Annotated in this window: 104 protein-coding genes, 2 tRNA genes, 4 pseudogenes and 1 riboswitch (2 of these 111 cut by a window edge); of the genes and pseudogenes, 64 read left to right on the top strand and 46 right to left on the bottom strand. The window is 69.5% G+C overall.

Annotated elements, in window-relative coordinates:
* The 3 genes and pseudogenes from H295_RS0129960 to H295_RS43685 all read right to left on the bottom strand — a co-directional run.
* A protein-coding gene (locus tag H295_RS0129960) for a tyrosine-type recombinase/integrase (protein ID WP_020139034.1) crosses the window boundary here: on the bottom strand, positions 1–982 show its 5' portion. Its footprint begins 326 nt before the window's first position; the window shows 982 of its 1308 coding nt (coding positions 1–982); it begins with the start codon at positions 980–982; its stop codon lies beyond the left edge, outside the window.
* Positions 982–1206 carry a helix-turn-helix domain-containing protein gene (locus H295_RS0129955; protein ID WP_020139033.1) on the bottom strand — a complete coding sequence of 75 codons (225 nt, stop codon included), beginning with the start codon at positions 1204–1206 and terminating at the stop codon, positions 982–984. The genes H295_RS0129960 and H295_RS0129955 overlap by 1 nt, the downstream gene beginning before the upstream one ends.
* Positions 1206–1936, bottom strand: a pseudogene (locus tag H295_RS43685) (replication initiator); the annotation flags it as partial. The gene H295_RS0129955 and the pseudogene H295_RS43685, both read right to left, overlap by 1 nt.
* Here H295_RS43685 and H295_RS0129945 point away from each other — a divergent pair.
* The 9 genes from H295_RS0129945 to H295_RS0129905 all read left to right on the top strand — a co-directional run bounded on the left by H295_RS0129945 (position 1934) and on the right by H295_RS0129905 (position 12458).
* Positions 1934–2278, top strand: coding sequence for a hypothetical protein (locus H295_RS0129945; RefSeq protein WP_020139031.1), 345 nt, complete (start codon positions 1934–1936; stop codon positions 2276–2278). The pseudogene H295_RS43685 and the gene H295_RS0129945 sit on opposite strands and share 3 nt — an antisense overlap.
* A 175-nt stretch (positions 2279–2453) precedes the next feature.
* Entirely contained in the window at positions 2454–3836 is a 1383-nt protein-coding gene (locus tag H295_RS0129940) for a nitrate/nitrite transporter (RefSeq protein ID WP_020139030.1), read from the top strand.
* A 118-nt stretch (positions 3837–3954) separates the two neighbouring features.
* Positions 3955–5109, top strand: coding sequence for a uroporphyrinogen-III synthase (locus tag H295_RS0129935; RefSeq protein WP_020139029.1), 1155 nt, complete (start codon positions 3955–3957; stop codon positions 5107–5109).
* A 258-nt stretch (positions 5110–5367) separates the two neighbouring features.
* The gene (locus tag H295_RS0129930) at positions 5368–5952 is read left to right on the top strand and encodes a CGNR zinc finger domain-containing protein (RefSeq protein WP_020139028.1); all 585 of its coding nucleotides are present in this window, start codon (positions 5368–5370) and stop codon (positions 5950–5952) included.
* Between the two features lie 319 nt (positions 5953–6271).
* The gene (locus H295_RS0129925; protein ID WP_010039908.1) at positions 6272–6793 is read left to right on the top strand and encodes a sigma-70 family RNA polymerase sigma factor; all 522 of its coding nucleotides are present in this window, start codon (positions 6272–6274) and stop codon (positions 6791–6793) included.
* Positions 6793–7623: an anti-sigma factor family protein gene (locus H295_RS0129920; protein ID WP_106960973.1), complete on the top strand. Its 831-nt coding sequence runs from the start codon at positions 6793–6795 to the stop codon at positions 7621–7623. Before H295_RS0129925 ends, H295_RS0129920 begins: the two co-directional genes overlap by 1 nt.
* A 63-nt stretch (positions 7624–7686) precedes the next feature.
* Positions 7687–10110, top strand: a complete 2424-nt coding sequence (locus tag H295_RS0129915) for a HelD family protein (RefSeq protein ID WP_020139026.1) — start codon at positions 7687–7689, stop codon at positions 10108–10110.
* A 301-nt stretch (positions 10111–10411) separates the two neighbouring features.
* A complete protein-coding gene (locus H295_RS0129910; RefSeq protein ID WP_020139025.1) occupies positions 10412–11827 on the top strand; it encodes an NAD-dependent malic enzyme in 1416 nt (471 codons plus the stop codon).
* Between the two features lie 349 nt (positions 11828–12176).
* Positions 12177–12458 carry an HU family DNA-binding protein gene (locus H295_RS0129905; RefSeq protein ID WP_007382399.1) on the top strand — a complete coding sequence of 94 codons (282 nt, stop codon included), beginning with the start codon at positions 12177–12179 and terminating at the stop codon, positions 12456–12458.
* Between the two features lie 170 nt (positions 12459–12628).
* On the opposite strand, the gene murA is transcribed toward H295_RS0129905, so the two are convergent.
* On the bottom strand, positions 12629–13975 hold the full coding sequence (gene murA / locus H295_RS0129900) for a UDP-N-acetylglucosamine 1-carboxyvinyltransferase (protein WP_020139024.1): 1347 nt from the start codon (positions 13973–13975) through the stop codon (positions 12629–12631).
* Between the two features lie 253 nt (positions 13976–14228).
* Here murA and H295_RS0129895 point away from each other — a divergent pair, with 253 nt between their 5' ends.
* The 8 genes and pseudogenes from H295_RS0129895 to H295_RS0129860 all read left to right on the top strand — a co-directional run bounded on the left by H295_RS0129895 (position 14229) and on the right by H295_RS0129860 (position 24148).
* Positions 14229–14801 carry a YqgE/AlgH family protein gene (locus H295_RS0129895; RefSeq protein WP_020139023.1) on the top strand — a complete coding sequence of 191 codons (573 nt, stop codon included), beginning with the start codon at positions 14229–14231 and terminating at the stop codon, positions 14799–14801.
* Positions 14802–14830: 29 nt separating this feature from the next.
* Positions 14831–15106 carry a DUF3039 domain-containing protein gene (locus H295_RS0129890; RefSeq protein ID WP_028809870.1) on the top strand — a complete coding sequence of 92 codons (276 nt, stop codon included), beginning with the start codon at positions 14831–14833 and terminating at the stop codon, positions 15104–15106.
* 536 nt (positions 15107–15642) lie between these two features.
* A complete protein-coding gene (locus H295_RS0129885) occupies positions 15643–17274 on the top strand; it encodes a beta-N-acetylhexosaminidase (protein WP_020139021.1) in 1632 nt (543 codons plus the stop codon).
* Between the two features lie 236 nt (positions 17275–17510).
* Positions 17511–18404 (top strand): FAD binding domain-containing protein, encoded by an 894-nt coding sequence (locus H295_RS0129880; RefSeq protein ID WP_020139020.1) that lies wholly within the window; start codon positions 17511–17513, stop codon positions 18402–18404.
* The gene (locus H295_RS0129875) at positions 18401–20167 is read left to right on the top strand and encodes a 2Fe-2S iron-sulfur cluster-binding protein (protein WP_020139019.1); all 1767 of its coding nucleotides are present in this window, start codon (positions 18401–18403) and stop codon (positions 20165–20167) included. The genes H295_RS0129880 and H295_RS0129875 overlap by 4 nt, the downstream gene beginning before the upstream one ends.
* Positions 20164–22473, top strand: coding sequence for a xanthine dehydrogenase family protein molybdopterin-binding subunit (locus H295_RS0129870; RefSeq protein WP_020139018.1), 2310 nt, complete (start codon positions 20164–20166; stop codon positions 22471–22473). Before H295_RS0129875 ends, H295_RS0129870 begins: the two co-directional genes overlap by 4 nt.
* A gap of 177 nt (positions 22474–22650) precedes the next feature.
* Positions 22651–22725 (top strand): annotated as a pseudogene (locus H295_RS48075) (phosphotransferase); the annotation flags it as partial.
* Positions 22726–22990: 265 nt separating this feature from the next.
* The gene (locus tag H295_RS0129860) at positions 22991–24148 is read left to right on the top strand and encodes an SUKH-4 family immunity protein (protein ID WP_020139016.1); all 1158 of its coding nucleotides are present in this window, start codon (positions 22991–22993) and stop codon (positions 24146–24148) included.
* Here the strand turns inward: H295_RS0129860 and H295_RS43680 are convergent.
* Positions 24103–24726, bottom strand: a complete 624-nt coding sequence (locus tag H295_RS43680) for an FABP family protein (protein WP_051135629.1) — start codon at positions 24724–24726, stop codon at positions 24103–24105. The two genes, H295_RS0129860 and H295_RS43680, sit on opposite strands and share 46 nt — an antisense overlap.
* A 124-nt stretch (positions 24727–24850) precedes the next feature.
* Here H295_RS43680 and H295_RS0129850 point away from each other — a divergent pair, with 124 nt between their 5' ends.
* Together H295_RS0129850 and H295_RS0129845 are read left to right on the top strand one after the other, a co-directional pair.
* Positions 24851–25360, top strand: a complete 510-nt coding sequence (locus tag H295_RS0129850) for a SigE family RNA polymerase sigma factor (RefSeq protein WP_020139014.1) — start codon at positions 24851–24853, stop codon at positions 25358–25360.
* A gap of 91 nt (positions 25361–25451) precedes the next feature.
* Complete coding sequence (locus tag H295_RS0129845) at positions 25452–26138, top strand: hypothetical protein (protein WP_020139013.1); 687 nt, start codon at positions 25452–25454, stop codon at positions 26136–26138.
* 60 nt (positions 26139–26198) lie between these two features.
* Here the strand turns inward: H295_RS0129845 and H295_RS0129840 are convergent.
* A tRNA-Cys gene (locus tag H295_RS0129840) sits at positions 26199–26270 on the bottom strand.
* A gap of 220 nt (positions 26271–26490) precedes the next feature.
* On the opposite strand from H295_RS0129840, the gene H295_RS0129835 reads away from it, so the two are divergent.
* From H295_RS0129835 to H295_RS0129815, 5 genes are all read left to right on the top strand, one after another.
* The gene (locus H295_RS0129835; RefSeq protein WP_028809869.1) at positions 26491–27942 is read left to right on the top strand and encodes an MFS transporter; all 1452 of its coding nucleotides are present in this window, start codon (positions 26491–26493) and stop codon (positions 27940–27942) included.
* Positions 27943–28087: 145 nt separating this feature from the next.
* Positions 28088–28288: a hypothetical protein gene (locus H295_RS45780; protein WP_078616778.1), complete on the top strand. Its 201-nt coding sequence runs from the start codon at positions 28088–28090 to the stop codon at positions 28286–28288.
* On the top strand, positions 28285–28665 hold the full coding sequence (locus H295_RS0129825; RefSeq protein ID WP_020139010.1) for a type II toxin-antitoxin system death-on-curing family toxin: 381 nt from the start codon (positions 28285–28287) through the stop codon (positions 28663–28665). Before H295_RS45780 ends, H295_RS0129825 begins: the two co-directional genes overlap by 4 nt.
* 174 nt (positions 28666–28839) lie before the next feature.
* A complete protein-coding gene (locus H295_RS0129820; RefSeq protein WP_020139009.1) occupies positions 28840–30630 on the top strand; it encodes a DEAD/DEAH box helicase in 1791 nt (596 codons plus the stop codon).
* Positions 30631–30953: 323 nt separating this feature from the next.
* Positions 30954–31595, top strand: coding sequence for an IclR family transcriptional regulator (locus H295_RS0129815; protein WP_020139008.1), 642 nt, complete (start codon positions 30954–30956; stop codon positions 31593–31595).
* A gap of 211 nt (positions 31596–31806) precedes the next feature.
* Here the strand turns inward: H295_RS0129815 and H295_RS0129810 are convergent, their stop codons facing one another.
* On the bottom strand, positions 31807–33384 hold the full coding sequence (locus H295_RS0129810) for a helix-turn-helix domain-containing protein (protein ID WP_020139007.1): 1578 nt from the start codon (positions 33382–33384) through the stop codon (positions 31807–31809).
* 157 nt (positions 33385–33541) lie between these two features.
* Between H295_RS0129810 and H295_RS0129805 the strand changes: the two genes are divergently transcribed.
* The 3 genes from H295_RS0129805 (at position 33542) to H295_RS0129795 (ending at position 36718) form a co-directional block, all read left to right on the top strand.
* The gene (locus H295_RS0129805; protein ID WP_043218159.1) at positions 33542–34333 is read left to right on the top strand and encodes a chorismate synthase; all 792 of its coding nucleotides are present in this window, start codon (positions 33542–33544) and stop codon (positions 34331–34333) included.
* Positions 34330–35439 carry an o-succinylbenzoate synthase gene (gene menC, locus H295_RS0129800; RefSeq protein ID WP_020139005.1) on the top strand — a complete coding sequence of 370 codons (1110 nt, stop codon included), beginning with the start codon at positions 34330–34332 and terminating at the stop codon, positions 35437–35439. The genes H295_RS0129805 and menC overlap by 4 nt, the downstream gene beginning before the upstream one ends.
* A 487-nt stretch (positions 35440–35926) precedes the next feature.
* Complete coding sequence (locus tag H295_RS0129795) at positions 35927–36718, top strand: S16 family serine protease (RefSeq protein WP_020139004.1); 792 nt, start codon at positions 35927–35929, stop codon at positions 36716–36718.
* Positions 36719–36746: 28 nt separating this feature from the next.
* Here H295_RS0129795 and H295_RS0129790 read toward each other — a convergent pair whose 3' ends face one another.
* From H295_RS0129790 to H295_RS0129770, 5 genes are read right to left on the bottom strand one after another with little or no spacing between them, the layout of a single operon-like run.
* Entirely contained in the window at positions 36747–36929 is a 183-nt protein-coding gene (locus H295_RS0129790; RefSeq protein WP_020139003.1) for a hypothetical protein, read from the bottom strand.
* 12 nt (positions 36930–36941) lie between these two features.
* Positions 36942–37517: an ArsR/SmtB family transcription factor gene (locus H295_RS0129785; RefSeq protein WP_020139002.1), complete on the bottom strand. Its 576-nt coding sequence runs from the start codon at positions 37515–37517 to the stop codon at positions 36942–36944.
* 14 nt (positions 37518–37531) lie between these two features.
* Positions 37532–38365, bottom strand: coding sequence for a hypothetical protein (locus tag H295_RS0129780; protein WP_020139001.1), 834 nt, complete (start codon positions 38363–38365; stop codon positions 37532–37534).
* Positions 38362–39069 carry an ABC transporter permease subunit gene (locus H295_RS43675; RefSeq protein WP_020139000.1) on the bottom strand — a complete coding sequence of 236 codons (708 nt, stop codon included), beginning with the start codon at positions 39067–39069 and terminating at the stop codon, positions 38362–38364. Before H295_RS43675 ends, H295_RS0129780 begins: the two co-directional genes overlap by 4 nt.
* Before the next feature lie 21 nt (positions 39070–39090).
* Positions 39091–39570: an Lrp/AsnC family transcriptional regulator gene (locus tag H295_RS0129770; RefSeq protein ID WP_020138999.1), complete on the bottom strand. Its 480-nt coding sequence runs from the start codon at positions 39568–39570 to the stop codon at positions 39091–39093.
* 126 nt (positions 39571–39696) lie between these two features.
* On the opposite strand from H295_RS0129770, the gene hppD reads away from it, so the two are divergent.
* From hppD to nthA, 4 genes are read left to right on the top strand one after another with little or no spacing between them, the layout of a single operon-like run.
* A complete protein-coding gene (gene hppD, locus H295_RS0129765; RefSeq protein WP_020138998.1) occupies positions 39697–40842 on the top strand; it encodes a 4-hydroxyphenylpyruvate dioxygenase in 1146 nt (381 codons plus the stop codon).
* A 46-nt stretch (positions 40843–40888) separates the two neighbouring features.
* Positions 40889–41170 (top strand): SH3-like domain-containing protein, encoded by a 282-nt coding sequence (locus H295_RS48445; RefSeq protein ID WP_020138997.1) that lies wholly within the window; start codon positions 40889–40891, stop codon positions 41168–41170.
* Positions 41163–41471: an SH3-like domain-containing protein gene (locus tag H295_RS48440; RefSeq protein WP_020138996.1), complete on the top strand. Its 309-nt coding sequence runs from the start codon at positions 41163–41165 to the stop codon at positions 41469–41471. Before H295_RS48445 ends, H295_RS48440 begins: the two co-directional genes overlap by 8 nt.
* Positions 41458–42045: a nitrile hydratase subunit alpha gene (gene nthA, locus H295_RS0129750; protein WP_020138995.1), complete on the top strand. Its 588-nt coding sequence runs from the start codon at positions 41458–41460 to the stop codon at positions 42043–42045. Before H295_RS48440 ends, nthA begins: the two co-directional genes overlap by 14 nt.
* A gap of 28 nt (positions 42046–42073) precedes the next feature.
* Here nthA and H295_RS0129745 read toward each other — a convergent pair whose 3' ends face one another.
* Positions 42074–43522, bottom strand: coding sequence for a tetratricopeptide repeat protein (locus H295_RS0129745; RefSeq protein WP_020138994.1), 1449 nt, complete (start codon positions 43520–43522; stop codon positions 42074–42076).
* Positions 43523–43614: 92 nt separating this feature from the next.
* Between H295_RS0129745 and H295_RS0129740 the strand changes: the two genes are divergently transcribed.
* Positions 43615–45030 carry an FAD-binding oxidoreductase gene (locus tag H295_RS0129740; protein WP_020138993.1) on the top strand — a complete coding sequence of 472 codons (1416 nt, stop codon included), beginning with the start codon at positions 43615–43617 and terminating at the stop codon, positions 45028–45030.
* An 88-nt stretch (positions 45031–45118) separates the two neighbouring features.
* Here the strand turns inward: H295_RS0129740 and H295_RS0129735 are convergent, their stop codons facing one another.
* Entirely contained in the window at positions 45119–45595 is a 477-nt protein-coding gene (locus H295_RS0129735; protein ID WP_020138992.1) for an SsgA family sporulation/cell division regulator, read from the bottom strand.
* A 261-nt stretch (positions 45596–45856) separates the two neighbouring features.
* On the opposite strand from H295_RS0129735, the gene H295_RS0129730 reads away from it, so the two are divergent.
* Entirely contained in the window at positions 45857–47437 is a 1581-nt protein-coding gene (locus tag H295_RS0129730) for an RDD family protein (RefSeq protein ID WP_078616777.1), read from the top strand.
* Between the two features lie 88 nt (positions 47438–47525).
* On the top strand, positions 47526–48209 hold the full coding sequence (locus H295_RS0129725) for an RDD family protein (protein ID WP_020138990.1): 684 nt from the start codon (positions 47526–47528) through the stop codon (positions 48207–48209).
* A 156-nt stretch (positions 48210–48365) separates the two neighbouring features.
* Here H295_RS0129725 and H295_RS0129720 read toward each other — a convergent pair whose 3' ends face one another.
* Positions 48366–48626, bottom strand: coding sequence for a hypothetical protein (locus H295_RS0129720; protein WP_020138989.1), 261 nt, complete (start codon positions 48624–48626; stop codon positions 48366–48368).
* A gap of 337 nt (positions 48627–48963) precedes the next feature.
* Between H295_RS0129720 and H295_RS0129715 the strand changes: the two genes are divergently transcribed.
* Together H295_RS0129715 and H295_RS0129710 are read left to right on the top strand one after the other, a co-directional pair.
* Entirely contained in the window at positions 48964–51312 is a 2349-nt protein-coding gene (locus H295_RS0129715; protein WP_020138988.1) for an immune inhibitor A domain-containing protein, read from the top strand.
* A 113-nt stretch (positions 51313–51425) separates the two neighbouring features.
* Complete coding sequence (locus tag H295_RS0129710; protein WP_020138987.1) at positions 51426–51764, top strand: hypothetical protein; 339 nt, start codon at positions 51426–51428, stop codon at positions 51762–51764.
* Between the two features lie 136 nt (positions 51765–51900).
* On the opposite strand, the gene H295_RS0129705 is transcribed toward H295_RS0129710, so the two are convergent.
* From H295_RS0129705 to H295_RS0129695, 3 genes are all read right to left on the bottom strand, one after another.
* Positions 51901–52692: an ABC transporter permease gene (locus tag H295_RS0129705; protein ID WP_020138986.1), complete on the bottom strand. Its 792-nt coding sequence runs from the start codon at positions 52690–52692 to the stop codon at positions 51901–51903.
* Positions 52689–53660 (bottom strand): ATP-binding cassette domain-containing protein, encoded by a 972-nt coding sequence (locus H295_RS0129700; RefSeq protein ID WP_020138985.1) that lies wholly within the window; start codon positions 53658–53660, stop codon positions 52689–52691. The genes H295_RS0129705 and H295_RS0129700 overlap by 4 nt, the downstream gene beginning before the upstream one ends.
* Before the next feature lie 70 nt (positions 53661–53730).
* Positions 53731–54402, bottom strand: coding sequence for a DUF4097 family beta strand repeat-containing protein (locus H295_RS0129695; protein WP_020138984.1), 672 nt, complete (start codon positions 54400–54402; stop codon positions 53731–53733).
* Between the two features lie 225 nt (positions 54403–54627).
* On the opposite strand from H295_RS0129695, the gene H295_RS0129690 reads away from it, so the two are divergent.
* Positions 54628–55365 (top strand): helix-turn-helix domain-containing protein, encoded by a 738-nt coding sequence (locus H295_RS0129690; protein WP_020138983.1) that lies wholly within the window; start codon positions 54628–54630, stop codon positions 55363–55365.
* A 33-nt stretch (positions 55366–55398) separates the two neighbouring features.
* Here the strand turns inward: H295_RS0129690 and H295_RS0129685 are convergent, their stop codons facing one another.
* Positions 55399–55986 carry an isochorismatase family protein gene (locus H295_RS0129685; protein ID WP_020138982.1) on the bottom strand — a complete coding sequence of 196 codons (588 nt, stop codon included), beginning with the start codon at positions 55984–55986 and terminating at the stop codon, positions 55399–55401.
* A 230-nt stretch (positions 55987–56216) separates the two neighbouring features.
* Complete coding sequence (locus tag H295_RS0129680) at positions 56217–57563, bottom strand: nicotinate phosphoribosyltransferase (RefSeq protein WP_028809868.1); 1347 nt, start codon at positions 57561–57563, stop codon at positions 56217–56219.
* Positions 57564–57621: 58 nt separating this feature from the next.
* On the opposite strand from H295_RS0129680, the gene clpS reads away from it, so the two are divergent.
* From clpS to H295_RS0129645, 7 genes are all read left to right on the top strand, one after another.
* Positions 57622–57939, top strand: a complete 318-nt coding sequence (gene clpS / locus H295_RS0129675) for an ATP-dependent Clp protease adapter ClpS (RefSeq protein WP_020138980.1) — start codon at positions 57622–57624, stop codon at positions 57937–57939.
* 207 nt (positions 57940–58146) lie between these two features.
* Complete coding sequence (locus H295_RS0129670) at positions 58147–58749, top strand: DUF2017 domain-containing protein (protein WP_020138979.1); 603 nt, start codon at positions 58147–58149, stop codon at positions 58747–58749.
* A gap of 485 nt (positions 58750–59234) precedes the next feature.
* A complete protein-coding gene (locus H295_RS0129665) occupies positions 59235–60680 on the top strand; it encodes an amino acid permease (protein ID WP_020138978.1) in 1446 nt (481 codons plus the stop codon).
* A gap of 81 nt (positions 60681–60761) precedes the next feature.
* A complete protein-coding gene (locus H295_RS0129660; RefSeq protein WP_020138977.1) occupies positions 60762–61184 on the top strand; it encodes a Mov34/MPN/PAD-1 family protein in 423 nt (140 codons plus the stop codon).
* 99 nt (positions 61185–61283) lie between these two features.
* Positions 61284–61379 (top strand): putative leader peptide, encoded by a 96-nt coding sequence (locus H295_RS48620; RefSeq protein ID WP_020138976.1) that lies wholly within the window; start codon positions 61284–61286, stop codon positions 61377–61379.
* Between the two features lie 88 nt (positions 61380–61467).
* Positions 61468–61746 (top strand): MoaD/ThiS family protein, encoded by a 279-nt coding sequence (locus H295_RS0129650; RefSeq protein ID WP_007382355.1) that lies wholly within the window; start codon positions 61468–61470, stop codon positions 61744–61746.
* 6 nt (positions 61747–61752) lie between these two features.
* Entirely contained in the window at positions 61753–62703 is a 951-nt protein-coding gene (locus H295_RS0129645) for a PLP-dependent cysteine synthase family protein (RefSeq protein ID WP_020138975.1), read from the top strand.
* A gap of 28 nt (positions 62704–62731) precedes the next feature.
* On the opposite strand, the gene H295_RS0129640 is transcribed toward H295_RS0129645, so the two are convergent.
* Positions 62732–63184, bottom strand: coding sequence for a type II toxin-antitoxin system PemK/MazF family toxin (locus H295_RS0129640; RefSeq protein ID WP_020138974.1), 453 nt, complete (start codon positions 63182–63184; stop codon positions 62732–62734).
* Between the two features lie 235 nt (positions 63185–63419).
* On the opposite strand from H295_RS0129640, the gene H295_RS0129635 reads away from it, so the two are divergent.
* Positions 63420–64172 (top strand): MBL fold metallo-hydrolase, encoded by a 753-nt coding sequence (locus H295_RS0129635; protein WP_020138973.1) that lies wholly within the window; start codon positions 63420–63422, stop codon positions 64170–64172.
* A gap of 71 nt (positions 64173–64243) precedes the next feature.
* On the opposite strand, the gene H295_RS0129630 is transcribed toward H295_RS0129635, so the two are convergent.
* On the bottom strand, positions 64244–65551 hold the full coding sequence (locus H295_RS0129630) for a PTS transporter subunit EIIC (RefSeq protein WP_020138972.1): 1308 nt from the start codon (positions 65549–65551) through the stop codon (positions 64244–64246).
* A gap of 100 nt (positions 65552–65651) precedes the next feature.
* Positions 65652–66956, bottom strand: coding sequence for a PTS transporter subunit EIIC (locus H295_RS0129625; RefSeq protein WP_043218153.1), 1305 nt, complete (start codon positions 66954–66956; stop codon positions 65652–65654).
* On the opposite strand from H295_RS0129625, the gene H295_RS48435 reads away from it, so the two are divergent.
* The 4 genes from H295_RS48435 (at position 66955) to rdgB (ending at position 69248) form a co-directional block, all read left to right on the top strand.
* Positions 66955–67317: a PTS glucose/sucrose transporter subunit IIB gene (locus H295_RS48435; protein WP_267974097.1), complete on the top strand. Its 363-nt coding sequence runs from the start codon at positions 66955–66957 to the stop codon at positions 67315–67317. The genes H295_RS0129625 and H295_RS48435 overlap by 2 nt on opposite strands.
* A 61-nt stretch (positions 67318–67378) precedes the next feature.
* On the top strand, positions 67379–68116 hold the full coding sequence (gene rph, locus H295_RS0129615) for a ribonuclease PH (protein WP_020138969.1): 738 nt from the start codon (positions 67379–67381) through the stop codon (positions 68114–68116).
* Between the two features lie 114 nt (positions 68117–68230).
* Complete coding sequence (locus H295_RS0129610) at positions 68231–68635, top strand: hypothetical protein (RefSeq protein ID WP_020138968.1); 405 nt, start codon at positions 68231–68233, stop codon at positions 68633–68635.
* A 10-nt stretch (positions 68636–68645) separates the two neighbouring features.
* The gene (gene rdgB, locus H295_RS0129605; protein ID WP_020138967.1) at positions 68646–69248 is read left to right on the top strand and encodes an RdgB/HAM1 family non-canonical purine NTP pyrophosphatase; all 603 of its coding nucleotides are present in this window, start codon (positions 68646–68648) and stop codon (positions 69246–69248) included.
* Positions 69249–69302: 54 nt separating this feature from the next.
* On the opposite strand, the gene H295_RS0129595 is transcribed toward rdgB, so the two are convergent.
* Together H295_RS0129595 and bcp are read right to left on the bottom strand one after the other, a co-directional pair.
* A tRNA-Leu gene (locus H295_RS0129595) sits at positions 69303–69386 on the bottom strand.
* A gap of 543 nt (positions 69387–69929) precedes the next feature.
* Positions 69930–70397, bottom strand: a complete 468-nt coding sequence (gene bcp, locus H295_RS0129590; protein WP_020138966.1) for a thioredoxin-dependent thiol peroxidase — start codon at positions 70395–70397, stop codon at positions 69930–69932.
* A 94-nt stretch (positions 70398–70491) separates the two neighbouring features.
* On the opposite strand from bcp, the gene H295_RS0129585 reads away from it, so the two are divergent.
* The 3 genes from H295_RS0129585 to sugE all read left to right on the top strand — a co-directional run bounded on the left by H295_RS0129585 (position 70492) and on the right by sugE (position 71718).
* Positions 70492–70821 (top strand): DUF3618 domain-containing protein, encoded by a 330-nt coding sequence (locus H295_RS0129585; RefSeq protein WP_020138965.1) that lies wholly within the window; start codon positions 70492–70494, stop codon positions 70819–70821.
* Between the two features lie 44 nt (positions 70822–70865).
* Positions 70866–71216 (top strand): GroES family chaperonin, encoded by a 351-nt coding sequence (locus H295_RS0129580; protein ID WP_020138964.1) that lies wholly within the window; start codon positions 70866–70868, stop codon positions 71214–71216.
* Positions 71217–71279: 63 nt separating this feature from the next.
* A riboswitch (guanidine-III (ykkC-III) riboswitch) is annotated at positions 71280–71363 on the top strand.
* Positions 71364–71397: 34 nt separating this feature from the next.
* Positions 71398–71718, top strand: a complete 321-nt coding sequence (sugE, locus tag H295_RS0129575) for a quaternary ammonium compound efflux SMR transporter SugE (protein ID WP_020138963.1) — start codon at positions 71398–71400, stop codon at positions 71716–71718.
* Between the two features lie 29 nt (positions 71719–71747).
* Here the strand turns inward: sugE and H295_RS43670 are convergent, their stop codons facing one another.
* Positions 71748–74156, bottom strand: a complete 2409-nt coding sequence (locus H295_RS43670) for a transglycosylase domain-containing protein (protein ID WP_020138962.1) — start codon at positions 74154–74156, stop codon at positions 71748–71750.
* 203 nt (positions 74157–74359) lie between these two features.
* Here H295_RS43670 and H295_RS0129565 point away from each other — a divergent pair, with 203 nt between their 5' ends.
* The 4 genes from H295_RS0129565 (at position 74360) to H295_RS0129550 (ending at position 77791) form a co-directional block, all read left to right on the top strand.
* On the top strand, positions 74360–75160 hold the full coding sequence (locus H295_RS0129565) for an ABC transporter permease (protein ID WP_028809866.1): 801 nt from the start codon (positions 74360–74362) through the stop codon (positions 75158–75160).
* 76 nt (positions 75161–75236) lie between these two features.
* Positions 75237–76001 carry an ABC transporter permease gene (locus H295_RS0129560; RefSeq protein WP_051135632.1) on the top strand — a complete coding sequence of 255 codons (765 nt, stop codon included), beginning with the start codon at positions 75237–75239 and terminating at the stop codon, positions 75999–76001.
* A gap of 26 nt (positions 76002–76027) precedes the next feature.
* On the top strand, positions 76028–77047 hold the full coding sequence (locus H295_RS0129555; RefSeq protein ID WP_199788633.1) for an ABC transporter ATP-binding protein: 1020 nt from the start codon (positions 76028–76030) through the stop codon (positions 77045–77047).
* A gap of 51 nt (positions 77048–77098) precedes the next feature.
* On the top strand, positions 77099–77791 hold the full coding sequence (locus H295_RS0129550) for a DUF1707 SHOCT-like domain-containing protein (protein WP_020138958.1): 693 nt from the start codon (positions 77099–77101) through the stop codon (positions 77789–77791).
* An 82-nt stretch (positions 77792–77873) separates the two neighbouring features.
* Here the strand turns inward: H295_RS0129550 and H295_RS0129545 are convergent, their stop codons facing one another.
* On the bottom strand, positions 77874–79202 hold the full coding sequence (locus tag H295_RS0129545; protein ID WP_020138957.1) for an SGNH/GDSL hydrolase family protein: 1329 nt from the start codon (positions 79200–79202) through the stop codon (positions 77874–77876).
* 195 nt (positions 79203–79397) lie between these two features.
* Between H295_RS0129545 and H295_RS0129540 the strand changes: the two genes are divergently transcribed.
* Positions 79398–80783, top strand: coding sequence for a DUF445 domain-containing protein (locus H295_RS0129540; protein WP_043218180.1), 1386 nt, complete (start codon positions 79398–79400; stop codon positions 80781–80783).
* Between the two features lie 115 nt (positions 80784–80898).
* Entirely contained in the window at positions 80899–82353 is a 1455-nt protein-coding gene (locus tag H295_RS0129535; protein WP_020138955.1) for an MFS transporter, read from the top strand.
* Between the two features lie 511 nt (positions 82354–82864).
* On the opposite strand, the gene H295_RS0129530 is transcribed toward H295_RS0129535, so the two are convergent.
* A complete protein-coding gene (locus H295_RS0129530; protein ID WP_020138954.1) occupies positions 82865–83167 on the bottom strand; it encodes a hypothetical protein in 303 nt (100 codons plus the stop codon).
* 154 nt (positions 83168–83321) lie between these two features.
* Here H295_RS0129530 and H295_RS0129525 point away from each other — a divergent pair, with 154 nt between their 5' ends.
* Together H295_RS0129525 and H295_RS0129520 are read left to right on the top strand one after the other, a co-directional pair.
* Entirely contained in the window at positions 83322–83747 is a 426-nt protein-coding gene (locus tag H295_RS0129525; RefSeq protein ID WP_020138953.1) for an Hsp20/alpha crystallin family protein, read from the top strand.
* A gap of 109 nt (positions 83748–83856) precedes the next feature.
* Positions 83857–84270, top strand: coding sequence for a DUF2267 domain-containing protein (locus H295_RS0129520; protein ID WP_020138952.1), 414 nt, complete (start codon positions 83857–83859; stop codon positions 84268–84270).
* Here the strand turns inward: H295_RS0129520 and H295_RS0129515 are convergent.
* The 3 genes from H295_RS0129515 to H295_RS0129505 all read right to left on the bottom strand — a co-directional run bounded on the left by H295_RS0129515 (position 84260) and on the right by H295_RS0129505 (position 86071).
* Complete coding sequence (locus tag H295_RS0129515) at positions 84260–84745, bottom strand: hypothetical protein (RefSeq protein ID WP_020138951.1); 486 nt, start codon at positions 84743–84745, stop codon at positions 84260–84262. The two genes, H295_RS0129520 and H295_RS0129515, sit on opposite strands and share 11 nt — an antisense overlap.
* Positions 84742–85533, bottom strand: a complete 792-nt coding sequence (locus H295_RS43665; RefSeq protein WP_020138950.1) for a hypothetical protein — start codon at positions 85531–85533, stop codon at positions 84742–84744. Before H295_RS43665 ends, H295_RS0129515 begins: the two co-directional genes overlap by 4 nt.
* A 121-nt stretch (positions 85534–85654) precedes the next feature.
* The gene (locus H295_RS0129505; RefSeq protein ID WP_020138949.1) at positions 85655–86071 is read right to left on the bottom strand and encodes an SsgA family sporulation/cell division regulator; all 417 of its coding nucleotides are present in this window, start codon (positions 86069–86071) and stop codon (positions 85655–85657) included.
* Positions 86072–86270: 199 nt separating this feature from the next.
* Between H295_RS0129505 and H295_RS0129500 the strand changes: the two genes are divergently transcribed.
* Positions 86271–88118, top strand: coding sequence for a sigma-70 family RNA polymerase sigma factor (locus tag H295_RS0129500; RefSeq protein ID WP_020138948.1), 1848 nt, complete (start codon positions 86271–86273; stop codon positions 88116–88118).
* Positions 88119–88130: 12 nt separating this feature from the next.
* Here the strand turns inward: H295_RS0129500 and H295_RS0129495 are convergent, their stop codons facing one another.
* The 7 genes and pseudogenes from H295_RS0129495 to H295_RS0129470 all read right to left on the bottom strand — a co-directional run bounded on the left by H295_RS0129495 (position 88131) and on the right by H295_RS0129470 (position 99282).
* Complete coding sequence (locus H295_RS0129495) at positions 88131–88433, bottom strand: zinc-ribbon domain-containing protein (protein ID WP_020138947.1); 303 nt, start codon at positions 88431–88433, stop codon at positions 88131–88133.
* 168 nt (positions 88434–88601) lie between these two features.
* A complete protein-coding gene (locus tag H295_RS0129490) occupies positions 88602–88910 on the bottom strand; it encodes a hypothetical protein (RefSeq protein ID WP_020138946.1) in 309 nt (102 codons plus the stop codon).
* A gap of 136 nt (positions 88911–89046) precedes the next feature.
* A pseudogene (locus H295_RS43660) lies at positions 89047–90130 on the bottom strand (BtrH N-terminal domain-containing protein).
* Between the two features lie 1388 nt (positions 90131–91518).
* A complete protein-coding gene (locus tag H295_RS47270) occupies positions 91519–92508 on the bottom strand; it encodes a hypothetical protein (protein WP_158691075.1) in 990 nt (329 codons plus the stop codon).
* Between the two features lie 107 nt (positions 92509–92615).
* Positions 92616–94505 carry a DrmB family protein gene (gene drmB, locus H295_RS0129480; RefSeq protein ID WP_028809861.1) on the bottom strand — a complete coding sequence of 630 codons (1890 nt, stop codon included), beginning with the start codon at positions 94503–94505 and terminating at the stop codon, positions 92616–92618.
* Positions 94506–94510: 5 nt separating this feature from the next.
* Positions 94511–97669, bottom strand: a complete 3159-nt coding sequence (locus H295_RS0129475; protein WP_020138944.1) for a helicase-related protein — start codon at positions 97667–97669, stop codon at positions 94511–94513.
* The gene (locus tag H295_RS0129470) at positions 97666–99282 is read right to left on the bottom strand and encodes a nuclease-related domain-containing DEAD/DEAH box helicase (protein WP_020138943.1); all 1617 of its coding nucleotides are present in this window, start codon (positions 99280–99282) and stop codon (positions 97666–97668) included. The genes H295_RS0129475 and H295_RS0129470 overlap by 4 nt, the downstream gene beginning before the upstream one ends.
* Positions 99283–99437: 155 nt before the next feature.
* On the opposite strand from H295_RS0129470, the gene H295_RS48615 reads away from it, so the two are divergent.
* Genes H295_RS48615 through H295_RS0129450 form a run of 3 tightly spaced genes read left to right on the top strand, consistent with a single transcriptional unit; the run spans position 99438 to position 104889 of the window.
* Positions 99438–103016: a sigma-70 family RNA polymerase sigma factor gene (locus H295_RS48615; protein ID WP_158691073.1), complete on the top strand. Its 3579-nt coding sequence runs from the start codon at positions 99438–99440 to the stop codon at positions 103014–103016.
* Positions 103013–104005, top strand: coding sequence for a hypothetical protein (locus H295_RS0129455; RefSeq protein WP_028809860.1), 993 nt, complete (start codon positions 103013–103015; stop codon positions 104003–104005). Before H295_RS48615 ends, H295_RS0129455 begins: the two co-directional genes overlap by 4 nt.
* Positions 104002–104889, top strand: coding sequence for a DUF6339 family protein (locus H295_RS0129450; protein ID WP_020138939.1), 888 nt, complete (start codon positions 104002–104004; stop codon positions 104887–104889). The genes H295_RS0129455 and H295_RS0129450 overlap by 4 nt, the downstream gene beginning before the upstream one ends.
* Here H295_RS0129450 and H295_RS43655 read toward each other — a convergent pair.
* The 8 genes and pseudogenes from H295_RS43655 to H295_RS0129415 all read right to left on the bottom strand — a co-directional run.
* A complete protein-coding gene (locus tag H295_RS43655; RefSeq protein WP_043218149.1) occupies positions 104858–106174 on the bottom strand; it encodes a DNA cytosine methyltransferase in 1317 nt (438 codons plus the stop codon). The two genes, H295_RS0129450 and H295_RS43655, sit on opposite strands and share 32 nt — an antisense overlap.
* A 389-nt stretch (positions 106175–106563) precedes the next feature.
* Positions 106564–107397 (bottom strand): annotated as a pseudogene (locus tag H295_RS45760) (IS5 family transposase); the annotation flags it as partial.
* Between the two features lie 494 nt (positions 107398–107891).
* Positions 107892–108329 (bottom strand): very short patch repair endonuclease, encoded by a 438-nt coding sequence (locus H295_RS45755; RefSeq protein WP_078616775.1) that lies wholly within the window; start codon positions 108327–108329, stop codon positions 107892–107894.
* Positions 108330–108363: 34 nt separating this feature from the next.
* Positions 108364–108858, bottom strand: coding sequence for a hypothetical protein (locus tag H295_RS47265; RefSeq protein WP_158691072.1), 495 nt, complete (start codon positions 108856–108858; stop codon positions 108364–108366).
* A gap of 472 nt (positions 108859–109330) precedes the next feature.
* Positions 109331–109744 carry a VOC family protein gene (locus tag H295_RS0129430; protein WP_020138936.1) on the bottom strand — a complete coding sequence of 138 codons (414 nt, stop codon included), beginning with the start codon at positions 109742–109744 and terminating at the stop codon, positions 109331–109333.
* A complete protein-coding gene (locus H295_RS0129425) occupies positions 109741–110325 on the bottom strand; it encodes a dihydrofolate reductase family protein (protein ID WP_020138935.1) in 585 nt (194 codons plus the stop codon). Before H295_RS0129425 ends, H295_RS0129430 begins: the two co-directional genes overlap by 4 nt.
* A gap of 127 nt (positions 110326–110452) precedes the next feature.
* Complete coding sequence (locus H295_RS0129420) at positions 110453–111463, bottom strand: SEC-C domain-containing protein (protein ID WP_020138934.1); 1011 nt, start codon at positions 111461–111463, stop codon at positions 110453–110455.
* Positions 111464–111628: 165 nt separating this feature from the next.
* A protein-coding gene (locus H295_RS0129415; protein WP_020138933.1) for an endo-beta-1,6-galactanase crosses the window boundary here: on the bottom strand, positions 111629–112679 show its 3' portion. The gene runs 422 nt beyond the window's last position; 1051 of the gene's 1473 nt are visible here — the last part of the coding sequence; its start codon lies beyond the right edge, outside the window — the gene reads right to left on this strand; its stop codon occupies positions 111629–111631.

The raw sequence follows: 112679 nt of genomic DNA, 5'->3' as shown, positions 1-112679 counted from the left end.
GCGCAGTGGTGAACACGTGCCCGCTGTACTGCCACGCGGCGCCTGCTTCCTCACGCTCATGCTGCTGCTGTTCGTGGTGGAGCTTCAGCGACTGGACGCAGCGGGTGGGGAGAGCGATGCGGCGCTCGGAGGCCCGCGTCTTGGTGGGCAGCGTGGTGAGCCCCCCGGCACTGGTGCGCTGCAATGTGTGGCGGATTGCGGCGGTGCCAGCGTCGAGGTCGAGGTCTTCCCAGCGCAGGCCGAGGAGTTCGCCCTTGCGGAGTCCTGTGTGCAGGGCGAGTTCGAACAGGGCGTGCAGCCGGTGACCTTGCGTGGCAGCGAGGAGCTGGCGGGCTTCGTCGGCGGTGAGGGGCTCGAAGCGTCGGGGCCGTGGGGTGCCGGTGCGTACGTTGCGGGCGACGTTGCGCGGGATCTCTTCCTCGCGGACGGCGTGCTCCAGGGCTGACTTGAGCACGGAGTGGATGTAGGTGAGCGTCAGCGGAGAGAGCAGCTTGTGACAGCACTGGCCGGCGGCGCAGCAGCGGGGCTGGTCGCGCCGGGCGTCGATGCCGCGTGTGCAGCACTGGCAGGTGGTCCGGAGCTGGTTGAGCCAGGTGCGGACGTCCTTGGCGGTGAGCTTGGTGAGCTTCTTCTTGCCGAGGCCGGGGATGAGGTACCGGTGTACGCAGGTGGTGTAGCGGGTGTGGGTGTTCTCGCGGAGGTGGTGGGCGGCGACGTTCTCCAGCCAGTACGTCAGGTAGGCGGCCACGCTGCCCTGCGCGGACGGGACGGGGACGCCGCGGTTGCTGGCGGCGATCTTCTCGGTGATCTTGGCCAGGGCCTCTTTGCGGGTGGTGCCGTAGACGCGGACGCGGCGACGGGTGTTGCCGGGGGCGAGGACGTATCCGGCGGCTTCCCAGCGGCCGTCCTTGCGCTGGTAGACGGTCCCGTCGCCGTTGGCACGGCTGCGGCGGGAGGTGGGGGTGTCGCGGGGTGTGGTCATCAGGCGGCTTCCTGTTCGAGGCGGGTGCGGATGAAGTCGGTCAGGGCGTGGGCGGGGATGCGGCGGGCGCGGCCGAGGGTCATCGACGCGAGCTGGCCGGTGCGGAGCAGGTCGTAGACGGCGGAGCGGCCGAGCTGGAGGTGGGCCATCACCTGGGGGACCGTGAGCAGATCCAGGGCCGGTGCCACCTCCGTGCGGAGGACGGTGGTCTTGGCCGGGGGCATCAGCAGCCCCCTTCGGCTGCGAACTGCCGTTCCAGCTCCCTGTGGTGCCAGACGTGGGCGGCGAGGAGTGCGGCGCCGGGGCTATAGCCCGTTCCCTGGTAGGCCCAGTGGCCGATGACGAGGGTGGTGTCCGGGCCGCGCTTGGGCAGGCTGGCGTGGGCGCGGGCCTGTTCGGTGCGCCAGGTGCGGCGGGCGTCGCGCAGCGCGCCGAGGGTGGTGGAGTAGCGGCGGGACTTGGTGGAGAAGTGGCCCCGGAAGCCGAGCATGTGCGCCCACTTCCAGAGCTTGAGATCGGCGAACTCCGGCAGCCTGCCGAGTTCCCAGCAGGTGCGGATCATCTGCCGCACGTGGCGGGCGACGGCGAGGCGGGGCAGGGGGCGGGCCTGGCCGGTGCCGTCGCAGGCGGTGCAGGGGAGCGGGGTTCCGTGGGGCAGGAGGGTGGCGCCGCGTCCCTGGCAGGGGCGGCAGAACAGGGCGCGGTCGAGGGCGCCGGAGGCGTCGGCGGACTTGGTGGCGTACTTGGCCACGTAGGCGGCCACGGCCTGGTCGGTGAATTCGGCATCAGCGCCAAAGGCGGCGATCTCTCGTACGTCAAGCTGTTCGCCCCAGGCGAGTTCGAGTTCCCCGACCGCATCCGACTCGACCGTGACGCGGACCCGGGCTGCGGCGGCGCGTACGGCGTCGGGGGCTGGCTGGTGCCGTCCGGGCCGTCCAGTCGGATGACGGCGTGGACCTGGTCGTCATGAAGGTGCGCGCCCTCGGTGACCGTGGTCTGCCACGGGACGTGATCGACGTGCACGCTGCCTGCCGGTACTACTCCGTCATCGAGCTGGAGCAGTTGGGTGCGCGGGACGAAGACGAATTCGACCTCGTCGAGCTGCGCGAGCGTCTGGAGAGCGTCGTCTGGGTCAGTGATGAGGAGTTCGCCGCTTATGGGCTCAGCCCCCAAGAGATCACCGACCTGCGCCGCTGGGCCCTCGACTGGGAGTCCGATCTCGGGCTGCGGATCCTTGAGCAGTACGACGAGGCGCACGACGAGGCCCACGGCGGCTCTCAGGGCGGTGACCACTGACGGGGAGGGTTTCGTAACACAACGTGCCCACGACCTCTCATCCCGCCCCTCCCCGGGGTGAGAGCAACGTTCCTTTCCGGTCACCCGGTGAAACACAGGCAGGAAACGCGTCCTCCCTACCTTCGGGGTCAGTCACTCGTAGCAGGACCCGAGCCCGTCGCACCGTGGAGGCGTCATGACAGCCCCTAGTACAGCCCCCGCACCCCAGAACAGGGGCGGCCGCTGGATCAAGCAGTGGGATCCGGAGGACGAGACCTTCTGGAAGGAGACCGGAGAGAAGGTCGCCAAGCGGAACCTCTACTTCTCCGTCCTCTCCGAGCACATCGGGTTCTCGATCTGGACCCTGTGGTCCGTGCTGGTGCTCTTCATGGGCCCGGAGTACGGGCTGACCCCGGCCGACAAGTTCCTGCTGACCTCGATGGTGACCCTCGTCGGTGCCGTGGTCCGCGTGCCCTACACCTTCGCCGTCGCCCTCTTCGGCGGCCGGAACTGGACGATCATCTCGGCCAGTCTCCTGCTCATCCCGACCGTCGCCGCCTTCGCGGTGATGAAGCCGGGGACCTCCTTCTCCACCTTCCTGGTGGTGGGCCTGCTGGCCGGTATCGGCGGTGGCAACTTCGCCTCCTCCATGACCAACATCAACGCCTTCTTCCCGCTCCGCAAGAAGGGCTGGGCGCTCGGGCTCAACGCCGGCGGCGGCAACATCGGCGTCCCGGTCATCCAGCTGATCGCGCTCGCCATCATCGGCGCCAGCGGCGGACCGCGTCTGCTCCTCGGGATCTACATCCCGCTCATCCTCGTCGCCGCCACCCTCGCCGCGCTCTACATGGACAACCTCTCGTCCGTGAAGAACGACACCGGCGCCGCCAAGGACGCCGCCCGCGACGGCCACACCTGGATCATGTCCGTCCTGTACATCGGGACCTTCGGCTCGTTCATCGGGTACGCCTTCGCCTTCGGGCAGGTCCTCCAGGTCCAGTTCGGCCGTACGCCGCTCCAGGCCGCCTACCTCACCTTCATCGGTCCGCTGCTCGGCTCCCTGATCCGCCCGCTCGGCGGCTGGCTCGCCGACAAGTACGGCGGCGCGAAGATCACCCTCTACAACTACGTCGCCATGGCCGCCGCCACCGGCGTCCTGATCGCCGCAAGCATGGAGAAGTCCCTGCCGCTGTTCGTCAGCGTCTTCGTGGTGCTCTTCGTCCTCAGCGGCCTCGGCAACGGGTCGACCTTCAAGATGATCCCGGGCATCTTCCAGAACAAGGCCCTCGCCAAGGGCCTCGAAGGCGAGGAGGCCGTGCTCTACGGACGGCGCCTCTCCGGTGCCTCCATGGGCCTCATCGGCGCGGTGGGCGCGCTGGGCGGTGTGGGCATCAACCTGGCCTTCCGGCAGTCCTTCCTCAGCAGCGGCTCCGGCACCGGCGCCTTCGTCAGCTTCCTCGCCTACTACGCCCTCTGCTTCGGGATCACCTGGGCCGTATACCTTCGCCGTACCGCCCCCCAGGGGCAGGCCGTGACCGCCGCGGAGGCGAAGCCGCAGCTCAGCTATGCCGAGGTGTGACGTAACACCGACGACATGAACCGGAACCGAGCCTGTCACGAGCCGTTGACAGGCTCGGTCGCCATGTAGGAACGACCGGGTACGCCAGGTACTACGACTCGAGTGCGGGACGAGAGCCATGTACGAGGAACAGCAGCCAGCAGAGCAGCACGGCCCCCTCGCGGGCTTCACCGTGGGCGTCACGGCCGCGCGTCGGGCGGACGAACTCGGTGCGCTGCTCCAGCGCCGCGGGGCCGTCGTCGTACATGCGCCGGCCCTGCGGATCGTGCCCCTCGCCGACGACAGCGAACTGCTGGCGGCGACGAAGGACCTGATCGACCAGGCACCGGACGTGGTCGTGGCCACCACCGCGATCGGGTTCCGGGGCTGGGTCGAGGCCGCCGAGGGGTGGGGGCTCGGGGAGGCGCTTCTCGACCGGCTGCGGGGGGTGGAACTCCTCGCGCGCGGACCCAAGGTCAAGGGGTCGATACGGGCCGCCGGGCTGACGGAGGACTGGTCGCCGTCGTCCGAGTCCATGGCCGAGGTGCTCGACCGGCTGCTCGAAGAGGGCGTCGAGGGCCGCCGCGTCGCCATCCAGCTGCACGGGGAGCCGCTGCCCGGGTTCGTGGAGGCGCTGCGGGCCGGGGGAGCGGAGGTCGTCGGGGTGCCGGTGTACCGGTGGATGCCGCCGGAGGACCTCGCGCCGGTGGACCGGCTCCTTGACGCCGCCGTCTCGCGCGGGCTGGACGCGGTGACCTTCACGAGCGCGCCCGCGGCCGCGTCCCTGCTGTCGCGTGCCGAGGACCGCGGCCTGCTGCCCGAACTGCTCGCCGCGCTCCACCACGACGTGCTGCCGGCCTGTGTCGGCCCGGTCACCGCGCTGCCGTTGCAGGCACGGGGGGTGGACACGGTGTCGCCCGAGCGCTTCCGGCTCGGACCGCTGGTGCAGCTGCTGTGCCAGGAACTGCCCGGGCGCGCCCGCTCGCTGCCCATCGCGGGTCACCGGGTGGAGATCCGGGGGCACGCGGTGCTGGTCGACGGGACGCTGCGGCCGGTGCCGCCGGCGGGCATGTCGTTGCTGCGGGCGCTGTCCCGGCGCCCGGGCTGGGTGGTCTCCCGCGCGGACCTGCTGCGGGCGCTGCCCGGCGCGGGCCGCGACGAGCACGCCGTGGAGACGGCGATGGCCCGGCTCCGTACGGCCCTGGGGGCGCCGAAGCTGATCCAGACGGTGGTGAAGCGGGGCTACCGGCTGGCCCTGGACCCGGCGGCGGACGCGAAGTACGCCGACGCCTAACCGACTGCGGCCCACCTTGAAGGCGACGGCGGCCAAGGAAGGCCGTGGCTCCCGGTGAAGGCGGCCCGCGGGTGGCCGGACACCGTCGGGGCGCGCGGTCCCCTGCGTGATCGTCCGGGGTCCGTCCGGGTACGAGGGGTACCGGCGGGGAGAGCGGCAGGGCACTGTGGGAGGGAGCCCCGGAACAGCACGGCACAGCCTTGAAGCACCTCACCGACCCCAACCGGCCGGGGCACCCCTCTAGGCGGTGACAGGCACATGGCACTGGGTACGGCCACGGTCGCGTACGAGCTGCGGTTCGACGCCGGTCGGATCTGTCTCGACCTCCTCGCGACCACCCACCCCGAGGAACGCCTCGACTCGACGGAGGTGCTGTGCGCCTGGATCGTCGGCTCGGGTCTGGTGCCGCGGGGAACCTCGCTGGTCCACGCGGACCCCTCCTGGCTGGTCGCCTTCCGTGAACTGCGCGGCTGGACGGACCGGTTGATCAGGGGCACCCCCGGACCCGGCTACGACCTCGCGCTCGCCCACGTCAACGAGGCCGCCCGGGCCGCGCCTCCGGCCCCGTGCGCGGTCAGCGCCGAAGACGGCACGCTGGTAAGGGAGTTGGACGCTCCGCCGGGCTGCGCGGCCCTGCTCGGGGCCATCGCCAGGGACGCCGTGGAACTGCTCACGGACCCCGTCGCACGGGCCGCGATCAGAGAGTGCGAAGGGGACAACTGCCCCATCGTGTACCTCGATACGTCTCGGGGGCGCAGGAGGCGCTGGTGCTCCAGTGAGGTCTGCGGAAACCGCGAAAGAGTGGCCCGGCATCGTCGGCGCGCGGCACTCTCGCGCAGCTGACTGGTCGTTATGTCCCTTCTGTGGAGGGGGTGTCGAAGTGATTTCGATTACATGTTGTTTACTCGCTCAACCTAACGGGCCGTAGTGGTGACCCCGCCCGTGTGGTGGAAATGTGAAGATCGAGCGGCGGGAATGTGCGCGCATGTCCCGTCTCGTCACGTCACTCAGAAGAAAACTGTCGTCGCACTTTGAACACCCGACCCCTCCCGTCCGTACCCCTCGTCGAGCGACCGACTGGGGGAACCCCCGGACATCGGAGGTGGGCGTGCGCAAGGATTCTGTCGTGGCCAATGAACGTGGATCGAGGGCCCGACATCGCATGTCCCAGCCCTCGGAACCTGATGAGGAGCTGATGCGTGCCCTGTACAGGGAGCACGCCGGGCCTCTCCTTGCGTATGTCCTCCGGTTGGTTGCGGGAGACCGCCAGAGAGCCGAGGACGTGGTGCAGGAGACGCTCATCCGTGCCTGGAAGAACGCCGGACAGCTCAATCGAGCAACCGGATCGGTACGCCCCTGGCTGGTGACGGTCGCCCGGCGCATCGTCATCGACGGACACCGCAGCCGGCAGGCCCGGCCGCAGGAGGTCGATCCGTCACCGCTGGAGGTCATCCCCGCGGAGGACGAGATCGACAAGGCGCTGTGGCTGATGACGCTGTCGGACGCGCTCGACGACCTGACCCCGGCCCACCGGGAGGTGCTCGTCGAGACGTACTTCAAGGGGCGTACCGTCAACGAGGCGGCCGAGACGCTGGGCATTCCCAGTGGCACCGTCCGTTCGCGGGTCTTCTATGCCCTGCGGTCGATGAAGCTCGCACTGGAGGAGCGGGGGGTGACGGCGTGATGAGTGTGTACGGGGGTAACCAGGGATTCGGCACAGGTGGTTCGGGTATGTCTGGTTCCATGATGGGATCTCCGGTGCCGAACGAGCACGAGACCGTCGGCGCCTACGCTCTCGGGATCCTCGACGACGCCGAGGCCACCGCCTTCGAGGCACACCTCGCGACCTGCGAATGGTGCGCCCAGCAGCTCGACGAGCTGGCCGGTATGGAACCGATGCTCGCCGCCCTCGCGGACCTGCCGGGCTCCGGCACCCCCGCGATCGGCGAGTCGCTCTCCGCCAAGCCCAGCCCGCGCATCGTCAACAAGCTCGTGGACGAGGTCGCGGAGCGCCGCGCCCAGAAGCGCCGCCGCAGCATGTACATGGTCGCTGCCGCGGCCGCGCTGATCATCGGCGGTCCGATCGTCGCGACCGCGGTGAGCGGCGGCGGCGACTCGGGCGGCGGGGCCAAGTCGGGCCAGGTCCTCGCGGCCACCCCGCAGGAACTCTTCAACTCCATGCCCGACAAGGTCTCGGCGACCGACTCCAGGACCGGGGTCAGCGCGACCGTCGCCATGGCGCAGAAGAACTGGGGCACCTCCCTCGGCCTGGAGCTCAAGGGCGTCAAGGGACCGCTCAAGTGCTCCCTGATCGCCGTCGGCACCAACGGCGAGCGCTGGACGGCCTCCACCTGGTCCGTCGGCAAGTGGGGCTACGGCATCCCGAACGGCAAGACCGAGGAGTCCAAGAAGCCGCTCTACATCGGCGGTGCGGTCGCCCCGGCCCAGAACGAGATCGACCACTTCGAGGTCGTCGACTCCGACGGCAACAAGCTCGTCCAGGTCGACGCGTAACTTCCCGCCGGGCCCCCCTTCGCGTACGGTTGACGGCTGCCCAGCACGTCAGAAGGGGGCCCGGTGGCCGCTCAGGCTCAACAATCCGCGGTCGGCTCGGTTCAGGACTCGATTCGGGACCGCGAGATCGGCGTCGAACAGGAACATCTGGACCGGGTCTACCGGCGCCTCGAGGAGAAGATCCACGAGGCGGAGTTCCTGATGAACGACGCGGCCAAGCGCGGCCAGGTCGGCACGCCCGGCGCGCTCGCCGAGCGGGACGCCCAGGTCTTCCGGGCCGGAGTGCACCTGAACCGGCTCAACAACGAGTTCGAGGACTTCCTCTTCGGCCGCATCGACCTGCTCCTCGGCAAGGACGGCAAGAAGGGTCCCGACGGCGCCTACACCGCCGTCGAACCCGCCGAGGGCGCGGTCCGCGAGGACAACACCGCGGACATCGCGGAGACCCTGCACATCGGCCGGATCGGGGTCCTCGACTCCGAGTACGCGCCCCTCGTCATCGACTGGCGGGCCCCCGCCGCGGCCCCCTTCTACAGGTCCACTCCGGTGGATCCCGGGCGTGTCGTACGCCGCCGGGTCATCCGCTCCAAGGGCCGCAAGGTCCTCGGCGTCGAGGACGACCTGATGCGCCCCGAGCTCAAGGCCTTCCTCGACGGCCACGAACTGCCCGTCATCGGCGACGGCGCCCTCATGGCCGCGCTCGGACAGGCCCGCAGCCACACCATGCGGGACATCGTCGCCTCCATCCAGGCCGAGCAGGACCTGGTCATCCGGGCCCCCGCAGCCTCCGTGACCTACGTCGAGGGCGGACCCGGCACCGGCAAGACAGCCGTCGCCCTGCACCGCGCCGCCTACCTCCTCTACCAGGACCGGCGCCGCTACTCCGGTGGCATCCTCATCGTCTCGCCCACCCCCCTGCTGGTCGCCTACACCGAGGGCGTGCTGCCCTCCCTCGGCGAGGAGGGCCAGGTCGCCATCCGGGCGATCGGCTCCCTGGTCGACGGCGTCGAGGCCACCCTGTACGACTCCCCGGCCGTGGCCCGCGCCAAGGGCTCCTACCGGATGCTGAAGGTGCTGCGGAAGGCGGCGCGGGGAGCGCTGGAACTGGGCGCCGAAGGTTCCGGCAGGACCCCCGTCCGGTCCTCCGACTCCGGGCAGCTCTCCTTCGGTGACGCCGGTGATGTGGACGGTGGTGGCGGGGACGGGGGCGGTGCGGGTACCGCCGTATCCCCGAAGGCCGGGCCGCCCGCGCGGCTGCGGGTGGTCGCGTTCGGGCGGAGGCTGGAGCTGGAGGTGGACGAGCTGGAGCGGATCCGGCGCAACGCTCTCGGCGGCACCGCGCCCGTCAACCTGCTGCGGCCCCGGGCCCGCAAGCTGCTCCTGGACGCGCTGTGGGCGCGGTCGGGGGCCGGCAGCCGGCACACCGATCCCGAGCTGGCCGCCGAGCTGCGGTCCTCGTTCGACGAGGACGTCGCCAGCGAGGACAGCTTCATCGAGTTCCTCGACGCCTGGTGGCCGGAGCTCACCCCGAAGGCCGTCCTCGCAGCGATGGCCGACGAGCGGCGCCTCGGCCGCTGGGCCCGCCGCATCCTCAACCCCGGCGAGGTCCGCAGGGTCGCCCGCTCGCTCCGCCGCGACGGCCTGACGGTGCACGACATCGCCATGCTCGACGAGCTCCAGGCGGTGCTCGGCGCCCCCGCCCGCCCGCGCAAGCGGCGCGAGCTGGACCCGCTCGACCAGCTCACCGGCCTGGAGGAGCTGATGCCGGTGCGGGAGGAGTCGCAGCGCGAGCGGGCCGAGCGGCTCGCCCAGGAGCGGGTCGAGTACGCCCACGTCATCGTCGACGAGGCCCAGGACCTCACGCCGATGCAGTGGCGCATGGTCGGCCGCCGTGGCCGGCACGCCACCTGGACGGTCGTCGGGGACCCGGCGCAGTCCTCCTGGTCCGACCCCGACGAGGCCGCCGAGGCCCGCGACGAAGCCCTCGGCACCCGTCCCCGCCGCCGCTTCCAGCTGACGGTGAACTACCGCAACCCCTCCGAGATCGCGGACCTCGCGGCCAAGGTGCTGGCCCTCGCCATGCCGGGTGCCGAGTCGCCGAGGGCCGTCCGGTCCACCGGCGTCGAGCCGCGCTTCACCGTCGTCCGGAAGTCCCTCGGCGAGACCGTCCGGGAGGAGGCCGCCCGTCTCCTCGGCCTCGTGGACGGAACCGTCGGCGTCGTCGTCGCCATGAACCGGCGCGAAGAGGCCGCCCGCTGGCTCACCGGACTCGGGGACCGGGTCGTCGCGCTCGGCAGCCTGGAGGCCAAGGGCCTGGAGTACGACGCCACGGTCGTCGTCTCCCCGGCCGAGATCGCCGACGAGTCGCCCGCCGGACTGCGGGTGCTCTACGTCGCCCTCACCCGGGCGACCCAGCAGCTGACCGTCGTCTCTGCCGACCGCGACCAGCCAAACCCCGAAGGGGTGCCCGATCTGCTGAGAGATTGAACTCGCGCTACGGGAATGGTCTTTCGGGATCCGTTTGTTAGCCTGGATGTGACACCGGCCCGATCCAAGCCCCCGGGCCCAACCTTCGTCCCTCAGAGGGACCACTTGCCGCGAGGCGAGCATGGCGGGTCGGTGTCACTGACTTGACGAGAGGCCCACGTCCCTGTGACGTGGGCCTCTTTCTCATGGCCCGCCGCATGAACAAAACGTTCGCAATCCAGGGCGGCTAACGCCTACCCGGCAGTAGGTGCGACCATCGGACGGCATCCAGCACCACAGGTGAAAGCAGAGGAAGTCGGCCATGGCAACGGCGCCCAGCGTCTCCTACTCGATGACGGTCCGGCTGGAGGTGCCCGCGAGCGGAACCGCCGTATCGCAGCTCACCACCGCCGTGGAGTCCTCCGGAGGCTCGGTGACCGGCCTCGACGTCACCGCTTCCGGTCACGAGAAGCTCCGGATCGACGTCACGATCGCGGCCAGCTCCACCAAGCACGCCGACGAGATCGTCGAGGAGCTCCGCAAGATCGAGGGCGTCACCCTCGGCAAGGTCTCCGACCGTACGTTCCTCATGCACCTCGGCGGCAAGATCGAGATGGCGTCCAAGCACCCCATCCGCAACCGCGACGACCTCTCCATGATCTACACCCCCGGCGTGGCCCGCGTGTGCATGGCGATCGCCGAGAACCCCGAGGACGCCCGCCGCCTCACCATCAAGCGGAACTCCGTTGCGGTCGTGACGGACGGCTCGGCCGTGCTGGGCCTCGGCAACATCGGCCCCAAGGCCGCCCTGCCGGTCATGGAGGGCAAGGCCGCCCTCTTCAAGCGCTTCGCCGGCATCGACGCCTGGCCGCTGTGCCTGGACACCCAGGACACCGACCAGATCGTCGAGATCGTCAAGGCCATCGCGCCCGGGTTCGCCGGCATCAACCTCGAGGACATCTCCGCCCCGCGCTGCTTCGAGATCGAGGCCCGGCTCCGCGAGGCCCTCGACATCCCCGTCTTCCACGACGACCAGCACGGCACCGCGATCGTCTGCCTCGCCGCCCTGACGAACGCACTTCGCGTCACCGGCAAGGCAATTGAGAACATCCGCGTCGTCATGTCCGGCGCCGGCGCGGCCGGCACCGCCATCCTCAAGCTGCTGCTCGCCGCCGGCGTCAAGAACGCCGTCGTCGCCGACATCCACGGGGTCGTGCACGCCGGGCGCGAGGACCTGGTGGGCGCCGCCGTCGACTCGCCGCTGCGCTGGATCGCCGACAACACCAACCCCGAGGGTCTGACGGGCACGCTGAAGGAGGCCGTGCGCGGCGCCGACGTCTTCATCGGCGTCTCCGCCCCGAACGTCCTGGACGGCGACGACGTGGCCGCCATGGCCGAGGGCGCGATCGTGTTCGCGCTCGCGAATCCCGACCCCGAGGTCGACCCGGCGATCGCCCGTCAGACGGCCGCCGTCGTGGCCACCGGCCGCTCCGACTTCCCGAACCAGATCAACAACGTGCTGGTCTTCCCGGGTGTCTTCCGCGGTCTGCTGGACGCGCAGTCCCGGACCGTCAACACCGAGATGATGCTCGCGGCCGCGAAGGCGCTCGCCGACGTCGTCACCCAGGACGAGCTGAACCCGAACTACATCATCCCGAGCGTCTTCAACGACAAGGTCGCGGGCGCGGTGGCGGGTGCGGTGCGGGACGCGGCGAAGGCCGCGGGGGCGACGGTCTAGGACGCGGGGGCGACGGTCCAGGGCCCGCGTCCCGGTGCCGGGCCGTCGCGTCTACAGTGGACGTCGTATGTTTGTTCGGCTGTGAGGATCGCCACGGTGGCCCTCCGGCCCGGCGCGTCGCGGAACCGGGCGCTTCGCGCCACCCTCTAGGGTGGCGCCACGCCCAGGCCTCTGTTCGTGTGACCCCCTAGGGTGGTCGTACGAGTCCTACGGGTGCCGGATTGGCTTTCCCGCAGCAGGTAGGGGCAGGATGCGTCCCTGGGCGCGAGCGCATCGGCTTCGCTGTGCCTCGTGTGCGGCACCGCCGCGAGGCACACCCCAACGGCAAGAAGAACACGGGAGTAACAACATGAACCGCAGTGAGCTGGTGGCCGCGCTGGCCGACCGCGCCGAGGTGACCCGCAAGGACGCCGACGCCGTTCTGGCCGCGTTCGCCGAGACCGTCGGCGAGATCGTCGCCAAGGGTGACGAGAAGGTCACCATCCCCGGCTTCCTGACCTTCGAGCGCACCCACCGTGCCGCTCGCACCGCGCGCAACCCGCAGACCGGCGACCCGATCCAGATCCCGGCCGGCTACAGCGTCAAGGTTTCGGCGGGCTCCAAGCTGAAGGAAGCCGCCAAGGGCAAGTAAGCGCTCCGCTTCGAGCGCCGGGTAACTGCGGGCCGTCCTTCGGCTGACGGGATCGCCGTGGCTGGTCGCGCAGTTCCCCGCGCCCCTGAAGGGGCGCCCCTGATTACGCCGATGGGGCGGTCACCCGAGTCCGGGTGACCGCCCCATCGGCGTTCCTACGACTGCTGCTGTTACCCGAGTGCCTTGCCCGGGAGCTCGACCTTCGCGCCCAGCTCCACGAGCTTCTCCATGAAGTTCTCGTAGCCGCGGTTGATGAGGTCGATGCCGTGGACGCGGGACGTGCCCTGGGCCGCCAGGGCGGCGATCAGGTAGGAGAAGCCGCCTCGGAGGTCGGGGATGACCAGGTCGGCACCCTGGAGCTTGGTGGGGCCCGAGACGACCGCCGAGTGCAGGAAGTTGCGCTGGCCGAAGCGGCAGTTCGAGCCGCCCAGGCACTCGCGGTAGAGCTGGATGTGTGCACCCATCTGGTTGAGCGCGGAGGTGAAACCGAGCCGGGACTCGTACACCGTCTCGTGGATGATCGACAGACCCGTGGCCTGCGTGAGCGCGACCACCAGCGGCTGCTGCCAGTCCGTCTGGAAGCCCGGGTGCACGTCCGTCTCGAGCGCGATGGACTTCAACTGGCCACCGGGGTGCCAGAACCGGATGCCCTCGTCGTCGATCTCGAAGGCACCGCCCACCTTCCGGTAGGTGTTCAGGAACGTCATCATCGAGCGCTGCTGGGCGCCACGGACGTAGATGTTGCCCTCGGTCGCCAGCGCGGCGGACGCCCAGGAGGCGGCCTCCAGACGGTCCGGCAGCGCGCGGTGGTTGTAGCCGCCGAGCCGGTCCACACCCGTGATGCGGATCGTCCGGTCGGTGTCCATCGCGATGATGGCGCCCATCTTCTGGAGCACGCAGATGAGGTCCTCGATCTCCGGCTCCACCGCCGCGTTCGAGAGCTCGGTGACACCCTCGGCGAGCACGGCCGTCAGCAGCACCTGCTCGGTCGCGCCCACCGACGGGTACGGCAGCTTGATCTTCGTACCGCGCAACCGCCGCGGCGCCTCCAGGAACTGCCCGTCCGCGCGCTTCTCGATCGTCGCGCCGAACTGCCGCAGCACCTCGAAGTGGAAGTCGATGGGCCGGCCGCCGATGTCGCAGCCGCCGAGGCCGGGGATGAACGCGTGCCCGAGCCGGTGCAGCAGCGGGCCGCACAGCAGGATCGGGATCCGGCTGGAACCCGCGTGGGCATCGATGTCAGCGACGTTGGCGCTCTCGACATGCGTCGGGTCCATCACCAGCTCGCCCGGTTCCTCACCCGGACGGACCGTCACACCATGCAGTTGCAGCAGTCCGCGTACGACCCGCACGTCACGGATGTCCGGAACGTTGCGCAGTCGACTCGGCTCGCTGCCCAGCAGGGCGGCGACCATGGCCTTCGGTACGAGGTTCTTCGCACCGCGGACACGGATCTCGCCCTCCAGCGGGGTTCCGCCGTGGACAAGCAGTACGTCGTCAGAGCCGTTGACGGTCATGTATCTCGCGTTCCGATGAGTCGGGCAGGGGCCAGAAGGGAAAGGGTAATCGCCGCCCACCCCCCTTCTGTAAGCCCAAGTGCCGCCCAGCCACGTCATAGCTCTGTCACAACACGAACCGCTAGGTGCCGGGCACATGGGGTCACGAGCGCCTGGCGTGCGCTCACGGCGCATCGTTGCGCTCTGAGCTGCATCCACTCCCCGACACGCATTGCCTCCCCACGCGAAGGGAAGATGCGGGATCATGTCTGGCATGACCGAGGTGTCCTCGCTCACAGGGCGGTTGCTCGTGGCAACGCCCGCCCTGGCGGACCCGAACTTCGACCGCGCGGTGGTGCTTCTCCTCGACCACGACGAGGAGGGCTCGCTCGGTGTCGTCCTCAACCGTCCCACCCCGGTGGACGTGGGCGACATCCTGGAGGGCTGGGCCGACCTCGCGGGCGAGCCCGGGGTCGTCTTCCAGGGCGGCCCGGTCTCCCTGGACTCCGCTCTGGGGGTCGCCGTCATACCCGGCGGCGGGGCTGTCGACGGGGCCCCGCTGGGCTGGCGCAGAGTGCACGGCGCGATCGGACTGGTCGACCTGGAGGCCCCGCCCGAGCTGCTCGCCTCGGCCCTCGGCAGCCTGCGCATCTTCGCCGGATACGCCGGCTGGGGGCCCGGCCAGCTGGAGGACGAGCTGGTGGAGGGCGCCTGGTACGTCGTCGAGTCGGAACCCGGCGACGTCTCCTCCCCGGCCCCGGAAAGACTCTGGCGCGAGGTGCTGCGCCGCCAGCGCAACGAGCTCGCGATGGTGGCCACCTACCCGGACGACCCTTCGCTCAACTGATGGGTGTGACCTTCAGTACCCTTGGCCGTATGAGCACTCTCGAGCCCGAGCGCGGGACTGGTACGGGGACCCTCGTCGAGCCCACGCCGCAGACTTCCCACGGCGACGGCGACCACGAGCGCTTCGCCCACTACGTCCAGAAGGACAAGATCATGGCGAGCGCCCTGGACGGGACTCCCGTCGTGGCGCTCTGCGGCAAGGTGTGGGTACCCGGCCGCGATCCCAAGAAGTACCCCGTGTGCCCCATGTGCAAGGAGATCTACGAGTCCATGGGTTCCGGGGACGACGAGGGCGGCGACAAGTAGTACGACCGCCCGACTGAGCTTCACAGGGCCCCTGGGGTGCGTACGGTGCGCCCCGGGGGCTTTCTTGCGTCACGGATTGGCCTAGACCTCTTGTGGTCATGGCCGGGTGATGCCTAGTCTCTGTTGCGTTGAGCGAAACACTCATTGCGTATGGTGCAACGCGCTCTCGGAGGTGCCGGGTGAAGGCGGGTGGCGGGATTTCGGCCGGGGATTCGGCCGGGAATCGGCCGGGATTTCGCCGACGGGCCTTGTCGTGGGCGTGCGGCGAGGTGATCTCCGACGCGCTGATCGTGTTTCGCGGGGGGCCGCCGTGAGGTGATTCCGGTTCCGCTCGCGGACCGTTTGCCGATCATGTTTCCGATCGCTGCGGATCGCGTCCGGGCTCCTCCCGCCCGGGCCGATGGGATTTCCTCTTCATCAAGTCGTCCGGTATCGGCGACACTTCGCAGTCGACGCCGCCGATGCCCTGCTGGTGTTCTTCGTACTCGTACAGCGACGCCCGGTCCCCGGGCCGGGCGGAGCGGTTAAGGACTGACGTGACTTCGCTGGCAGAACTGATTCCCGCGCCGCGCGCCGTCGAGGGACCCACCCGGTGCGGCTTCGTGTTCGGGCCGGAAACCGCCCTGTGGGGCGCGCCCGGCACCGAGAACACCCAGCGGTGGCTGCGCGCCACGCTCGGCGCCGCCCTGGCGCTGCCCCTGGCACCCGGGCAGGAGGGTGCCGAGAACACGCTGACGCTGCGCCTCGACGACACCCTCGCCCCGGAGGGCTACCGCCTGAAGGTCACCGCCGGCCGGGGTGTCGACATCACCGGCGGGGACCCGGCCGGCGTGTTCTGGGGTGCCCAGTCGCTCCGTCAACTCCTCGGCCCCGACGCCTTCCGGCGCGCACCCGTCTCCCCGGACCTCCAGTACGGCGTCCAGCACCAGACCGTCGAGGACGCCCCGCGATTCCGCTGGCGCGGCCTCATGCTCGACGTGGCAAGGCACTTCATGCCCAAGGACGGGGTCCTGCGCTACCTCGATCTGATGGCCGCGCACAAACTCAACGTCTTCCACTTCCACTTGACGGACGACCAGGGCTGGCGCGTCGAGATCAAGAGGTACCCCCGGCTCACCGAGGTGGGCTCATGGCGGGCGCGTACCAAAATCGGCCACCGGGCCTCACCGCTGTGGGACGAGAAGCCGCACGGGGGCTTCTACACCCAGGACGACATCCGCGAGATCGTCGCCTACGCCGCCGAACGGCATATCACCGTCGTCCCCGAAATCGACGTACCCGGACACTCGCAGGCCGCGATCAGCGCGTACCCGGAACTCGGCAACACCGATGTCATCGACACGTCCTCCCTGTCGGTCCTGGACAACTGGGGCATCTCCGCAAACGTACTCGCCCCCACTGACAACACCCTGCGCTTCTACGAGGGGGTGTTCGAGGAACTCCTGGAGCTGTTCCCCTCGGAGTTCATTCATGTCGGGGGCGACGAATGCCTCAAGGACCAGTGGAAGGAGTCGCCCACCGCGCAGGCCCGTATCCGGGAACTCGGACTCGGGGACGAGGACGGCCTCCAAGCCTGGTTCATCGGCCACTTCGACACATGGCTGACCGCGCGCGGGAGAAGGCTCATCGGCTGGGACGAGATCCTGGAGGGCGGGCTCGCTCCGGGCGCGGCCGTCTCCTCCTGGCGCGGCTACGCGGGCGGGATCGCCGCCGCCCGCTCGGGCCACGACGTCGTCATGTGCCCCGAGCAGCACGTCTACTTGGACCACCGCCAGGACGCCGGCGAGGACGAGCCGGTGCCGATCGGTTACGTCCGCACCCTGGAGGACGTGTACCGCTTCGAGCCCGTTCCACCGCAGCTGACGCCGGCCGAGGCCGCCCATGTCCTCGGTACGCAGGCCAACCTGTGGACCGAGGTCATGGAGGACCACGCGCGCGTGGACTACCAGGCGTTCCCACGGCTCGCGGCTTTCGCCGAGGTGGCCTGGAGCGCCCTGCCCGCCCCGGCGGAACGGGACTTCGCCGACTTCGAGCGGCGGATGGCCGTCCACTACGAGCGACTTGACGCCCTGGGTGTCGGCTACCGGCCGCCCGCGGGTCCGCTGCCGTGGCAGAAGCGGCCGGGAGTGCTCGGCAGGCCCATCGAAGGGGCACCCCCGAACAGATAGGGGAAAAAGACCTCAAGAGTCACCGAAGAGTGTCAATCGGTGTGTGCCGGTGATGCCGTGCGAAAACGGACCATCTCCCTGTTGGGGTGGGCGAATGCCGCCGAACGCCTCCTAGCGGACCCCTGTCTTCGGGTGTTGCGAAGATGTGCCAGAGTTGCCACGTCCGCCCTGTCAGCACGTACCGTACGGCAGCAACGGGGCAGGACCAGGTGGGGCAGCGGGAAGGGGTAGCCGGTTTGACCACGCACGCACCGCAGGCGGCGCAGGCCGTCACGCTGCCCACGACGCTGGACGAGGCGGTGGCGGCCCTCACGGCCATGCCCGCCGCCGTGCCCGTCGCGGGCGGCACCGACCTGATGGCCGCCGTCAACTCCGGACAGCTCCGGCCCGCCGCCCTCGTCGGCCTCGGCCGGATCAGCGAGATCCGCGGCTGGCAGTACCAGGACGGGCACGCCCTGCTCGGCGCCGGGCTCACGCACGCGCGCATGGGCCGCCCCGACTTCGCCGCCCTCATCCCGGCCCTCGCCGCCGCCGCGCGCGCCGCGGGACCGCCGCAGATCCGCAACGCGGGCACCCTGGGCGGCAACATCGCCTCCGCGGCCCCTACGGGCGACGCGCTGCCCGTGCTCGCCGCCCTGGAGGCGACCCTGATCATCGCGGGCCCGGACGGCGCCCGCCGCGAGATGCCGGTCTCGCACCTGCTGGCCGGCATGGAGATGTTGCGCGCGGGCGAGCTCATCGGCTTCGTGCGCGTGCCCCTGCTGCATGCCCCGCAGGTCTTCCTCAAGGTCACGGGCCGTACCGGACCCGGCCGCGCGATGGCCTCCGTCGCCCTCGTCCTGGACCCGGCCCGGCGCGGGGTCAGGTGTGCCGTCGGTGCCATAGCGCCGATGCCGCTGCGCCCCCTGGACGCCGAGCAGTGGGTGGCCCGGCTCATCGACTGGGACAACAACCGCGCCCTCGTCCCGGAGGCCCTGGAGGCCTTCGGCGAGTACGTCGCCGCGGCCTGCATCCCCGACCCGGCACCGGCCCCGGACGGTTCCGTGCCGCAGCATCCGCCGGCCGTTCTGCACCTGCGGCGCACTGTCGCCGCGCTGGCCCGACGAGCACTGGGGAGGGCACTGTCGTGACCGACGACCAGCACGGAGAGGGCGCACCCCGGGCCGCCGGCCGCTGGGACCCGCTCCCTCAGGGGGACTACGACGACGGCGCGACCGCCTTCGTGAAACTCCCCGAAGGGGGCATCGACGCCCTCCTGGCCTCCGCCGACAGTCCGCTCGCCGCACCCGGGCACGGCTATGTGCCGCCGCGGATAACGGCGGCGCCGGGCGAGGGGGACGGCACCGACCCGGGCGCCCCGGGAGCGTGGGGCGCGCCGGCCGAGGGCTCCGGCTGGCCGGACGCCAACGCCGTGCCGCCGGGGCAGACCGGGCAGTTCACGTACAACCCGGCGACCACGCAGCAGTGGCACGTCGAGGACACCGGGGCGGCCCCCGCCCCGACTCCGGCCCCTGGCCACGATGTCACCGGGCAGTGGTCGATTCCTGTCGCGGGCGGCGATCTTCCGGACGAATCGGGCGAGTTCACCACGTCGTCCCTGGTCGAGCAGTGGGGCGGCACCCCTCCGGCGACCCTGCCGGGCGGCGCGGCCGCACCCTGGGCGACCCAGCCGACGCCGCCGGCCCAGCCGTGGGCGGACGACGGGGCCCATGCGTTCGATGACGGCGGCACCGCGGCGTTCGAGGGCGGCGCTGCCGGGGCGTTCGACGGCGTCGGCACCGGGGCGTTCGACGGCGGTTCTGGTGGGGCGGTCGCCGACGAGCACGCGGTACCGGCCGACGGCGGCGGCCCGGCCGGCACGCGGACCGACGGCGAGGGCATCGACGGCATCGAGGGCATCGGCCTCGCGGACCCCCACGACCCGTCGGACCCCCACGACCCGTCGGACCCCCACGACCCGTCGGACCCCCACAGTCCGTCGGACCCCCACGGCTCCGCCGAGCCGTACCCGGACAGCGCCTCCACAGCCGCCTCAGAGCCCACTTCCGGCGCCGAGGAGCACCCTGCGGCCCCCGAGCCGTCCGAGGGCGTTCAAGGGGCCGTGGAAGCCCCTGACGGGCCCGACGACGCCGGTGTGGAGCCCACCCCGGCCGGCGCCCCGGCCGCCCCGGACGACGAGCAGGCCCAGCAGCCCGCGGACGACGACGCGGGCGACCCCGACGACCGGGCCGCCGCCTCCGGCGAGGAGCACCCGCTCGCCTCCTACGTGCTGCGCGTCAACGGCGTCGACCGGCCCGTCACCGACGCCTGGATCGGCGAGTCGCTGCTCTATGTGCTGCGCGAGCGGCTCGGCCTCGCGGGCGCCAAGGACGGCTGCTCGCAGGGCGAGTGCGGGGCGTGCAACGTCCAGGTCGACGGACGGCTCGTGGCCTCCTGCCTGGTGCCCTCCGTGACCGCCGCGGGCAGCGAGGTCCGCACCGTCGAGGGTCTCGCCGAGGACGGCCGCCCCTCGGACGTGCAGCGGGCGCTCGCCCGGTGCGGCGCGGTGCAGTGCGGGTTCTGCGTGCCGGGCATGGCGATGACCGTGCACGACCTGCTGGAGGGCAACCCCGCGCCCACCGAGCTGGAGACCCGCCAGGCGCTGTGCGGCAACCTCTGCCGCTGCTCCGGCTACCGGGGTGTCGTCGACGCCGTCAAGGAGGTCGTCGCCGAGCGCGAGGCCCACGCGGCGGCCGAGGCTGAGACGGACGGCGACGAGGCACGTATTCCGCACCAGGCGGGCCCGGGCGCCGGAGGCGTCCACGCGTCGGCGTTCGACTCGCCGGGGTTCCCGAGCCCCTCCGGACCGCATGAGCAGCCGTACGGACAGGGACAGGACGGAGGCCAGACGTGAGCAACGAAGCCGCCACCGCGACCACCGCCGCGGAGGCAGCACCCGCCCCCGAGCCGATTCCGCACGGCCTCGGCGTCTCCCTGCCGCCCGCGGACGCGCGCGCCAAGACCGAGGGCACCTTCCCGTACGCGGCCGACCTGTGGGCCGAGGGCCTGCTGTGGGCCGCCGTCCTGCGCTCCCCGCACGCGCACGCGCGCATCGTGTCCATCGACACCTCACACGCGCGTGACATGCCCGGAGTCCGCGCGGTCGTCACCCACGGTGACGTCCCCGGCAGCCCGGTGCACGGCCGGGGCAGGGCCGACCGCCCGGTGTTCGCCTCCGAGGTCGTACGCCACCACGGCGAGCCCATCGCGGCCGTCGCCGCCGACCACCCCGACACCGCGCGCATGGCCGCGGCCGCCGTCATCGTCGAGTACGAGGTCCTCGACCCGGTCACCGACCCCGAGCTGGCGTTCGAGGCCGAGCCCCTGCACCCCGACGGCAACCTGGTCCGCCACATCCCGCTCCAGCACGGCGACCCCTCGGTGACCGGCGAGATCGTCGTCGAGGGCCAGTACCGCATCGGCCGCCAGGATCCCGCGCCCATCGGCGCCGAGGCCGGCCTCGCCGTGCCCCGTCCCGACGGCGGCGTGGAGCTGTACCTCGCCTCCACCGACCCGCACACCGACCGCGACACCGCCGCCGCCTGCTACGGCCTGGAGCCCGAGCGCGTCAAGGTCGTCGTCACCGGCGTCCCCGGCGCCACCGCCGACCGCGAGGACCAGGGCTTCCAGCTCCCGCTCGGCCTGCTCGCGCTCAAGACCGGCTGCCCGGTGAAGCTGACGGCCACGCGCGAGGAGTCCTTCCTCGGCCACGTCCACCGGCACCCCACCCTGCTGAGATACCGCCACCACGCCGACGCCGAGGGCAAGTTGGTGAAGGTCGAGGCGCAGATCCTGCTCGACGGGGGCGCCTACGCCGACACCTCCTCGGAGGCCCTGGCCGCCGCCGTGGGCTTCGCGTGCGGGCCGTACGTCGTCCCGAACGCCTTCATCGAGGGCTGGGCCGTCCGTACCAACAACCCGCCCTCCGGCCATGTCCGCGGCGAGGGCGCCATGCAGGTCTGCGCGGCCTACGAGGCCCAGATGGACAAGCTGGCCAAGAAGCTGGGCATCGACCCGGCGGAACTGCGCCTGCGCAACGTACTCGCGACCGGGGACGTGCTCCCCACCGGCCAGACGGTGACCTGCCCCGCGCCGGTCGCCGAACTGCTCCAGGCCGTACGGGACTTCCCGCTGCCCGCGCTGCCCAAGGACACCCCCGAGGACGAATGGCTGCTGCCCGGCGGCCCCGAGGGCGCGGGCGAACCCGGTGCGATCCGCCGGGGTGTCGGCTACGGCCTCGGCATGGTGCACATGCTCGGCGCGGAGGGCGCGGACGAGGTCTCCACGGCGACCGTACGTGTCCAGGACGGCGTCGCGACCGTGCTCTGCGCTGCCGTCGAGACCGGCCAGGGCTTCACCACGCTGGCCCGCCAGATCGTCCAGGAGACCCTCGGCATCGACGAGGTCCATGTGGCCCCCGTCGACACCGACCAGCCTCCCGCGGGCGCGGGTGCGCGTGGCCGCCACACCTGGGTGTCCGGGGGAGCGGTGGAACGCGCGGCCAAGATGGTCCGCACCCAGCTGCTCCAGCCCCTCGCCCACAAGTTCGGCATGTCCACCGAGCTGCTCCAGATCACCGACGGCAAGATCACCTCGTACGACGGCGTCCTGTCGACGACCGTCACCGAGGCCATGGACGGCAAGGAGCTGTGGGCGACGGCGCAGTGCCGTCCGCATCCCACGGAGCCGCTGGACGAGGCCGGTCAGGGGGACGCCTTCGTGGGCATGGCGTTCTGCGCGATCCGCGCGGTCGTCGACGTCGACATCGAGCTCGGTTCGGTCCGCGTGGTCGAGCTGGCGCTCGCCCAGGACGTGGGCCGGATCCTCAACCCCGCCCAGCTGGAGGCCCGTATCGAGGCGGGCGTCACGCAGGGCGTCGGGATAGCGCTGACGGAGAACCTGCGCACCGCGCGCGGGCTGATCCGGCACCCGGACCTCACCGGGTACGCGCTGCCGACGGCTCTGGACGCGCCGGACATCCGGATCGTCAAGCTCGTCGAGGAGCGGGACGTGGTCGCCCCGTTCGGCGCGAAGGCGGCCAGCGCGGTGCCGGTGGTCACCTCTCCGGCGGCGATCGCCTCGGCCGTACGGGCCGCGACGGGACGCCCGGTGAACCGGCTGCCGATCCGTCCGCAGGCGGCGGTGGTGACGGACCGCTGAGCCGGTCTGGTTGTGCGGGTGTTTGTGCGGCTGCGGTGAGTCCGGTGCTCGTGGGCGTACGGCGAGTCCGGTGGTTGTGCGCCTGTGGTGAGTCCGGTGCTCGAACGCCTCCGGTGAGTCAAGTGCCCTCTGTCGTGGCGGAGTTCGCGTGCAGGCGTCGTGCTCGTCCTCGGTGTGATGGCGGCCGGGAAGTCGACGGTCGCGCAGTTGCTCGCGGAGCGGTTGCCGCGGGCCGCCCACGTGCACGGGGACCGTCCCCGCGCTGGACGAGGCGCTGTGGGCGTCGACTCCGCCGATCGGCTGTGGCCGGACACCTCCGGACAGACCCCCGCCGAGACGCCGGAGGCGGTTCTCGCGGGGCGGGAACGCGCGAGGGTGCTGTGACGTCTCCTTGATACGGGGGCGTTGTCAGTGGTGGCGCGTAGTGTTCTGGGCAGTGAGGGACGCGCGCCGGGCCCGACCGGGTCGCCGTGCTGTGCCCAGCCGGGGGACTGCGTACGAAGCACACGGGGGAACCATGAGCACGACCGACACCGCCGTAGCGGCGATCAGACTGACCGAGGACGAGCTGAGCCCGTACATCACCCATGCCACGACCCGCAGTTGGCTCAGCGGGCGCGGACTGCCGGGTGACAGCGACCTGTTCACCTTCGAGGAGCTGCGCCGGGAGGGCCTGCGGACGGTGGCGGACTCGACGTCCGACCCGGGCGCCCGGCTCAGCGAGGAGCTGCGCGACCAGCTGGTGATAGGCGGACTCACCGACCTGCACGGCAGGGAGCGGGAGTCGGTCCTGCTCGACGGCGCGACCGGTGTGGTCTCGACTACGGCGTTCTTCCACGCCCGCCCCGACCTGATGGACCGCACCCCGCTGGCCCCCTCCCTGCCCACCCTGGTCCGCTTCGCGACGGCGACGGACGAACTGACCGAGGTACGCGGCCAGTTCGCCTCCTACGCCGGCCGCTTCGGCCCTACGGCGGTGGAGGACGCCACGCGCCAGCTGATGACGGTGTTCGAGGAGGGCACGGCGGGCGACGTACCGACGTTCTGGAAGATCGCTGCCCTGATCCGGCCCCTGGCGCTGGTGGCGGGCCCGGGCACGGAGTCCGGCCTGGCGCTGGACCTGCCGCCGCGCCTCCTGGACCAGGAGTTCGGCCGCGGCCAGGTGGTCCGCTTCGAGGACATCGACTTCCCGTCCACGCTCACGCACGCCCCGACCCGCCGCTTCCTGGCGGTGACCGGCCTGCCCGAGGACGGCGTCCTCTTCCACACCGACCCGGACGCCCCGCTGCCGACGCTCGCGGAGCACCACACCGACCGGCTGTCCGCCCTCCCGCCCAGGCCCGACCGCCTGATCGTCCTCGGCCACCTGATCGAGGACAACACCCTGGTGGTCGACGGGGAGACGGGCGCGGTCCTGAACTGGAGCGAGCGTGAAGCGACCCTGCACCCCCTGAACACCGACATCTCCACCCTCGCCTTCACCCTCTGGCTGCTGCACCGCGAGCGCCGGATAGACGAGTCCCTGGCCCACGAACTGACCAACACCCTCTACGCCCAGGTCGCCAAGACGATGATCAGAGCCCTGTCCACCATCGACCCGACGGGCACGACGACGGACGAGGACTGGCACTACTGGACGGAGCTGTTCCAGGACGAGGCGGGCAGGGTGCTCTGACCGGCCGCACGCCGCAGGGTCGCGGAGAGGTGATGCTGCAAGGGTTGCCCGACCGCGGCGAGGTCGTGGACGAAGGTGAAGGTGTCCCCGCGCGGGTCTCCATGGGGGCCCTCGTCGGTGTCGGTGTCGGCCAGGGTGTACCGGCGGCGGGTGGCGGTCACTTCCTTGGCGGTGGGGGTGAGGGCCACGGTGTGCGTGGTGAGCTCCACGACGCCGCCTCCCGCCCGCCCGGTCAGGATCTCCGTGATCCCGGTCGGCTGGGTGATCACCGCCTCCACCCGCCCGTCGTCCTGGAGCCGCCACCAGCCGCTCTCCCGGGCCGCCGGACGCAGCGGCGCCCCGTCCGCGTCGAGCAGCCAGGCGCGGGCCTCGTACCGCAGAAAGGGCCGCCCGTCGTGACCGAAGCTGACCTCCTGCGCGTAGGCGAAGTCGCCGTCGAGCGTCGGATACCCGCCTTGTCCGCGCCCCTGCCACCGGCCGAGAAAGCCGAGCACCGGCCCGAGGAGCGGGTGCGGTGCAGGCGTCCCACCCTCCTGGAAGCCATCGGGAAACGGCTGCCCTGCCACGGTCTCCGACACGTCGACTCTCCTCGCTCTCGTCGCCCCACTGTCTTCGTCCCACGCTCGATTGCTGCTTCTCAGGGTGGGACGTAACGCCACCGCCACCGCGTCTTCAGAGTGTGGACGACGAACAGGATCTCCGATGAAGCGCCGGCACGAAGAGGAATTCATGGCGTTCGCCGCTGCGCGGACCGCCCCTCTGTTCCGCTCCGCGTGTGTGCTCACCAGCGGTGACGCGCACCTTGCGGAGGACTTGGTCCAGGACACGCTGGGCAGGATGTACGCCAACTGGCGAAAGATCGCGCAGGTGGACGACCCAGCGGCCTACACGCACACCGTGCTCGTACGGACCTACCTGTCCTACCGCCGTCGGCGCAGCAACTCCGAACAGCCCACCGACACCCTGCCGGACTCCGGCGCCGCCCCGGAGCACGACGCCACGCTGAGGGTCACCTTGCTCGACGCGCTCGGCCGGCTCTCCGCGCGGGACCGGGCCGTGCTGCTCCTGCGCTACTGGGAGGACCGCAGCGTCGAGCAGACCGCGGCGATCCTGCAGGTGCGGCCGGGCGCGGTACGCAACCAGAGCATGCGGGCGCTCGCCCGGATCCGGGACCTTCTGGGCCACGACCTGTCCGAGCTCGTGAGCCCCTGAACTCGGCCGCGTAGGCACCCCCTTCGCTCTCCACCTTCGCCCTCCGCCTTCGCCTTCCGCACCGACGACACCCGAAACGCGGTGACCCGCCATGCCCCAAGAAGAAGACTTCACCGAAGCCCTGCGCAGCAGCCTCCTGACCATCTCCCCGCCCGACACCCCGTCACTTCTGCGCGCGGGGATCCGCAACGGCCGCCGCAGGCGCCGCCGCCGTGCCGTGGCACTCGGCGTGAGCGGAGCGGCCGTGCTCGCGCTGGTCGGACTCGGCGCGCATGTCGTCCCCGGCCTGCTGTCAGACGGCCGAGCGACCACTGCTACGACCCCCGGCACCTCAGCCCCTACGGGTCCGGCCGCCACCCCCAAGCCGACCTTCACCGGCGCACTCCCCGCCGACCAGGCCCTCGCCCGGCTGACCGCGCTGCTGCCGACCGGCCTGACCTCGTCGATCCCGCCGGGCAGCGGACAGTCCGGCCAGCTGTGGTTGGACGACGGCCACGGCAAATCCCTGCTCGAGGTGCACGTCTCCCGACAGACCGCCACGACCGAACTCCGCAAGCACGTCTTCGCCGACGTGAAGCCCTCACCGGACGGCACCCTGATCCAGTCCCGGCAGTCGCCCGAGGGCCACCAGACGGTGAACGTACTGCGCCCCGACGGCCTCTACGTCACCCTCATGACGTGGCAGTCCCCAACCCAGAACACCCCCGCGACCCGCACCACACCGATCCTGCCCCTGGCCCACCTACGCACGATGGCGACCAGCCCGAAGTGGCAGTAACGCGAAGGGGCGGGCCCCTTCTGGGGCGCCGCCCTTCCGTTCTGCCTGGTCAAGCACTTGAGGCCGTGGCGGGAATCGAACCCGCGTAACTCGCTTTGCAGGCGAGTCCCTGAACCACTCGGGCACACGGCCGGGTCGGAGGGAGCTGTGGGGCTTCCTGTCGAGCTCGGTGGGATGACCGTATGGCGGGGGTGCCGGCGGGTTCAAGGGGGGCGTGGGGGCTGCAATGGGACTGCCATACGCCGTTCATGAAGGACGGGTGGGGGGCGGTGTGGTCGTACGACCAAAGGCGCAGGCGAGGGTGGGCTTTTGACAGGGGTCAAACCGGAGTGTGCGCCTTACGCTGGCCCGCATGGCAACCCTGGAACCCCGTGGCGTCGGCGTCGACGAAGAACCTGGACCTTCCTCTGCTCGGGAGAGCGCCGAGGGGGTGCTGGGGCGTTCCTACCGGGCGCTCAGTGTCGGGATCGTGTCCGTCGTCGTGCTGGTCGCCTTCGAGGCGACCGCCGTCGGGACCGCCATGCCCGTCGCCGCACGGGAGTTGGACGGGGTCGGGCTGTACGCCTTCGCCTTCTCCGGGTACTTCACCACCAGCCTCTTCGGGATGGTCGTCAGCGGGCAGTGGGCCGATCGGCGGGGGCCGGTCGGGGCGTTGACCGCCGGGATCGCCGCGTTCGGGGCCGGCCTGCTCGTGTCCGGGACGGCCGGCGCGATGTGGCAGTTCATCCTCGGACGGGCCGTGCAGGGATTCGGGGGCGGGCTGGTCATCGTCGCCCTGTACGTCGTCGTCGGGCGGGCCTACCCCGAGCGGTTGCGGCCCGCCATCATGGCCGCGTTCGCGGCGGGTTGGGTCGTGCCGTCCGTCGTGGGACCGCTCGCGGCCGGCGCCGTGACCGAACAGCTCGGCTGGCGGTGGGTGTTCGTCGGGATCCCGGTCCTGGTCGTCTTCCCGCTGGCCCTCGCCCTGCCCCAGATACGGCGGCGGGCCGCCGGACCCGTGGACGGCAGGGCCCCCGGCGGCGTCGACCGGCGTCGCATCCGGCTCGCCCTCGGGATCTCCCTCGGCGCCGGGCTCCTCCAGTACGCCGCCCAGGACCTGCGCCCCCTCTCCCTGCTCCCCGGCCTCGCCGGTGCCGCGCTGCTCGTGCCGACCGTGCTCGGACTGCTGCCCCACGGCACCTACCGGGCGGCGCGCGGGCTGCCCTCCGTCGTCCTGCTGCGCGGGCTCGCCGCGGGCTCCTTCATCGCCGCCGAATCCTTCGTGCCGCTGATGCTGGTCACCCAGCGGGGACTGTCGCCGACGCTCGCCGGTTTCTCGCTGGCGGCCGGCGGGGGGACCTGGGCGCTGGGGTCGTGGGTGCAGTCGCGGGCGCGTGTGGAGCCGTACCGGGAACGACTGATGACCGCGGGGATGGTGCTCGTGGCCGCCGCGATCGCCACCGCGCCGAGTGTGCTGATCGACTCCGTGCCGGTCTGGACGGTCGCCGTCGCGTGGGGGTTCGGCTGCTTCGGGATGGGGCTGGTGATCTCCTCCACCAGTGTCCTGCTGCTGCATCTCTCCGCCCCCGAGGAGGCCGGCTCCAACTCCGCCGCCCTCCAGATCTCCGACGGCCTCTCGAACGCGCTGCTGCTCGCGGCGGGCGGGGCGGCCTTCGCTGCACTGGGCGGGGGTGCGGTGAGCCATACGGCGACGGGGGCGCCGGGCGCGCATCCCGCCGCGTTCGCTGTGGTGTTCCTGCCGATGGCGGGGGTGGCGTTGGCGGGGGCGTGGGTGACCACGCGGTTGCGGGAGCGGAAACCGTAAGCCGTGCGGGGCCGCAAACCGTTCGGAACCGTAAGCCGTGCGGGGGCCGCAAACCCTTCGGGAACCGTAAACCGGGAGCCGAAAGCCGTGCGGGAGCCGTAAACCGTTCGGCGGCCCGTGACGACAGCGACTAGCCTCTCGCGCCATGCAGGAAAGCACGCTTCACCTCGACCCGGACACCGGACAGGCGCTCGCCGATCTCGCCGACGCCTGCGGCCGCCGACCGGAGGACCTCGCCCGGGAGGCCGTACGCCGGTATCTGCGTGAAGAGGGGGAACCGGTGCGTGCCCTTGCCGAGGAACTCGCCCGGCACCATGCCGACCTGTTGCGAAGGCTCGGCGAATGATCAGACATCTCACGGTCGCGGAGGTCGAGGACATCGCTCGGACCGCCTTCGGCGGCCAGGCACCCGAGGCGCGGGACGCCGGGCTGTTCGCTTCCGCCGTACGGCGGCCGAGGGCCCGGATGTTCGGCACGGAGGCCTACGGCGACCTGTACGAGCAGGCCGCGGCCCTGCTCCACGGCCTCGCCGCCAACCACCCCCTCGTCGACGGGAACAAGCGCACCGCCTGGCTCGCCGCCGCGACCTTCCTCGGCGTCAACGGCGTGGACCTCGGCGGCTGCGCCCAGGACGTGGCATACGCGCTGGTCATCGACGTCGCGTCGGGCGCCGAGGGCGATGTACGGACGATCGCGGGGCGGCTGAGGGCGCTGGCCGAGTAGAGATGTGACCTCGGTCCCACCCACCGGCGACCCGGCCCCGTCCGCGCGTTGACGGTGGCGGGCCGCCGGTAAGGTGACCCGGTCGTCATACACAGGCGTAGAAGACACCGCACACACAGGTGCAGAAGACACCGCCGAACAAGACACCGCCCAGCCGCGACCCCGACGGAGACCGTGACTACCACCGCCGCCTCCTCCCATCACCTTTCCCCGGCCTTCCCGGGCCGCGCCCCCTGGGGGACCGCCAACAAGCTGCGTGCCTGGCAGCAAGGGGCGATGGAGAAGTACGTCCAGGAGCAGCCGCGTGACTTCCTGGCCGTCGCGACCCCCGGTGCCGGCAAGACGACCTTCGCCCTCACCCTCGCCTCCTGGCTGCTGCACCACCACGTCGTGCAGCAGGTGACCGTCGTCGCGCCGACCGAGCACCTGAAGAAGCAGTGGGCCGAGGCGGCCGCGCGGATAGGGATCAAGCTGGATCCGGAGTACAGCGCCGGGCCGCTCGGCAAGGACTACCACGGGGTCGCCGTCACCTACGCGGGCGTCGGCGTACGACCCATGCTGCACCGCAACCGCGTCGAGCAGCGCAAGACCCTCGTCATCCTCGACGAGATCCACCACGCCGGCGACTCCAAGTCCTGGGGCGAGGCCTGCCTCGAGGCCTTCGAACCGGCCACGCGACGGCTCGCGCTCACCGGAACGCCCTTCCGGTCCGACACCAACCCGATCCCCTTCGTGACGTACGAGGAGGGCAACGACGGGATCCGCAGGTCGGCCGCCGACTACACCTACGGCTACGGCAACGCGCTCGCCGACCACGTCGTGCGGCCGGTCATCTTCCTGTCCTACAGCGGGCAGATGCGGTGGCGGACCAAGGCCGGTGACGAGATCGCCGCCCGGCTCGGCGAGCCCATGACCAAGGACGCGATCAGCCAGGCCTGGCGCACCGCGCTCGACCCGCGCGGTGAGTGGATGCCGAGCGTGCTGCGCGCCGCCGACCAGCGGCTGACCGAGGTCAGGAAGGCCATCCCGGACGCCGGCGCCCTCGTCATCGCCTCCGATCAGGAATCGGCCCGGGCGTACGCCAAGCTGATCCGTGAGATCACCGGCTCCAAGGCGACCCTCGTGCTGTCCGACGAGGCTGCCGCGTCCAAGCGGATCGACGACTTCAGCGCGAGCAACGACCGGTGGATGGTCGCCGTGCGGATGGTCTCCGAGGGCGTCGACGTGCCGCGCCTCGCGGTCGGGGTGTACGCCACCACCATCTCCACCCCGCTGTTCTTCGCGCAGGCCGTCGGGCGTTTCGTGCGGTCCCGGCGGCGCGGTGAGACCGCCTCCGTGTTCCTGCCGACCGTCCCCGACCTCCTCACCTTCGCCAACGAGATGGAGGTGGAGCGGGACCACGCCCTCGACAAGCCGAAGAAGGAGGGCGAGGAGGACCCGTACGCCGAGTCCGAGAAGGAGATGGAGGAGGCGAACAGGGAGGAGGACGAGGACACGGGCGAGCAGGAGCAGTTCTCCTTCGAGGCGCTGGAGTCCGAGGCCGTCTTCGACCGGGTCCTCTACGACGGCGCCGAGTTCGGCATGCAGGCGCACCCGGGCAGCGAGGAGGAGCAGGACTACCTCGGCATCCCCGGCCTCCTCGAACCCGACCAGGTGCAGCTGCTGCTCCAGAAGCGGCAGGCCCGGCAGATCGCGCACAGCCGCAAGAAGCCGGACGCCGAGGCCGACCTCCTGGAGCTGCCCGCCGAACGGCGGCCCGTCGTCTCGCACAAGGAGATGATGGAGCTGCGCAAGCAGCTCAACACCATGGTCAGCGCCTACGTCCACCAGAGCGGCAAGCCGCACGGCGTGATCCACACCGAACTGCGCCGGGTGTGCGGAGGGCCGCCGAGCGCGGAGGCGACGGCGGGGCAGCTGCGGCAGCGGATCGCCAAGGTGCAGGAGTGGGCCACCCGGATGCGGTGAACGGGGCCCACCAGGACGCGGTCCGGTGAGCAGGGCACACGTGTCCCCAGGGCTGTGGATTTCAGGACAAACGGAGTGCTCCGCGTCGACCGCTGCCCGGATTCTGGACGGAGGCTTCCGCTGAGCGAACCCCCTTCGCTACTGTCCCGCTACGCACACGCCCCGTGGCAGCGCCGCCGCGGAGCGCAGCCGTGAAGCGACGCGGTCCGGAACAGACCGGGCCGCCGACCGATCGGCGGCCTCTGAAGCGCGTCGCCGACGGGACTCGGTGACGCATCCGCCGCGAGGGGCCGCCGACCTCACCACTTGGAGGAGTGGGCGTCGTGACCGCGGAGACCTCTCAGACGCTGGACCGGGGACTGCGTGTCCTCAAGCTCCTGGCCGACACGGACCACGGGCTCACCGTCACCGAACTGTCCAACAAACTGGGCGTGAACCGCACCGTGGTGTACCGGTTGCTGGCCACGCTGGAGCAGCACGCCCTCGTACGACGGGACCTGGGCGGCCGTGCCCGGGTCGGGCTCGGGGTGCTGCGGCTCGGACGCCAGGTGCATCCGCTGGTCCGGGAGGCCGCGCTGCCGGCGCTGCGGTCGCTGGCCGAGGACATCGGGGCGACGGCCCATCTCACGCTGGTGGACGGTGCGGAGGCGCTCGCCGTGGCCGTCGTCGAGCCCACGTGGACGGACTACCACGTGGCCTACCGCGCCGGGTTCCGGCATCCCCTGGACCGCGGTGCCGCGGGCCGGGCGATCCTCGCGGCCCGGCAGCAGGGCTTCGGGGACCCCGGGTACACGCTGACCCACGGTGAGCTGGAGGCGGGTGCGAGCGGTGCGGCGGCCCCCCTGCTCGGCGTCACCGGCGTCGAGGGCAGCGTCGGCGTGGTGATGCTGGCCGACGCGGTGCCGGAACGGGTGGGGCCGCGGGTGGTGGACGCGGCCCGGGAGGTCGCGGAGGCGCTGCGCTGACCCCCGCCTGACAACGCCCTCACGCCGCCCCGCCGGATCACGTCCTCACCGGCCCTCACCCGGGGCCGGGTCCGTTGTGGCGCACGTGGACTGCAACTCCTCAGGGGTGCGGGGCTGTATCGATATGCCGCTCCGCCGCGCGGGCGCGACCAGCCACGACGGACCCGCGCCCGCCGAACCGCCGCACCCGGCAACCCCACAGGTGCCCGGCTCAAGCAGTCCTCACCGGCCCCAACCCCGCCAGCACCCGCAACTGCAACCACAGCACCAGCCGCTCGTCGGGATCGTCCAGGTCGATGCCGACGAGTCGCCGTACCTGTCTCAACCGGTAACGGCACGTGTTGGGGTGCACGGCGAGCAACTGCGCCGCCCCCGCCATGTCGCACCCCGCGTCGAACCAGCACACCAGCGTGCGCGCGAGGTCGCTCCCGTGCCGCTCGTCGTGAGCCAGCACCCGCTGCCATGAACCTGCGCTCAACTCCCGCCGCTCACCGAACACTTCGGTGAGACGTGCCAGCGTGACCCGGGCCCGGACCTCGTCGATCGTGGCGACCGGCAGCGCGGGTCCCGGCAGCCGCAGCACCAGGTCGGCGTCGGCCCGCGACCCCGCCACCTCCCCGAGCCCCGCCACGACCTCCCCGAGCCCCGCCCGCACCGGCACCCTGAGCGCCTGTCCGGCCCGCGCCACGATGTGCTCCGCGAGCCGTCGGTGCCGGTCCCCGCCGTGCTCCCCGACCGCGGGCAGCACCGCGTACACCACCCCGTCGACCAGCGCGCACGCGTGCCGCCCGTAGCGGGCCTCGCATTGCAGCCGTACGACGTCCAGCAGCCGCAGCCCGGTCTGCTCGGCGTCCTGCGGGCCGGCCACGGCGTCCGGCCGGCCGGACGGGTCCAGCGCGAACGCGGCCACCCGGAGCGGCCCCTCCATGCCCAGCCGCACGGCCGCCCCGGCCGGGTCCGCCGTCCCGTCCAGCACCCGCCGCAGCAGATCGCCGGTCCGGTGCCGGGCCAGCTCCTGGGCGGCGCGCGCCCGCAGCAGCAACAGCGCGGCCGTCGACGCCCCCTGTACGAGCGTCTCGGCCGCGTCCGCCGCGAGCGTGCCGTCGTCCACGACCCACACCGAGCCGAGGGTCTCCCCGCCGGCCCGGACGGCCATCGCGAGGCGGGGCAGGGCGCCCTCCCGCAGGGCGGGCAGCCGGAGCGGGGCGGGGGCCGCGAACAGCGTCCGGTACTGCTCGCTGTCGCCCGCGCCGGTCGGCACCTGGAGGCCCAGGATGCCCTGGCGGCGGTCCTCGTCGACCGGCTGACCGGTGACCGTCGAGTAGGCCAGGATCCGCCGGCGCGGGTCCTCCACCGCGGTGGCCCCACCGGTCGCCGCCGCGATGGCGTCGGCGAGCGCGAACAGGTCGCCGTGGCCGCTCGCGGAGGACACCGGGCGGGCGCCGATCGCCGAGGCCAGCAGCAGATGCGCCTCGTGCCAGGCGGTGTCCTCGGGGACGGACAGCAGGGCCACCCCGTGCGCGTCCGCCGCGGCCACCGGACCGTCCGGCCCGCGCAGCACCAGACCGGTCATCCCGGCCTCCGCGACCACCCGCACCAGCGGCCCGGCGGCCGCCGCACGCGTGCCGACCCCCAGCAGCAGCGCGCCCGGCGACCGGGGGAGCGGCTCCTCGGGGTCGTACAGCAGGACCTCGGTGACCGGGGCGCCGAGGCCGGCGGGGGCGGTGTGCAGGCGTACCGAGGTGCCGCCGACGACGTCGAGGAGGTCGCCGAGGGTGCAGGTGTCCATGGGTGCCCCCAACAGGTGTTCCGGCCCGGCCGGACGCCGGTCGCCCGGTCGCTCGGCCGATCTCCGAACGATCATTTGGCCGATCTCCAAACGAACGTACGCATCTGTTGTCCGACCGCACAACCCCGGGCGCCCGGCGGACTCCGAGACTCGGCACATGACCGCAGTGAGCATCCGTACCGTCCAGGACGTCGCCGGCCTCGACGCCGTCAGCGCGTACTTCGGCGAGGTGTGGCGGACCCCGCCGACGGCCCCGCCCTACCCGGCCGAGGTGCTGCGCAGCCTGGTCCACACGGGCGGCGCGGTGCACGCCGCCCACGAGGGGGACCGGCTGACCGGGGCCGCCGTCGCCGTGTTCGGGGCACCCGCGGCGAAGGAGGCGTACTCGCTGGTCGCCGCCGCGGAGCCCGGGCGCGGGCAGCTGGTGAAGCAGGCCCAGCGGGCGTGGGCGCTGGGCCTCGGCGCCCGCACCATGCGCTGGACCTTCGACCCGCTGGTCGCCCGCAACGCCCGCTTCAACCTGGTCAAGCTGGGCGCGACGGGCACCGAGTACGTCGTCGACTTCTACGGCCCCATGACGGACGGCGTGAACGCCGGCGACGAGAGCGACCGGCTGACGGCGACGTGGGATCTGACGGCGCCGGGGCGCCCGTACGACAGCGGTGATCGGGCTTACGACCCCGGTGAGCGCGAGAAGGCGCCCGCCACGCACAGTGCTCCCGACGGCGCGACCCTCGCCCGCCGCGAGCTCGCCGACCTGCGGATCTGGTGCCGGGTTCCGGACGACGTGGTCAAGCTGCGGGCCGTCGACCCGGAGCTCGCGCTGCGCTGGCGGCGGGCGGTGCGCGAGGTGTTCACGGAGGCCTTCGCGCAGGGGTTCAGGGCGACCGGGATGTCCCGCGACGGTTGGTACACGCTCACCAGGGACGCAGGGGAGAGGACGGCATGAAGCTCGAACGCGTGGAGGTCGTCCATGTGGAGATCCCGCTGGTCAGCCCGTTCCGGACCTCCTTCGGCACGATGACGACCAAGGACACCTTCCTGCTGCGGGTCGTCACCGACACCGCCGAGGGCTGGTCGGAGTTCGCCGGCGATCCGCGGCCGCTGTACTGCGCGGAGTTCGTGGCGGGGGCGGAGCTGGTGCTGCGGGACTTCCTGGTGCCGCGGGTGGCGGCGCTGCCCGCGCTCACGGCGGCCGCGCTCGGACCGGCCCTGGCGGGGATCAAGGGGCACGAGCTGGCGAAGGCGGCCCTGGAGACGGCGGTCCTGGACGCGGAGCTGCGGTCGTACGGCATGTCGCTGGCGGTGTATCTGGGCGCGGTCCGCGACCGGGTGCCGGCCGGGGTCTCGGTGGGGATCAAGGAGTCCGTGCCGGAGCTGCTGGATGCCGTGGCGGGGTATCTCGACGAGGGGTACGTCCGGATCAAGCTGAAGATCGAGCCCGGCTGGGACGTCGAACCGGTACGGGCCGTGCGGGAGCGTTTCGGCGCCCGGCTGCCGCTCCAGGTCGACGCCAACACGGCGTACACGCTCGCCGACGCGGAACACCTGCGGCGCCTGGACGAGTTCGGGCTGCTGCTGATCGAGGAGCCGCTGGACGAGAACAACCTGCACGGGCACGCCCGGTTGCAGGCGCGGCTTTCGACCCCGGTCTGCCTCGACGAGTCCCTGCACAACGCCCGCGACACCGCCTCGGCGATCGCGCTGGACGCCTGCCGGGTGGTCAACGTGAAGCCCGCGCGCGTAGGGGGCTATCTGGAGGCCCGCCGCGTCCACGACGTGGCCCGCGCGCACGGCGTGCCGGTGTGGTGCGGCGGCATGCTGGAGACGGGCATCGGCCGCGCCCCCAACCTCGCCCTCGCCGCCCTGCCCGGCTTCACCCTCCCCGGCGACACCTCCGCCTCCGGCCGCTACTTCGCCGAGGACATCACCGAGCCCTTCATCCTGGAGAACGGCCACCTGCCGGTCCCCCGTGGCCCGGGCATAGGCGTCGAACCGATCCCGGAGGTGCTGCGCCGCTTCACACGGGGGCGGCGGGACGTGTACGGCGGGTGAGCTGCATGGGGCTGAGCGGATCGTGGGGCGGGTTGTGTACGGGGCCTGACCTGGGCGTGGGGCGGGTTGTGTACGGGGCTGACCTGGGCGTGGGGCGGGGCGTGTACGGGGCTGACCTGAGCGTGGGGCGGGAGCCGTGCGGGTGGCTTGACCTGGCGGGAGCCACCCACGGGTACCGACCGGACGTGGGACGGGTTCTGTACGGGGTCGGCGGCTCCTGCGGCGGGATGTGCTCGGGGCTGACCGCTGGCCTGCAATGGCTGTGTCCGGAGTTGAGCGGGTCCCGGGGCGGGGTGTGTACGGCGCTCACCCGGACGCGGAGCCGCTCTTCACGCGGGCTCGTTGGTCCTGGGGCGGGATCCGCAACGGAGCCGGTCCGCGCGTCCAGCCGCAGCCCCCCGGTTCCTCGGAGCGCCTCGGCGGACGGGATCTGTGCCGGTGCTGACCGGATCGTGGCCGGAAGTGACCGTCACGTTAGATTGATCCCGTGCTCTCTCGCCTCACGCGCCCCCAGGCCGTCGCCGTCTGTGCCCTGCCCGTCGTGGCACTGATCGCCACGGCCCTCTTCGCGCCGCTGCCGTTCTCGCTGGCGCAGCCCGGCATGACGGCGAACGTCCTCGGCGACAACCAGGGCACGCCGGTGATCACGATTGCCGGCGCGCCGGCGCGGGCGACGAGCGGGCAGCTGCGGATGACGACCATCGAGGCGACCGGCCCGGACACCCACGTCTCCCTCGGGGACGTCTTCGACAGCTGGTTCCGCAAGGACCGTGCCGTCATGCCCCATGACGCCGTCTACCCGAGCGGGCAGAGCGTCAAGGAGATCGAGCAGCACAACACCGAGCAGATGCAGCAGTCCCAGGACGCGGCGACCGAGGCGGCGCTGAACTACCTGAAGCTGAGCGACAAGAAGGTCAGGGTGACCCTGAGGCTCGCGGACGTCGGCGGGCCGAGCGCGGGGCTGCTGTTCACCCTGGGGATCATCGACAAGCTCGACGGCAACGGGGCCGGGGGCGATCTGACCGGGGGCCGCACCATCGCCGGTACGGGCACGATCGACGCGGACGGGACGGTCGGCGCGGTGGGTGGCGTGGCGCTGAAGACGCAGGCCGCGAAGCGGGACGGGGCGACGGTGTTCCTGGTCCCGAAGGCGGAGTGCGCCGACGCGAAGGGGGAGCTGCCGAAGGGGCTGCGGCTGATCCCGGTGACGTCGCTGACGGGCGCGGTGAGTGCGCTGACGGCACTGGAGAGCGGCAAGGGCTCGGTCCCCGCCTGTTAGGGCGCCGATGCGCTGGTGCGCCGATGCTCTAGTGCGCGAAAACCGGCTTCGGAGCGGCGAGCCGGAGCCCGACCTCCACGAGGGTCCAGCCGAGCCGGGTCCGTATGGCGTGCGGCTGCCTGGCCGCGGTAGCGAGGCGGTGCGCGTCGGCCTCGGCACGCAGGTCGGCGGCGCGGGTGTGGTGCTGGGCGAGGTGCGGGTCGTAGTGCATGGCGGGGCTCCTTCAGTTCGTCTCGGTGGGGAACAGGTGCGTGTGGACGCGTACTTGCTCCGAGCCGGGGTCCTCGTCTGTGACCCGGCCGCGGTAGTCGTTGATCAGGGCGTGCATCTTGGCGACGAGCTCGGTGGCGAGGTCAGGGGTGAGCTGGAGGGTGGCGTCGCTCATGTCGGATGCGCGGCTCCACTCCTTGGACCATCGCTCGCGGGCGTGGAGCCAGCCGGACAGCTCGCGGGCGTGGGTGGTGGCGACCTCGTTCAGGAAGAACTCGGCCATCCCGCGGAGTTCCGGTCCCGCTCCGTCGAACTCGCCGGTGTCGAAGGTCAGTCCCTGGTCCACGGCCTTCCACCACCGCTCGCGCCCCTTGCCGTGCTCCGGGGCGTCCGCGATGAAGCCGTGTTCGGCGAGCTGGCGCAGGTGGTAGCTGGTCGCGCCGCTGGACTCGCCCAGCCGCTCGGCGAGCATGGACGCGGTGGCGGGGCCGCGGCGGCGCAGCGCGTTGAGGAGTTCCATCCGCAGGGGATGGGCCAGCCCGCGCAGTGAACGGGCGTCGAGTTTCCGTGTGTTGGGCTCTTCCGGCATGAGTACAAAGGTAGCTATGCAAAGGGTTCTTTGCAACATCTTTTTTGCATCGACTTCTTTGCAAGGGGTGGCGCGACCAACAGCTCCGCCAGAGAAGCCAGCCAGTCGACCAGGAGGGCCAGGGTCGCCGTGAGGACCGAGCCCAGGATCAGGACCGGCATGCGCCGGGTGGTGATGCCGGTGGCGATCAGGACGCCCAGGCCGCCGCCTCCGGCGAAGGCCGCCAGGGTGGCCGTGCCGACGCTGAGGACCAGGGCCGTACGGACGCCCGCGAGGATCGGCGGGACGACCGGAGGGCCGCTCGCCCTCAGGCCCGCGATCATGCGCGACAGGACCGGCAGCACGGCGTAGGCGGTGATGCCGGCCAGGGCCGCCTGCGTGCCGGTGCCCAGCCGGATCACCAGCAGCGCCAGCAGGCCGATCGCCGGAACCGCCCGGCAGGTCAGGGCCGCGGCCCTCGTCATCGGGCCCGCGCGGACGGCCCGCCGGGCGAGCAGGATCCCCAGCGGGATCGTGACGACCAGCACGAGCGCCGTCGAGATCACCGTCAGCCGTACGTGCTGCCACAGCGCCTCGGACACCCGCCCGTCCGACAACGCCTTCGCGGAGACCGGGTCCAGGTCGGCCCGCGCGAACCACAGCCAGGTCGCGAGCAGCACCGCCACCAGGAACGCGGGCAGAAAGGTCAGCTTCCGCCAGGTGACCCGCGGCCCCGGCCGACGCGGCACGGGGGGAGCCCCGGCCGCCCCGCGATCCCCTTCCGCCTCCCGCCCCTCGACACCTTCCCGTCCCCCGACCCCTTCCCGTCCCTCGAAGTCCTCCCGCTCCTCCAGCCCGCGGACGCTCACACCCGTACCCCCTCTCCCTCTCCGCCGCCCTCCTGCTCCACGGGCGCCCGGGCGCCCCGGAGTCCCGCCCCCTCGACGGACGTCAGCCGTCCGAGCAGCACGTACGCCGCGTCGAACAGCAGCGTCAGGACGACGATCCCGAGCGTCCCGGCGAGCACCTCGTTGAGCGCGTTCGCGCTGTCCGGTGCGTCGAGCCCCCGGAAGATCTCGTTGCCGAGCCCCGGTCCTGAGGCGCAGGCGGCGATCGCCGTGATGCCCATCAGCATCCGCGTCGAGCCCCGGATCCCGGTCAGGATCGACGGCCAGGCCAGCGGCAGCCCGACCCGGACGAGCCGCGTCACCCGGGACGTCCCGGTGCCCTCGGCCGCTTCTGTCGGCGAGGGGGCGACCGCCCGCAGGCCCACGATCGCGTGGCGCACCACCGGCAGCAGCCCGTACAGCGTCAGGGCGATCATCGTGGGCGCGAACCCCAGGCCCACCAACGGGATCAGCAGACCGAGCACGGCGAGCGGCGGGACCGTCAGGACGGTCGAGCCGGCCGTCGTGGCGAGGTGGGCCGCCCGTGCGCTGCGACAGGTCGCGAGCCCGGTCAGCACCCCGATCACGGTCGCCACGGCCATGCACCCGAGGACGGCGCTCGCATGCTGACAGGCGTCCGTGAGCAGCTGCTGGTGGCGGCTGCCGAGGTACTCCCAGAAGTTCACACGGCTCACCTCGGGTCGCGGTCAGGTGCGCACCGAGTCCTCCGCCGCCTGCTCCACCAGCGGGATGATCCGCAGCGGAACGGGGTTCTCCATGACGATCGCGGTGGAGGCCCGGACGATCCCATCGAAGCCGACAACCCGGTCGATCACCCGCTGGAGATCGGCGTTGGAACGGGCCACGAGCCGGCACAGCATGTCCCCGCCACCGGTGGTGGTGTGCAGCTCCAGCACCTCCGGCACGGTCGCCAAGTGGGCCCGTACGTCCGGTCCTTGCCCCTGCCGGATCTGGAGCGTGGCGAACGCGGTCACCGGGTAGCCGAGCGCCGCCGGATCGACCTGCGGTCCGAATCCGCGGATGACTCCGTTCGACTGAAGCCGGTCGAGCCGGGCCTGCGCGGTCCCCCGGGCCACCCCCAGCCGCCGGGACATCTCCAGGACCCCGATCCGCGGCTCGCGCGCGAGCAGCACGATGATCCGCCCGTCCAGCTCGTCGATCCCCACGGGAGCCTCCCGATCCGATGGTCATCCTGTACAGAAAGGCCGCCGAAGCGGCCGTACGACTGAACACATTGTTCAGCGAAGATGCGAACTATTGCGCACCTTGCAGGGCGGGTCCAGTCTTCCCGCATGACGCAGACCACACACCACGCTCCCGACACCGCCCGGCAGGCCGATCCCTTCCCGGTCAAGGGAATGGACGCGGTCGTCTTCGCCGTCGGCAACGCCAAGCAGGCGGCGCACTACTACTCGACCGCCTTCGGCATGCGGCTGGTCGCCTACTCCGGACCGGAGAACGGCAGCCGCGAGACCGCGTCGTACGTCCTCGAGAACGGCTCGGCCCGTTTCGTGTTCACGTCGGTCATCAAGGCCGCCACCCCGTGGGGCCACTTCCTCGCCCAGCACGTGGCCGAGCACGGCGACGGCGTGGTCGACCTCGCCATCGAGGTCCCGGACGCCCGCCGCGCCTACGAGTACGCCCTCGCGCACGGCGCCCGCTCGGCGGCCGAGCCCTACGAGCTGAAGGACGAGCACGGCACCGTCGTCCTCGCCGCCATCGCCACCTACGGCGAGACCCGCCACACCCTGGTCGAGCGCACCGGCTACGACGGCCCCTACCTCCCGGGCTTCACCGCGGCCGCCCCCATCGTCGAGCCGCCCGCCCACCGCACCTTCCAGGCGATCGACCACTGCGTCGGCAACGTCGAACTCGGCCGGATGAACGAGTGGGTCGGCTTCTACAACAAGGTCATGGGCTTCACGAACATGAAGGAGTTCGTGGGCGACGACATCGCCACCGAGTACAGCGCCCTGATGTCGAAGGTCGTGGCCGACGGCACCCTCAAGGTGAAGTTCCCGATCAACGAGCCCGCGATCGCCAAGAAGAAGTCCCAGATCGACGAGTACCTGGAGTTCTACGGCGGCGCCGGCGTCCAGCACATCGCGCTGAACACCAACGACATCGTGCAGACCGTACGGACCATGCGCGCGGCCGGGGTCCAGTTCCTCGACACCCCCGACTCCTACTACGACACCCTCGGCGAGTGGGTCGGCGACACCCGCGTCCCCGTCGACACGCTCCGCGAGCTGAAGATCCTCGCCGACCGCGACGAGGACGGCTACCTGCTCCAGATCTTCACCAAGCCGGTCCAGGACAAGCCGACCGTCTTCTTCGAGATCATCGAGCGACACGGCTCCATGGGCTTCGGCAAGGGCAACTTCAAGGCCCTCTTCGAGGCCATCGAGCGGGAGCAGGAGAAGCGCGGCAACCTCTAGCCGCACGTCCGGTCCCGTCGCAGCCGTCTGCTCGTACGCTGGCCCCATGGCCAGGATCAACGACGTGGGCGGCACGCAGGGGTTCGGCGCGATCGACACCACCGACGACACCGAGCCCTTCCACGCGGACTGGGAGGCCCGGGTCGTCGGGCTCTACAACACCCTGCGTGCGCAAGGGATCTTCAACACCAACGAGTTCCGGGACGCCATCGAGTCGATGCCGCCCGGCGAGTACCTCGCGGCCTCGTACTACGAGCGCTGGTTCACGGCGATCTGCGCGCTGCTGGAACGCAAGGGCGTGCTGGAACCGGGTGCGCTCGATGACTGACGCGCACCCGGCCGCCCCGGACCGCTTCCCGCCCGGCACCAGCGTCCGCACCTACCGCCACGACCCGCCGCACCACACCCGCCTGCCGCGGTACGCGCGCGGCAAGCGGGGCGTGGTCGTGGAGCCGGAGGGCCCGGAGGAACTGGCCGACATCAGCGCGCGGGGACGCGGGGACGCGCCCGTCGAGCAGATCTACGCGGTCCGCTTCGAGGCCCGTGACCTGTGGGGCGAGGGCGACCACCATGTCGTACTGGACCTGTGGGAGAGCTATCTGGAGGAGGACCCCGATGACGAGCGGTGACCACCACACCGACGCCACGATCGCCCGGCGGGTCAGGCGCCTGGAGACCCTCCTGGAGGAGAAGGGGCTGATCACCGGGGAGCGGCTGGACGAGGCGATCGACGCGTTCCTCGCGGAGTCCTCCCCGGCCAACGGCGCCCGGGTCGTGGCCCGGGCCTGGACCGACGACGCCTACCGGGCCCGGCTGCTCGCGGACGGCACGGCCGCCGTCCGTGAACTCGGGTACATGGAGGGCTCGTTCCAGCGTCTGCGGGTGGTCGAGAACACCGCCTCCCGCCACAACGTCGTCGTCTGCACCCTGTGCTCCTGCTACCCGCTGCGCCTGCTCGGCCCGTCCCCCAGCTGGTACAAGTCCGAGGCCTACCGCTCCCGGGTGGTGCGCGAACCCCGGGAGGTGCTGCGGGAGTTCGGCCTGGAACTGCCGCCCGGCACGGACATCACGGTGTGGGACTCCAGCGCCGAGACCCGCTACCTGGTCCTGCCCCGCAGGCCCGAGGGCACCGAAGGACTGGGCGAGGAGGAACTCGCGGCCCTGGTGACGAGGAACGCCCTCATCGGCACGGCCGCGGTGTGACCCCCTCAGCGTCCACCGCCGGCAGTCCCTACTCCGGCAGACCCTCCTCCGGAACCTCGCCCAGGTCCGCCAGCGCCTGCCCCGCCGCCGGGGCCCCCAGGGGCGAGAACCAGGGGTTGATCCGCAGAGCCTCCTGAAGGTGCCGGCGGGCGGACGCGCTCCGTCCCGAGTCCCGCTCGATCATGCCCAGGTGGTACATGTACGGCGCGCTGCGCACCCCGCCGCCGTGCACCCGGTCCGTGGCGATCCGGGCGTACCGCAGGGCCTCCTCGTCCTGGCCCGCCCGGTGCAGCGCCCAGCCCAGCGCGTCCGCCACCTCGATCCCCGGCTGCCGCTGCCACTCGGCCCGCAACCGCGTCACCGCGGCGGCCGGGTCACCGTGGTCCGCCTCGAACCGCCCCAGCACCAGCTCCTCGTCGACGCCACCGCCCGCCGCCCTGGCCACCGCCGCCCGCAGCAGACCGTACTGCGCCCGGGCCGCCTGCGCCTGCCCCAGGGACTCGTACAACTCGCCCAGTTCCAGGGCGTGCTGCGGCAGCGGCTGCTTCGCGAGGGCGGTCCGGTACGCGGTCACGGCCTCGCCCGTACGGCCCAGCGCCGCCAGCGCCCGGCCCCGGCCTGCCTGCGCGGCCCGCTGGTCGGGGTCGGCACGCACCGCCTCCCGGAAGTACCGCAGCGCCTCCTCGCGGTCGCCGCGCTCGAAGGCCAGCTGCCCGGCCCGCTCCAGATACGCCGCCCGCTCGGCCGGTGCCCGGGCCCCGGCCGCCGCGTCGGACAGGGCGGCCGCCGCGTCCTCGCGCCGGCCCCGGTCCCGGTACACGGTGGCCGCCCGGGCCAGCACCGCAGGACCCGACCGCAGCTCCGTCAACCGCTCCAGCGTCCTGCCGACCGCCTTGTAGTCACCGAGGCCCTCGTACGCGTCGAGCAGCGCCGGATACGCCGTCCACCGCCCCGGCTCCAGCTGCCGGGCCTCCTCGCCCCAGGACTTCGCCGCCCGGAAGTCCCGGCGGGCGTTCGCGAGGGCGGCCAGACCGGCGAGGGCCTCCGCGTTCCGCCGCACCTTCAGGGACGTCCGCAGCGCGTCCTCGGCCTTCGGATAGAAGGCCGCGTCGGCAGTCCGCCTCCCCTGTTCGGCGTACGCCGTCCCGAGCACCGCCCACGACCCCGCGTCCCGCGGATGCCGGCGCACCACGCTCTCCCGCTCGCGGATCAGGACCGCCAGACCGGGCAGCGCGGCCGGCACCCCGCCGGCGACCGCCGTCAGCGCCTGGGCGCCGGGGGCCGGAGCGGCAGCGTGCGGTGCCGGGTGCCCCGAGGGCGGCAGCAGCATCAGGGCCGTACCGAGCGCCGCGCACCCGGCGACCGCGGCGATCAGGAGGCGTCCGCGCAGCCGGGCCCGCCGGGCCTCCCGGCTCTCCTCCCGCACCTCGCCCTGGCGGTCCTCGGTCACCGGTTTCTCCGTGGCGCTGTTCTCCATGGCGCTCACTGTGCGTCAGTACGACGATCCCGCCCCGGCACACGGCAACCGGCCCGGACGGGGTTCACACCGATGGCCCCCGGTGCGACGCTGTGATCATGAGCCGTATCGAAGCGCGTCGCGATGAAGACACCGCGGTCACCGGCAGCCTCGTCGACCGTCTGCTGAGTGGTCTGCCCGCCGGGACCGTCCTGGTCGACACGGACGTGACGGCCTCCTACGCCCACGACATGGCGAGTTTCTGCCCGGCCGGGACCCCGGCCGTGGTCGTGCTGCCCCGTACCGTCGAGCAGGTCCAGCACGTCATGCGCGTCGCCACCGAGCTGCGCGTCCCGGTCGTCCCGCAGGGCGCCCGCACGGGCCTGTCGGGCGGGGCCAACGCCTCCGACGGCTGCATCGTGCTGTCCCTGACCAAGATGGACCGGATCCTGGAGATCAACCCGGTCGACCGGATCGCCGTCGTCGAACCGGGAGTCGTCAACGCCACCCTCTCCCGCGCGGTCAACGAACTCGGCCTCTACTACCCGCCGGACCCCTCCAGCTGGGAGATGTGCACGATCGGCGGCAACATCGGCACCGCCTCCGGCGGACTGTGCTGCGTGAAGTACGGGGTGACGGCCGAGTACGTCCTCGGCCTGGACGTCGTCCTCGCCGACGGACGGCTCCTGTCCACGGGCCGCCGTACCGCGAAGGGGGTCGCCGGATACGACCTGACCCGCCTCTTCGTCGGCTCCGAGGGCTCGCTCGGGATCGTCGTCAAGGCGACCCTGGCGCTGAAGCCGCAGCCGCCCGAGCAGCTGGTGCTGGCCGCGGAGTTCGCCTCGGGGGCCGCCGCCTGCGACGCGGTGTGCCGGATCATGGAGGGCGGGCACGTGCCGTCCCTCCTCGAACTGATGGACCGTACGACCGTCAGGGCCGTCAACGACCTCGCGCACATGGGGCTCCCGGAGTCCACCGAAGCCCTGCTGCTGGCCGCCTTCGACACCACGGACCCGGCGGCCGACCTCGCCGCCCTCGGCGCGCTGTGCGAGGCGGCGGGCGCCACGCAGGTCGTCCCGGCCGAGGACTTCGCCGAGTCCGAACTGCTGCTCCAGGCCCGCAGGCTGTCCCTCACCGCGCTCGAGGCCGTCAAGGGCACCACGATGATCGACGACGTGTGCGTGCCGCGCTCCCGGCTCGCCGAGATGCTCGAAGGGACCGAGCGGATCGCCGAGAAGTACCGGCTCACCATCGGTGTCGTCGCCCACGCGGGGGACGGCAACACCCACCCCACGGTCTGCTTCGACGCCACCGACGCGGACGAGTCCCGGCGGGCCCGGGAGTCCTTCGACGAGATCATGGCCCTCGGCCTGGAACTCGGCGGCACGATCACCGGGGAGCACGGGGTGGGCGTCCTGAAGAAGGAGTGGCTCGCGCGCGAGATCGGCCCGGTGGGGGTGGAGATGCAGCGGGCGGTGAAGGGCGTCTTCGACCCGCTGGGGATCCTGAACCCCGGCAAGCTGTTCTGAGACCGCGCGCCCCGGCTGCCTCCTCGCCCCCGCCTCACTCCTCGTCCCCGGACCGCTCCTCGTCCCTGGCCCGCTCCTCGCCCCCGCCTCACTCCCCGTCCTTGGACTCGTCGCCCGGCCAGGGGTCGCACAGCCAGAAATCGTCGGCCGGGGTGGGGGTCAGCAGCTCGGCCAGGGCGTCGTCGATGCCGAGCTGCTCCCCCTCGGTGCCCGGCGGGACCGCCCTCAGTGTGCGCTCCAGCCAGGCCGAGACCTGTGCGGCCGGAGCCTCCAGGAGGGCGTCGCCGTCGGGGGAGCTCAGCGCCATCAGCACCAGGCCGCGGCCGCCGGCCTTCGTCGGCCACACCCGTACGTCCCCGTGCCCGCACGGGCGGAAGACCCCCTCCACGAGGAGTTCGCGGGCGAAGGTCCAGTGCACGGGATGGTCCGAGCCGATGTGGAAGGTGACGTGGACGGCGAAGGGGTCGTCGCTGCGGTAGCTCAGCCGGGCCGGGACCGGGATGCTGCGCTCGGGCGACAGGATCAGGTTGAGCTCCAGTTCGCGCTCCACCACGGTGTGGTGCATGTCGTTCGTTCCTCTCTCGGCTCTGACGCGGGTCCTGCGGTGGGCCCGTACGAGGGAGAGGGGCAGGGGGCGGGGATCATTACGCGGGTTCGGCGAACTTTTTTCCGGAGGCCCGGGCCCGGTGCCGCAGCCGGTAGCACGTGCGCTCTCCGGTCGTGCGCAAAAGGGGTGGGTCCGGTGGGACTGGCGGTGGGTCCTGCGCCGGTCTGATAGATGTGGACCCCCCTCCATTGACCTCCGAGCAGATACGGGACGACGGACATGAGCGCCCCAACCCCGGCACCCGGTGACGACAGGCCCCGTGAGGGCTACTACCCGGACCCGTCCATTCCTGGATATGTCCGTTACTGGAACGGCGCTTCCTGGGTGCCGGGCACCAGCCGTCCCGCCCCGGCGGCAGGCGAACCGCTCGCATCCCCGCCGGCTCCCGGCCCGGCCCCCGCTCCGGTCGAGGAGACCGGCCCGCACTTCTTCGACGAGGACCCGGCGGAGGACGCCGGCCACGCCGACGCCCAGCGCGCCGACCGTCCCGAACCGGCGTCCGCGTGGACCGCCGACCGGGCCCACCAGGCGGGCTTCGGCGGCGACCAGGACCGCCGGGTGTCGTGGGGGTCCCCGCAGGCGGCCGCACAGGCTCAGCAGGGGGCCCAGCACGGCGTACCCCAGCAGGGTGGTCCGCAGGGGGTCGATCCGAGGGTGGCCGTCACGGGTCAGCCCGCCGACGGAGGCGCTCCGGCCCAGCCCGACGGCCACGCCGCCCGTACCGACGGCACCGCGACGATCCCGCCCGCCGAGCCGGACGAGGACGGCGGCACGCGGGTCTTCCGCAGGCCCACCGCGCCGGCCCCCGGCACCGACGACGGCACCATGAAGTTCCGCGCGCTCTCCCCGCGCACGGCGCAGCAGGGCGAGGGTCCCGGGGCGCAGGGCGGAAGCACGCCCGGACCCGCGTATTCCGGTCCCACGGCCCAGGGCGGAGCCCACGGCACCCCGGCTCCGGCTCCCGACGCCCCCGGTTTCGGGGCGGGCAAGGCCGCCGCCGAGCGGGCCGCCTCCGGCGCGGCCACGGCCCTCTCCGGCCCCCAGCAGTCCACCCCCGCCGCGGCCCCTCCGGGCGTGCCCTCACAGGGACAGAGCGGGCAGCCGCAGGGAGCCGTCCAGCCCGGAGCGGCACCCCAGGGCCTCCCGCCGCAGGCCGCCGGGCCCGTGAGCGCCACGCCCATGAGCGCGGGCCCCGGTGGCGGTCAGCCCTCCTGGGCCCAGCAGGTGCATCGGCTCGCCGGGCCCGACGAGGAGCAGCCCGCGCCCTGGAAGCCGCCGGTGGAGGACATCTTCCAGGCGGCCGCCCGGCGTCAGGCTGCCGCGCGTCCCGCGGCCCTGGGCAAGCGCCTGGCCGCCCGTCTCCTCGACACCCTCGTGGTCGGCGCGGTGACCGCCGTGGCCGCCGTCCCGCTCGGCACCAAGGCCGCCGACCACATCAGCGACAAGGTGGACGCGGCCAAGCTCTCCGGCGAGACGGTGACGGTCTGGCTGCTGGACGGCACCACGTCGGTCTACCTCGCGATCGTGGTCGCCGTCCTCCTGGTCGCCGGCGCCCTCTACGAAGCGCTGCCCACCGCCAAGTGGGGCCGCACGCTCGGCAAGAAGCTGTTCGGCCTGGAGGTGCGGGACATCGAGGCCCACGAGCCGCCGTCCTTCGGCACGGCCCTGCGCCGCTGGCTCGTGTACAGCGTGCCGGGTCTGCTCGGTGTCGGTCTCGTGGGTGTCGCGTGGTGCCTGTTCGACCGGCCGTGGCACCAGTGCTGGCACGACAAGGCGGCGCATACGTTCGTGGCGGGCTGAGCGGTACCGCGAACGGCTTATCGAATTCGGTACTCCGGACGGCCGCTCGCCGGATGCGGAACCGGGGGGTTCGCGGTCCACTCGGGCCATGAGCAGTGAACCGCCTCCCGGCTCCGGCCAGCAGCCGCCGGACGACGACCCGTTGAGGAAGCAGCCCCCGCCTGCCGAGGGCCCGGGCTCGCCGTACAACGCCCCGCCGCCACCGCCGTACGGCGGAAGCCCCCAGGGCGGCGGTGACCCGTACGGCGGTGGTGGCCCCCACGGCGGTGGTGGCCCGTACGGCGCCGGTGACCCGTACGGCGGGGGTCCGGCCGACCCGCTGGCCGGCATGCCCCCGCTGGCACCCAGCGGCCGGCGCACGCTCGCCCGCATCATCGACATGATCCTGGTGGGCATCGTCGTCTGGCTGATCACCTGGGGCTTCGGGGTGAGCGAGTACGACGTCAGCAGCGACAACATGCAGTACGGCAAGTCGCTCGCCCAGTCGGCGCTCGCGGCGGTGCTCTACATCGCCTACGACACCGTCCTGATCACCCGGTCCGGGCAGACGCTCGGCAAGAAGTGGCTCGGGATGCGGGTGGCGAACCTCGACAACGGCTCCACGCCCGCCGTGCAGAGCACGCTGATCCGCTCGGCGGTGCTGTGGATCCCGTTCGCGTTCTGCTGCGCCTGCATCTGGACCGCGATCTCGGGCGGCTGGAGCTACTTCGACAAGCCCTACAAGCAGGGCCTGCACGACAAGGCGGCCAAGACGGTGGTGGTCACGACCTGACCCGTCGGGTCCCGGCGGCCACGCCGGGCCAACGGCACCCGGTGACGACCTGTCCGGTCGGCCCACCGGCACCCGGCGCTCACCGCACCGCGCGCTTCGGTCCGGCCCCACCTACCCGGGGGCCGGACCGGAGCGCGCGGTGCGGTGAAAGGGTGTTCAGGCCGCGGTCTTGGAGCTCGTGGCCCCGGCCGGTACGGGCTCCTCGGCCCGGTGCTCGGCGGGCTTGCGGAGCGCGACCACGCGGGACTTGGGCTGCGGCACCGTCAGGGCCACCAGCAGGCCGAGGGCGAGCGCCGAGACGGCGATGACCGCTGTCCCCACGGCCGAACTCGTCTGTGACAGCAGCAGCATGGCGAGCGTCGAGAAGATGACGGTGATCGAACCGTAGGCGAGCTGTGCGGCGGTCGGACGAGGCATGGCAATCGGTCCTCGGAATTGGGGATCCACGGGGGGTGTCGGCCTGGCATTCCGCCGACATCCGGGCGTTCCGCCAATCGACTCTAATCGGCTGTGTGCCCGAGTGGAACGAGCAGTAAGCGTGACCTAACGAACAGTGCCGGAGCACAGGGGGCGCACGGAGTCATGGCGTCCATCAAGTGGACATCTGTGCGCGCCTGTTCTGTTGCGGTCATGTGTCCGCAATACGAACACCGACTCCTAATAATGCACTTGACGGGTCCAAGTCAAGGTCTGTCTTTTCTCGTCAACCTTTAGTCAAATACCGCTCACTTGCCTGGATAGGGGAGAGGTACAAGTGACGGACAGATCCTGGACGTTCAGGACGGCCGCGACGGTCGTGGCGATAGCCGCGGCCTCGGCCACGTTCTCGACGTTCGCCGTGGCGCAGGCCGCGGAGAAGCCCGCGGGCACCCCCGCGGTGGACCGGCAGGACCCGCAGCCTGCCAAGGCCAAGGAGCACGACTTCGACGGCCCGTACAGCCGCACGCAGGACGCACAGCGTGAGGAGGCACTCCAGCAGGTCATCGCCGGCCAGGCGACGGTCAAGGAGAAGAACGGCTCGAAGGTCGTCCAGCTCAAGGGCCGCAAGGGCAACAGCAAGTACGTCGAGCTCGGCCGCGAGAAGACCGACAAGATCTTCACGATCCTCGTCGAGTTCGGCGACCAGGTCGACCCCCGCTACGGCGGCACGCCCGGCCCGCTGCACAACCGCATCGAGGCGCCGGACCGCAAGACCAACAACAGCACCGACTGGCAGGCCGACTTCAACCGGGCCCACTACCAGGACCTGTACTTCGGCAAGGGCAACGCCACGCTCAAGTCGTACTACGAGAAGCAGTCCTCGGGCCGCTACTCGGTCGACGGCGAGGTCACCGACTGGGTCAAGGTGCCCTACAACGAGGCCCGTTACGGCTCCAACGACGCCGCGACCGGCGCGTGGTACGCGGTCCAGGACGGCGTGAACGCCTGGGTCGCGCAGCGCGAGGCCGCCGGTGACACGGCCGCCGAGATATCCAAGGAACTGGCCGAGTTCGACCAGTGGGACCGCTACGACTACGACGGCGACGGCAACTTCAACGAGCCGGACGGCTACATCGACCACTTCCAGATCGTGCACGCCGGTGAGGACGAGTCCGCGGGCGGCGGCGCCCAGGGCGAGGACGCCATCTGGGCGCACCGCTGGTACGCCTTCGGCACCGACAAGGGTGTCACCGGCCCCGACACCAACAAGCGCGGCGGCACCCAGATCGGTGACACCGGCGTCTGGGTCGGCGACTACACCATCCAGCCGGAGAACGGCGGCCTGGGCGTCTTCGCCCACGAGTACGGCCACGACCTCGGCCTGCCCGACGAGTACGACACCTCCGGCGGCGGCGAGAACTCCACCGGCTTCTGGACGCTGATGTCCTCCGGCTCCTGGCTCGGCACGGGCAAGGACGCGATCGGGGACCTGCCCGGCGACATGAACGCCTGGGACAAGCTCCAACTGGGCTGGCTGGACTACGAGGTGGCCAAGGCCGGCAAGCGGTCCCACCACAAGCTGGGCGTCGCGGAGTACAACACCAAGGACCCGCAGGCCCTCGTGGTCCAGCTGCCGAAGAAGTCGGTCACCACCGAGGTGACCACCCCGGCGCAGGGTGCCACCCAGTGGTGGAGCGACACCGGCGACGACCTCGAGAACACCCTGACCCGCACGGTCGACCTCACCGGGAAGTCCGCCGCCGCCCTCACTCTCGACGGCTGGTGGGACATCGAGCAGGACTACGACTACCTGTACGCCGAGGTCTCCACCGACGGCGGCGCCAACTACACCCCGCTCGACGGCACGTTGGCCGACGGCACCGCGATCCCGCGGGACGGCAGCGGCAAGCCGGCCCTCACCGGCTCGGTCGCGGCGTACCAGAAGCTGACCTACCCGCTGAACGACTACGCGGGCAAGAAGGTCAGCCTGCGCTTCCGTTACGCCACCGACGGCGGCACGTCCCTCAAGGGCTTCGCGGCCGACGAGATCACGCTGACCGCGGACGGCTCGGTCCTCTTCTCGGACAACGCGGAGAGCGCGGACACCGCCTGGACGGCCAAGGGCTTCCGCCGGGTCGGCGCGTCCTTCACCGACGAGTACGCGCAGTACTACATCGCCGAGAACCGCCAATACGTGTCGTACGACAAGGTGTTGAAGGTCGGCCCGTACAACTACGGCTTCTCGGCGACCCGTCCGGACTGGGTGGAGCACTACGCCTACCAGAACGGCCTGTTGATCTGGAAGTGGGACACCTCCCAGAAGGACGACAACACCAGCGCGCACGCGGGCCGGGGTCTGATCCTGCCGATCGACTCGCACCCGACCGCGCTGAAGTGGTCCGACGGCACGCTGATGCGCAACCGCATCCAGGCCTACGACTCGACCTTCAGCTGGTACCCGACGGACGGCATCACGCTCCACAAGGCCGACGTCGCGACGAAGATCAAGTCCCAGCCCGGTGTCCCGGTCTTCGACGACGGACGCTCGACGTACTACGACGAGACCAACCCGCTCGCGGGCGTCAAGATCACTGACACCAACACCCGGATCGCGATCGTGAAGGAGCCCCTGAACGGCTCGACGATCACGCTCCAGGTCGGACCTTCGGCCAAGAAGAAGTAAAACCGCAGGTCAGAAGCGTATCGGCGGCAACCCCTGGCGGGTTGCCGCCGATCGTGTTTAGGTGCGTGCTGTGACTTCCTTATTGACACCGACGCACACGGGGGTGTGACTGCATGGCCGCAGGAGGTTTCTGCAAGCTGCCGAACGGCACCGTGGTGGTGGCACTGAACCTGCCCCGCCCGCCCGCCGCCGGCTGCGGCAGCATGCGGGTGCTCGTCCACGCCCAGAACCGGGCGCGCGCCCTGACCAGGCTGCGCAACCTGGGGCTGCGCGCGGTCTACCTGCGGGGCAACGCGGCGCCCCCGAGCCCCGACGAGATCACGGCCGTACTGCACCACCCGGACGGCCTCATATGGCGTACCGCCCCTGACAACGCTGTCTCGGGCGGCCCCGAGCGGGCCCAGGAGCTCTGGCACCCGATCAGGATGCTGAGGCGGTCCGCGGCGGCCTGACCGGGCCCCCGACGACCGGGGCCCCCGAGAGCGGCGGCTCTCGGGGGCCCTTCGGGGATCTTCGGGGGCGTGGGGGTCTTGGGGGTCTTGCATTTTTTTGGGGCGTCTTGGGGTCTGCCGCAGGTGTACCGAGGGCCTACCGGGGGTCCTGGTCGAACTTCGAGGTGGACCAGCGGTAACCGAGCACCGCGAGACCGAGGCACCAGGCGAGAGCCAGCCATCCGTTGTGGCCGATCTCCGTGCCCAGCAGCAGTCCGCGCAGGGTCTCGATGGCCGGGGTGAAGGGCTGGTACTCGGCGATCGGCTGGAACCAGCCCGGCATCGCGTGGACCGGCACGAACGCGCTGGAGATCAGCGGCAGGAAGATCAGCGGCATGGCGTTGTTGCTCGCCGCCTCCGCGTTGGGGCTGACCAGGCCCATGCCGACCGCGATCCAGGTGAGCGCGGTGGCGAACAGCACGAGCAGCCCGAAGGCCGCGAGCCACTCCAGGGCGGTGGCGTCCGTCGAGCGGAAGCCGACGGCGACCCCCACGGCACCGACCAGCACCACGCTGATCACCGACTGGAGCACGCTGCCGACGACGTGTCCGACGAGCACCGAACCGCGGTGGATCGCCATCGTCCGGAAGCGGGCGATGATGCCCTCGGTCATGTCGTTGGAGACGGAGACCGCGGTCCCGATGGTGGTCGAGCCGATGGTCATCAGCAGCAGGCCCGGGACCAGATACGCCACGTACGCCGAGCGGCCCGCGCCGGCGCCGCCGATGCCCGCGCTCATGGTGCCGCCGAAGACGTAGACGAAGAGCAGCAACAGCATGATCGGCGTGAGCAGCAGGTTCAGGGTGAGGGAGGGGTAGCGCCGGGCGTGCAGGAGGTTGCGGCGCAGCATGGTGGAGGAGTCGCGGACTGCGAGGGAGAGGGTGCTCATCGGACGGTCTCCTTGGGTTGCCGGGGCAGGTGCGGCTGGTCGTCCCCGCCGGTGAGGGCGAAGAACACGTCGTCGAGGTCGGGGGTGTGCACGGTCAGCTCGTCGGCCTCGACCCCGGCCGTGTCGAGCCGGCCGAGGAGGGAGCGCAGCTCGCGCTGGCTGCCGCCGCTGGGGATCCGCAGCGTCAGGGTCTCGTCGTCCGCGGTCGTCTCGTCCAGCGCGGCGAGGGCCGCCCGGTAGGCCGCCGGGTCGGTGAAGCGGAGCCGGACGTGGCCGCCGGGGACGAGCCGCTTGAGTTCCTCGGCGGTGCCCTGCGCGGCGATCACGCCCTCGTGCAGGACCGCGATCCGGTCGGCGAGCTGGTCGGCCTCCTCCAGGTACTGCGTGGTGAGCAGGACGGTGACCCCGCCCGCGACCAGTTCCCGCACGATCTGCCACATGGCGTGCCGGGAGCGCGGGTCGAGTCCGGTGGTGGGCTCGTCGAGGAAGATGATCCGCGGGCCTCCGACGAGGGTCATGGCGATGTCGAGGCGGCGTTTCATCCCGCCGGAGTAGGTGGAGGCGGGCTTCCGGGCCGCCTCGGTGAGGTCGAACCGCTCCAGGAGCTCGGCGGTCACGCGCCGGCCCTCGCTCCTGGAGAGGTGGTGCAGGTCGGCCATCAGGAGCATGTTCTCCTCGCCGGTGATCAGTCCGTCCACGGCCGAGAACTGCCCGGTGACCCCGATCGCGGCCCGCACGGCCTGCGGGTCTCCGGCCAGGTCGTGGCCGCCGACCCGGATGTCCCCGGTGCCGGGGTCGGCGGAGATCAGGGTGGAGAGGATCTTGACGACGGTGGTCTTGCCGGCGCCGTTCGGGCCGAGCAGGGAGAAGACCGTGCCCTGCGGGACGGCCAGGTCGACGCCGTCGAGGACGGTCTTGTCGCCGTAGGACTTGCGCAGCCCGTTCGCCGCGATGGCCAGGTCGGTCATGGGGAGTGCTCCTTGTCGAGGTCGGCGTGGGCCGCTGTGGCGGTGATGGCGGCAGTGGCGGCGGTGGTGGTCACAGGCCGCGGGCGGTGATGTCGCCGTGGCCGGTGGTCGCGCGGATGTGCAGATCGGCGGTGGCGCCGTCGGTGTTCCTGAGCGTGTTGCTGATCCGGCCGTAGCCGGTGCCGGCGTCCAGGGAGGCGGAGGTTCCCGGGGCCGCGTCGACGGAGATGTCGCCCTTCTGGGTGGTCAGCACGGCCGTGCCGCGCACCGCCTCGGCGATCCGGATGTCACCGCGCTGGGTGCTGATCTCCGCGGAGCCGCCCAGCCGGCCGACCGAGACGTCGCCGTCGGCGGCGGTGAGCCGGACGCTCGCCGCCTCGTCGATCTTGACCGGGCCGTACGCGCCCTCGAAGGTCACGTCGCCGAGGCGTCCGACGGCCCGGAACCCGGCGGCGGCCGCCCTGGCCTCGACGCGGGAGTCCGCGGGCAGCCGGACCGTCACCTCCACGGAGCCGGTGGGGCCGAAGTACTGATTCTTGGCGGCCGGGGCCGCGATCCGCAGGACTCCGTCGTCGTAGGACACCTGGATCTGTTCCGCCGCCTTCACGTCACGGCTCTTGGACGCGTCGGCGGGCAGTACCTCGACCGTGATGTCGGCGCGGTCGGCGGCGATGAGCTGGATACGGCCGGCGGGGATGCCGAGGACGGTGCTGACGGGGGTGGTGGTGGCGAAGGTGTGCATCACTGACTCCAGTGCTCGTTGCTGTTTCCGATAGTGGAAAAGCTACGTTGCGTTCACGATATAGGCAATAAGTAAGTTGCGCACGGAGGTGATAAGGGCAGCTCAAGACATGTTTTTCATTGCAACAGTCCAGAAAGTAATGCAACGTCAGCCGTGTGATCGTTGCAATAGAATGGAACTGAACGCTATGCTGGCGGCACCACGGACCACGTAAGGAGAACCGCGATGCCGGGAGGCCGACTCACCCAGCAGGAACGGCAGCAGATCGCGCTGGGACTGGCCGACGGGCTCGCCTACGCGGAGATCGCCCGACGCCTGGACCGGCCGACCTCGACCGTCACCCGCGAGGTCATGCGCAACGGCGGCCCCACCGCCTACCGTGCCGACCTCGCCCACCGCGCCACCGAACACCGCGCCCACCGGCGCAGGCAGGCCGCGCCCCGGGGAGCGGAGGCGCCCCCGCAGGCGCACGGACGGGACGCGGCGGCGGTGCGGGCGTACGAGGAGACGCTGACCACCGTCTTCATGCAGTCCGGCACGCCCAAGATGATGGCCCGGGTGATGGCCTCGCTCACCCTCAGCGACGAGGGCAGCCTCACCGCGGCCGAGCTGGTGGGGCGCCTCCAGGTCAGTCCGGCGTCCGTGTCCAAGGCGGTCGCGTTCCTGGAGGGCCAGGGGATGGTCCGGAGGGAGCGCGACGAGCGCCGGAGGGAGCGCTATGTCGTCGACGACGAGATCATGTACGACGCGATGATGGCCAGCGCCCGCTCCACCGCCCAGGTCGCCGAGACCGCACGCCAGGGCGTTCCGGTCCTCGGCTCGGGCACCCCGGCCGCCACCCGCCTGGAGAACATGGCCCGCTTCCTGGACTTCATCTCGGAGAGCATCGTCCGGGCCGCCGACCAGGCCCGCGAGGTCCTCCACACCAAGCCGGGGGTACCCCGCGAGGACACCGAGGACTAGGACGGGCGGGTCACCTGGGCCAGCGGGGCGGTGTCACACCACCGGCTTGCCGGTCAGCTCCACGCCCGCCTCGCGCAGCTCCTCGATCGCCCGCTCGGTGGTCGCCTCGGCGACGCCCGCGGTCAGGTCGAGCAGGACCTGGGTGCGGAAGCCCTCGCGCGCCGCGTCCAGCGCCGTGGCCCGTACGCAGTGGTCCGTGGCGATCCCGACCACGTCCACCTCCGAGACGTCCCGTGCCCGCAGCCACTCGGCCAGTGTCACGCCGTTCTCGTCGGTGCCCTCGAACCCGCTGTACGCGGCCGAGTACGCCCCCTTGTCGAACACGGCGTCGATGGCGCCGGAGGCCACGGCCGGCGCGAAGTTGGGGTGGAACCCGACCCCTTCGGTGCCGGCGACGCAGTGCGCGGGCCAGGAGTGCACGAAGTCGGGGTTGTCGGCGAAGTGGCCGCCGGGCGCGATGTGGTGGTCCCGGGTGGCCACCACGTGCTGGTAGCCGGAGCCCGCCGCCTGTCCGATCAGCTCGGTGACGGCGGCGGCCACGTCGGCGCCGCCGGCCACCGCGAGACTGCCCCCCTCGCAGAAGTCGTTCTGCACGTCGACGACGATCAAGGCGCGGCGCATGGTGGGTGTCCTTCGACTGTTGGGTGAACTTACGAGCCTAGAGACTTCGGGCACATGGCGGGAGGGGGCATGGCCGGGCGCGTTCGGGACGACAGCCGCCGGGCCCGTCCGGCGGATCACGCCGGCGTCGTGCGGACCGGCGCACCGAGCTGCCGTGGTGTCGTCGCTTGCCGGATCCGCCGTGCCCGGACGACCTCGTGGGGGAGCCGGCCCGATCGGCCGGACAGACTCTAGCTACCCGTGCGCCCGGTGACGTACTCCGTCGGAATGACGGGTTCCCCGCGCGACAACTGGGTGGCCGACAGCGGCAGGTTGGCCCGCGCGGCCGCGTGCCGGTCCCGTACGACGTCCAGCGGCTCCCGCGCGACGACCTCGCCGCCCTTGACCAGCTCGACGAGCAGCTGCCGGTCCACGAGCGCGGGCGGCACCGCTCCGGTGCCGACCACCTCGGCCTCGGCGATCCCCTCCGCGTCCAGCCGCCGCGCGGCCCACTTGCGGCCGCCGACCGAGGTCTTGCCGCCGGAGGACTTCTTCGCGACCGGGATCAGCGGCGCCTTCGGGTCGTCGGACTCGGCCCGCGCGACCAGCTTGTAGACCATCGACGCGGTCGGGTGCCCGGACCCGGTCACCAGCTGGGTGCCGACGCCGTACGCGTCCACCGGGGCCGCGGCCAGCGAGGCGATGGCGTACTCGTCGAGGTCGGAGGTGACGATGATCCGCGTCCCCTTCGCGCCCAGCTCGTCCAGCTGCTGCCGTACCCGGTGGGCGACCAGCAGCAGGTCGCCGGAGTCGATGCGCACGGCCCCCAGCTCGGGCCCGGCCACCTCGACGGCCGTCCGGACGGCCTCGGTGACGTCGTACGTGTCGACGAGCAGGGTGGTGCCGCGGCCCAGCGAGTTCACCTGGGCCTGGAAGGCGTCCCGCTCCCGGTCGTGCAGGAGCGTGAAGGCGTGGGCGGAGGTGCCGACGGTGGGGATGCCGTAGCGGAAGCCGGCGGCGAGGTCGGAGGTGGTGGCGAAGCCGCCGACGTAGGCGGCGCGGGAGGCGGCGACCGCGGACAGCTCGTGGGTGCGGCGGGCGCCCATCTCGATGAGGGGCCGGTCCCCGGCGGCCGAGGACATCCGGGAGGCGGCCGCGGCTATCGCGGAGTCGTGGTTGAGGATCGACAGGATGACGGTCTCCAGGAGCACGCACTCGGCGAAGGAGCCCTCCACCCGCATGATCGGCGAGCCCGGGAAGTACACCTCGCCCTCCGGGTAGCCCCAGATGTCCCCGCCGAAGCGGTAGGAGCCGAGCCAGTCGAGGGTCTCCTCGTCGACGATGTCCCGCTCCCGCAGGAAGTTGATGACGTCCGCGTCGAAGCGGAAGTTCTCCACCGCGTCGAGCACCCGGCCGGTGCCCGCGACGACGCCGTAGCGCCGCCCGTCCGGCAGCCGGCGGGTGAAGACCTCGAACACGCTCCGCCGTTCGGCGGTACCCGCCTTCAGGGCGGCCTGCACCATCGTGAGCTCGTACTGGTCCGTGAAGAGCGCCGTCGAGGGAACGTCCACCGGCAGCCCAAGGTCCGCTGTGTTCATAACAACGGATGCTACCCCACTTCGCGTCAGTGTGACGATTTATGGTGCCCGTGGCAGCATGGGCCGTGTGACGTCACCCGCTCCCGTAGAGATCGAACGCACCGAGTCGGCGGAGGAGGTCTTCGCCGTACCCGAGCCGGACGTCCCCTGGGTCACGATCGTCCACAACGACCCGGTCAACCTCATGAGCTACGTGACCTACGTCTTCCAGACGTACTTCGGCTACTCGAAGGACAAGGCCACCAAGCTCATGATGGACGTCCACCACAAGGGCCGGGCGGTCGTCTCCAGCGGCAGCCGCGAGGAGATGGAGCGCGACGTGCAGGCGATGCACGGCTACGGCCTGTGGGCCACCCTCCAGCAGGACCGGAAGTAGCGCGTCCGCTCCGTGCGCGCCCCCTGGAACCGCCCCGGCGCCCCGGGAGCCCGCGCACGTGAGGCCGCCCCCGCGGCTTTACGGCTGCCTCCGCCGCCTCACGTCCGTCCCGCGACCGCCCGCACCGGACCCCGCCCGACACCCCCCGACCCCGTTCGAGAAGCACCCGCCCCGCCCGGCCGGCCCGATCCCCGAGGACACTCCCTGATGCCAGGAACCTTCGAACCGATCCCCGGCGGCGGCGCGGCCGTCGCCCTCGACGAGGTCGAGATCTCCATCATCCGGTCGCTGGCCGTCCAACTCCTCGAACTCATCGGGCCGGGGCCCGCCGAGGACGCCCCCGACGACCCGCTCGCCGAACTCTTCGCCGAGGGGCCGAGCGAACCGCCCTCCGACCCGGTGCTCAAGCGGCTGTTCCCGGACGCCTACAGCGACCCCGAGGGCACCCCCGAGGCCGCGACCGCCGAGGAACAGCGGGCGTACTCCTCGGAGTTCCGCCGCTACACCGAGAACGACCTGCGGGCCGGCAAGCGCGAGAACGCCCTCGCGGTGGTCCGCACCCTCGACGCGCTCCAGGTCGCGGGCGACGGCGGGGCCGTCCTCAAGCTGTCGACCGACGAGTCCCGGCAGTGGCTCGGTGCCCTCAACGACCTGCGCCTCGCGATCGGCTCCCGCCTCGACATCACCGACGAGGAGGACACCGACCTCCTCTACCGCCTCCCGGACGAGGACCCGCGCAAGCCCATGGTGATGGCCTACCTCTGGCTCGGCGGCCTCCAGGAGACCCTCGTGACGACCCTTATGCCGTGAGATGTGACGGTTCTGTGTTCGCTCAGAGGACGCTCAAATCCGGATAACGATCACGTCACCACGCTGACGGCTTTCGTTCCACCCCTGCGCCCTTTGTCCGCTTCTCCCTGTGCCCTGCGCCACATCGCGCCCGGGTGATCTCTGTTGCGGCCGTGATAAATCTTCACGACCGCCCGGCCGAACACCACCCTTATGTTCGGCCGGGTGCGCCACAGCGCCGACGACCGTCGGCCTGGCCCAGCGAACCCGGGGAAGCCCGAGCACGCCCCCATGCAGCCCGGCACGCACTCTCGCCGCACCGGCCAAAGACCCACGTGGCTCCGCCACGAAGGCCTTCGTCCGGCACGCCGAGAGCACGCACCGAACGACGCGGGAGCGCACCCGGAATTCCCCGAGTCCGCTCACTCCATCAATCCGGGGGGATCGAAACCCGATCCGTGGCCGACAAGAGGCCCGGTTCGGCATGGAGAAAGGCGCACCACACCATGACCTCCGCTCAGGTCGACACAGGCTCGGGCCCCGGGTCCGGGAAGGCACCCGAAGAGGGGTACGAGCGCGGACTCGGCAGCCGCCAGGTCCAGATGATCGCGATCGGCGGCGCCATCGGCGTCGGGCTCTTCCTCAAGGCCGGGGCGAACATCGCCAAGGCCGGCCCCAGCCTCATCCTGATGTACGCCCTCGCCGGCGTGATCATCTTCTTCATCATGCGGGCCCTCGGCGAACTGCTGCTCTACCGCCCGGTCTCCGGCTCCTTCGCGGAGTACTCCCGCGAGTTCCTCGGCCCGTTCTTCGGCTACTTCACCGGCTGGACGTACTGGCTGATGTGGGTCGTCACCGGCATGGCCGAGCTGACGGCCGCCGCGATCTACATCCACTACTGGTTCCCGGGCATCCCGCAGTGGGTGACGGCCCTGGTCTTCCTGGTCGTCCTCTTCACGGCGAACCTGATCTCGGTGAAGCTGTTCGGCGAGATCGAGTTCTGGGCCTCCATGATCAAGGTCACGGCCCTCATCGGAATGATCGTGATCGGCCTCGGCGTCCTCACCTTCGGCTTCAGCGACGCCGGTGACACCGCTGCCGTCTCCAACCTGTGGGAGTTCGACGGCTTCTTCCCCAACGGCATCGGCTCGTCCCTGATGACCCTCCAGGGCGTCATGTTCGCCTACCTCGCCGTCGAGCTCGTCGGCGTCACCGCGGGCGAGTCCGAGAACCCCGAGAAGACGCTCCCCAAGGCCATCAACACCCTCCCGTGGCGGATCGCCCTCTTCTACGTCGGCGCGCTCACCGTCATCCTCTGCGTCGTGAAGTGGACCGAGTTCGCCCCGGGCGTCTCCCCGTTCGTCGAGGCCTTCGCGAAGATCGGCATCCCGGCGGGCGCCGGCATCGTCAACTTCGTCGTCCTCACCGCGGCCCTGTCCTCCTGCAACTCCGGCATGTACTCCACCGGCCGCATGCTGCGGAACCTGGCCGACAGCGCAGAGGCCCCCGCCGCCTTCGGCAAGCTGTCCGCCACCAAGACCCCGGCGCTGGGCATCACCGTCTCGGTGCTCTTCATGGGCATCGGCGTGGTCCTGAACTACGTCGTCCCGGAGAAGGCGTTCAACTACGTCACCTCGGTCGCCGTCGGCGCCGGCATCTGGACCTGGCTCATGATCCTCGTCAGCCACGTCCTCTACCGCCGCGCGGTCGCCGCGGGTCGCCTGCCCGCCTCGTCCTTCCCGGCGCCGGGCGGCTCGGTGGGCTCCTGGATCGCCATCGTGTTCCTGCTCTTCGTGACCGGCCTGATCATGAAGGACTCCGAGTCCCGGATCAGCCTGTACGTGCTCGCCGTGTGGGCCGTGATCCTCTGCGTCGGCTGGGTGGTCCTCAAGAGCCGCAACCCGCGGATCGCGGACCGCCACGAGCCGGAGTTCGAAAAGGTCTCCGGCTAGCGAAACCCGGTCTGTCCGGCATGTGGGCTGCCGCGTACCGTCCCTCGGTACGCGGCAGCCCACATGCTTATCCTGACCACCATGCTGACCATCACCCAGGCCCTCGTGGACCAGATCGTCGCGCACGCCCGCAAGGACCACCCCGACGAGGCGTGCGGAGTCGTCGCGGGCCCGGCCGGCTCGGACCGCCCGGAGCGCTTCATCCCGATGCTCAACGCGGCGATGTCCCCGACCTTCTACGAGTTCGACTCCGGCGACCTCCTCAAGCTCTACCGCGAGATGGACGACCGCGACGAGGAGCCGGTGATCGTCTACCACTCCCACACCGCCACCGAGGCCTACCCCTCCCGCACCGACGTCTCCTACGCCAACGAGCCCGGCGCCCACTACGTGCTGGTCTCCACCGCGGACACCGACGGCCTCGGCGACTTCCAGTTCCGCTCGTACCGGATCGTGGAAGGCGAGGTCACGGAGGAGGAGGTCACGGTCGTCGAGGCCTACTGATCCCCCCACAGGCCTGCCGATCTCGCAGTTCGGTCAGAATTCATCCAGCATGCGAGATCACACTCCGGGACCCGGACCGGGAATCGATACGATGAGCCCATGGTTCTGAACGACGTGAGCGAGAAGGCGCCGAGCATCCTGCTCGTGGCGCGGCTGCACGTCGACCTGTGCAGGCTGAACAGCGCCATCTGTTGACGTTCCCTGCCGCCGTACGGCCGTGAGCCGCGGCGCGCGTCGTCGTGCGCCCACCCGACCAGACACTTCCCGACAGGAGCCCGCAACCATGGCCATCGAGGTCCGCATCCCGACCATCCTCCGCACCTACACCGACGGCCAGAAGGCGGTGGAGGGCAACGGGAACACCCTCGCCGAGCTCTTCGCCGACCTCGAGACCCGGCACGCGGGCGTCCAGGCCCGCATCGTGGACGGCGGTGAGCTGCGCCGCTTCGTCAACGTCTACCTGAACGACGAGGACGTCCGCTTCCTCGACGGGATCAACACCAAGCTCACCGACGGCGACAACGTCACGATCCTGCCGGCCGTGGCCGGCGGCATGGCCTGATCGTCGATGCGTTACGACTCCCCGCTGGCCGCGGTGGGCAACACCCCTCTGGTGCGCCTGCCGCGGCTGTCGCCGTCCGCCGACGTCCGCATCTGGGCCAAGCTGGAGGACCGCAACCCCACCGGCTCGGTCAAGGACCGCCCCGCCCTGCACATGATCGAGCAGGCGGAGAAGGACGGCCGGCTGACCCCGGGCTGCACGATCCTGGAGCCGACCTCCGGCAACACCGGCATCTCGCTGGCGATGGCGGCCAAGCTCAAGGGCTACCGGATCGTCTGCGTGATGCCCGAGAACACCTCGCAGGAGCGCCGGGACCTGCTCGCCATGTGGGGCGCCGAGATCATCTCCTCGCCGGCCGCGGGCGGCTCCAACACCGCCGTACGGGTCGCCAAGGAGCTGTCCGCCGAGCACCCGGACTGGGTGATGCTCTACCAGTACGGCAACCCCGACAACGCGGGCGCCCACTACGCCACCACCGGCCCGGAGATCCTCGCCGACCTCCCCTCCATCACCCACTTCGTCGCCGGCCTCGGCACCACCGGCACCCTGATGGGCGTCGGCCGCTACCTGCGCGAGCACAAGCCGGACGTGAGGATCGTCGCCGCCGAGCCGCGCTACGACGACCTGGTGTACGGGCTCCGCAACCTCGACGAGGGCTTCGTACCGGAGCTGTACGACGCGTCCGTCCTCACCACCCGCTTCTCCGTCGGCTCCGCGGACGCGGTCACCCGCACCCGTGAGCTCCTCCAGCAGGAGGGCATCTTCGCGGGCGTCTCCACCGGCGCCGCCCTGCACGCGGCGATCGGCGTCGGCACCAAGGCGGTCAAGGCGGGGGAGTCCGCCGACATCGTCTTCGTGGTGGCCGACGGCGGCTGGAAGTACCTGTCCACGGGCGTCTACACGGCGGCCACGACAGAGGAAGCCATCGAGACGCTCCAGGGCCAGCTCTGGGCGTGACCGCTGGACCGCCACCGCGTGTGGCGCGCTAGGTCGCCAGGTGTCGGACCTGGTCCCACAGGACCGGGTCCACCACTCCGGCCTTCCGGCGGAAGTCCCCGACCCGCACCTGACGCAGCTCGTTCGTCTCCAGGAAGCTCGCCCGGCCCCGCGCGTCGCCCACCGAGCCCGGCGGCAACGGGATCACCCCGGCCCGCTCGTCGTGGTACTTGCTGGTGATCTTCGCGACGGTGGCCCGCCGGCCGTGCACGGCCAGCACCAGACAGGGCCGGTCCTTGGCGCCCGACCCGTCCTCGTACGGCACCTGTGCCCACCAGATCTCCGCGGGCCGCGGCCGCGCCCCCGTCGTCCGCCCGGAAGGCCTGGTCGTACGGTCCGTCCGCCCTCTGGGCCGGTGCCCCCGCCCCCATCCGTCCACGAGCGTGGCGACGAGTCCGAGCAGTATCACCGCCGCGAGCGCGAGCCACCAGGACGTGTCCATGAGGACGACGGTACCGGCGCGCGATCAGCGCCGCGCGCCCTCTGCTCAAGCCGTTAGCGCGGTCACACTCCCTACGCGCCCTTGGTCCAGCCGAACCGGTGACAGCACAGGTGAGTTCGCCCACAACAGCCCTTGGCGGAGGAGCGACCAGAGGTTTTGCGCCTTACGCTCGACGAACCGCACGACCCCCGTCTCCTTCCCAGAAAAGTTTCCCGCCAGCGGAGGTTTCTGCTTTATGAAGCTCACCGTCGTCGGCTGCTCGGGGTCGTTCCCGTCCGCGGAATCGGCCTGCTCGAGCTACCTCGTCGAGGCCGACGGCTTCCGGCTGCTTCTCGACATGGGCAACGGTGCCCTTGGCGAGCTGCAGCGCCACTGCGGTCTCTACGACCTCGACGCGATCTTCCTCAGCCATCTGCACGCCGACCACTGCATCGACATGTGCGCGTACTTCGTCGCGCGCTACTACCGCCACGATGGCGGCCGCTGCGACCCCATCCCGGTCTACGGCCCCGAAGGCACCGAACACCGTCTGACCACGGCCTACGCCGACACCCCCACCGCCTCCTCCATGAGCGAGGTCTTCGACTTCCACACGGTCAAGCCGTCCACCTTCGACATAGGCCCCTTCACCGTCCACACGGAGCGGGTGGCCCACCCGGTGGAGGCGTACGGCATCCGCGTCGAGCACGGCGGCACGTCGCTCACGTACTCCGGCGACACCGGCCTCAGCCCCGCGCTCACCGAACTCGCCCGCGACACCGACCTGTTCCTGTGCGAGGCCGCCTTCACGCACGGCAAGGAGAACATCCCCGACCTGCACCTCAACGGCCGCGAGGCAGGAGAGACGGCGACCCGGGCAGGCGCCCGCCGCCTGGTCCTCACCCACATCCCCCCGTGGACCGACCCCCAGGTCAACCTCGCCGACGCGCGCGCGGTGTACGACGGCCCGGTGTCCCTGGCGGCGCCGAGACAGTCGTACGACATCTAGCCCCTACGACATGCGAAGGCCCCCGGAGAGGTTCAGGACTCCGGGGGCCTTCGCATGCGGCACGGCTGTTGCTACGCCTTGGTGAGATCCTCCAGCTCCTCCTCGGGCTCGCGGCCGGGGGTGGGGAGGTTGAACTTGACGATGGCGAAGCGGAAGACGACGTAGTAGATCGCGCCGAAGGCCAGGCCGACCGGGATCAGCAGCCAGGGCTTGGTGGAGATGCCCCAGTTGATGAAGACGTCGATGAAACCGGCCGAGAAGCTGAAGCCCATGTGCATGCCGAGCGCCCAGGTGACGGCCATCGAGATCGCGGTGAGGACCGCGTGGATGGCGTAGAGCACCGGCGCGATGAACATGAAGGTGAACTCGATCGGCTCGGTGACACCCGTGAAGAACGAGGTCAGGGCCATCGACATCATCATGCCCAGCACGGCCTTGCGGCGTTCGGGGCGGGCGGAGTGCGCGATTGCCAGAGCCGCGGCCGGGAGGCCGAACATCATGATCGGGAAGAAGCCGGTCATGAACAGGCCGGCGCTCGGGTCACCGGCGAAGAAGCGCGGCAGGTCGCCGTGGAACACGGTGCCGGCGGAGTTGGTGAAGTCGCCGATCTGGAACCACGCCACCGAGTTGACGAACTGGTGCATGCCGATCGGGATCAGCGCGCGGTTGATGAGACCGAAGAGGGCGGCGCCGAAGGAGCCGAGGCCGGTCATCCACTCACCGAAGTTGGTGATGACGTTGCCGATGGGCTCCCAGCCCAGGACGACCAGGAGACCGAGGACTGTGCCGAGGGCGGCCGTGATGATCGGAACGAGACGGCGGCCGTTGAAGAAGCCGAGCCAGTCGACGAGCTTCTTGCGGTGGTAGCGCTGCCACAGGACCGCCGTCAGCAGACCGAGGATGATCCCGCCGAGCACACCCGGGTTCTGGAAGCTCGCGGTCGTCGCGGCCTCCGTGCCCTTCTGCCAGAAGCCGCCGCCGAGGCCGGTCGCCGTGTAGGTCGCGCCCTCGTGCCCGTCCTTGATCGGGTACTGGTGGATCACCGCGTAGTAGGCGAGGAAGCCGACCACCGCGGCCAGCGCGGTCGAGCCGTCGGACTTCTTCGCGAAGCCGATGGCCACGCCTATGCAGAACAGCAGCGGCAGACCGAAGGAGCTGTCCAGCAGGGCACCGCCGGCACCGGCGAACACCTTCGCCACGTCGGCGTTGATGTGGAACCGCTCCTGCGAGTCCGGCTGCCCCAGACGCAGCAGGATGCCCGCCGCCGGCAGCACGGCGATCGGCAGCTGAAGGCTTCGGCCTACCTTCTGCAGGCCCTGGAACAGGCCTGATCCCCGCTTCTTCGCGGGTGGCGCCGTGGGCGCGGTGGCGGTGCTCATAACGCTTCCTCCATCGGGTGGTCTACACCACTCAGTGGTGTAGACCTGTTGTACACGATGGGGGCGTTATAAGGAACCCGTCAGTTTTGCAACCGGAGGACTACACCTTGGTGACGTCCTCGACCTCCTCCTCCGGCTCCCTGCCCGGCGTCCTGAGGTCGAACCGGGTGATCGCAAAACGGAACACCGCGTAGTAGACAGCCGCGAAACACAGCCCGATCGGCACGATCGCCCACGGCTTCGTCGCCAGGTTCCAGTTGATGACGTAGTCGATCAGACCCGCCGAGAAGCTGAACCCGTCATGCACCCCGAGCCCCCACGTCACCGCCATCGACACACCCGTCAGCACCGCATGCACCACGTACAGCAGCGGCGCGACGAACAGGAACGAGTACTCGATCGGCTCGGTGATCCCCGTCACGAACGAGGTCAGGGCCACCGACAGCATCAGCCCGCCGACCTCCTTGCGCCGCGCCGGCTTCGCGCAGTGCGTGATCGCCAACGCCGCCGCCGGCAGCGCGAACATCATGATCGGGAAGAACCCCGACAGGAACTGCCCCGCGTGCGGATCACCCGCCAGGAACATGTTGATGTCACCGTGCACCTCGGTGCCGTCCGGCTTCGTGTACGTCCCGAACTGGAACCAGATGGGCACGTTCAGGAACTGGTGCAACCCGATCACCAGCAACGCCCGGTTCGCCACCCCGAACAGCCCCGAACCCCACGCCCCCGCACCCCGCAACCAGTCGCTGAAGTTCTCCAGACCGTCACCGATCGGCGGCCACACCCACAGACACAGCGCCGCGAACACGATCGCCACGAACGCCATGATGATCGGCACGAGACGACGGCCGTTGAAGAAGCCCAGCCAGTCCACCAGCTTGGTGCGGTGGTACCGCTGCCAGAAGAACGCCGTCAGCAGCCCCATCACGATGCCGCCGAACACCCCGGGATTCTGGAACGTGAACGCCACCACCGTGTGATCGACCGTCGCCTGGCACCCGATGTTCGGCACCGCCTTCGCCCCGCTCGGACAGTCCTCCGGGAACTGCCGCAGCACCGTGAAGTAGACGAGGAACCCCGCCACCGCCGCCAGCGCCGTCGACCCGTCCGCCTTCTTCGCCATCCCGATGGCCACACCCACGCAGAACAGCAGCGGCAGCCCCAACTGACCGTCCAGCAGCGCCCCGCCCGCGCCCGCCATCACCTTGGACACCTTCGTCCAGCCCAGGCCGTCGTCCCCGAACACGTCCGGCTGGCCCAGCCGGTTCAGGATGCCCGCGGCCGGCAGCACGGCGATCGGCAGCTGAAGAGAGCGACCCATCTTCTGGAGCCCCTGGAACGCCGACTGCCACCGCCGACGCGCGGGAGAGATCTCGGTCTCGGGACTCGAAGGCTGACTCATGAGTTGGCTACCGCCTGTCAGGTGGTGTAGACCAGTCACGGACGATGGAGCTGCTGTCCCGTCATCCTTCGGTACGAACAGCTCAATCGCCCGTGAAGTTGGGCCAACTGCGCAGGAGGAGAACGACATGGCCACCAAGGCGGAGAAGATCGTCGCGGGACTCGGCGGCATCGACAACATCGACGAGATCGAGGGCTGCATCACACGCCTGCGCACCGAGGTCCACGACGCCTCCCGCGTCGACGAAGCCGCCCTCAAGGCCGCCGGCGCCCACGGAGTCGTCAAGATGGGCACCGCGATCCAGGTCGTCATCGGCACCGACGCCGACCCGATCGCCGCCGAGATCGAGGACATGATGTGAGCGGTCGCCGAGTGAGCTGAGCGCGCCGAGCCTTCACCCGTGAGGCCGATAGGCTCGGCCCATGTCTCGAATCGACGGCCGCACGCCCGAACAACTCCGCCCGGTCACCATCGAACGCGGCTGGAGCAAGCACGCCGAGGGCTCCGTCCTCGTCTCCTTCGGTGACACCAAGGTCTTCTGCACCGCCTCCGTCACCGAAGGCGTCCCTCGCTGGCGCAAGGGCAGCGGCGAGGGCTGGGTGACCGCCGAGTACTCCATGCTGCCCCGCGCCACCAACACCCGCGGCGACCGCGAATCCGTCCGCGGCAAGATCGGCGGCCGCACGCACGAGATCAGCCGCCTCATCGGCCGCTCCCTGCGCGCGGTCATCGACTACAAGGCGCTCGGCGAGAACACCATCGTCCTCGACTGCGACGTCCTCCAGGCCGACGGCGGCACCCGCACGGCGGCCATCACCGGCGCCTACGTCGCCCTCGCCGACGCCGTCGCCTGGGCCCAGGGCAAGAAGCTCGTCAAGCCCGGCCGCAAGCCCCTGACCGGAACCGTCAGCGCCGTCTCCGTCGGCATCGTCGGCGGAGTCCCCCTCCTCGACCTGCGCTACGAGGAGGACGTGCGCGCCGACACCGACATGAACGTCGTCTGCACCGGCGACGGCCGCTTCGTCGAGATCCAGGGCACCGCCGAGGCCGAGCCCTTCGCCCGCGAGGAGCTCAACTCCCTCCTCGACCTCGCCGTCCTGGGCTGCACAGAGCTCGCCGCCCTCCAGACCAAGGCGCTCGACAGCGTCCTCGAAAGGTAAAGGAAACGCCAAGAACAGTGGCCGGTCCGGGCAACCCGACCGGCCGCACCGGCGTCTTCAGCAGTACGGACAACGGGGGGCCTCCTGAGGCCTGACCAAAGGAGGAGAAGAACCATGGCCGCGAGCCCACGCCGCCGAAATCGCCGTCTCACCATCGCCGCCGCAGTGGCCGCCGCGGGACTCACCCTCGGCCTGACCACCGGCTGCGACGCCGTCAGCAAGGCACTGGACTGCGTCCAGACCGCCGAGACCGTCGCCGACAGCGTCACCGACCTCCAGCAGGCCGTCGAGAACGCCTCCAACGACCCCACCCAGATCGACGAGGCCCTCGCCTCCATCGACCAGAACCTCGACGAGATCGGCGACAAGACCGACAACGCCGACGTCAACAAAGCGGTCGACGACCTCAACTCGGCCGTCTCCAACGTCCGTACGGCCGTCAAGAACGGCGACCAGACCCCCGACCTCAGCCCCGTCACGGACGCGGCCGGCGAACTGACCAAGGTCTGCACGCCGTAATACTGGGGGCATGACCCGCCTGATCCTCGCCACCCGCAACGCCGGGAAAATCACCGAGCTCCACGCGATCCTCGCCGACGCAGGCCTGCCGTTCGACCTCGTCGGCGCGGACGCGTACCCCGAGATCCCGGACGTCAAGGAAACCGGCGTCACCTTCGCCGAGAACGCCCTGCTCAAGGCCCACGCGTTGGCCCAGGCCACGGGTCTGCCGGCAGTGGCCGACGACTCGGGCCTCTGCGTGGACGTCCTGAACGGCGCCCCCGGCATCTTCTCGGCCCGCTGGTCGGGCCGGCACGGAGACGACAAGGCCAACCTCGACCTCCTCCTGGCCCAGCTCTCCGACATCGCCGACGAACACCGGGCCGCCCACTTCGCCTGCGCGGCGGCACTGGCGCTGCCGGACGGCACGGAGCGCGTGGTCGAGGGCCGCCTGCGAGGCACCCTCCGCCACACTCCGACGGGCACGAACGGCTTCGGCTACGACCCGATCCTCCAGCCGGACGGCGAGAGCCGGACCTGCGCCGAGCTGACAGCGGAGCAGAAGAACGCGATCAGCCACCGGGGGCAGGCGTTCCGGGCGTTGGTGCCGGTGGTGCGGGAGTTGTTGGGCTGACGGACGCACGAAAACGGCCTGCGCATCGACACTTCGATTCGCAGGCCGTTGGTGTGCGGCGGAAGGGATTCGAACCCTCAAGCCCGATCAAGGGCCACAGATCCTAAGTCTGCTGCGTCGCCATTGCGCCACCGCCGCTAGCCGCCTGTCATGCTACCGGGAGTCGATCGCCCCCTGTTGCCTCCCCTGCGCCAGGTACTGGTGATCGCGTGACAGTTGGGGCACAGCAGCCGCAGATTCTCGCGACGGTTGTCGTGCCACTCACCGTTGACGTGATCGATCTGCAAGGTGATTGGCTGCTCTGGTCACTCACCCGTGTTTCGCGCGACGCGGCAGCTTCAGCGATAGCGGCATCCGGGTACTTGCGCCAAGGGCTGCGCTTGACGAAGTGGCTGGTGTCGAGTCCGTGTGCCGCAACTCTCTCCTGCAGTACGCGCCGTTGGCCTCCGCTCGTCTTGAGGCCGAGCCGCCGCATGAGATCGGTCCAGTTGCGCGCCTCGGCTACGAGTGACGAAAGTCGTTCCTTGCTGTACGAGTTCTGCACGTCCAATACCCCCCTGGCGTCGGCCACACGTTCGCGTTCTCGCACGGAGTAACGAACCGCTTATCGGACAGTCACGCCCGAAATGTAAAGCGGCCCGCACCAGGCAAACCGGTGCGGGCCGTTCGGGAGGGGGCCGGTCAGATGGCCAGGTCCTTGATGATCTTTGCCACGTGGCCCGTCGCTCGGACGTTGTACAGGGCCCGTTCGACCTTGCCCTCCTCGTCCACGATCACCGTGGAGCGGATGACGCCCATGTACGTCTTGCCGTAGTTCTTCTTCTCGCCGTACGCGCCGTAGGCCTCCGTCACGGACTTCTCCGGGTCCGCGAGGAGGGTGACCTTGAGGGACTCCTTGTCGCGGAACTTCGCCAGCTTCTCCGGGGTGTCCGGGGAGATGCCGATGACGTCGTAGCCCGCGCCCGCCAGCACCTCCAGGTTGTCCGTGAAGTCGCAGGCCTGCTTCGTGCAGCCGGGGGTCAGGGCGGCCGGGTAGAAGTAGACGATGACCTTGCGGCCCTTGTGGGCGGAGAGGGACACGTCGTTGCCGTCGGCGTCGGGCAGGGTGAAGGCGGGGGCCACGTCCCCGGGCTGGAGTCGCTCGCTCATTGGGTCAGCGTAACCGGGGGTCCTGACAGTGCGGTCGCCCACGGAACTGACAGACTGTCCAGGACACGTACGAAGCGACTTCGGAGGGCCTGCCGTGGCGGACACGTCGGACATCAGAACCCCGGCGCAGATCGAGGCGGACATCAAGCGCCGCCGCGAGGTGCTGGCCGAGACCCTCGACGAGATCGGGGTGCGGGTGCACCCGAAGACGATCGTCGGGGACGCCAAGGCCAAGGTGGTCTCCAACATCGACCACACGCTCGGACGGGCCTACGTCTCCGTCAACAAGGCCGTCACCGAGGTGAAGGCCCAGTTCGTGGACGAGGAGGGCTCGCCCCGCCTCGAACGCGTCGTGCCCGTCGCCCTTGTCGCCGTGGGACTCGTGGGGCTCCTGGCCCTCGGTGCCCGGCGCCGCAAGGGCTGACCCGGCCGCGTACCCGGGCGTCGAGGACAGGTAGGTTCAGTGCCGTGAGCGCCAAGAGAAACGACACCCCGCACGACAAGCTGCCCATCCGGATGCTGCACGACCGTGTGCTCGTGCGGCAGGAGAACGGTGAGGGCGAGCGACGGTCGGGCGGCGGCATCCTCATCCCGGCCACCGCGGCCGTGGGGCGGCGACTGGCCTGGGCCGAGGTCGTCGCCGTGGGGCAGAACGTACGGACGGTGGAGCCGGGCGACCGTGTGCTCTACGACCCCGAGGACCGCGCCGAGGTCGAGGTGAGGGGCGTCGGGTACGTCCTCATGCGGGAGCGTGATCTGCACGCGGTGGCGGCCGACCGGTTCGAGGGTTCCGAGGACTCGACCGGCCTGTACCTGTAATACGGCGGTACCTGTAATACGACGGCGAAAGGGGCCGGTGACCATCGTCACCGGCCCCTTTCGCCGTTTCCTTGCTACCTTCGAAGGAGCCCGACGAGACGCGCCGTACCGGGAGAGTCGTACGGACTCTGGGAAAGACGACGCACCCCGCAGTCAGCCTGTCGTCTCGGAGGTGCCTCTCATGGCCTGGGTCCTGCTCGTCGTCGCCGGTCTGCTCGAAGTGGGCTGGTCGATCGGGATGAAGTACACCGAGGGATTCACCCGGCTCGTGCCCAGCGTCCTCACCGGCGCCGGAATCGTCGCCAGCATGATCCTGCTGTCGTACGCCGCGAAGTCCCTGCCCATCGGTACCGCCTACGGCGTCTGGGTCGGGATCGGGGCGGCCGGTGCGGCGGTGCTCGGCATGGTGGTGCTGGGGGAGCCGGTCACCGCCGCGCGGATCTTCTTCGTGTGTCTCCTGCTGGTCGCCGTGGTGGGGCTGAAGGCGACCTCAGGTCACTGACACCCGGTCCCTCCGACCCCGGCGGCGCGTCACTCCTCGCGGGTGCCGAGGATCGCCGGGTTCTGGCCGCCGGTCGCCGCGCCGCCGCTCGGCGAGTCCCCGTTCGCGCCCCCGGCCGCGTCCCCCGTCGTGCCGCCGTCGGTGGTGCCGCCGGACGTGTCCCCGGTGGTGCCGCCGGTCGCGCCCCCGTCGGTCGTCGTACCGTCGGTGGCGCCGCCCGTCGTGTCGCCGCCGGTCGTGGTGCCGCCGTTGTCCTGGCCCTGGGTCTGCCCCTGGGACTGGCCCTGCGTCGGCCCCTGGGTCGCGCCCCCGTCGTCCTGGCCGCCGGTGTCGCCGCCGGTCGTGGTGCCGCCGTTGTCCTGGCCCTCGGTGGACGGCTCGACGGGGGCCTGGGTGCTGGGGGCCTGGTTCTCGGCGCCCGGCTGGAGCTCCAGGTCGAAGTCGGCGTCCGGCTTCCCCTTGAGGGCGGCCTTGGTGTACTGCGCCCAGATCTGGGCGGGCGGACCGCCGCCGTTGACGCGCTGGAGGCCGAGCGCGCCGTACAGCGACTTGTGGGCGGCGGTCACCGGGTCCTGGCCCATCACGGAGACGACCGTGGCGAGCTGGGGGGTGTAGCCCGCGAACCAGGCCGCAGTGTCCTCCTCGGCGGTGCCGGTCTTGCCCGCGGCGGGGCGGCCGGCGGCCTGGGCGGCGGTGGCGGTGCCGTTCTGGACGACGCTCTGCAGGACCGAGGTGGTGGTGTCGGCGGCCTCGCGGCTGATGGCCTGGCGGGTCTTCTGCGCGGGCAGCGGGACGGTCTCCTCGCCGTTGGTGATCTTGTCGATCATCGTGAACGTGCCGTGCCTGCCGTGGTTGGCGAGGGTCGCGTAGGCCTCCGCCATGTCGAGGACGCTCGCGGTGTTCACGCCGAGGGCGATGGACGGGGTCGCCGTCAGGTCGGGGGTGTCGGCCGGGATGCCCATGGCGATCGCGGTCTGCTTGACCTTGTCGGAGCCGACGTCGACGGCCATCTGCGCGTACACCGAGTTGACGGACTTGTCGGTGGCCTCGCGGACGGTGATCTCGCCGTAGGAGCCCTGGTCCTCGTTCTCGGGGGCGTAGCTGCCGCCGCTCCAGCCCACGACCGGACGCTTGTTGGTGCCGTCGTAGTACGTGTTCGGGGTGATCGTCTGACCGTCCTGCGTCTCGGAGCCGTTCTGGACGGCCGCGGCGAGGACGATGGGCTTGAAGATGGAGCCGACCTGGAAGTCGCCGCGGGTCGCGCCGTTCGTGTACTGCTTGACGTAGTCGATGCCGCCGTACATCGCGACGAGCCTGCCGGTCTTCGGGTCGACGGAGGCGCCGCCCGCGCGGACGTAGGTGTCGGCCTTGTTGTCCTTCTTGTCGAGCTTGTCGATCACCTGGTCGTTCACCGCCTTCACGAAGGCGTTCTGCTTGCTCTTGTCCAGGGTGGTGGTGATGCGGTAACCGCCCGCCTCCAGCTGGTCCTTGGTGAGGATCTTGTTGGTGATGATGTAGTCCTCGACCGCGTCCCTGATGTAGCCGCGCTGCCCGGACAGCCCGGTGGAGACGGTCTGCTCCTTCGGCATCGGGAACTTCAGGCCGGTGCGCGCCGACTGGGCGAGCCAGCCCTTCTTGACCATGCCGTCCAGGACGTAGTTCCAGCGGGCCTCGGCCGCACCCTTGTTCTCGGGGTGGGCGACGACGTCGTACTCGCTCGGCGCGTTGACCAGCGCGGCGAGGTAGGCGGCGTGGGCCGGGTCGAGGTCGACGGCGTCCTGGCCGTAGTAGGCCTGGGCGGCGGCCTGGATGCCGTAGGCGTTGCGGCCGAAGTAGCTGGTGTTGAGGTAGCCCTCGAGGATCTCGTCCTTGGACTTCTCGCGGTCCAGCTTGATCGAGATGAAGAACTCCTTGGCCTTGCGGGTGACCGTCTGCTCCTGGGCCAGGTAGTAGTTCTTCACGTACTGCTGGGTGATCGTGGAGCCGGACTGCTTGCCCTTGCCGGTCGCGGTGTTCCAGCCGGCCCGCAGCATGGCCTTCGGGTCGATCGCGGACTCGGTGTAGAAGTCGCGGTCCTCGGCGGCGAGGACGGCGTGCTGGGCGTCCTTGGAGACCTGCGAGAGGGAGACGTTCTCGCGGTTGACCTCGCCGTCGCGGGCGAGCTGGCTGCCATCGGCGTACAGGTAGACGTTGGACTGCTTGGTGGCGAGCGCGTTGGCCGGCGGGATCTTGACCATGGAGTAGCCGAGATAGAACAGCCCGGCCAGGACCAGCAGCCCGAGGACGAAGGTGCCCAGCACCATGCGCCAGGTCGGGATCAGCCGTCGCCACCCCGTGCGCTTGGGCCGCTTGGCCTTCTTCTCCCCGCCGGGCTCTTCAACCGTCTGTGGGTCTCTCGGTGCCCAGCCCTCGGTCGGCTGCTGCGGCTGGTCGCTCATGTCGTGCACGGACTCCTGATTTCGCGTCGTACGTTCCCGTACGACCTCGTACGCCTTCTGCGCCCCCTGTTGAAGACTCTCGCACCATCCGTTCCGTTCCCGGATATGGCGCGCGTCTCGCCCGGAAAATGGGTGGCCCGCCCCGCCACCTGCGCACTAGGCTCCTGCGCTTCGGTGTCGGCGGGCCGAGGAGGGCTGTGGATGTGGGTTCGGGGCGGTTGTACGCGGCCGTCGCGGCGGGTGGATTCCGACGGTACGCGACGTACCGGGCGGCGACGCTCGCCGGGGTGTTCACCAACACCGTCTTCGGTGTGATCTTGGTCTACACGTACCTCGCGCTGTGGGACGAGAAGCCCCATCTCGGGGGATACGACCAGACGCAGGCGGTCACCTATGTGTGGCTGGGGCAGTGCCTCTACTCGACGCTGGCCATCCAGGGCGGCGGTGCCGAGAAGGACCTGATGGACCGCATCCGCACGGGCGAGATCGCGGTCGACCTGTACCGGCCGGCCGACCTCCAACTGTGGTGGCTGGCGAGCGACTTGGGTCGGTCCCTGTTCCAGCTGATGGGGCGCGGCGTGATCCCCTTCGCCTTCGGGGCGCTGTTCTTCCCGATGGCGCTGCCCACGGACGTCACCTCCTGGGCCGCCCTGCTGGTGGCGCTGCTGCTCGCGATGGTCGTCAGTTTCGGGATCCGGTACCTCGCGGCCCTGAGCGCGTTCTGGCTGCTGGACGGCCAGGGCATCTCGCAGGCCGTGATGATCCTCGGGGTCTTCTGCTCGGGCATGGTCTTCCCGCTGAACGCCTTCCCGGGCGTCCTCGGCGACATCGTGCGGGCCCTGCCCTGGGCGGCGCAGCTCCAGATGCCGGCGGACGTGCTGATGGGCAAGACGGACCCGCTCGGCGCGTACGCCTTCCAGGCGGTGTGGGCGGTGGTGCTGCTGGCGGCCGGGCGGCTGCTCCAGCAGGCGGCGACGCGGCGGGTGGTGGTGCAGGGTGGCTGAGCTGACGGCAGGGACCGAGGTGGTCCGGGGTTCCCGGCTGGGCGAGGGGCTCCGGGCGTACCGGCTGATCGCGGGCATGTGGATCCGTTCCGCGATGACCTACCGCACCTCCTTCGTCGTCACGGTGTGCGGCAACCTGGCGGTGACGGGCCTGGACTTCGTCGGGATCCTGCTCATGTTCTCGCAGGTCGACGCTTTGGGTGGCTGGCGGCTGCCCGAGATCGCCTTCCTCTACGGCCTCTCGGTGACCGCCTTCGGGATCGCCGACCTGGTGCTCGGCTCGATGGACGTGCTGGGCTCCCGGATCCGCGACGGCTCCTTCGACACCCTGCTGGTGCGGCCCGCGCCGGTGCTCGCGCAGATCGGCGCGGACCACTTCGCGGTGCGCCGCCTGGGCCGGATCACCCAGGGCACGGTGGTGCTGGTGTGGGCGCTGGCCTCGGTGGACGTCGACTGGAGCGCGGCGAAGGTGCTGCTGGTGCCGGTGATGGTGCTCTGCGGAGCGGTGATCTTCTGCGCGGTCTTCGTGGCGGGCGCGGCCTTCCAGATCTTCGCGCAGGACGCGGCGGAGGTGCAGAACGCGTTCACGTACGGCGGTACGACGCTGCTCCAGTACCCGCCGACCGTGTTCGGGAAGGACTTCGTGCGGGGTGTGACCTTCATGTTCCCGCTCGCCTTCGTCAACTGGGTGCCCGCCTGCTACGTGCTGGGCCGGCCCTATCCGCTGGACCTGCCGGAGTGGGCGGCCTTCGCGCCGCCGCTGGTGGCCGCGGTGTGCTGTGGACTGGCCGGTCTCGCGTGGCGGGCGGGGCTCGGTTCGTATCGGAGTACGGGGAGTTAGTGGTGGAGGCGGAAGTGGACGTGGCGGTGGACGAGACAGGGGACGCGGCGGCGGACGGGGCGGCGGACGGGGCGGTGGACGCCTTCATCGAACTCGACCGGGTCGAGAAGGTCTTCGACGTACGCAAGAAGACCGGCTTCCTGAAACGGGAGCGGCGTCAGGTGCGGGCGGTCGACTCGATCTCCTTCACCGTGGCGCGCGGCGAGATGGTCGGGTACATCGGCCCGAACGGCGCCGGCAAGTCGACGACGATCAAGATGCTGACGGGCATCCTGACCCCGTCCGGCGGCCGGCTGCGGGTGGCCGGCATCGACCCGTCCCGCGAACGCACCCGCCTCGCCCACCGCATCGGGGTCGTCTTCGGACAACGGACCACGCTCTGGTGGGACCTCCCGCTGATCGACTCCTACAAGCTGATGCACCGCATGTACCGCATCCCGGACGCCCGTTACCGCGAGAACCTGGACCGCTGCGTCGAACTCCTCGAACTGGCCGACCTGTTGGACGTCCCGGTACGGCAGCTCTCGCTCGGCCAGCGGATGCGGGGCGACATCGCGGCGGCCCTGCTGCACGACCCCGAGGTGCTGTACCTGGACGAGCCGACCATCGGCCTCGACGTCATCTCCAAGGCCAAGGTGCGGGGATTCCTGCGGGAGTTGAACACCGAGCGCGGCACGACGGTGCTGCTGACCACCCACGACCTCCAGGACATCGAGCAGCTCTGCTCGCGCGTGATGGTCATCGACCACGGGCGCCTCATGTACGACGGCCCGCTGGCCGGCCTGCACGAGGTGGGCGAGAGCGAGCGGACCCTGGTGGTCGACCTGGAGCGGGAGTTGCCGCCGATCGACGCGGCTCCCGCCCGCGTGGTGAGGGTGGAGGGGCCCCGGCAGTGGCTGGCGTTCCCGGCGTCCGAGTCGGCGGCGGCGCTGGTGGCGCGGGTCGCGGCGGAGTACCCGCTGGTCGACCTGTCGGTGCGGGAGCCGGACATCGAGGCGGTGATCGCGAAGATGTACGCCGGGGAAGCGGAGAAAGCGGTGTCGTAGCCGTGGGCGGTCTCGTAGCCGTGGGGTGAGGTACCTCGTAGGCTGCCCTGTATGACGGAGGAACTCCCGGAGTTGCGTGCTGCCGACGCCGATCGTGAGCGGGTCGCCGAGGTCCTGCGGGACGCCCTCGCCGAGGGGCGGCTCGACATGGAGGAGTTCGAGGAGCGCCTGGAGGCGACGTACAAGGCGCGTACGTACGGCGAACTCGCCCCGATCACCCGGGACCTGCCGGTCGGCCAGGTGACCGCTCCCCGGGTCGACATGGTCAAGCGGCCCGAGCCGGACGGGAGTTGGGCCTCCCGGATCGTCGGCGGCGAGGGGTCCTCCACATGGTCCGTCGCCGTGATGTCCGGGTTCCAGCGCAAAGGGCGCTGGACCGTGCCCCGGCGCTTCAACTGCTTCGCCTTCTGGGGCGGCGGGGAGATCGATCTGCGCGACGCGAACTTCGCCGACCGCGAGGTCGAGATCAACTGCGTGGCGATCATGGGCGGCGTGGAGGTGATCGTCCCGCCGGGTGTCGAGGTCGTGGTGCGCGGGATCGGGATCATGGGCGGGTTCGACCACCGCGAGGAGGGCGTGCCGGGTGAGCCGGGGGCACCTCGCGTGATCGTGACCGGGTTCGCGTTCTGGGGCGGTGTCGGGGTCGAGCGCAAGCTGAGGAAGGCGGATCGCCTGCGGCTGCGGGAGGAGCGGCGACAGGCGCGGCGCGAGCTGAGGGAGGGGCGTCGGCGGGGGAGGGGCTGAGCGGTTCGTCGTCGGGTGCGAGCAGGTGGGGGCTGGTCGCGCAGTTCCCCGCGCCCCTGGAAAAGCCCTCACCTGCCCCCACTCACAAGCGTGCCGCCGTCGACCCCTTCAGGTACTCCAGGTCGAACGCGTCCGCCATCCGCTCGTACCCCCGGTCGTTGGGGTGGAGCCGGTCTCCCGAGTCGTACATCGTGCGCAGGGTGCGCGGGTCGTACGGGTCCCTGACCGCCTTGTCGAAGTCGACCACCGCGTCGTAGACCCGCCCCGCCCTGATCTCCGCGTTGACGGTCTGGCGGACGCCCTCGCGGGCCTTGGTCCAGCCGTGGCGGTCGCCGAACGGCATGAGGGTGCCGCCGACGACCCTGATGCCGTGGGCGTGGGCCTGGCGGACCAGGTCGCGCAGGCCGGCGAGGAGCTTGTCGGCGTCGACGGTCCCCGGGGTGCGGAGGATGTCGTTGATGCCGAGGTCGATGACGACGACCTTGACGCCGGGGCGCTCCAGCACGTCCCGCCGGAAGCGGTGGATACCGGCCTGGTTCTCCGGCGGGCGGGCGTCCACGAGGACCCGGTTGCCGCCGATCCCCTCGTTGACGACGCTGTAGCGGGGGAGGTCCTGCCCGGCCGCGAGGGCCGCGCGCAGGCGCCGGTTCAGATAGTCCGGCCAGCGGTTGTTCGCGTCGGCCGTGGAGTCCTTGCCGTCGGTGAGGGAGTCCCCGAAGGTGACCACCGTGCCGTCCGCCTCACGGCTGAGGACGTCCAGCGCGGTCAGGTAGCGCCAGCGGTCGACCCGTTCGGTGAACGCCGTGCCGGTCGTGTCCCCCGTCAGGTCGCCCTCTCCGGAGTACGACGTCTGCCGGGCCCACGGGTGGTAGGTGACCGGTCCGGACAGGGTGGGGGAGTAGGTGGTGACCAGGACGTCGGCGCCCGCCGGGACGGCGAGCGGGACGGCGTCGCTGAGCACCTGTCCGCCGGCCGGGATGACGACCGTGGTGCTGCCGGCGAACGTCAGCCGTCGCAGGGTGCCCGCGTTCGCCGCGGCGGTCTTGTGACCGGCGGCGAGGGCGATGGACGCGTGGGTGAGGGTCAGCGCTGTCCGGCCGTAGAGATTGGACAGCGTGATGCGGGCACTCGTACCGCCGACACTGGTGTGCACGACGTTGCGGACGGAGCGGCCCGCCAGGCCCTCGGTCGCGGTGCCGGGTTCGGCGCCGACGGGGGAGGCCGCCCAGGTGCCGACCCAGGTGCCGGCGGCGGCGGGCGCGGCGGCGGGGCGCGAGGGCCCGGAACCGGACAGTGCGGTCCGGTCCCTGGTGCCGGCGTCGGCCGCCACTCCGACGTAGATGGCGATGGACAGGGCCACGATCACTGCGGTGATCGCGGCGAGCAGGGCGTAACCATGACGCCGTGTCATGTGGTGCTGTTCTCCTCAGGAGATGGGAGCCCGGGGCTCCGATCTGATGAGTTCATGATGAGGCATAACGCTGAGGACAAAAGACGAGACCCCCTCCGGTTCCCCCGTCCGGACAGACGCGGGGAACTCTTGTTCCGTTCCAGGAGTCGGTCAGGAAGGGACAATGTGTGAGGGATCACCGAACGGGTGGAGCGGATGGAACGTACGGAACCTGAGCAAAAAGGACCAGCTGGCGGGGAGCGGTCCGCCCCGGCGGCCGGGGCTGGGGCTGGGGCTGGGGCTGTGAACGGTGCCGGCCCTGTTTCCGCCGTACGCGCGATGAACACCTTCAGCGCCGCGGACGAGGAGAAGCAGCGCGGAGTGCGCCGGATGAAGCTCACCGCGCTCGGGCTGCTGCTGTTCGTGGCCCTGGTGTACGCGCTGGCGAAGTGGGCGGACAGCTCCGGGGCCGGTCCGTGGGCCGGTTACGTCGCCGCGGCCGCCGAAGCGGGCATGGTCGGCGCGATGGCCGACTGGTTCGCCGTCACCGCCCTGTTCCGCCACCCGCTCGGCCTGCCCATCCCGCACACCGCGATCATCCCCACCAAGAAGGACCAGCTGGGGGTGTCGCTGGGAGAGTTCGTCGGCGAGAACTTCCTCTCCGAGGACGTCGTACGGCAGCGGTTGCGGGCCGTGGGCATCGGCAGCCGGCTGGGGACCTGGCTGGCCGATCCCGAGCACGCCGACCGGGTCACCGCGGAGCTGTCGGCGGCCCTCAGGGGCGCGCTGACCGTCCTGCGGGACTCCGACGTCCAGGCCGTGGTCGGGGAGGCGATCACCCGGCGGGCCGACGCCCAGGAGATCGCGCCCGGCATCGGGAAGATGCTGGAGAAGGTCGTCGCCGACGGCGGGCACCGGCGGGTCGTCGACCTGGTCGTGGCCCGGGCCCACGACTGGCTCGTGCTGCACGACGCGCAGGTCATGCACGCCGTACAGGGCGGCGCGCCCGGCTGGACCCCGCGGTTCGTCGACAAGAAGGTCGGCGAGCGGGTCTACAAGGAGCTGCTGCGGTTCGTGACCGAGATGCGGGACATGCCGTCCCATCCGGCCCGCGGGGCCCTGGACCGGTTCCTGACCGACTTCGCCTCCGACCTCCAGTCCGACACCGACACCCGCGCGCGGGTCGAGCGGCTCAAGGGCGAGGTGCTGGGGCGCGGCGAGGTCCAGGACCTGATCGCGTCCGCGTGGACCGCCGTACGGTCGATGATCGTCGCCGCCGCCGAGGACGAGCGCAGCGAGCTGCGGCTGCGGGTGCGGGCGTCCCTGCTGTCGCTGGGGGCGCGGATGGCCGTCGATCCCAAGGTGCAGGCGAAGGTCGACCGGTGGGTGGAGGGGGCCGCGGTGTACGTGGTCACCACCTACCGGCGGGAGATCACCTCCCTGATCACGGACACGGTCGCCGGGTGGGACGCGGAGCACACGACCCGGAAGATCGAGGCGAACATCGGGCGCGACCTGCAGTTCATCCGGATCAACGGCACGGTGGTGGGGTCGTTGGTGGGGTTGCTGATCTATACGGTGACTCGGGTGTTCGGGGCGTGAAGGGGGCTCGGTGGCGCTCTGGGCAAGGGTGTCTCGGGGGTGTGAGGTGGTCGGCCTAGGAATCGGGGGCCGGGGCACCCGGGAGGGGTTCGCTCGCTGAGGAGGGAGCCCTTCCGTGACCACCGCCCAAGCCGACACCGGCCGCACCGTGACGACCGACATCCCCGCCAGACTCGACCGGCTGCCCTGGTCCCGCTGGCACTGGACCATCGTCATCGGACTCGGCACCGTATGGATCCTCGACGGCCTGGAGGTCACGGTCGTCGGCAACATCGCGAGCCGGTTGTCGGAGCCGGGAAGCGGACTGTCGATCTCCTCCGGGCAGGTCACCGGCGTCGCGGCGGCCCTGTACGTGGCGGGCGCCTGCGTGGGGGCGCTGTTCTGGGGGCGGCTGACCGACAAATGGGGCCGCAAGAAGCTGTTCATGATCACGCTGGCCGTGTACCTGGCGGCCACCGCGCTGACGTCGATCTCCTTCGACGCCTGGTGGTTCTTCCTGTTCCGCTTCCTCACCGGGTTCGGCATCGGCGGCGAGTACGCGGCGATCAACTCCGCGATCGACGAGCTGATCCCGGCGAAGTACCGGGGCCGGGTCGACCTCATGATCAACGGAAGCTTCTGGCTCGGGGCCGTTGGTGGCTCGCTGCTGTCGATCTTCGCGCTGAACACGGACTTCTTCGCGGCGAACGTGGGCTGGCGGCTGACGTTCGCGCTGGGTGCCGTGCTGGCCCTGGTGATCCTTCTCGTACGGCGGCATGTGCCGGAGAGTCCGCGGTGGCTGCTGATCCACGGGCGGGACGAGGAGGCCGAGCGGATCGTGACGTCGATCGAGTCGCGGGTGGAGGAGGAACGGGGGAGTGCCCTGCCGCGGGCCGAGGGTGAGATCACGATCCACCAGCGGCGGAGCGTGACGTTCGTGGAGATCGCGCGGACGGTGTTCTCCGACTACCGGCGGCGGGCGGTGCTGGGGTTCTCGCTGTTCATCGGGCAGGCGTTCCTCTACAACGCGATCACGTTCGGGTTCGGTGCGATCCTCACGACGTTCTTCGATGTGCCGACCGGGGACACGGGGTACTACTTCGCGGTCATCGCGGTCGGCAACTTCTTCGGGCCGCTGCTGTTGGGGAAGCTGTTCGACACGGTGGGGCGGCGGGTGATGATCTCGTCGACGTATCTGCTGTCCGGGGTGCTGCTGTTCGGGACGGCGTGGCTGTTCGACCGCGGGTCGTTGAGTGCGACGTCCATGACGGCGTGCTGGTGCGCGGTGCTGTTCTTCGCGTCGGCGGGGGCGTCGAGTGCCTACCTCACGGTGTCCGAGGTGTTCCCGATGGAGACGCGGGCGATGTCGATCGCGTTCTTCTACGCGCTGGGCACGGCGGCGGGCGGTATCAGCGGGCCGCTGCTGTTCGCGGACCTGACGAGTACGGGGAAGGTCGGGGACACGGTGCTGGCGTTCCAGATCGGGGCGGGGCTGATGTGTGCGGCGGGGTTGGTGGCGGCGTTCTTGGCTGTGCGGGCGGAGAGGCGGTCGCTGGAGGATGTGGCGAAGCCGTTGACTGCGGTGGAGTGAGTTGTTGGTCGTCTGCGGCTGGGTGGGGGCGGGCGTTTTGCGCAGTTCCCCGCGCCCCTGGGGGCCTGCGGCGGCCCGTTCCTGTCCGGTGGGGGGCGTGCGTAGCGCATGCGGTCCGGTGGGTGGGTCGGTGCCGGGGTGGGGGGTATCCGTCCTCGGTCCGGCGCCTCGGTCTCTTTCCCAGGGCCCGGTTCCGGACGCCGGCCGCTGCGGGCGGACACCCCCCACCCCGTCCCCTTCACGCCGTACGCGGCCAACCGTCCGGTGGGGGCGGGCGCGCAGGCGCGGACGGCTGACGGTCCCGTCATGGCGCAGGCAGACTGCAACTCCCTAGGGGCGCGGGGAACTGCGCGACAAGCCACGACGGACCTTGAGCCGCCCGACAAGCGAACCCGGCACACCCCTAGGCGCCCGGCCCAAGCCCAGCGCAGCGGGGGCGCGGGGAACTGCGCGACCAGCCACGACGCACCTCAAGCCGCCCAACAACCGAACCCGGCACCCCCTCAGGCGCTCACCCCCGCCGATCCGCCACCGCCCACGAAGCCAGTCCCACCGCCCCCGCCACACCAAACACCGCAGGCCACGCACCGCCCTTCTTGGCCAGTGGATGGGACCCGGCGAAGGCGACGACATACGCGGCTGTCAGCGCACCAGCGGCACGTCCGCCCGCCCGCTCCCGCCACTGCCGTGCCGCCGCCGCCCCGGCGACGGCCAGCACCGCCCCGCCCAGCGGCCGCTTCTTCGTCCACCGCGCAACGCCATACCCGCCGACGAGCCCGCCCGCCGCGACCACCGCACTGGGAACCTTCACCATGTCTGCCTCCTAGGTCGACGTCCCGTCGAGGCTAGCCCCGGACCAGGAACATCCCCCGAACCTGAGTCAGGGCTTGTCAAGTTTCCTCGCTCCGAGCTATATAAGAAGGCGTAGGGCATCGCACCGGGAATCGGTGGAAAGGAGATGGACTGTGATGCTCATGCGCACCGACCCCTTCCGTGAGTTCGACCGACTCGCGCAGCAGGTGTTCGGCTCGACCGCCCGCCCCAGCGCGATGGCGATGGACGCATACCGGTCGGGGGACGACTTCGTCGTCCACTTCGACCTCCCCGGCATCGACCCCGAGACGATCGAGCTGGACGTGGAGCGCAACGTCCTGAACGTCCGGGCCGAACGCCGCGGCCCCGCCCCCGAGGGCGCGGAGATGATCGTCGCCGAACGGCCCACGGGCACGTTCACCCGTCAGCTCTTCCTCGGCGACACCCTCGACACCGAGCGCATCGACGCCTCGTACGACGCCGGAGTGCTGACCTTGCGGATCCCCGTCGCCGAACAGGCCAAGCCCCGCCGTATCCAGATCAGCGGCGGCGGCAGCGGCCCCCGGCAGATCAGCGGCTGACCACCCCACGCGACCGAGGACCGGGCGCCCCGCGGACCGGTACGGGCCGGTACGGACGGTCTGTACCGCCGTGGGGTGCCCGGTGCAACGACCCCCAGGAGAGCTGTACATGAGCGCGAACCGACCCAGCTGGACCGCCCTCGTCGAGGCGGTGCGGGAGGCCGGACAGTACGCGACGAGAGCGGAGGCCGAACACGTCACGCACGTCGTCCTGTCCGCTCTGGGCGACCATGTCACCGGCGAGGAACGCGTCGGCCTCGCCCGCGCCCTGCCCGAGGAGGCGGCCCGGGTCATCGCCTCCCGCATCCCCCTCAACAGGCCCCTGTCCGCGGCGGAGTTCGTGGACGCGGTGGCCGCCCGCATCGAGGGCGCGACCCCGGCGACGGCCCGCTGGCACGTCAGCTCGGTGCTGAGCGTGCTGCCTGGGCTGGTGGGCGACGAACCGGTGGACCGCGTCCTCGCCCAACTGCCGTCCGGCTACGCCCTGTTGTTCGGCAAGGCGGAACTGGTCCTCACGGCCTGACACCCCCGCCCGCGCGTGCCGCGGCCCGCAGCCGCATCTCCGACACGTACCCGGAGGCCACGGCAAGCCCGGCCGCGGCAAGCGCGAAACCGACGGCGGCGGGGGAGACGTACCCGGGAACCTCCCCGGCCCGGTAGCTGTCGCCGTCGTCGGTCTCGCAGACGAAGTCGAGGGGCAGGAAGCTCGCCGAGTAGTCGACGACCCGGGCGGCGCGTGCGTCGGCACGGCACGGCACGATCGGCGACGAATCCGCCCCGCCGTCCTCGGCCTCCAGGATCGCCCCGCCCACGTGCAGCAGTCCCCACGCGTACAAGGCGGCCGCCACCGCTCCCGCCAGCGCGGCGAATCCGAGGAGAGCTGCGGGGAGTTGCGCACGGCGGACGAACCAGTCGGCGACGCGGCCACCTCCGTAGCCGAGGAGCGCGCAGGCGGCCCCCGCGAATACCAGCATGAGCAGCGGAACCAAGAGGATCACGCGTCGGCCCCCGTCCGATCGTCCGAACCCGTCGGAACGAGGCCGGCCCCACCCCGCATGAGTCTCAGATCCTCACCCCACGCGTCCAGCACCTCCCCGAGCCCTGCCCGCCGGGCGTACGCCTCAACGCGCGCGAAGACACTTCGCTGGACGGCCACGTCACCGGTCGAGGAGATCCGCCCGACCGCCTCCAGCAGCGCTCCCGTGTCCCAACCGGGCAGCGGGTACCGGGTCAGTTCCCACTCCAGATACTTGTTGTAGGGCCTCGGGCGCCGATCGAGGGTGAACAGCAGCTCCAGCAGGAACCGGACGCTGTCCGCCGCGTCGAGGCGGGCGGCCAGGTGCTGACCGTCGCGGTCGTTCTTCAGTGACCGGTAGAGGGAGTTGGCGTAGGCGTCGAGCAGGTCCCCGGCTTCCCGGAACGCCTCGTCGGCGTCGAGCCGCCCCTTCTCGGCCAGCAGCCGGGCGATGCCGGTGCCTCCGTCGAGACGGTCGAGGACCACGTGGGCCCGGGCGAGGGCGTAGCGCTCGAAGCCGGGCATGCCGGCGGCCCGGAACCCGGCGAGCGGCAGGACGATGACGTCGAGTGTGGGCGAACGATGCCCCTGGAGCCGGGAGAGCTCCGTCGTCGCCCCGTCGGCGACCACCACGTACAGGTCGTGGTCGGAGTGCTCGGTCGCCATCCCGTCGTGGGCCCGCGACCCCTTGAGGACCAGCCCTACGACGGAGGGTTCGGCCTCGGCGAGAGCGACCAACGTGTCGTAGGAAAGGGGACGTTCAGAGTCCATCGGGTGATCTCCGTTGCGGTGGCCGGGGGTTTCGGGAACACCTGCCGGGCGGTTCCGCACCGTAGCCCCCAACCGGGCCTGTTCCCAACGGAATTCGTCCCGCCACGACCCTCGCCCCCCGTCACACCTCGTCGAGCAGCGCCGCCAGCCCCTGGTCGAGATGCGGGTCCAGGTTCTCGGTGCCGGGCGCGACGACGTCGTAGGAACGCAGCAGGAAGCGGCGGAGCGTGGTCGTGCTGAAGCGGATCACGGCGAGGCCCAGCGGGGAGTGGAACTCGATGACCGTTCTCGCCCAGCCGCACGGCCGTATCCGTACGTCCCCCTCCCCGGCCGGTGTTTCGAGCCCCTCCTCCAGGAGGGTCCGCCCGAACATCCAGGTCACGCCCTGGCCGTCGGCCGAGACGTGCGCGGGGAAGTCGATGTGCACCGCGAAGGGTTCGGCGGTGCTGTAGCGCAGCGTGGGGCGGATCGGGAGTTCCGGGTGCTCGGAGCTGAGCAGACGGGCGCGGACGGTCTGTCGGAGCGTGGTGAGGCGCATGGGGAGGTCTCCGGTCCTGCTCGATGTCGGTTGTGAGTCGGTTGCCCTGTCGAGTCGCAGGTGTGCCGGTTCATTACGCCGAGACCGGAGGCTTCCTTGTGATCTGAATCACGGCCGGAACTGAATGCTTGAAAATTTTGTCATCTACGCTGACAAACCCGTCCGCGCCCCCCATTGCCGGGAACTGGAGCGTTCCTGCATGACCGACCAACCCGCCAGAGTCCCCGCCCAGGCGTCCCCTTCCGCGACCGCCGCGTACGTGCGGATCTACGAGCAGGAACAGCCGCGGCTCGTCGCCTACGCCCGCTCGCTCACCCGCAACTCCTGGGCAGCCGAGGACCTCGTCGCCGAGGCGCACTTCCGCGTGTGGCGCCGGCTGTCCGCCGGGCACGAGATCGACAACGTCCCGGCGTACCTCATGACGACCGTGCGGCACCTCGCCTCCTCCGTCGCGAGCGCCACGCACGAGACCCCGCGCGATCCGCAGATCCCCGAGCAGGCGTCCGCCGGACAGGTGGAGGACCCCGCCGAACAGGTCTCCGCCACCGACCTGTTGGTCCGCGTCCTCGGTGAACTCCCCGAACGCTGGGTGCGGGCCCTGTGGCTCGCCGACGCCGAAGGGCAGCCGCTGGAGTCCGTCGGCCGGCAGATCGGCGCCAAGCAGGGCGCGACGGCCGTACTGCTGCACCGCGCCCGCGAAGGCATGCGCCAGGCGTTCCTGCGCTCGCAGACCGAGGCACCCGAGGATCCCGCGTGCGAGGTCCACTGGGTCCGCATGCCGGCCTATGTGCGGGGCACGGCTACCGCACGTCAGTCGGAGCGCCTCCTCGCCCACGTCGACGTCTGCGACGAGTGCCGGGGGCGGCTCGCCGTGCTGGTCCGCGCGAACAATCGGTTGCCCGCCCTCGCCGGACCCGCGCTGCTGGTCCTCGCGGTGGGTGGCGGGGCCACGGGGAAGTTCCTGGCGTCGCTGACGGCGGGGGCTGCGACAGGGGGCGCGGGGGCGGCCGTGGGTTCTGCGGGTTCTGCGGGTTCCGCAGGTTCCGCGGGAGGTGTTTCGGCGGGCGGGCCGGGTCTTCTCCGTACGGTCCGTGCGGCGGCCCCGAAGGGCAAGGCCGCCCTCGCCTCCGGTACGGCGGCGGCCGCGGCCATCGCGGTCGTTCTGACCCTCGGGGTCAACGAGGCGCCCTCGACGGTCACTTCGCCCACGAGGGAGCCGCTGGCTCAGGGGCCGGTGGCGGGGTCCGCGGCGGGACCGACGCAAGGGCCGGCGGCGGATGCCCCGGCAGGCCCCCGGACGGTCACGGCCCAACGGGGTCGGAGCCGGGTCGGCGGTGCGGGGGCGGTCGTAGCGGGAGACGGGTCAGGCGGGCGACTGGGTGGGGGAGGCCCGGAGACAGCGCGGCCCGAGGAGCCGGGTGACTCCGGCTCGGGGACGCGGGAACAGCCTGCGCCGGTGGTGCCGGGTCCTGGTCCTGGTCCTGTGGAGCCTGCGCCGGTGGTGCCCGGTACGGGTCCTGCTCCTGTGGAGCCCACGCCGGAGGTCCCGGACCCCGGCCCCACGGGTGTGGTGCCTGCGCCGGAGCTGCCGAGCCCCGGCCCCAGTCCTGCGGAGCCGGCTCCGGTGGATCCCAGTCCCAGCCCTGTGGAGCCCGCTCCGGAGGTGCCGGATCCCAGCCCCAGCCCTGTGGAGCCGGCTCCGGTGGTGCCGGACCCCAGCCCCAGCCCTGTCGACCCCCCGCCCGGTGACGACGTACCCGTGCCGGAGCCGAGCAGCCCGACTCCTGTTGATCCCCCGCCTGTTGAGGAGACACCGGCCCCGCCCACGTATTCCGAGCCCTCACCCGCTCCGGAGCCTCCCGAGATCCCGGAACCTTCGGAGCCCCCGGTCGCCCCTGAGCCACCCGAGACCCCGGAACCCCCGGTCGGCGGAGGCTGCGGCGGCGAGCCCGCACCCTCGCCCGGGAAACCCGTCGCGGACCAGCAGGCAGCCGAACCGGCGTCGAACCGGCCGCAGACGCGGGCCGACGCGGGTCAGGCGTCCTGAATCCTCACGGCCTCACTGGTGGTACGGCTGCTGCGGCGCCTGTCCGCCGTGCACCTGCCCGCCCTGCCCACCACCGGCGGCCGCCTGCGCCTGCAACTGCTCCGCCTCCTGCGCGCTCAGCTTGCTCTCCGCACCGCAGAAGGTGCACTGCGTCGCGTACTTGGTGGAGATCGGGAACAGTGGCACGAAGAACAGCGTGAACTTCGTGACCCGCTTGCGCAGGGTGTGCGCGGCCGGATTCCCGCACCGCCCGCACACCAGGGTGAGTATCGCGAGCTGGTACAGGTAGCCCTTGGTGCCAAAGAGGATGAGCATGGTGTCGTCGCCTTCCGGGATCGGTGCTTGAGAGGCAGTATCCCCGCAGCCGCCGCCCACGCCGAGTGGCGGCCGCGTCCCGCGGAGCGAGTAGGCGGACCGGACAGACGAATGGCGCCGCCCACCCCTGGAACGGGACGGGCGGCGCCACACGTCGAAACCGGAGACTTATCCGGGGAACGGCTTGCTCGCGTCGTCCTCAGCCTTGATGCACGCGTCGAGCTTCTTCTGGATGGCGGCCGCGTCGCTGAGCGCCTTCCGGGCGGCCGCGGTCTCCCCGAGCTGCTTCAGCTTCGCGGCCTTGGCCTTGAGGTTGGCGATCTGCTGACGCATCTGGCCCTTGTCGCAGGTGATGGCGGCCTTCACCGACACCTGACCCAGATCGGCCGACGTGGCGGCCTGAGCGGGCGCCGACGTGATGAAGAAGCCTCCGACGATGGCCGCGGAGACGGCCAGGGCGGAAAAGCGCTTGGTCATGAGTGTTTCCCCCAGTTAGGGCTGGCATTGGTCGGAGTGGATCTTACAAAACTTATGTAACTCGTCAGTAACAAGCCGGACTTCGCCCGAAGTACCGCGTCGTGAAGTGACCGGCCTGGACCGGGACGGACCCGGTTCAACTCTCCAGGCGGCTCAGCGCCTCCATGGCCTCGCGCTCGATGAGTGACAGTTCGAGGAGCGTGGTGCCCGCCCGTACGAGGTACTGCTCTTCCCCCGACTCCCCGGCCCGGGTGATCAGCGCGGCGACCTCGGTCCACAGAGCGGCCGCCTCGGCGTACAGCCGGTGCCCGGTGTGCAGGTGGTCACTGTCGACGCACTCGGCACACTCCGCGAGGAAGTCACGGTAGAGATTGCGGAACAGCGCACCTGTACAGCCGGTGCCCGGTGTGCAGGTGGTCACTGTCGACGCACTCGGCACACTCCGCGAGGAAGTCACGGTAGAGATTGCGGAACAGCGCACCCCCAGTACCGGCCTTCTCCATCAGCAGGGCGGCCTGCGGCAGGTCCCGCCCCGGGTCGTCACTCCGCCGCAGCCATGCGCCTACGGCCTTGCCGGCCTTCTCGATGCCCCGGTGACCCAGGTTGGCGATGGGCGGGTTGAGGAAGGCGTGGGCGCAGGCGGTGACGGAGGCCACGATCGAGGTGCGAGGCGCGGGCAGGTCTCGGGGCGCCGTGAGCGTGAAGGACCGGTGTTTGGCGGCCATGGGCCCCCGAGCGGCCCGAGCCTCGGCGAGACTGCCCAGACTGGTGGACACGGCCCCGCCCTGCTGCTCGGTGTCGACGAGATGGGCGATGCGCTCGTCATAGCCGTACAGGGCGACGACATGGCCCCCGAAGTGCACCTTCGCCGTGAAGTACTCCAGATGAAAACTGTCGAGCTGCAACCCGACCGGCCGACCGCGCCCGACCATCTCCACCACATCGGCCCACGCCTTGCGCGGCGAGGCCGTTTCCCGCACCGACAACTCCAGCCCGAGCGTCTCGGCCAGATTCCGCGTCAGCTCGAACGGCTTCACCCGTCCGCCGAGAAAGGGAAAGTCCATGCTCCTGCTGTCCCAGTACACGAAGGACAGCCCGCGCCCGAGCCCGAAGAGCATGGGCTCGGAGAGATCGATCCCTTGATGGCGGAGCAGCACACCGAGGGTGGTGGTCTCGCAGTGCTGGGTGGTGCGGACGTCGATACGGCGCAGCGTGGGCATGCCGGGGAGTCCTTTGGGGCCTAGGACTTCCTTATAGAGCCGAAGTCCGGTTGAACAGTTTCCAGTGGTCCTCTGAGACCACTTCGACGGGCAGTCGGCGGTCTGGTCGTCCATCGCGTAGACCGGCCCTCCGATGCGGCACGCCCAACTACCTCCATTCCAGCGCGGTCATGGGGAGGGAGCGACTGTCCTCTGATGAATCGCCAGGGCTCGCCCGGGTCGGCGTCGGGAGCGCCGTAGCCAGCGGTAGGGATGCACAGGGCGTCGGACTCGGCGATCGCCTTGCCTAGAAGATTGACCAACGCATTCCGAATGCTCCTGTTCGTTACACCGGAGTCAGTAAGGAGAAGTCCATCACAGCCTTCCTGAGCCACGGTGGAAAGCCCCTAGGTCAGAAATTGCCCCCCAACGATCCGGAGGGAGACCAACGTGCCAGCCTCGGCCCACAGCACAGCCACCCCACCACATGGCACTGACATTGCCGGCGGCGCGGAGAACTCAGCCGGAGTGACGGCGGGACGGCCTCCCAGGGCTGAGTCGTTCCGTAAGGGGTAGACGAGCGAAGCAAGCGCAGCCACCGATACCGCGGGAGGGATCCACATGCCGCGCATGATGGAACGAATCAAGTAGTTCGCAAAGAGCCCCCACGGCCGCCGCGCAGCCGGACAGGCCCGCCGAGCCGCCTCCGACCCCCGCCGCCAGGCCCAGGCGAAGGGGCTGCTGGGCAGGCTTCGCGGTCGCCGCTGATCCAGCCCACCCACCGAGGTCGATCTCGACCGGTGCGGTACGCCTGTGATCACACCGCTCACCGGGCCTGCGCGACCTGCTTCAACCGAACTAGTCTCCAGCGTGATCCACTTCGTCGGCGCTGATGCTCCGACCCCTCGCTGTTTGCATGCGCAGCACCCGGCTCCGGGTGGCGATCCGTGACCCAGATGCCCGTGCACTGGCTTCGGGCTCACGGCCTCGATGTGGACGAGGTATTGGATCGGACGCAGAGGCGCTTTGAGGCTGTGGGTGCCATCCCCCACGGTGACCGATGCACCCCAGCGGTCTCCCAATGCTCCGTCCGTATCCCTGTGATGCGCTCGGATTTTTCGGGATGTCCGAAGCGGACCGTTGAGTTTCCTTTTCTGCGACAATTGAGACAGTTGCCCGATGTGGCATTCAATCGCTCACTGCAGGGATCCTCTTCCGCCACCCGAGTTAGTAATTCGAAGACCCTTCTAACTGGTACGGTGCGCCTTAAGGTCACCTCGCCGGTAGCCGCGATGAAAAGTGGCACCTGTGCTCAGAATTCTGGGCAATGGAAGGTGTCATCTGCGTCGTTCGCCACCTTCGGGCGGATAATGCGATCAGGTGCCAGAGAATTGCTGAGCGGGCTGAGATTATGCGATGGTGCGGTTAAGCAAATGATTAGGAATAGTCGACAAGATGCCGGGCTCTCGATGCCCACGGTAAGCGAAGTAAAGATCTTCTCGAGCGCGTGTGCAAAGAATCATAAAACCGAGGCGCGCATCCACGCTGGTCGGATCCTCCGTGTATGCGTCCAAATCCGGTACGAAGACGCTGTCGAACTCCAAACCCTTCATGCTGGCTGTACTCAGAACCCGAATGGGTCGTGTAGAGAAGTCGATGGCGTTCCTGTATTGGTCATCGTGCGCATACGCTTGGGTATACTTCGCGAGTCCGATGCGTGTGAGGTCGGTCTGAATTTTTCGTAGCAAATGAGTGGACCTGCAGATGATTCCGATACTCCGCTCAGGATGCGCGAAGAAGTATCGTTGCACTCCTGTCACGACGTGCTCGGTTGAGGGCACTTTCAAGACAGTGGGTGTACGTCCGGTGCGACTCGGCAGGGCGAGATCGCCGCGGGCCTGTTCGCGGAACTCTGATGCCAGCATCGCGATCTCTCGACTATTCCGTCGATTCCCGCTCAAGACGATTGGACCGGCGTGAATGGCTAGGGCTCGGCGTATCTCGGACAAGGTGCTCTGGTCGTCTTCGATCCTCTGGTTTTCATCAGCGCACACGGTCACGCCGACGCCGATAATTCGGCACAGTTGATAGAAGGCTACAGGAAGATATTGCCCCTCGTCGATCACCAAGTGAGCCGTCGAGGTTACCCTGTTCAGAATGCAGGCACGCTGCATATCGATCCAGTCGTAATTCCAGCCATCTTCGTCGGTTTGTGGAATATCGGTCTCGAAGCGGCGGCGCCAAAAATCCTGGATCCATCGGTGATATGTGGTGACATTGACAGCTTCTGTGAGGGCCGGTGCTATTTGCGCCAGGTACTGGTGCAGCAGATTGGAGCGCGTGAAGAGGATTACATCGCGCCCTGCGGTCGCTAGAGCCCAGGCGCGATAAATGGCCATCACAGTTTTTCCGGTACCAGGAGCGCCCGTGATGAGGTGATTTCCGTGGAACGGAAGGTCGAGGACCGCTCGTTGCTCGGTTCCGAGGCTTAGGAGCGAGGGGGGCTTCATGCTAGATCGACCGCTCCGGCCGATTCCTCGAGTGCTGCCTGTACCACTCCCCTGAAAAACCCCGGGATATCGCCGTCACCGATCAAAAGCGTTCTGTCCAGAAGAGAATTGTCGATCTCGCAGCATGTCTCCGGCAGGAGAGTGCATGCATGACAGGCAGCACGGTTGAGGTTGGCCAGAGACCTTCCGGTTGAGTCGGCACACAGAGGGTCCTGGGAGCACCACTGCGCTGATTCCAGCAGTCGGATCAAGGTTTCGGAGAGATTGGGCGGCTGCCCCTGGCGGACCAGTCCACCCAGAGTCCCTTCCGCGTCCCCGGCAGCTGTGTAGATGAACACGCCTGCCTGAGGCGGGAGTTCGCTGCCGGGGACGTGACTTCGGGCGTAGACGCGTTCCCGTAGCGAGGCCGCGTTGTAACCGCTGTCGTATGAGAGCTGTCGAATGAAGTGATGAGCCAGGGTGTGCAGCATCACGAACCGAGGGAGGAGGTGTGGGCCCGACTTCTCTCTGAGCCGGTCAGCCTTGAAGGACGCATCCAGGTTGCGCTCGATCCGCCGTGTCCAGTCACGAACCGACGGGAGCATCTCCCAGGCGCTCACGCGTTCCTCATCGATAGCGATGAAGATTCCTTCGCCGTATGTTTCTACGGCGGGCAGCCATTGGGCGCGCGTCTGGGTGTTGACTGATACAACGCGTCCTCCCTCGCCGTCTTCATCGTCGCCGGAGCTCGGTTCGTAGCGCGAGAACCCTTCGAGTGCACGTACTTCACGCACCCGGTCCGCGACCACGACGGCACAGATGTTCACAGCCAGCTCCTGCATGGATTCAGGGGCTCCGAAGTCGATCCCGAGGTGTGTCCGGCGAACGGAAAAGGTCTTCGAGTCGACCACGGATTCTGGAAGGGAGAAGGCTGCCCACTCGGCGATGCTGAGGTCGTCGTCCGCATCAGCCGCTGAAAGCAGCGAGGCTGATTCGTCGGCGTTGCGGCGCACATTGTCGACGAACTCCTTCTGCACCTCGCACTGGTCGGCGATGACGTCTCTGTAAGCATCCGACAGAGGCCCGCCGACCGCACTGATGAAGTCTGGCCACAGATGGTGATTGACAATCTTCTGGGCCAGCTCGTCATCGTCGGACATTCCTGCGGGTGCGGGAATATCAATGGCCGAGTGAGTGATCGGGAAGTACACGTTGGAGGCGCCGCGCTGCACAGCCTGCGCTGTCTCCTCACAAGATTCCGACTCATCTGTTTCGGACTGCCAAGGATGACTCCCGGGGCATGCCAGCCCTGTTTGCTTGAGGATGTTCTTTTGGCTGATGCCTGCCAAACTGCGTCCGGCTTGGCACACAGCGCAGGTGACGCGCAGAGCTTCCAGGCCGGAGGAGTCGGGAGTGGCGACGAACCGAAGCCGGCGAACCTGGCATTGACGTTGAGCATGTCCCTCACTCCTGGAGTGAGCCCATCGGCGCCAGTCGATGTCGGACATGTGACCGGCCCTGCACACCTGGATGAAACGCATCGGGGCCAGTTGCGCCTTACCTGTGCATCGGTCGCAGGCCGGCTGCTTGTCCCGTGTCTCACGATCCGGGCGCCAGAGCTGCATCTCCCTGCATTGGGGACAAAATAGCCACTTGGGAAAACGCACGTACGATGGCCCGACGCGGGTTGTGTAGGCGGCCTTTCCGCTCGGAATGACTGGAGCTGATCGGAAGCCTGAAACGCTCAACTTCTTCGCGAGTCGCGGCGATTCGACTCGCTCACCTGCCGCTGCCCAGCTCCGAATGTCGGCGGCTACGAAGGATTCACCTCTGAGGTCGATGATTCCACCGACACCGAACGGAACAATCGTCTGCGCCCTGCGGACTTTGCGACGAACATCCTTCACTGCTCTTACGCTCCTTTCACGGCCACTAGGCACTCACGGTCGACGTTGCGCATCGATTGTGGCGTCTCCCACAAACCGCCCTGCTTGCCAAAGTCGGTGAGAAGTGCTGTGTGCAGCCGGCCTTGCGGCTGATAATAGAGCCGGCTGCCGTCGCCGCGCGCGATCTCGGCTTCCTGCTCCCAGGCTTCGATCAGAGCGTCCAACTGTTCACCTGCGGCATCAGCCTCGTGCGGGTCGGCCCGTCGAATGTGATCCACGAGAATTTCACGAATCCGGGCGACTTCTACCTTGTGATAGAGGATTTCTCCGGCCTTGTTCTCTGAGTTCAGGCCAATTCCATGTCGCACCAGGATGGTGAGCACCGCGTGCAGGGCTCGTTCGCGGGAGGGCAGAGACCACGGGGTGACGCTGGTGGGTTCCACGTGCCGGTAGAGCGAACGGTGGTAGACGCCGAAGGACTCGTAGTGGGACCGGTCGCGCGGTTTGGTCGACCGGAAGAGAGTAACGATCAGCCCTGGTACGTGACGACGGCCGACCCGGCTGGTGGCCTGGATATATTCCGATGTCGTCTTGGGCTGCCCGTTCATGAGCATGAGGCCGAGTCGTGGGATGTCGACGCCCACAGAGAGCATATTGGTGGTGGCGAGGAAGGAGACGCTGCCCCGTTCCTTGAACGTCTTGCCCAGTCTCTCGAGTAGTCGTGGTTGGGCGGCGCGTGGGATGTTACTGGTGAGCTCGACCACTGAGTCGTCGTGCAGCTTGCGTCGACGTGTGTCGTCCTTGGTCAGATGCTCAAGACGCGCGGGGATGTCGTCCCTCGCGATCGTGACCGTTCGTCCGAGCTCCCGCAGGCTGTTGTGATATGCGACCGTTGTCCAATATGCGTCGCGAAGAATTTCGTCGTCACAAATTTCTTTCGAGGCCTGCAACGCAGCGGCACCCACGTGAACAGTCGAAGTCGAGGCGGTGTGTCCCTGAGCCATCACGCCAACGTAGAGACGTCCGGGTTTGTCCGTGTCGGGAGAGGCAAAGTATGAGTGGCCAGCTCTGATCCCCGCCGGGGGGAAGAGCTGTGCTGAGCGACCGTAGAGGCTGCGAATCTGGTCCTGCGAGCGTCGGATCGTCGCTGTCGACGCAACGACCTTCGGCAAGGTGCCATTCCAAGCACACAACTCCAGGATGGCCGATTCGTACAGACCGACGGTTGTTCCCAATGGACCGGCCAGCAGGTGCAATTCGTCCTGGATCACCAGCGAGGGCGCACGCCTTCCGTCCCGTCCGAAGAGGTTTCCTGCCTCTGGTTCCCACGCCAGTCGTGCGAACTTGTCCACTGTGCCAAGCACGAAAGTCGGTGGGTTCTTGTAGATCTGCTCGTCCACGACGGACACCGGGAGCCGATCGTGGAAGACGCACGTGTCCCTCGGACAGAAGAACGAGGTGGTGACGCCGTCGGCCCGGATTCCGAAATCACGGTCCTGCCCGTGCCGTTCGGGGACAATCTCGGTGCCACACCAGGGGCAGCGTTCCAGTAGAAAACGATCATCGGGTGAGTTCATCTGCTTCAGGGCGCCGAGTTCGTCCTGTGCGGCGGAGATCTTGTTCGGCGTTGTGTCCTTACCGACCCAGAGTCCGATGGAGATGGGCTCTTGCCCCAAGTCGTGAGGCAGCGATCCGTCACGTCCGGTTCTGATGTACTCCAGTGCGCAGATGGCGGTGGCCGTTCGCTGGAACTGTTGGGTGGTGAGCAGACTCAGTGTGTAGCGGCTCAGTACCGCTGTCCCACCCCCGGCTGCGCCGAACCGTAGGCGCCGCCAGAGGATCTCGAAACAGGCGGTGAGCAGATAGGCCTCCGTCTTGCCTCCCCCAGTAGGAAACCAAATGAGATCCACTGTTTTGCGGTCTGGGTGTTCAGGGTTCATCAGACCCTCGACCACCAGAAGGAAAAAGGCGAGCTGGAACGGATGCCACGCATAGTCCCCATCGGGCTCGGACAGCTCGAGCACTTCGCTCTTCCTTTGGCGACGGCTGCCTGCCAGTTCTCGGCGACTATGGAGCATCTGAAGCGCCATAGCCCGATTGGCCAGGCGGAAGGCCTCGCGTGCCTTATCTCCCGCGGAAGTTGATGCGGTAAGAGCCTCCACTCCAGACGTCATTCGGTCGATCGCGGTCTTGATGCGGTCGAGGATGCGTTTGGCGGGGGCAGCCGCCCATGGCCGCAAGGACTCCGCATCCGACCGCTGGGTGTCGAACCACTCGCGGTAGCCCAACACGAAGGACCTGAGTTCGGACTTGAGCTCATCCACAGAGAGGCCGACCTGGGAAAGGTGCGCGAGGTTGAGCACAGGCAGGTTCTTAGGTCCGTCGGGCTTGATGTGCTCGACCACCTGCTGCGGCATGACCTGCGCTCGCACGGAGGTAACCTGATCGGATCCGTCGTCCCACTCAACGGCACAGCCATGCCCCACGGCCCTGTTCACGATGTGCTGGTACTGGACGCGCAGCTCCTGTTCCTCTTCGTCGCGGCTGTTGAGGCGAGTGCTCGGATACTCGAGGATCGCTCCTCCGATTGTCTTCGCCTCCAGTTCGGCTTGGAAGAGCATGAGGTCGCGGTCCTTGTGCGTGCTCTCTTCTTCGTTGTGCGCGTTCGCCAGCACGCATGTGATCAGATGGCCTGCGCCGAAACGACGCCACCGGACATGGAGGCGACCGTGGCCCTCCAGAACATCGATGGGGCTTGCTTGATCAACCGGGACGGTCTTCGTTGTGGATAGCCGCGGTTGCCTTTGCCAACTCCGACGTCCGCCCTCACGTGACGTCAGATAGCGAGATGCCCGACATGTCACCGCGACTGCGGTGGCGTTGGTAAAGAAGGAGAAGCCGAGCGATGAGGGGAGCCATGCGTTTGCCTCAGCCACCGGATCGTCGGCAAAGTTGTCCTCCTCCCCATTTCCCGCCTCTGTCTCGTGGAAAGCCTGCTCGCCGTCCTCCTGCGAGTGCTCCAGCAGGGAGGCTCCCCGCGGATACAACGTACCCATCAGATAGCGCCTGTCAGGCGGATCGACGAGAACTTCGTCCTCTGCTACGGCAGGGCCAACCAACTCCCGGCGGAGGTACGCCACGAAGTCGTCGCGGTGTTCGGAGAGCTGCGAATCGGACTCGTTCATCGGAGGCCGCCTTTCCGTGATAGTGCGGCTATGCCCAGATCCTTCAGTGCCAGGCGGGTGTCCGGCCGGCAGGCCACCCAAAGCTGGGAACGAGCTCTGGTCCACGCGACGTAGAGGGCGTCTAGCCGACCTTCCAGGTGGTGGGGTTCGAGGTCAATCAAACAGACGATGTGATTTTCGTGGCCCTTGAAGTCGGAGACCGACGACCAGGTAAGACGGTGCTTCATACGGTCGGACCCGACCACATCAGCGAATCGTTCTATCTTTGAGGATCGCCGTGACAAACGGGCGGAACTCGATTCCCAGTCTCCGGATGCGGACAACAGCGTGATGTCCCGTGGCGAGACACCCTCTCGCACGAGCTCGTCCACATAGGCGTCGAGGACGATCGCTTCCTCCTGAACGTCATGCACGTTGGCGAAGCGGACTGGTTCGCCCTCACCCGCAGAGGCGACGCCCAGGTCGGCGCCTGTGTAGAGGCGAACCTGATTGACGATCTGCATCGTGTTGCGGCAGTTGCGCTTCATCGGCCCATACACGGAACCAAGAGGACGCAGGTACTCCCAGGCCTCCGGATCGTAGGAATCCGGAGCCAGCACCTGATTATTCTGATCCAACATAAAAATCCAGCGACCTTCGGTCAAACCGCCGACAACCAGTTCCTCCAAAGTGCTGAGGCTGTCGAAACTCATCAGATCTTGAGCCTCGTCCACGATGAGTTGGTCGAACATACGGTCCCGAACCTCATCCAGGCGGTCGAACGGCAGGACGGTGATTGCGTCTTCGCAGAGGATTCGTTCCATATGAGTAGCCAGCGTGGTGCTCGCACAGGTGAACAAAACGCTGCCGGAGGCGGCCTTGCGGCGAGCGGCCTCAGCAGCGAGGAAGGTTTTGCCGGTACCTGCCCCTCCGGTCCAGATGAGGCGTGGGTTGGACTCCAACTCATCTAGCCTGTCGAACTGTTCGTTGGTTAGCCGTTCGAAGGCGACTTCCAGGTGTGCCAACCGGGACTGCAGGTTCGGTACGAGGTCGAACTCCGGGCGCACGGCGTCGAGCATCTTCTTGCGCAGTGCGGCGGAGACTGGGGTGCGGGCCCATCTGTTCCGTGCGAGCCAGAAGCGGGTGGCTCGCTCGATGCCCTGTGCCAGCCCGCGCCCTCCGTCGTAGGCGGCGGCGCCGAGATATTGCGGGGCTTCGAACTCGGTCGTGCGTCGCAGGTCGACGTCCGGGGTGATCACCAGGTATCCGCTGGGGACGCCATGACTTCTCAGATCGCCGACCAACGCGCCGATCTCCCGTTCGAACTCGTGCATACCCCCGCTGGCCTGCGCGAAGGGACTCTCCTTCGGGCCTGTTTCGCGACCGGGCGGCCCGTAGTACCACCCTGCGTCCCGGTGATGGACATGACCACCCTTGACCTCGATGAAGAGCAGGAGGTCGGGCATGATGACGACGAAGTCGATCTCGCCGACACGCTTCCAGCGATGCTGTGGAAGATGAACAGAGTGCAGTGCGACGCTCTGCTCATCGGGAATCGCCTTGAGCGCCGCGAAGACGCTCCGCTCGGCCCGGCTCCGTGTACTGCTCGAGACCTCGCTCGGAATGATCCGCATCAACTCTCCCCATGGTCACGCCAATGCAGATCTAAAATACCTACTCGTGAGCGCTGGGCGAGCACGGTCGCCGACGAGGGTTCGCTGGCAGCAGTGGTCCCATGAGTGATGAACTACGGGGAACTGACACGGAGTGCGGGCACGGGGGGGGCGGGATGACCACGGAGTGGGACAGGGCATCGAACGCACGGATGAATGCAGCTGCTCGAGATCTACTCGTCGGTCTGGTCCGTCGATTTTCGGCCGAAGGGCTTGAACGCAGCGCGGCTCTGGAGCAGGTGTTGAGAGCTGCACGCCTCGACGCGCAAGAACTCGAGGGACTGCTCGAAGCTTTGACGGCAGCGGAAGCTGAGGACGAGCATGGCGAAGAGGCGCTGAACCGCGCAGAAGGTGCGACTGTCGACAACGAGGCCGGCCCCGACGAGGTTTTCGATGACCTGGAATTCCCGGACGCTGAAGAGGAGGCCCCGGACCTTGAGGCCCTTCGGGGGACGGTGCGAGTCGATGACATGGATGCGGCTCGCCGGAGCGCTCGGGATCTGCTCGTAGCCGACCGAAGGAGAGCGAACCCCCATCGGCGCCTGCTGAGCGCCGAGGAGGAAGTGGGGCTCAGTCTCTTGCTCCGAGGAAACAGAAATCCATCGGAATCATTGCCGGAGGGTTACCTGGCGACGCTATCGTCGGACAGTGAACTTTACAAGGCCTTCTCTGCGATGGTCATCCATAACCAGCGTCTTGTCCACAGAATCCTGCGCGGTCTGGGATACCAATCGGGCACTCCTAATTATGAGGACCTGGCGCAGCACGGCATGATCGGGCTCATTCGTGCCGTGGAGAAGTTCGATATTTCCTTAGGTTGCAAGTTCTCCACTTATGCCTCTTGGTGGATTCGGCAGCGCATCACTCGAGCCGTGGCCAATGAGGGATCCCTCATTCGCCTTCCGGTTCATGTGTGGATTAATGTGGAGAAGGTTCGGAAGAAAGAGCGAGAATTTCTCGGCCAGGGGAAAATCCCCAGCGTGGATGACCTTGCGTTGGCTTCTCAGCTCAGCCCTGAGAAAGTGATGGAGTGTTTGACGCTGCGGTATCGGACGGTCCTCTCGCTCGAGCAGCCCCTCGGTGAGGGCGCGACTCTCGGCGAAATAGCTGTCGATAAATTTCAGGCCGTTCCGGGCCCGGAGCAGTCGTTGTGGCGCGAATTCGAGCGTCAGGAATTGTTTCAGATTTTCGATTCATGCGCCTTCACGGAAAGAACTCGAAAAATTCTTCTACTGCGCCACGGATTCGTCGACGGCACACCCTGGACGCTTGATGAAATCGGAAAGGAGTTCGGGGTGACGCGGGAGCGAATTCGACAAATCGAGAAGCGAGCACTGAAAGATTTGAGGATTCAGATGGGGCTGGATCCTGATGATCCTGACGCGGAACGCCGCCGGAAAGCAGTTCGAAAGGCGGCTAAGGAAGCCACCGAGCGCACCGTTCACCGCATGAGTTCCCAGGGGAGGGAGGAAAAGAGGGCCGGTACACCGATGTCCGACGGTGTCGGTAAGCCGGGAGCAGAGAGCAGTCCTGACGGGAGAGGGGAAAAAGTGACCTCGAAGGAGACGGAATTCGGTCGGCTACTTGCCGAGCGGATGCAAAAAGGAGGGATCGACGAAAGTGAGTTGGCGAGCCAGCTGGGGGTAGCGCGAGCTCTTGTCGAATCTTGGCTTGTCGGCCGTTCCATGCCTCGGCCGGACCTGCTGGACAGGGTGCTGGCGGTTCTCGGAGGCAGAGTCGAGGTCGGCCAGGCGGCCCTGGCAGTCGATCCGGAGCAGCTGGACGAACCCGCGGAGGCGTCAGTGGTGTGGTACCACCGTCCTGGACACGACGATGGAGGTCGGGAGTTCGGCAATGCGGCGGCCTTCGCCTTCGAGGCCGATCTTGAGGTTCTGGCGCGTGAAGCCACCCAGAACAGCCTGGATGAGCGTGATAGGAGCAACAGCCAACCGGTCAGGGTTTGTTACACCTTGCACGAGCTGACCGGTGACGCCCTGGCCCGGTTTCGTTCGGCGATCCGTTGGGACGACCTCCGCCCACACTACGAGGCGGCCGCCGAGCAGGACCAAAAAGTCGGACGCGTCATTAGTGCCGGTCTGAGGGAGATGGGCGAGCGGGATCGACTGGTCCTTCTTCGTGTCGACGACTACAACGCCAACGGGCTGACCGGGGATGACTACGAGGACGGACGCTTCGCAGCCGTGGTGCGACGCCAACTCGAGAGTCGCAAATCGGATGTGGCGGCTGGCGGTTCCTACGGCCTCGGGAAGGCCACACTCTGGGCGACCAGCCGCCTGGGACTCGTGCTCATGAACTCCACGCTCTCCGAACCCCACGAAGGAAATACTCAGCGGCGCCTGATCGGACGACTTGATCTCCCCTGGCGAGAGGTGAATGGCAGTAGATTCGCCGGCCCTGCTTGGTTGGGGCGGCCGGATGTCGAGGCGGACAACGCAGAGGTCGTTCGGTCTTGGTGGGCCGACGAGGAGACAGTCGAAAGCCTGCATCTCAGCCGCGATGGCGACGAGCCCGGAACATCTTTTCTGATCGTCGGAGCGCACGACGTGGCAAGTCTTGCTCAGGGCGGGCAGCATCACGAAAGCGACGTGGATGACGAGGACAGCCTGGAGCGCATGCACCAGACACTGGTTCGCGCGCTCGGTCGAAACTTCTGGGCTGCGATGACAGCGGGAGCCGACGAGTCACCGCTGCTGCAAGCGTCGGTCCGAACGCTGCGGAACGGCACCGAATACATTGAGGAGGAGCGAGTCGACCCTCAAGTCCACCAACCCGCACGCTCGCGTGCTCTGCGCGCCTTTTTGAGCGGTACTACGGTGGATCGTTTGACTGAGGCAGGGCAGGTGGCCCTCACCACAGTGCCCTTTAAGGTTCCCGAGCGAAATGGCCTCCCTGGTACCGGCGGAGAGCATCGGGCAGTACTCCTTGTGACTGAGGCCACAGACGCTGATGGCAAAATCAACCGGGTTACCGCGATGCGTGGAAACCGTATGACGGTCAAGACAAGCTGGGTGCCCGGCCTTCCGGTCGGGACCAATCCGTTTCAGGCAGTCCTACTTGTGGGTCGAGCAGCAGGGGACGACGCGCCGTTTGCAGCCGAGGCCGAGGATTTCCTTCGTTCCTCCGAGCCGCCAGAGCATAACAAGTGGGGTCAAACCGAGGAACTGAGGCTGCGCTACTCGCCCTCAGCCCATCGACGGATCGCAGGGTTGACCTCGGAAACCAATAGGGCAGTGCACGAAATTGTGGCGGCCCCTAAGCAGAAGAAGCCCGGCGGGAGGAGCAGGCTGAGCAAGCGGCTCAGGATCTCAGGAAAACCTCCCAGTAAGGTCAGGGGCGCGGTGACGTTTCCGAAACTAGACGACTTGCAGGCCGTGATCGTCCCCTCCGGCGCTTGGCAGATCACTGCCGAAGTCAAGGTGTCACCCACGAGTGAAGCCTGGTTTATGAATCCTGTCGCCAAACTGGAGGTGCGCTCTGGACCTCGGCCCGTGGTCAAATGGGCCGAGCTCGTCGCCGTCAGGAACTGTGAAGTGTATGACGGAGTGCTGCTTTTCCCACCAGGCACCCGCCGGGCCGTTTTCCAAGGTGTCACCGACGTGTCCACACATCCGGTGCACGCTGCGCTGACCGGCCTCGTTGTCGAACTGCAAGAGAGCAAGGGCGGCATCGCATGAAGGCCTACCCGTACCCTCGACTGACTGGCGCGGTGACGATGCGTGTCACGGCTGTGTGCCTGCGTGGCCCCGCCGACAGCCGCGAGCAGCTGGACTCGAGGGCATATTCGGTCGTCGAGCAGGTCGTTGCACTGGGCAGGGCGGAGCGCGCTGACTGGCAGACAGCTCGGATCGCCCTGACCGCGAATGTACCGATGGGTGAGGTAGAGGCGAAGGGGTACTGGTCCGACGTTGCGGTTGTGGCCGTTCTGACCGAGGGGGCCACGAATGCGCGCACTGTCGCCCGCTTGGACCGCAATACGGACAGCGGTAGGGACTGGAGCGGGGAGATCGAGCTCGACCGGGACTACCACTCGGACCGTGCGTCCCTCACTGTGCATGTGGTCGCCACAGCCGGGGAGGTGGAGGGGCGGATCATCGCCTCCACCGATCAGGAGTGGATGATCGACGTGACAGCCGACACCCCGCTCAGAGATCGCGAACTCGATGTCAGCGCGGTCAGTTTTGCCCGTGGCGCCGAATGGTTGCGGAGCTTTCGCGACGCGCCCTGGATCGTGGACACTGCCGGACGGATGCCCGCAGTCCGTCTGAACTCGGATTTTGAGGGCCTCGTGGCCTTGGTGGAGAGCCAGGCGTCGAAGGTGGAGAGCATCGTGGGGGAGATGCTCTTGGCTCAAATGTGCGCCGATGTGTGGACCGCCGTTTTCCACACTGCTGTCGGCGACTTGGAGATTGAGGACGACGGGACACCGCTTTTCCCACCTGATTGGCGAGGCGCGGTGCTTCGCGAGATGCTCCCGGATGTTGTTCCCGGTCGCTCAGCGGAGGATGCCCTCCGTGAGGTGCACATGCGACGTGCCGGCGAAGGGAGTTGGATGAATCTGCAACCGCGTATCCAGTACGCCGCTGCCAGGCGCGCCGAGATTCCAAAAGTATTGGCTGGTGCCGTTCGGGACATCGAACGATTCGACCAGGAGACCCACGCGTGACTTCTCGCCCCGAACACCTGCCAGAACGGCTTGCTCTCATCTCCGATGTGCAGGCCGCCGAGTACATCTCCACAGGATTGCTCGAGGGACGCGAGGACGTCCCTTCGATCGCGCTGAACAAAGTTGCCGAGGCTCTGCCCGGCGACGAAGCGCGACTTCAGCTGCGCCGTATACGAGACCTGGTCGACGACGCCATGATCAGGTTTCGGGACGAGCGCCCTACGACAGCCGATGCGTGGCTGGCACCGAGGCTGCATGAGACCCTTCGATTGACTCGCCGGGAAGCAGCCGACAAGCGGTTCTGGACGTACCTGGCTCTCGGCGTGGCTCCGGACTACGTCGTCTGGCGACATCTGCCTGAACCGAAGGCGGACGGTTCCCGCGCACGAGTGGCCCGGGACAAGTTTGTGGGTGCGCATCACAAGCAGACGTTCGCCCGGCTCTGGTGGGCGGCCGAGCTCTTCCGTAACGGTTCCGATTATCAGCCCGTAGTCGTGGCGTGTGGCAATCAGGACATGCTCAACTCAGCTCTTCGGCTGGACATCGTCGACCATCGTCCAACTGCCCTTGCTCTTGTCAGGCTTCTGGAGAGAGGCGTTGTGCGCACCGGCCGCGAGGTCAACGCTCTGACGCCCGCAGTGAACGCCGCTGCCGCAACCTTGATGTATGACGTCATCGCACCGGATGTCGAACGGGACGGTGAATCCTTGCGCGACTGGATCGCAGCGGCCGAATCTGCTCTCCCATCCCCCCGCAACGACCTTCCCGAGGGGCCGGACGAGGAGCGTGCTCCGGAGGAAGTGGTGCAGAAGCTGTTCGCCCATTTCGAGGAACTGTTCTCGGACGCGCGGGTCAGGGGGCGGATTTCCGATGGAGGCGAGTGACTTTGTGTGAGTCCGGCGGGCATTGGCTCTGATCGCCGCATCCGATCACGCGCAGCTCGGAAGTGGTGGTTCGGGGCACGCTGGGCCAGGTGGTCGCCGCGGCCAACTCGTCGTCTGAGGGCGCGTTCCCGCGCAGTGCTCGACTGAGCACGTGCATGCCGAGCCGGGGTGGAACGGCATTACCCACCTGTTGCGCCTGGTCGTGTCCCGACCAGGGGAAATTGTGCGGGAAGGTCTGGAGTACTCCTGACTCAGGGATGGTGAACCGCTGGGACATGCCCGCCTCGTACTCGGCCACACTCTTGTACACCTTGTTGCGGGAGACCTTCCCGGTGACCGTGAAGGCGGGCTCGGAAGAATGGCGCTGGCCTCTGTTTTTCGGATCGCCTCCGGATCCGTAGTTCGAGACGACGAAGAAATCCATCCTGCCCCCTGTACTGAGGCGGGAAACATCAACGGATGAGTCCTCCAGCGTGCTCGCCGCTTCGAGAGCCTCGGCCATGGAAAGCCAGCGCTGCCGTGCTCTAGGAATCCCAGGGGTGGTCGGGAACATCTCGGCCTGATCCACATTCCGGCTCCCACGATGCAGGTCGAAGGGGAGATGAGTCGCCTTCAGTGGTGCGATGGTCCCGTGCTCTGGGCGCCGGGCGACGAGTACGGCACGCGTGCGAGTTTGCGGTACCCCAAACTGCTCGGTCTTCAACTGCCAACACTCAGCCTCGTACTTGACGCCCTTCAGTCTGCCTTCACCACTGCGCAAGAGCTTCGCGTACACCTCCCAGAGGGGCAGTGCTGCGGGGACCTGCTCCAGAACGATCACCTTGTACGGATCCCGTCCCTCTGTGTCGATCGCTTTGAGGAGCCAGCGCAGCGGCTCCAGAACCAGGGCGGTGCGCGAGTCGCCGAGAGCGTGCAGATCCTCATCGATCTTTACTTCATCCTCTCCATCCACGAGTCTGTGGATGAACTCCTTCACCGTGTCCAGCGCCCGCCGTCCCTTGCCGTTCCCGGCGACGGAGAAGGATTGGCAGGGTGGCCCCCCGGCCAGGACGTCGACCGTTTTTGGGATCTCGTCAAAGCGGCTCTCGCGCATGACGCTCACATCGGCGTGGATCGTTGGCAGACCTGCCGCGTAGCGCGTCTCACAGGCGTTGCGGTCCCACTCGATTCCGATGCTCTTGAAACCCAGGAAGTGCGCGGCCACGTCAAGTCCCCCGGGGCCGGCGAAGAGATCCAGGATCCGGATTCCGTCGAGGTGGTGGACCTTTGTTCCTGGGCTGTTCATAGGGGTGAAGTGTAGCCGGCCCCTGGGGCCGCGGGCGCCGCCAACGTAGCCCTGATAGCCAAGACTGGCGCCCTGGCCACCGGCAGTGGAGAGGCCTGTTCGATCTGACGGTAGCGGGCGGCCTTCTTCCAACGAGTCTCCAATCGGGCGGGAACCCAATCTCCGGCGCCCAGACGAGGGCAGGGCCAGAGGCGTCGGCCACGGTGCTTCCGGCGACCACCATCCGAGCCCAGGCCCGACCCGCGCACCAGAGTCGGTGCCATAGCGAGCACCTGGCCTGCCCATCGGTCGGCGTCCCGCCAGCCGTTCGTGGCAATCGAGTGGCGCAGGACCCGGCCTGCGGACAGCCGCTCGCTAGAGGGCGTCTGAAAAGCCGCTAAGCGGGCTGATCTTGCGAGGCGGCGCACGAGGAGCATGGCCATGGTGAGGTAGATGGCGTTCTCCGAGCAGACGCGCAGGTACTCGTAGTCCTTCGACAGGCGGCGGCACCGTCCCAGCCAGGCGAAGGTCCGCTCTACGACCCACCGGCGCGGGACGACCGCAAATGGGCGCACTTCCGGAGGCGGTGTGCCTACCTTCGCCCAGGTCGAGCAGAACCCTCCGTCGCGGCGCTGCACGACCTGCACGGTGATGCCGGTGGCTTCCCGTGCCCAGGCATGGAAGTCGGCGCCACGGTAGCCCTGGTCCGCCCACACGTGCCGAAGGCGCGGGAAGGAATCGACAGCCCGAGCGAACAGGACTGCTGCTCCGTCACGGTCGCCGACACTCGCCGGGCTCACGCAGGTGACCAGGACCGTGCCGCGGGTGTCGACGAGCAGGTGGCGCTTGATGCCGCTGACCTTCTTGCCGCCGTCGTACCCGTGCAGGCCGCCGCGCTCACTGGCCCTCACGCTCTGACTGTCCACGATGGCCGCGCTGGGAGTGGGATCCCGGCCGAGTTGCACCCGCTCACGTTCGCGGAGCGCCGTCAACATCCGCTCCCATACGCCCTCTTGCTGTCACTGTCGCCAGTAGTGGTAGACGGTCTGCCACGGCGGCAGGTCGTGCGGCAGCAGTCTCCAGGCGCAGCCGGCCCGCAGCCAATACGCCAACGCGTTGATGATCTCCCGTCGCGTGTGTTTCGCCGGTCGCCCACCGGGCTTGACCGCCGGAACCAGCGGACGGAGGATCTCCCACTCCAGATCGAATAGATCCGTCGGGTAACGGGTACGCAGCCCGCACACCCCGGCCCCCGAAAGTACGTCACCGCCCCGCTATCAGGTGACTTGCCCGCTGACCGGCTTTTCAGACGCCCTCTAGCTGTGGGTGAGATCGCGCACCGGCTCGAAGTCGGATGCTCTCACCAAGGGCAGTGGGTTCTCGATGATCAGGGGTTGGGGTTGGCCAGCATGCGTTAAGCAGACGGTCGCCTTCCAGCAAGTGCAGCTCGGCCTCGCTTCCGGTCCGCACGGCAGTCGCGCCGGATTTCACACGGGGAAGTCCGGCCAGCGGCAGGTCCACGTCGTAGACCTTGGAGTGCTGTGATGGGGTGAAGTCCAACAGGTCCGTGTGCAGAAGCTGCCAAGCCAGCGGGTCCGTGAGCAGCATGTTGCGGGCCTCAGGCTTCGTGTCCAGAAGCAGTACGACTTCGAAGCCAGTACATTCCAGTCCTTGGTACCAGTTCTCCCGCTCCCGCACACGTCGGCGAATCGTAATCCGCTCATCTGTTCCTGTCCCCTCATGGACTGTATTCGCCTGCTGCTCTCTCCCGATCGACGGCTGCGATCACCTGACGCGCTACAGCTTCTGGAGGCTCGTGTTCCCAGAAGCGCATGACTGTCCAGCCCTCCGACGACAACTGGGCGGTCGTCTCCCGGTCTCGCTCGATGTTGCGATCGAGCTTCCTCCGCCACCATTCCGCGTTCGCTTTGGGACTGGTGGCGTGCTCAGGGCAGCCGTGCCAGAAACAGCCGTCAATCAGAACTGCCAACCTGGCACGAGTGAAGGCGATGTCGATTTTTCGCCTGCGCATGCCAGGTACCGGATAGTGGATCCGATACCGGTACCCCGAGGCATGGAGGAGCTGCCTTACCGCACGCTCGGCATCGGTGTCCCGGCTGGCCTGCCGGGACATCCGGGTCGAGACATCAGGGCTGGAGGGGAGGGGACCATGCATGTTCCCAGTGTCCTATCGTCCGAGGTGGATTCGCCTACTGTCGTGGCATCCCGTCGCGCGGACCCACCTGCGTAGGTGAGGTTTGGGTCTGTGATGTGCCGCAATCACCGAGATCCAGATTGTTGGCGGTCTTCGCGTTGGTTGGTTGGGGGGAGATGGTTGCGCCCACTGCCTTACGGCGATGGGGCCAGTCAATGCCTGGTTGGTTGCGTGCTTCTAGGGCTGGGGGCCAGCCGTAGCCGTAGCCGTAGCCGTAGCCGATGAACGCGGTTGAGGTGCGCACGATGACGGCCTCTACGAGGCGTAGGCCGTTCGCCTTCCTCAGTGTGATCTTGTCGATGACGACTGTCTTGTGGCCGTAGTTGTGCAACTCGTCGCCGAGGAACCAGGCGCCGCCCTCTTTCTTCTGTGGGATGCATTCCTTGCCCGAGCCGGCGTCGGAGTAGTCGGGTCCGTTCAGCGGTCCGTCTGCGGACGTTCCGGGACCGGCTGTGCCGCAGCCTGCCATTAGGACGGCGAGCAGGGCCAAGGGCGGAAGCGAGCGCCGGACGCTCATTCTTGGTGGGCTCCCCACTGGTGTACTCACTTGCGGCAGCGGCAAGTGGAAGCGATGCGTCAGTGTCTGGGCAATGCCAACTACGCAGATTTTTGCCGCAGTTGGCAGTTTGCTGGCGTTGGGCCGCCCGCTTCCTTGGAGTTTCGTGCCTCCGCGGACTGCGTCAAGGGCGCTTCCTGCGGTTGCGTCGCCTTCGGCGATCGGCCTGTGGCCGACCCTTGACCCAGTCCGCTCCGGCACGGGGGAGAAGCGAGCGGGCGCCCTGGGGGAGGCGGCCCAGGTGGTGAGGATTGGGGGTGCGGTGAGGTGTGGGCCTGGGGTAGGGGGCGCAGTCGTTGTCCGGCTGTGCGGTGGGTCGGCGGCTCTCCGTTGGAGGGGGTGCGGGTGTACGGCCGGGAGTTTCGGGGGTGGGGCAGGGCGGTCGGTGGTGGCGACGCCGGGCTGGTCAGGTGAAGTCCGCTGCCGTGATGCCGGCCGCGTGGCCCGGTGGCCACTCCACCAGTTCGATTCGGTAGCCGTCCGGGTCTGTGAGCCAGGATGTTTTGGGGCCGTCGGGGCCGCCCGGGTATTGGATCGGGCCCGGGGTCAGGCCTGACTCGGTCAGCCGCATCAGGGCGTCTGTCAGGGTGTCGACCTGGATTGCCAGGTGGTCGAAGCCCGTGCCCACCTCGACCGGGCCGTCGGTGGGGCGGTGGACCAGTTCCAGGGAGGCGGACGGTTCGTCGGGGAAGCTGAGGATCGCGAGGTGGCCTGCCTCGCCGGCTTCCACCCGGCCCAGTTCGACGTAGCCCAAGGCCGTGTAGAAGGCCAGCGAGCGGTCCAGGTCGGACACACGGTACGAGACGAAGAGTGTCTTCACGCGGACCCCTCGGAACGGTGGACCCGGTAACGCAAGTGTGTGACGTCCCGGTCGTCGAGGCGCCTGACCAGGTCGAGTTCGATGTGCCGGCCGCCCAGGTGGTCGAAGAGTCGGCGCCCCTCCCCGAGCAGGACCGGGATCAGGTGGATCTCCATCTCGTCGAGGTGGCCGGCCCGTAGGAGTGCCTGGGCCGCGGACGCGCCGTGGACCATGACCGGCCTGTCCCCGGCGGCCGCGCGGGCCTGGCGGGCGCAGTCGTCCACGTCCGTGACGAAGCGGGCGTGGCCCGGTGGTACGTCGCCCTCGTCCACCTGGTGGGTGAGGACGAGGATCGGCACACCGTCGTGGTGGTCGCCCTGCCAGCGCCGGGCGAGTTCGAAGGTCCGGCGGCCCGAGATCAGCGCGCCGGTCGCCAAGGCCTCGCGGTAGACCTGGCCGCTCGGGCCGTCGGACTCCCGGTCGTCGAGCCAGTTGAACAGTCGTCCGCCGTCGCGTCCGAGTTCCTGGCCCGGTCGGTCGTCCGGGCCCGCGATGAAGCCGTCGAGCGACATCGACATGTACAGCCGGATCGGGTTCCTCATCGCGGGCCTCGTCTCTTCTCCGTGACACGCCACCGGGCAGGTGTGTCACAGGGAAGACCTCAAGGGGCGGGCGAATTCATCGGTCAGCGTCAACCTGCGGCTTCCAGGGCCCGCCCCCAACGGCGGCCTACTCGCCGTGGCACTCCCCGTACACCCGGCCCGACCCGCACCAGCACGCCGTCCCCCGCTGCGGCGGCCACTCCACCGCGCGGCCCCGCGCCGCCAGAGTCGTGGCGTACTGGGGGAGCAGCGAGACCTCCGCCGGGGACATGCCCTCCGACGCCGCGAAGGCCTCGTAGGAGGGGACCGTGCCCGAGACGATGCCCAGGTTCGCGGTGCCGGAGGAGGACAGCTCGCGCAGGGACTCTTCTATGGTCGCCAGGTGCTCCTCGTGGGAGGGGTACTCCGACTCCAGCGAGGGGTACGCCGCCAGCAGTTCCGACAGTTCGGGCGCCGGCCAGTGCAGTACCGCCACCGGGAACGGGCGCGACAACGCCTCCCGGTACGTGCCGAGTTCGGCGCGCAGGCGGCTGATCTCCGCCTCCAGTTCGGCCGGGTTGTCCGAGCCGAGGGACCACACGCGCTTCGGGTCGTGGAGTTCGTCCAGGGAGACCGGGGAGGTGTGGAGGGTGTCCGCCAGGGTGTCCCACTCGTCGTGGGCCAGGCCCAGCATGCGGCGGACCCGGTGGCGGCCGAACAGCAGGGGATGCGTGGAGTACGGCGGTTCCGTGACGTCCGTCAGGAGGACCCTCGCGCCCTCCGTGAATGTCTCCTGCGCCTGCTCCAGCTCGTCGTGGGACTCCAGGGCCTCCGCCACGATCACCCAGGGCGCCGGGTCCCGGGGAGCCGCCACGCGGACACCCTCGATGATCGCGCGGGCCTCGGCCTCATGGCCGTACTCCCAGAGGTTCGCGGCCTTCAGGGCACGGACGAGGAAGGGGTTCTCCAAGCCGTCCTGCGCGGCCAGCAGGCGGTCGTAGAGGGAGGACGCGGCGGGGCGGTCGCCGGCCAGTTCCAGGTGGGCCGCGGCCTGCACGAGCAGGGCCTCGGCGTCCTCGGGGTACCGGTCGGCGGTCCGCTCCAGGCGCGCCGCTTCGGCGTTGTGGTCGACGTTCTCGGCAGGCGTGTCGGGGCGCATGGGTGACACCGTACTGCCGATCAGTGACAAAGAAGAGAGAGGTGCAGGCCAGGGGCCGGACAACACGGAGGACCCCGGCCCGCACCATGCCGGGCTCACACGGAGGACCCCGGCCCGCACCACGCCGGACTCACACGGAGGACCCCGGCCCGCACCACGCCGGGCTCAGATCGTCACCCCGTCGATCTGCAACGTCTGCACCGCCTTCGCCGCGAACGGCACCGCCACCGACTTCCCGCTCAGGAACGTGTTGGAGTACGAGGCGTACTTGTCGCCGCCCGTCGTCACCGTGTTCCAGCGCGGGACCAGGCCTCCCGAGCCGCCCGTCACCGTGGTGAAGCGGGACAGGTCGAAGGTGAGAGTCTGGGCCGAGGTCGAGGTGTTCAGGGCCACGATGACCAGGCGCTTCGCCGTGGAGTCGTAGGCCGCGACCGCGTTGCTCACCCCCGTGTCGAGGATCTTCATCCCGGGGCGGATGTGCCGGCTGAACTGGGCCAGCACGTAGTACTTCGTCTCGATCGCGCCCGCCTGGAGGGTGCTGGCGTCGTACTTGATCACGCCCCAGCCCGCCGTCGGGTCCATGACCTGCCAGTAGACCCAGGCCGTCGGGTGCAGCCAGCGGAAGTCGTAGAGGAGGTTGAAGGCGGTGGTGTAACCGGTGCCGTCGCCGTCGCCGGTCTCGGAGTTCCACAGTTTCTTGCCTGCCGTGGTGACCACGTCCGTGTAGAGCAGGTCCCTACGGCCGTCCGAGCCCTGGTAGCCGTGCACGTTGACCTGGTTGACGTATCCCTTCGTGGTCGAGCTGAAGGAGTTCCAGGTGGTGCGGGCGAGGTCGTAGCTGGTCTCGTCCGAGGCCGAGATCTTCACGCCGGTCAGGCCGCGGTTGTTCAACTCGCTGCGCAGGTACGGCAGTACGGCCGACTGGACCGACGCGTCCATGTGGCAGCCCTCTTGCGTGCCGGTCGCCGTCCACCAGGACGAGGAGGGCTCGTTGAAGGCGTCGACCGTCGAGAAGTTCACGCCCCAGTTGTTCTTGGCGTAGAGGGCCACCGAGGCGAGGTGGGAGGCGTGCTGCCGGTAGTTCCAGGACTGGAGGTTGTTGCCGCCGCCGGAGGCACCGGAGGGGTTGTGGTTCAGACACATCCACCACATGGGGGAGTTGGCGAACAGCTCCGAAGTGGCCCCGCGCGACGTGGCCTTGACCAGCATCGCCCGC

Origin of the sequence: Streptomyces sp. 351MFTsu5.1 (assembly GCF_000383655.1) — a bacterium.
Taxonomy (GTDB): domain Bacteria; phylum Actinomycetota; class Actinomycetes; order Streptomycetales; family Streptomycetaceae; genus Streptomyces; species Streptomyces griseorubiginosus.
The sequence above is the reverse complement of the archived record's forward strand: the minus strand, read 5'-3'. Positions and strand labels throughout refer to the sequence as shown.

What these genes read in the sequence shown, in the direction of transcription:
- H295_RS0129695 (WP_020138984.1), bottom strand. Translation starts at nt 54,402, where the DNA reads ATGCACACCTTCGCCACCACCACCCCCGTCAGCACCGTCCTCGGCATC.
- H295_RS0129470 (WP_020138943.1), bottom strand. Translation starts at nt 99,282, where the DNA reads ATGCGGATCATTCCGAGCGAGGTCTCGAGCAGTACACGGAGCCGGGCC.
- H295_RS0129680 (WP_028809868.1), bottom strand. Translation starts at nt 57,563, where the DNA reads ATGAACACAGCGGACCTTGGGCTGCCGGTGGACGTTCCCTCGACGGCG.
- H295_RS0129520 (WP_020138952.1), top strand. Translation starts at nt 83,857, where the DNA reads ATGAGCGCGAACCGACCCAGCTGGACCGCCCTCGTCGAGGCGGTGCGG.
- H295_RS0129550 (WP_020138958.1), top strand. Translation starts at nt 77,099, where the DNA reads ATGACGGAGGAACTCCCGGAGTTGCGTGCTGCCGACGCCGATCGTGAG.
- H295_RS0129845 (WP_020139013.1), top strand. Translation starts at nt 25,452, where the DNA reads ATGCCCCAAGAAGAAGACTTCACCGAAGCCCTGCGCAGCAGCCTCCTG.
- H295_RS0129745 (WP_020138994.1), bottom strand. Translation starts at nt 43,522, where the DNA reads ATGGAGAACAGCGCCACGGAGAAACCGGTGACCGAGGACCGCCAGGGC.
- H295_RS0129645 (WP_020138975.1), top strand. Translation starts at nt 61,753, where the DNA reads ATGCGTTACGACTCCCCGCTGGCCGCGGTGGGCAACACCCCTCTGGTG.
- H295_RS0129805 (WP_043218159.1), top strand. Translation starts at nt 33,542, where the DNA reads ATGACCGCAGTGAGCATCCGTACCGTCCAGGACGTCGCCGGCCTCGAC.
- H295_RS47270 (WP_158691075.1), bottom strand. Translation starts at nt 92,508, where the DNA reads ATGGCCATTTATCGCGCCTGGGCTCTAGCGACCGCAGGGCGCGATGTA.
- H295_RS43655 (WP_043218149.1), bottom strand. Translation starts at nt 106,174, where the DNA reads ATGAACAGCCCAGGAACAAAGGTCCACCACCTCGACGGAATCCGGATC.
- H295_RS0129710 (WP_020138987.1), top strand. Translation starts at nt 51,426, where the DNA reads ATGGCCGCAGGAGGTTTCTGCAAGCTGCCGAACGGCACCGTGGTGGTG.
- H295_RS0129785 (WP_020139002.1), bottom strand. Translation starts at nt 37,517, where the DNA reads ATGCCGGAAGAGCCCAACACACGGAAACTCGACGCCCGTTCACTGCGC.
- H295_RS0129720 (WP_020138989.1), bottom strand. Translation starts at nt 48,626, where the DNA reads ATGCCTCGTCCGACCGCCGCACAGCTCGCCTACGGTTCGATCACCGTC.
- H295_RS0129925 (WP_010039908.1), top strand. Translation starts at nt 6,272, where the DNA reads ATGTCCCAGCCCTCGGAACCTGATGAGGAGCTGATGCGTGCCCTGTAC.
- H295_RS0129505 (WP_020138949.1), bottom strand. Translation starts at nt 86,071, where the DNA reads ATGCGCCTCACCACGCTCCGACAGACCGTCCGCGCCCGTCTGCTCAGC.
- H295_RS0129850 (WP_020139014.1), top strand. Translation starts at nt 24,851, where the DNA reads ATGAAGCGCCGGCACGAAGAGGAATTCATGGCGTTCGCCGCTGCGCGG.
- H295_RS45755 (WP_078616775.1), bottom strand. Translation starts at nt 108,329, where the DNA reads ATGCATGGTCCCCTCCCCTCCAGCCCTGATGTCTCGACCCGGATGTCC.
- H295_RS0129810 (WP_020139007.1), bottom strand. Translation starts at nt 33,384, where the DNA reads ATGGACACCTGCACCCTCGGCGACCTCCTCGACGTCGTCGGCGGCACC.
- hppD (WP_020138998.1), top strand. Translation starts at nt 39,697, where the DNA reads ATGACGCAGACCACACACCACGCTCCCGACACCGCCCGGCAGGCCGAT.
- H295_RS0129685 (WP_020138982.1), bottom strand. Translation starts at nt 55,986, where the DNA reads ATGCGCCGCGCCTTGATCGTCGTCGACGTGCAGAACGACTTCTGCGAG.
- H295_RS0129920 (WP_106960973.1), top strand. Translation starts at nt 6,793, where the DNA reads ATGAGTGTGTACGGGGGTAACCAGGGATTCGGCACAGGTGGTTCGGGT.
- H295_RS0129660 (WP_020138977.1), top strand. Translation starts at nt 60,762, where the DNA reads ATGCTGACCATCACCCAGGCCCTCGTGGACCAGATCGTCGCGCACGCC.
- menC (WP_020139005.1), top strand. Translation starts at nt 34,330, where the DNA reads ATGAAGCTCGAACGCGTGGAGGTCGTCCATGTGGAGATCCCGCTGGTC.
- H295_RS0129610 (WP_020138968.1), top strand. Translation starts at nt 68,231, where the DNA reads ATGGCCGCGAGCCCACGCCGCCGAAATCGCCGTCTCACCATCGCCGCC.
- H295_RS0129860 (WP_020139016.1), top strand. Translation starts at nt 22,991, where the DNA reads ATGAGCACGACCGACACCGCCGTAGCGGCGATCAGACTGACCGAGGAC.
- H295_RS0129955 (WP_020139033.1), bottom strand. Translation starts at nt 1,206, where the DNA reads ATGCCCCCGGCCAAGACCACCGTCCTCCGCACGGAGGTGGCACCGGCC.
- H295_RS0129935 (WP_020139029.1), top strand. Translation starts at nt 3,955, where the DNA reads ATGTACGAGGAACAGCAGCCAGCAGAGCAGCACGGCCCCCTCGCGGGC.
- H295_RS48445 (WP_020138997.1), top strand. Translation starts at nt 40,889, where the DNA reads ATGGCCAGGATCAACGACGTGGGCGGCACGCAGGGGTTCGGCGCGATC.
- H295_RS0129630 (WP_020138972.1), bottom strand. Translation starts at nt 65,551, where the DNA reads ATGAGCACCGCCACCGCGCCCACGGCGCCACCCGCGAAGAAGCGGGGA.
- H295_RS0129500 (WP_020138948.1), top strand. Translation starts at nt 86,271, where the DNA reads ATGACCGACCAACCCGCCAGAGTCCCCGCCCAGGCGTCCCCTTCCGCG.
- H295_RS0129545 (WP_020138957.1), bottom strand. Translation starts at nt 79,202, where the DNA reads ATGACACGGCGTCATGGTTACGCCCTGCTCGCCGCGATCACCGCAGTG.
- H295_RS0129670 (WP_020138979.1), top strand. Translation starts at nt 58,147, where the DNA reads ATGCCAGGAACCTTCGAACCGATCCCCGGCGGCGGCGCGGCCGTCGCC.
- H295_RS0129725 (WP_020138990.1), top strand. Translation starts at nt 47,526, where the DNA reads ATGAGCAGTGAACCGCCTCCCGGCTCCGGCCAGCAGCCGCCGGACGAC.
- H295_RS0129540 (WP_043218180.1), top strand. Translation starts at nt 79,398, where the DNA reads ATGGAACGTACGGAACCTGAGCAAAAAGGACCAGCTGGCGGGGAGCGG.
- H295_RS0129825 (WP_020139010.1), top strand. Translation starts at nt 28,285, where the DNA reads ATGATCAGACATCTCACGGTCGCGGAGGTCGAGGACATCGCTCGGACC.
- H295_RS0129895 (WP_020139023.1), top strand. Translation starts at nt 14,229, where the DNA reads ATGACCGAGGTGTCCTCGCTCACAGGGCGGTTGCTCGTGGCAACGCCC.
- H295_RS0129420 (WP_020138934.1), bottom strand. Translation starts at nt 111,463, where the DNA reads ATGCGCCCCGACACGCCTGCCGAGAACGTCGACCACAACGCCGAAGCG.
- H295_RS0129705 (WP_020138986.1), bottom strand. Translation starts at nt 52,692, where the DNA reads ATGAGCACCCTCTCCCTCGCAGTCCGCGACTCCTCCACCATGCTGCGC.
- H295_RS43670 (WP_020138962.1), bottom strand. Translation starts at nt 74,156, where the DNA reads ATGAGCGACCAGCCGCAGCAGCCGACCGAGGGCTGGGCACCGAGAGAC.
- H295_RS48440 (WP_020138996.1), top strand. Translation starts at nt 41,163, where the DNA reads ATGACTGACGCGCACCCGGCCGCCCCGGACCGCTTCCCGCCCGGCACC.
- H295_RS0129635 (WP_020138973.1), top strand. Translation starts at nt 63,420, where the DNA reads ATGAAGCTCACCGTCGTCGGCTGCTCGGGGTCGTTCCCGTCCGCGGAA.
- rph (WP_020138969.1), top strand. Translation starts at nt 67,379, where the DNA reads ATGTCTCGAATCGACGGCCGCACGCCCGAACAACTCCGCCCGGTCACC.
- H295_RS0129625 (WP_043218153.1), bottom strand. Translation starts at nt 66,956, where the DNA reads ATGAGTCAGCCTTCGAGTCCCGAGACCGAGATCTCTCCCGCGCGTCGG.
- H295_RS45780 (WP_078616778.1), top strand. Translation starts at nt 28,088, where the DNA reads ATGCAGGAAAGCACGCTTCACCTCGACCCGGACACCGGACAGGCGCTC.
- nthA (WP_020138995.1), top strand. Translation starts at nt 41,458, where the DNA reads ATGACGAGCGGTGACCACCACACCGACGCCACGATCGCCCGGCGGGTC.
- H295_RS0129905 (WP_007382399.1), top strand. Translation starts at nt 12,177, where the DNA reads ATGAACCGCAGTGAGCTGGTGGCCGCGCTGGCCGACCGCGCCGAGGTG.
- H295_RS0129890 (WP_028809870.1), top strand. Translation starts at nt 14,831, where the DNA reads ATGAGCACTCTCGAGCCCGAGCGCGGGACTGGTACGGGGACCCTCGTC.
- bcp (WP_020138966.1), bottom strand. Translation starts at nt 70,397, where the DNA reads ATGAGCGAGCGACTCCAGCCCGGGGACGTGGCCCCCGCCTTCACCCTG.
- H295_RS0129690 (WP_020138983.1), top strand. Translation starts at nt 54,628, where the DNA reads ATGCCGGGAGGCCGACTCACCCAGCAGGAACGGCAGCAGATCGCGCTG.
- H295_RS0129425 (WP_020138935.1), bottom strand. Translation starts at nt 110,325, where the DNA reads ATGAGGAACCCGATCCGGCTGTACATGTCGATGTCGCTCGACGGCTTC.
- H295_RS0129560 (WP_051135632.1), top strand. Translation starts at nt 75,237, where the DNA reads ATGTGGATCCGTTCCGCGATGACCTACCGCACCTCCTTCGTCGTCACG.
- H295_RS0129700 (WP_020138985.1), bottom strand. Translation starts at nt 53,660, where the DNA reads ATGACCGACCTGGCCATCGCGGCGAACGGGCTGCGCAAGTCCTACGGC.
- H295_RS0129475 (WP_020138944.1), bottom strand. Translation starts at nt 97,669, where the DNA reads ATGAACGAGTCCGATTCGCAGCTCTCCGAACACCGCGACGACTTCGTG.
- H295_RS48615 (WP_158691073.1), top strand. Translation starts at nt 99,438, where the DNA reads ATGACCACGGAGTGGGACAGGGCATCGAACGCACGGATGAATGCAGCT.
- H295_RS48620 (WP_020138976.1), top strand. Translation starts at nt 61,284, where the DNA reads ATGGTTCTGAACGACGTGAGCGAGAAGGCGCCGAGCATCCTGCTCGTG.
- clpS (WP_020138980.1), top strand. Translation starts at nt 57,622, where the DNA reads ATGGGCCGTGTGACGTCACCCGCTCCCGTAGAGATCGAACGCACCGAG.
- rdgB (WP_020138967.1), top strand. Translation starts at nt 68,646, where the DNA reads ATGACCCGCCTGATCCTCGCCACCCGCAACGCCGGGAAAATCACCGAG.
- H295_RS0129640 (WP_020138974.1), bottom strand. Translation starts at nt 63,184, where the DNA reads ATGGACACGTCCTGGTGGCTCGCGCTCGCGGCGGTGATACTGCTCGGA.
- H295_RS0129735 (WP_020138992.1), bottom strand. Translation starts at nt 45,595, where the DNA reads ATGCACCACACCGTGGTGGAGCGCGAACTGGAGCTCAACCTGATCCTG.
- H295_RS0129930 (WP_020139028.1), top strand. Translation starts at nt 5,368, where the DNA reads ATGGCACTGGGTACGGCCACGGTCGCGTACGAGCTGCGGTTCGACGCC.
- H295_RS0129530 (WP_020138954.1), bottom strand. Translation starts at nt 83,167, where the DNA reads ATGGTGAAGGTTCCCAGTGCGGTGGTCGCGGCGGGCGGGCTCGTCGGC.
- H295_RS0129665 (WP_020138978.1), top strand. Translation starts at nt 59,235, where the DNA reads ATGACCTCCGCTCAGGTCGACACAGGCTCGGGCCCCGGGTCCGGGAAG.
- sugE (WP_020138963.1), top strand. Translation starts at nt 71,398, where the DNA reads ATGGCCTGGGTCCTGCTCGTCGTCGCCGGTCTGCTCGAAGTGGGCTGG.
- murA (WP_020139024.1), bottom strand. Translation starts at nt 13,975, where the DNA reads ATGACCGTCAACGGCTCTGACGACGTACTGCTTGTCCACGGCGGAACC.
- H295_RS48435 (WP_267974097.1), top strand. Translation starts at nt 66,955, where the DNA reads ATGAGTTGGCTACCGCCTGTCAGGTGGTGTAGACCAGTCACGGACGAT.
- H295_RS0129455 (WP_028809860.1), top strand. Translation starts at nt 103,013, where the DNA reads ATGAAGGCCTACCCGTACCCTCGACTGACTGGCGCGGTGACGATGCGT.
- H295_RS0129495 (WP_020138947.1), bottom strand. Translation starts at nt 88,433, where the DNA reads ATGCTCATCCTCTTTGGCACCAAGGGCTACCTGTACCAGCTCGCGATA.
- H295_RS0129525 (WP_020138953.1), top strand. Translation starts at nt 83,322, where the DNA reads ATGCTCATGCGCACCGACCCCTTCCGTGAGTTCGACCGACTCGCGCAG.
- H295_RS43665 (WP_020138950.1), bottom strand. Translation starts at nt 85,533, where the DNA reads ATGGACTCTGAACGTCCCCTTTCCTACGACACGTTGGTCGCTCTCGCC.
- H295_RS0129940 (WP_020139030.1), top strand. Translation starts at nt 2,454, where the DNA reads ATGACAGCCCCTAGTACAGCCCCCGCACCCCAGAACAGGGGCGGCCGC.
- H295_RS0129490 (WP_020138946.1), bottom strand. Translation starts at nt 88,910, where the DNA reads ATGACCAAGCGCTTTTCCGCCCTGGCCGTCTCCGCGGCCATCGTCGGA.
- H295_RS0129650 (WP_007382355.1), top strand. Translation starts at nt 61,468, where the DNA reads ATGGCCATCGAGGTCCGCATCCCGACCATCCTCCGCACCTACACCGAC.
- H295_RS0129790 (WP_020139003.1), bottom strand. Translation starts at nt 36,929, where the DNA reads ATGCACTACGACCCGCACCTCGCCCAGCACCACACCCGCGCCGCCGAC.
- H295_RS0129835 (WP_028809869.1), top strand. Translation starts at nt 26,491, where the DNA reads ATGGCAACCCTGGAACCCCGTGGCGTCGGCGTCGACGAAGAACCTGGA.
- H295_RS0129910 (WP_020139025.1), top strand. Translation starts at nt 10,412, where the DNA reads ATGGCAACGGCGCCCAGCGTCTCCTACTCGATGACGGTCCGGCTGGAG.
- H295_RS0129730 (WP_078616777.1), top strand. Translation starts at nt 45,857, where the DNA reads ATGAGCGCCCCAACCCCGGCACCCGGTGACGACAGGCCCCGTGAGGGC.